We start from the raw sequence: 114,078 nt of genomic DNA, 5'->3' as shown, positions 1-114,078 counted from the left end.
GGTGATGGACGTCATCGATCGGGTGCCGAGCCTGGGTGAGCGCGCCGCCGGACTGCGTCAGGAGATGGTGGACGCCCGGTGGGAGGCGCGCGCCTGGACCCGCGAGCACGGCGAGGACATTCCCGCGGTCGCCGACTGGAGCTGGCCCTATCAGACCGCTTGAACGGTCATTTCCCCTAATCGATCCCCTAATCGCCCGCAGACGCACGTGTCACCGGCCGAAAACCTAGCGGTAACCCACAGTTCGCGAGTATGTTCCTCGACGCCAGCAAGGTAAGTTGGAAATGGTTCACTTGTTCGATCTGCTAGATAGCGTCCTCGTCGGGGACCCAGATAGGGAGTACCGGTGTCGGCGTCTGTCGCATCCGCGCGTAAGCCCGAGCTCGTCTCGGTGATCATTCCTGTGTTCAACGGGCTTCCCGATTTGGACGAGCAACTGGCCGGTTTGGCCGAACAGGACTATTCCGGGCCCTATGAGGTGCTGGTCAGCGACAACGGTTCTCGCGACGGGTTGGCCCAGCATATCGATGGCCACCCGCTGACGGAGGCGCTGCGGTTGCGGTACGTCGACAGCTCGGCCAAACCGGGCGCTCCGTTTGCACGCAACAACGCGGCTACCGTTGCGGAGGGCGACTTTCTCGCCTTCGTCGACCAGGACGACCGGGTGCATCCGGGCTGGCTCAGCGCGATGGTCCGGACCGCCGCCGACTACGACGCGGTGAGCGGCGCCGTCGAAGTGCAGACTCTCAATAGCCCAGAGGTTGCCAGCTGGCGACCGATGCCCGCCCCGGAGGACGGCTTCCCCACCCACTATCTGCCCTATGCGCACGGCAACAACACCAGCTACTGGCGCGCGGCGTTCGAGAAGATCGGCGGCTACGACGAGAGCCTGATCGTCGCCGGTGACGATGTCGACATCACCTGGCGGCTGCAGCAGGCCGGGTTGAGCTTCGGCCACGCGCCGGACGCCCTCGTCGCCTACCGGCTGCGCACGACCTACCGCGACACCTGGCGGCAGGCGGTCAACTACGGGCGCGGTGCCGTCGATGTGTACGCCAAACATCGGCCCCTTGGGTGCCCGCGCTTGCCGTTGCAGGCGACGTTCGTGTCGATCGCCATCGTGGTACTGCACAATCCGTTTATTCGACTGACCAAGAACCGCCTGCCACGCGGATTGTGGACACTGCACGCCGGTGTGCTGGTCGGGCGGATCCGGGGCATGCTGCGCCACCGGGTCTACTACGGGTAACCGGATTTTGCTGCGCGCGAAGGCATTCGGCGCGGCGATACTCGACGTTTCCGCCGGTGGCGGGTGACACATTCGAGAAATATTGCGGCAAAGGGGAGTTCGCGAGTAAGTTCCTCGATGCCGTCGGGGCGGCACCAGTCCATGTGTCAGATCCGCTAGATAGCGTCCTCTCCGAGGGCCTAGGGGGAGTATCGATGTCGGCGTCGGCCGTATCCGCGCGTAAGCCCGAGCTCGTCTCGGTCATCATTCCGGTGTTCAACGGACTTCCCGAGTTGGACGAACAACTCGCCGCTTTGGCCGAACAGGACTACCCGGGGCCCTATGAGGTCTTGGTCAGCGACAACGGCTCCAGCGACGGCTTGGCCGAACACATCGACGGACATCCGCTCACCGAGGCGTTGCGGCTGCGCTACGTGGACAGCTCCGCAACGCAAGGGCCGTCGTATGCGCGCAACAACGGAGCAGCGCTCGCCGATGGCGACTTCCTCGCCTTCGTAGATCAAGACGATCGGGTGCATCCGGGCTGGCTCAGCGCGATGGTCCGGACCGCCGCCGACTACGACGCGGTGAGCGGCGCCGTCGAAGTGACCACGCTCAACAGCCCGGAAGTCGCCAGCTGGCGACCGGTGCCCGCTCCCGAGGACGGGTTCCCCACCCACTATCTGCCGTACGCGCACGGCAACAACGCGGGCTACTGGCGCACGGCCTTCGACAAGGTCGGCGGCTACGACGAAAGCCTTTTCGGCGGCGACGACGTGGACATCAGCTGGCGCATCCAGGAGGCCGGGCTGCGTTTGGGCCACTCCGCGGACGCGCTCGTCGCGTACCGGCTGCGCACGACTTATCGCGACACCTGGCGGCAGGCGCTCAACTACGGGCGCGGTGCCGTCGCCGTGTACGCCAAACATCGCTCCGTCGGCTGCCCTCGGCTGCCGTTCCAAGCGACGTGGTTCTCGATAGTGCTTGTGGTGCTGCACAATCCGTTCATCCGACTCACCCGGAATCGATTCCCGCGCGGTTTGTGGACGCTGCATGCGGGGGTGCTCGTCGGACGGATCCAGGGCAGCCTGCGCCACCGCGTCTACTACGGGTAACGGACCTGGGATGGCGCATTTTCGCCTGAGTTGCCTCGCCTGCGATGAAACTTCCTTGCGCTGGTTCCCGCGGCTGGGTGACGATCGCTGAATGCTCCTCACGATCACCTGCACGCCACCGGACGGCGCCGCCTGGCCGGCGACCGACCTCGGATTCTTGCTGCACAAGAATCCCGACCGGGTGCAGGCGTTCGAACAGTCCTACGGCACAGCGCATGTCGTGTACCCGGAGGCGACGGCCAGCCGATGCACCGCGGCACTGGTGCTCGAGGTCGATCCGATCCGGCTGGTGCGCGGACGTTCCCGTGGCACAGCGGATTTCAGCCTCGGCCAGTACGTCAACGATCGGCCGTACGCGGCGTCGTCGCTGTTGTCGGTAGCGATCGGGGCGGTGTTCCGCACCGCGCTGCACGGGCGCTGCACGCTGCGTCCGGAGCTGGCGCTGACGGCGCTGCCGTTGCGCATCGAACTGCCCGCGGTGCCGTGCAAGGGTGGGCCGGAGGTGGCAGAGCGGATGTTCGCGCCACTGGGATGGACGGTGCGCGCCACTCCCCTGCCGTTGGATCCGGCATTTCCGGACTGGGGCGACTCGCACCACCTGCGGCTCGTGTTGAGCGGCACCGTGCGACTGGCCGACGCGCTGTCGCACCTCTATGTTCTGCTGCCGGTGTTGGACGGGTCCAAGCACTACTGGCTGGCCGCGGATGAGGTCGACAAGCTGATCCGGGCGGGTGGCGGGTGGCTGGCCGAGCACCCGGAGCGGGGGTTGATCACGCGGCGGTATCTGGCTCGGCGGCAGTCGCTGGTGCGGACCGCGCTGGCTCGACTGGCCGAATTGGATGAGGTGGAGCCGGAGCAGTTGGACGCGGTGGAGGTGGATGCTACCGAGGCGGGTATCGACACAGCCTTCGCGACACCGGAAGTGACCGTTGCCGAGGACAGCGCTACCGGCACTGGTGGAGAAGTCGTCGGCGCGACCGATGGGCACGACGAAGTCGACACCACGTCGCGCACACCGTCTTTGGCGGTTACTCGACGGACCGCAGTGCTGGCGACACTGCATGAGGTCGGCGCGCGGCGGGTGCTCGATCTCGGCTGCGGCGAGGGCGTGCTACTGCGGGAGCTGCTGGCGGACAAGACATTCACCGAGATCGTCGGTGTGGACGTTTCGATGCGGGCGTTGCGCATCGCCGAACGCAAACTGCGGATCGACCGGCTGCCCGAACGGGTGGCGCAGCGGCTGACCCTGCGACAGGGCGCGCTCACCTACACCGACGCCCGGCTGCGCGGCTACGACGCGGCGGTGCTGATGGAGGTCATCGAACACATCGATTTGCCACGGCTGAGCGCGCTCGAGCACGCGGTGTTCGCGGCGGCCGCACCGGGCGCGGTGGTCGTCACGACGCCCAACGCGGAGTTCAATGGACAGTTCGAGAGATTGACGGCCGGTGCGTTCCGGCACGCCGACCATCGGTTCGAATGGACCCGTGCGGAATTCGCGGCGTGGGCCGACGCGGTGGCGGCCCGGAACGGATATTCCGTGCGGTTCGTGCCGATCGGCGTGCCCGATGCCGAGGTCGGGGCACCGACGCAAATGGCCGTGTTCACTAAGTCCGAATCGACCAGCACAGTGACATCGACAAGGGAAGGAGCGGCCTGATGGCGGAGCTTTCGGTACCCGAACTTTCCCTGGTGGTGTTGATCGGCAGCACCGGCTCGGGCAAGTCGACCTTCGCGCGCAAGCACTTCCGGTCGACCGCTGTGGTCTCCTCCGACGCCTGCCGCGGCGTCGTCAGCGACGACGAGAACGACCAGACGGCGACGCCGGAGGCGTTCGCGCTGCTGCACCACATCGCGGGCGTCCGGCTGCGGCGCGGACTGCGCACGGTCGTCGACGCGACCAACGTGCAGGCCAAGTCGCGACAGGAGCTCATCGCGGTGGCGCGGGCGCACGACGTGCTGCCGGTGGCAATCGTGCTCGATGTCCCGGATTCGGTGTGCCTGGAACGTAATTCGGCGCGCCCGGACCGGGCGTCCCTCGGCGCGCACGTGGTCGCCAGGCAGCAGCGCGAACTGCGGCGCAGCCTGCGCGGACTGGAGCGGGAGGGCTTCCGCAAGGTGTACGTGCTGCGCGGGGTGGCCGAGATCGAGGCCGCGACCATCGTCGACGAGAAGGCCTGGAACGACAAGCGAGAGCTCACCGGGCCGTTCGACGTGATCGGTGACGTGCACGGCTGCCGGGCCGAATTGGAAACGCTGCTCGGCGAACTCGGCTATGTCCTCGACCGCGACGACGCGGGGCGCGCGATCGGCGCGCGGCATCCGGCGGGCCGCACCGCGGTGTTCGTCGGCGACCTGGTCGACCGCGGTCCGGACACCCCCGGGGTGCTGCGGCTGGTGATGGGTATGGTGGCGGCGGGAACCGCGCTGTGCGTCACCGGGAATCACGAGAACAAGCTGGTGCGTGCCCTCGACGGCAAGCAGGTGCGGGTGGCGCACGGGCTGGCCGAGTCGCTGGCCCAGCTGGCAGCCGAGGACGAGGTCTTCCGCAAGGCGGCACACGAATTCTGTCGCGGCCTGGTCAGCCACTATGTACTCGACGGCGGCAAGCTCGTCGTCGCGCACGCTGGGCTGAAGGAGGAGTACCACGGCCGCGCGTCAGGGCGGGTGCGATCCTTCGCGATGTATGGCGAAACCACCGGGGAGACAGACGAATACGGCCTACCGGTGCGGTATCCGTGGGCCAATGACTATCGCGGCCGCGCGACGGTGCTGTACGGGCACACCCCGGTGCTCGACCTCCAGTGGGTGAACAACACGCTGTGCCTGGACACCGGTGTGGTGTTCGGCGGCAGGCTGTCCGCGCTGCGTTATCCGGAGCGTGAGCCGGTTTCGGTGGCGGCGGAAACGGTGTGGTACGAACCGGTGCGGCCATTGGCGGCTACTACCATCAGCACCGCCGAGGGCGTGGTGCACCGGGATCCCGGCGTGCTGGATCTGGATGACGTGATCGGCCGCCGCGTCGTGGAAACCCGCTATCACGGGCGAGTCGGTGTGCAGGAGGAAAACGCCTGCGCCGCACTGGAAGTGATGAGCCGGTTCGCGATCGATCCGCGCTGGCTGGTGTATCTGCCGCCGACCATGGCGCCGTGTGCGACCTCGGATCTGCCGGGGTATCTGGAACACCCGGCGGAGGCGTTCGCGTATTACCGCGCCGAGGGGGTCAACCAGCTCGTGTGCGAGGAAAAGCACATGGGCTCGCGGGCGGTGGTCCTGGTGGCCAGGTCCGCGCAGGCCGCCCGGGACCGATTCGGCGTCGAGGACGGCGGCACCGGGGTGATCTACACGCGCACCGGACGCCCGTTCTTCGACGATCCCGAGCACACCGAGGCCTTACTGGCTCGCCTGCGGGCGGCGGCCGACACCGCGGGGTTGTTCGACGAGCTACACAGCGATTGGCTGCTGCTCGACGCCGAGTTGATGCCGTGGTCGGCGAAGGCGATCGGTCTGTTGCGCAACCAGTACGCCGCCGTCGGCGCGGCGGCACGGTCGGCGCTCGGCGCCACCGCCGAGGTGCTTGCCGCGGCGGCGGAACGCGGACTGGATGTCGCCGACCTGGCTGGCCGCACCGGGAAGCGCAAGGACGATGCGGCGGCGTTCACGGCTGCCTATGGCCGCTATTGCTGGCCGGTCGATGGCATGGCCGGTCTTCGGCTCGCGCCGTTCCAGATCCTGGCTGCCGAGGGGGCGAATCACGCGGTCCGCGAGCATGATTGGCATCTGGCGTTGATCGATCGGCTGGTCGCGGCCGACACCGAGCTGTGTGCCCCGACGGGACGCATGTTCGTCGATCTGACCGACCCGGCCGGGACGGATGCGGCCACCAGGTGGTGGACCGAGCTCACCGCGGCGGGTGGTGAGGGCATGGTGGTCAAGCCACGGCAGGCACTGGTTCGGGGCGCACCGAAGGCCGAGGGCGCGACCGGCAGGCTGGTCCAGCCCGGCGTGAAATGCCGTGGGCCCGAATATCTCCGGATCATCTACGGTCCGGAATACCTGCGCGAGGCCAACCTGGACCGGCTGCGCAACCGCGGACTCGGGCGCAAACGATCGATGGCGTTGCGCGAGTACGCCCTTGGCCTGGAGGCGCTTGACCGGTTGGCCGCGGGCGAACCGCTGTGGCGGGTCCACGAAGCCGTTTTCGCAGTTCTCGCGCTGGAATCCGAACCGGTCGACCCCCGATTGTGACGCCGCACACACCAATCGGGGGGCTACCCTCCCCCCCAGAATTGGTGGGTAGCGAAATCAGCTGGGGCAGTGGGATTCTCATCGCCAGGCAGGACAGACAATCCACCCTGGCGCTCCGCTTGCCTGTTGGTCATCTGACCATTTATGGTGACGCCAACACGATTCATCATCTTGGGGGGAAGTGCCGATGTCGGCCTCTGCTGTCAACTCACCGATCAGAACGCCCGAATTAGTTTCGGTAATCATTCCGGTCTACAACGGGCTGCCAGATCTGGACGTGCAGTTGGCCGGGCTGGCCGAGCAGGACTACCAGGGCCCGTTCGAGGTGATCATCAGCGACAACGAGCCGAGCGCCACGCTGCGCGCGCACATCGACAGCCACCCCCTCGCCGATCGGCTGCGGCTGCGCTACCTCGACAGTTCGGACCGGCCGGGCGGCCCCTACGCCCGCAACAACGGCGCCGCCGCGGCATCGGGTGACTTCCTCGTCTTCACCGACCAGGACGACCGCGCGCACCCCGGCTGGCTCAGCGCACTGGTCCGGGCCGCCGCCGACTACGACGCGGTCGGCGGGGCACTGGAGAACACGACACTGAACAGCCCAGAGGTCGCGACCTGGCGTCCCGTGCCGCCACCGGAGATCGGCTTCCCCACCCACTATCTGCCGTTCGCGCACGGCAACAACGCGGGCTACTGGCGCGCCGCCTTCGAGAAGATCGGCGGCTTCGACGAAAGCCTCGATCCCGGCGAGGACATGGACATTTCGTGGCGCGTCCAGCAGGCGGGCCTGACCCTCGGCCACGTGCCGGACGCGATGATGGCCTATCGCTTGCGCTCGACCCATCAGGCGGTGTGGAAGCAAGCGGTGGTCTACGGGCACGCCGCGACCAATGTGTTCGTCAAGCACGCTCCGCTCGGCTGCCCTCGGCCGCCACTGAGCGAGACCTGGACGCGATTCGCGATCGTGGTGCGGCACAACCCGTGGATTCGGCTGACCAGGAATCGGATTCCGCGCGGGCAGTGGCTGCTGCATACCGGCGTGCTGGTCGGGCGGATACAGGCCAGTTTCCGGCACCGCAAGTTCTATTTGTAACTCCGCACAGCTCACGACTCCGGACGACGGCAACTGTCCCAGACCCATTGCACGCGGTAACTGACACACGTTACCGTGGGTGTTAGCAAGCTGCTTGCAACTGTTACCGCGGCGGCTTGCTTGGCGTTCTGGACATAGGAGTCTGACCATGCCGTTAGCGAGCCCAGACGGCGCGCCCGGCGCCGTGCACATGCTCATCGACGACCGCTTCACCGCCGTGGCCGCGAAGTTCTTCGCCATGTTCCGGCGCAAGCGGCAGGGTGGCGGCGCCTTCGCGGTCTACTTGAACGGCGCTCCGGTGCTCGACATCTGGGCGGGCTGGGCGGACAGCGACCGACGGTGGCGGGCCGACACCATGGCGCTGTCGTATTCGACCGGCAAGGGCGTCGCCGCGACGGTCGCGCACCGGCTCGCCGAACGCGGCGTGCTCGACTACGACGCACCGGTGGCGACCTACTGGCCCGAGTTCGCGGCGAATGGCAAGGCGGACATCACCGTTCGCGACGTGCTGAACCATCGGGCCGGACTGCAGCGCACCCGCGGCCTGCTCGACGACCCGGCGGATCTGCTCGACCACGATGCCATGGCCGCCGCCATCGCCGCCTCCGCACCCGATCCGCTGCGGTTGCGCGCGTCCGGGTACCACGGCCTCACCTTCGGCACCCTCGTCGCGGAGATCGCGCAGCGGGCGACCGGGCGCGGCTTCCCCGAGGTGGTGCGGACCGAGCTCGCGGAACCGCTGGGCGACAACGACTTCTGGTTCGGCGTCGCACCGCACCAGCGCCACCGGCTGGCCAAGCTGTCGCCGCGGCTCGGCATCGCGCGGGTGCCGTTCGACCGGATGATCGCGCCGTTCGCCTCGTTGCGGGCGGTGCACTCGGCACGCGGCGCGGTCTACGACGGCTGGGCCGATATGACCCTCGGCCAGCAGCCCTATGACGCGATGATGCCTGGCTGGAACGGTGTTTTCACCGCGCGGTCATTGGCCAAGATGTACGGCGCCATCGCCAACGACGGCATGGTCGGTCATCGCCGCCTGCTGCGGCCGGAGACCACCCGCTTGATCGCGCAGATGCCGCCGAACGGCCGGTTCGACTATGTGCTCGGCGCCGCACCGCATTTCGCGCTCGGCTACCACCGCGGGATCGTCGGCACCCGGCTGACCCGGCGGGCGTTGGGGCACTTCGGTATCGGCGGTTCGGGTGCTCTCGCCATGCCGGGACTCGGGCTTTCGGTGGCCTTTGTCACCAATCACCTGGGCAACCACGCGATGTCACTGGGCGATGCGCGGCTGCCGGTGCTTGCCGCGCTCTCCCAGCGGGCCGCCAGAGGGGTGAAAGATACCGGCGGACTGCCGGATACGCTCGACGTCGCGGTCGGCTGAGGCGTCAGCTCTCCGTTCGAGCTCGCACCTGCCGCCTGCGCGGTTGTTCGCGGGCCGGCGACCGTTTGTCGCCAGTGAGTACGATCGACCGTATGGAAAGTGATCCCGACGCCGCGCTGCTCACCCGGCGCCAGCCCGCCGAGATCACCGACAAACGCCTGCTCCGCGGGGCGAAGACGCGGCAGACGGTGCTGCGGCACGCGGTCGACATCGCCTCGCTCGACGGGCTGGCGGGATTGAGCTTCGGCGGGCTCGCCACCGAGGCGGGATTGAGCAAGGCGGGCATCCAGACGCTGTTCAAGACGAAGGAAGCCTTGCAATTGGCTGCCATCGACTACGCACGTGAGATGTTCGTCGAGGCGGTGATCGAACCGGCCCGGCCCGCGCCGCAGGGCGTCGCCCGGCTGCGGGCGCTGGTCGAGAGCTGGCTGGCCTATGCCGAGGGTCCACTGTTCGCCGGTGGCTGCTTCTGGGTCGCGAACGCACCGGAGCAGGACAGCAGACCAGGGCCGGTGCGCGACGCGGTATTCCGCGACCGGCGGGCCTGGGTGCACACGCTCGAACGGGAACTGCGGCACGCGGTGACGGCAGGCGAAATCGCCGAACTCGACGCGGGACTCGCCGCGTTCCAGATCGACGCCGTGCTCTGCGCGACCAATACTGCGCTGCGCATCGGAGACGAGGAAGCCATGCACCGAGCACGTCGCATTGTCGAGAGTTTCCTTACTCCACCCTGACATTCGCCTCAGGCTGAAGGCTTGTTGGCGACCGCGAAAATACGGCGGAACGGGAACCAGGTGGTGCCGTCGGACCTGGCCGGATACGCGACGCGCAGGCGGGGCGCGAGCTCGGTGCGGAATTCGCGCCAGTCCTCGTCGTCCAAGGCGGCACGGATCGGACGCAGCGCGGTGCCGGTCACCCATTCCAGCACCGGGTCCGGTCCCGAAAGCCGTTGCAGGTAGGTGGTTTCCCAGACGTCGACGGCGATGTCGTCGACCGCGAGCACCGTCGCGTACTCGGCGGGCGTGGGAACGGCGTCGGCGCTGCGCAGCGCGATCTCGGCCAGCTCGGACCGCCAGCGTGGCTCGGTGGCCAGCGCGCGGATTTCCCGGTGCGACGGTGCGTCGAAGTTGCCGGGCACCTGCATGGCGAACCAGGCGCCGGCGGGCAGGGCGGGAAGCCACTCGGCGAGCAGCGCCAGGTGGTCCGGAACCCATTGCAGGACAGCGTTGCAGACGACCACGTCGGTCTCGGGGTCCGGCTGCCAGTCATGGACGTCGAGGACTCGGGCGGCGATCCCTCGCTGCTTGGCCTCCTGCACCATCTCCGGGGAGGAGTCGAGCGCGTCCAGATGGGCACCGGGCCATCGGTCGGCGAGCACGCCGGTGAGGTTGCCCGGTCCACAGCCCAAATCGACTACGCGGCGTGGTTTCTCGGCATCGATGCGGGCGATGAGCTCGAAGAACGGGCGTGCTCGGTGGTCGGCGAAGTCGAGATACTTCTTCGGATCCCACATAACGAAACCCTCCTGTTAAACAGTACGCGCGTACTTAGTACGATTGTACTGTAAGGCGATGGAATGCGGCGGCGGCTTTCGCACCCCTAAGCAAACCGCCCAGTTTGCGCCGACCGATGTCGGGTAGTCAGTAAGCCAGCACCCACGGCAGGTGCCGCTCCGATTTCGTTGCCGCGCAGGAAAGGGATGGTCGCCGACCCGATCGACGGCCGATAATGGTGGCCGTTCCGGCACGGCGGCCGCTACCGCCGGGCGGATCAGGCTCGGCATTCGCTCATCAAATGTTGTTGCGCGCGAGCCAGATACAGTGACCTGTATCGGAAAGGTGCGTGAATCATGACGCAAGCCAAATTCGGCATCGGCGATCGAGTCCGCCACGTGTCCCTCGGCCGCTACGGCGTCGTCGTCGGTGTCGACACGGAGTACTCACCGGCGCACGACGCCAACGACCTCAGCCTCAACCCGGACGTGCGCGACAGCCCGTGGTATCGAGTGACGATGGAGGACGACGAGCAGGGCGAGTCGGTCGACACCTACCTGTCCGAAGCCCAGCTGGACGCCGAGAGCTGAGCGAGGGCTACGCACGCTCCGCTCGGGGGCGTAGGGCGTAGGCAGGCACCAGCTGGTCCCGGACCAGTAGATCCGGGCGACCGTCCGCGTACTGCACGCTGAAGGTCACCCGGCCGAGCCAATCACCCGCCACCGTCGGCACCCAGTGCGTCAGCGTCCCTGGTCGCTCACCGTGCATGATCACCCCGGCTCCATTGGTGTGCTTCGGCGTGCCGGGATCACGAATCACGATGGCATCCAACCGAACCCACACCGGTTTCGGCGGGTAGGTGGCCGTCCGGTAGTAGTGGCCCAGCGCGTTCGGATACGTCAGCTCCGGCTCCGTGCCCTCAGTCCGCGGCAGCCCGTCTGTCGAACCCATGTTCGAATGGTAGCGACTGGTCGGTATCCAGCAACCAGGTGCCCACACCAACTCGCCGACCGATTCCAGCGCCCAGCCGGCCATTCCCACCGGGAGTCGCCGGGGCTCAGCCCGCTGACCTGCGCCAGTCGAGCCTGTTCATTGTCGGGGTGACAGGATTTGAACCTGCGACCCTCCGCTCCCAAAGCGGATGCGCTACCAAGCTGCGCTACACCCCGTTGTTCCTCGCGGCGGTATCGACCGCCGCCGAGGCTGAATTCCGTGTGGAGCGGGTGACGGGAATCGAACCCGCACCATCAGCTTGGAAGGCTGAGGTTCTACCATTGAACTACACCCGCAGGCATACGACATCGATGGGATCGCCACGATGTCGTGTGCGTCCCGACTGTACCGAACCCTGCTTCGCAAATGCCAATCAGCCCCCCGCGCAGCGGGATAGCGCAGGTGTGGTTCGGTCGTCAACGCAACGCCCGAACGGGGGTCTCGCACGCCAGCCGCCCCGGTCAGGGCGTGGCGCGCGAGTCAGAACTAAATGAAATTAAAAGGGTTCTGTTCCTGGATACTCGGGCGTGTCGGACTGGAAGCGGGGAGCATATGGAACGCGTGACGACTCCTGTCGGGGGGAGCCGTGGCCCACGGGGTGGCCACCAGTCACGCCCGACCGGTCGCGGAGAGGATGCCACCCATGGGGACATCACGACTCACCGCCACAGCGCTAGCAAGAATTTGCGCTGTGCCGCCGACCGCCGGGCGTGCTGTGGGCAGGCAAAACCGGCACCACACCCCTACCGGGCCGAAGACTCGCGCATTCTCGGCTACTCACACCGCTACTTCGGCACCGCGACCAGGCAGGCGGCTCATCGGCCCGCCCGCACGGCCACACGGCGCCGAGGTATCGCGAGTGGCCGTGCGGACCCGCCCGGCGCGCCGTCACAGCGTGTCGCCAGTGCGTCCTGGCGCGACTTCTCAGCGAACGAAATCCTGGTGTAACGCCAGCGCGATTGCAGCGATCACATACCCGATCGCCATTCGCGAGGGATCGAGAACACGTTGTAAAACAGCGTTTTTCGATGCCGGGTGGCTTGCTAGGATCCTTTTTGCCGGACGGGGGTATCTGGAAAGGGGGCGGTGAGCGTGCGCCGAGCGAGGTGGACACAACCGCGTAGCAGTGCGAACGATCGGGGTGACGTCGGCACCTGTGTCAGCACAGGGCTTCTGGGTACCGACGCCACCTGCGTCGGGTGAGTTCGATGTCGATGGATATCGAGCCCCCCGTCGCCGCGATGGCCCGCGCCTGGGCCCGCGCGGTGTGCGCCGAGCCGGGTTCCGGCGCGGCGCCCCATCAGCTGGAACCGGTACTGATCGAAATCGTCGAGCGCCTGCTCACGCTGGCCAGGTCCGAGCCGTTCCCGGTGCCCGAGGCACGGATGCTCGGCGCCAGGCTCGCCGAGGCGCCGTTCGACCGCATCCGGATGCTGGCGCAGGCCACCAGGTGGCTGCTCGGCTTCCCCTCCGGCGCGCCCGGCTCGCTGGTCGCCACCCGCTGGCCGTTCGTCGCGAGCCAGGCGATCGACAGCTATGCCCAGGCGTTGCAGGAACGCGCGCTGGCGCAGCAGGAGCAGAACCTTTCGGCCAAGGTGTCGCTACGCGTACAGGAGATCGCCGCGCTGCAACACCGGCTGCGGCACGAGGCGACCCACGACGCGCTCACCGATCTGGCCAACCGGACGCTGCTGCAGGATCGGGTGCGGCTGATGTCGACCGATCCGAACCGCGGCGTCGGGCTGCTGCTGATCGACCTGGACCGGTTCAAGCAGATCAACGACGGCTACGGGCACGCGATCGGCGACGAGGTGCTCGTCGAGTTGGCCAACCGGCTGCGTGAGGTGTGCCCGCCGGACACGGTGATCTGCCGGTACGGCGGCGACGAATTCGTGCTCGCGGTGAACCCGCCGCACAACACGCTCGGCGATCTCGCCCATCGGATCGTGTCCGCACTACGCGACCCGGTGTGGTCGACCGCGGGCCCGGTGCCGGTCTCGGCGAGCGTCGGCACCGCCTACTGCCCGCCGGGCAGCGAGTGCGACTTCAGCGATCTGCTACGCCGCGCCGACCGCGCGATGTACTCGGCGAAGACGGCGGGCGGACGACGGTTCGCGCTGGCCGACGAACCGGAGATCGATACGGCCGTCGCAGGCTGAGTACTGCGACGGCGGCCCCGCACCCCTAGTCCGGCTGACAGGTGGGGCACCAGAAGAGGTTTCGCGCCTCCATCACGGCATAGGCGATCGGCGTGCCGCACAGACGGCACAGCGATCCTTGCCGGCGGTACACGTAGGTGCGGGGACGATCCGGCGCGTACGACGGCTCACCGTGGTCGTCCTCGGGCCGGATGACGACGATCTTGCCGACCCGCACGCTCACCTTCATCAGCGCCACCAGATCGGCCCACATCTCGCCCCATTCGTCGGCCGAGACCGCGGTGCCCGGCCGGTAAGGCGAAATCTGGTGCCGGAAAAGCACTTCCGCGCGGTAGATGTTGCCGACTCCGGCGACCACCCGCTGATCCATCAGCAGTGAGCCGATCGGCCTGCTCGAACGGCGAATGCGCTGCCAGGCGCGATCGGGATCGGCACCGCGCCGCAACGGGTCGGGGCCGAGCCGTTCGGTCAGCGCGAAAACCTCTGGCTCGAGCAGAACTTCGCAGGCGGTGGGGCCGCGCAGATCGGTGCCGAAGCCGGGGCGCCCGTTCGGCATTCCGATCATCCGCATCCGCACCTGCCCGACCGGCTCGCCCATCGGCAGCTCCGACTCGGAGAACTTCCCGTACAGGCCGAGGTGCACGTGCACGACCAGACCCGACTCGTAGTGGTGCAGCAGATGTTTGCCCAGCGCCTCGGCCCGGGTCAGGACCTGCCCGTCTACCAGGGCGGCCCCGGCGGCGAACTTGCCCTGCGGGCTGTACACGCGCACCACACCGCCCGCGAGCCGCCGCTGGTGCAGCTTCGCGAGACGGTGCAGCGTAGGTCCTTCAGGCACAGCGGGTTACGACCTCTGGTAACTCAGTAGGCGGGCACAGCCGGTGCGGTGCCGGTCTTCTCGTACTCCGCCAGGATGTCGATGCGCCGCTGGTGGCGCTCTTCCTCCGACCACGGGGTGGAGACGAACGCGTCGACGATGGCCAGCGCCTCCTCGGTGGAGTGCATACGGCCGCCGATCCCGGCGAGCTGGGCGTTGTTGTGCTGGCGGGCCAGCTTGGCGGTCTCCACGCTCCAGGTCAGGGCGCAGCGGGCGCCGGGCACCTTGTTCGCGGCGATCTGCTCACCGTTGCCGCTGCCGCCGAAGACCAGCCCGAGGCTGCCCGGGTCGGCGACGGTGCGGCGGGCCGCCTCGATGCAGAAGGCCGGGTAGTCGTCGAGCGCGTCGTATTCGAGGGCGCCGCAATCGACGACCTCGTGGCCCGCCTTTTCCAGATGATCTTTGACGTGATTCTTGAGTTCGAAACCGGCATGGTCGGCACCGAGGTATACGCGCATGGCAGGCATTCTGTCAGGCCGGACTCCGGAGCCGCCGCTCCCCTCCCCCGCGACTGAATAGAGTTCATTCCATGCAGCCGCACGAACCCCAGCCCCATCAGACGGGCCCGCACGCCGACCCGTATGCCCCGGCCGGGTGGGCGCAGGCGCAGGACGCGCCCTACGGCTCGCCGCCGCCCTACCCCGTTCCGCCGTCCTATGGGCCCTATCCCGGCGCTCCGGTCCCGCCCGCGCTGCCGCCGCAGCAGCAGCCACGCGGACTGTCGCCGTTCGGCATGCCCGCCCGGCACAGCTGGGAGATCCCGATGCTCATCGTGGTCATCATGCTGACCGTCTTCGCGTACGCGATCGCGCTGCTGCTCCTGGCGACGGGCAACTTCGACCAGTACGTGCTGCTGCTGGTGTTCGCGCCGGTGCTCATCTGGCTCGGCCGCGGTGTCCTCTACGCGACGCAGCGGGTGAACGGCGTGAAGATGTCGCCGACCCAGTTCCCCGAGGGGCACCGGATGGTGGTCGAGGCGGCCGCGCGGTTCGGCATGGCCAAGGTGCCGGACGCCTACGTGGTGCTCGGTAACGGCCAGATCAACGCGTTCGCCAGCGGGCACGGCTTCCGCCGCTACGTCGCGGTATACAGCGATCTGTTCGAGATCGGCGGTGCGGCACGGGAACCCGACGCGCTGGCGTTCATCATCGGCCACGAGGTCGGCCATATCGCGGCGGGTCATGCCTCGTACTGGCGCCAGCTCGGCATGTTTCTGGTGCCGTTCCTGCCGATCATCGGCAACTCGTTGATCCGCGCGCAGGAGTACACCGCCGACAACCACGGCTTCTGCAACCGCCACACCGGCGCGCCCGCGGCTATGGGCACGCTGGCCGCTGGCAAGTACATGAACACCCTGGTCGGCTTCGACGAGATGGCCGATCGGGCGGCGATGGAGAAGGGGTTCTTCGTCTGGTTGGTCAACGCCATGTCCTCGCACCCGGTGCTGACCTGGCGCATGTGGGCGCTGCGCGACCGCAGCAGGCATGGCAGGCTGTGGTGGCGGCCGAGCCCGCCCGCGGCCGCCGGGATGGTTCCTACCGGCGGATATCCGAGTTCTTACGGGCAGACTCCGGCGCTGCCGCCGAAATCCGTTCCGTAGCAAGGGTGGTGCGAGTGCCGAGGACCGCTCGGCACTCGCGCGCGCTCAGTCGAACTCCGGATCCTCGGTGCGGGTGCGCTTGAGCTCGTAGAAGTGCGGGTAGTCGGCCAGCGTCACCGCGGCGTCCCACAGCTTGCCCGCCTGTTCGCCGCGCGGGATCCGGGACAGCACCGGGCCGAAGAACGCGGTGCCGTTGATGTGGATCGTCGGCGTGCCCACGTCGGGGCCGACCTTGTCCATGCCCTCGTGGTGGCTCTTGCGCAGCGCCTCGTCGTAATCGGTGCTGTCGGCGGCCTTCGCCAGCTCGGCGGGCAGGCCGACCTCGGCGAGCGAATCGGCGATCACCGCGGCAAGGGATTCCTTGCGCGAGTCCCGCTCGTACTCGGCGCGCCGATTGTGGATGCGGGTGCCCATCGCGGTGTAGAGGGGCAGCAGCACCTTATCGCCGTGCTCCTGCGCCGCGGCGATGGCCACGCGCACCGGGCCCCAGCCGGTGGCCAGCAGTTCCTCGTACTGCGGCGGCAGACCCTCTTTGTTTTCGTTCAGCACCGACAGGCTCATCACGTGGAAGCGTGCCTCGATGTCGCGCACCTGCTCGACCTCGAGGATCCAGCGGGAGGTGATCCAGCACCAGGGGCACAGCGGGTCGAACCAGAAATCGGCAACATCTTTCGCGGAGCCTTTGTCACTCACGGCGGGTCCTCTCGAATCGCATGCTCGACGCGCGGCGCACACCCCGCCGCTTTATCGAAGCAACCACGGCGGGCGCCGATTCGTTCCCGGCTGTGCCCGCCGTTTTCCAGAGATCCGACCACGGGTCCAGTTAGGGTTTATCTCCAGGAGTCCGGTTCCCTCTCGACAAGGAGTCCGCCATGAGTTCGGATCAGCGGTTCGTCATCGTCGGCGGCGGGCTCGCCGCGGCCAAGCTGGCGGAAGCCTTGCGTGCCAATGACTTTCCCGGGACCGTGCTGCTGCTCGGAGCGGAGGAATGGCTGCCCTACGAGCGACCGCCGTTGTCCAAGGAGCATCTCGCGGGCAAGAAGCAGCTCGTCGATTTCACCACCGCTCCTGGCCAGTGGTACCGCGATCATCGGGTGGAGGTCAGGCTCGGCACCACGGTCGAGGGACTGGACCCGGCGGAGAAGACGATCACGTTGCCGGACGGTTCCACGGTCTCCTACGACAAGCTGGCACTCGCCACCGGTTCGTCCCCGCGCACCCTGTCGATCCCCGGCGCGGACGCGCCAAACGTGTACACGCTGCGCACCATCGAGGATTCCGACACCCTGATCGAATTCTTCGCGAGCGCCGCGCAGCGCATCGTGATCATCGGGGCAGGCTGGATCGGCTTGGAGGTCGCGGCGGCGGCGCGCGCCGCGGGGGTCGAGGTGACCATCGTCGAGACCGCGGAACAACCGCTGCTCGGGGCGCTCGGGCCGGAAATGGGCGAGGTGTTCGCCGAACTACATCGGTCGCATGGTGTCGATCTGCGGTTGGGCGCCGAGGTCGCCGAGATCACCACGCAGGAGGCGATCGCCACCTCGCTCGCGAACGGGGTGAAGCTCGCCGACGACAGCGTCATCGAGGCCGAGGCGGTGCTGATCGCGGTCGGTGCCCGCCCCAATATCGAGCTGGCCGCCGACGCCGGGCTCGACGTCGACGACGGGGTGCTCGTCGACGAACATCTGACCACCAGCGACCCGGACATCGTCGCCGTCGGCGATATCGCCGAACAGCAGCATCCGGTGCTCGACCGCCGAATTCGGGTGGAGCACTGGGCAAACGCGCTCAACCAGCCCACCGTCGCCGCGGCGACGATGCTCGGTAAGGAGGCCAGCTACGACCGGCTGCCCTACTTCTTCACCGACCAGTACGACCTGGGCATGGAGTACACCGGGTACGCGGCGCCCGGCGAATACGACCGAGTGGTGACTCGCGGCGATGTGGCGGCCCGCGAGTTCGTCGCGTTCTGGCTCGACTCGGACAACCGGGTGCTCGCCGGCATGAACGTGAACGTGTGGGACGTGACCGATCGGATCAAGGAGCTGATCCTGTCCGGTGAGCCGGTCGATCCGGACGCATTGGCCGACACCTCGAAGCCACTGTGATGCAGCCCACTTCGATCTCCGGCAGGATACGTCGAAACGGCACGCTCGGTTCCGACCTCACCGTGCAAGCGCCATGTGGGCGCACCGATCGGCGACCGCCGGAAAAGAGGACCCGATGAAGTACATGCTGCTCAAGACCTACGCCCCCGCCGCGTTCTGCGACACACCGATCAACGAGTGGTCCCCCCAAGAAATTCAGGCGCACATAGACTTCCAGCGCGCCCTCGGCGAGCAATTGGCCAAGTCGGGCGAGCTGGTAGACGCGCAAGGGCTCACCGGTCCGACCGAGGCCCGCATCGTCAGCTCCGACGGCCGCTCGGCGCCGGTGGTGACCGACGGACCGTTCCCGGAGACGAAAGAGTTCCTGGCCGGGTATTGGCTCGTCGACGTGGAAAGCCCGGAACGGGCCTACGAGATCGCCGCGCACGCCTCGGCGGCCCCGGGGCCGAGTGGCAAACCGATCGGCGAATACATCGAGGTGCGACCGGTGATGAGCGTCCCGGCCACCGAACAGTGACCAACCGGCGAGTGGTGCCCGACGACACACCGCTCCCGGCGAGGGCCGAGGACCTGTTGCGCGAGTTGGCGCCACAGGTCCTCGGTGCATTGGTCCGCCGGTTCGGCGATTTCGACACCGCGGAGGATGCGCTGCAGGAGGCCATGCTTGCGGCGGCGACCCAGTGGCCCGTCGACGGCCTGCCGGACAATCCGCGCGGCTGGCTGATCCAGGTGGCGCAGCGCCGGATGGCCGACGCGGTGCGCGCCGAGGTGGCCCGGCGGCGCAGGGAGACAACGGCATTCGACCGCGAGGTGGCCGACGCGATGCCGGTCGACTACGACGACACGCTCGCCATGTTCTTCCTCTGCTGCCATCCCGCACTGTCCTCGGCCAGCGCCATCGCGCTGACCTTGCGGGCGGTCGGCGGGCTCACCACGGCGGAGATCGCGCACGCGTTCCTGCTGCCGGAAGCGACCATGGCGCAACGGATCACGCGGGCGAAGAAGAAGCTGGCGACACTGGACCGGCCGTTCGCGCGACCCGGTGACGCGCCGACGGGCAGCAGCGAAACGACCCGGGATTCAGCCGAGTGGCGTGCTCGGCTCGAGACCGTGCTGCATGTCCTGTATCTGATCTTCAACGAGGGCAATACCAGCACGTCCGGTCCGTCGTTGCAGCGCGCGGATCTGTCCAGCGAGGCGATCCGGCTCGCGCGCGCCGTCCATCGGCAGTTGCCCGACGACACCGAGGTCACCGGGTTGCTCGCCCTCATGCTGCTCACCGATTCCCGGCGCGCGGCCCGCGCCGACGCCAAAGGCGCGCTGATACCGCTGGCCGAGCAGGACCGTGCGCTGTGGGATCGGGAGCAGATCACCGAGGGCGTCACGTTGACGACGAGCGCGCTGGCGCAAGGGCTTACCGGCCCGTACCAGATCCAGGCGGCCATCGCCGTGCTGCACGCGCAGGCGGCCAGCGCCGAGGAAACCGACTGGACCAAGATTCTCGCGCTGTACGACCTGCTCGAAAAGCTCTCCGACAACCCGATCGTGACGCTCAACCGCGCCGTCGCGGTCGCGATGGTGCACGGACCCGCCGCCGGACTGGAACTCGCCTCGACGTTGGACGACCAGCTGGCAGGCAACCACCGCCTCGACGCCGTCCGCGCCCACCTGCACGAAATGGCGGGCGACTTCCCCGCCGCCATCGCCTGCTACACCACCGCCGCGAGCCGCACCCCAAGCGCCCCCGAAAACCACTACCTCACCCTCCGCGCCGCCCGCCTCCGCCACGGTGCGCGTGCGTAAGTGGCACACCACGGTGTGGCCTTCTCGACGTTGGCCGCAGCCGTGTGCCACGCACCGTCGACGGGAAGGCGTGGGGCAGACTGCATGGGGTGACGGACAAGTACAGCGCGGGGGTTTTGTTGTTCCGGCGGGGGGATGGCGGGGTCGAGGTGTTGGTCGGGCATATGGGCGGCCCGTATTTCGCGCGAAAGGACAATGGGGCCTGGTCTATTCCCAAGGGTGAGTATGAGCCGGAGTTGGAGGATGCGCGGGCGGCGGCCAGTCGAGAGTTCCACGAGGAGCTCGGGCTGTTCGTTCCGGCCGGGGACTGGATTCCGCTCGGTGACGTGCGGTACAGCAGCGGTAAGGGGAAGAAGAACCTGATCGTTTGGGCCGTTGAGGGCGATCTGAATCCGGCTGATGTGGTCCCTGGAACCTTCGAGATGGAGTGGCCGCCGCGCTCCGGCCGGATGGCCAACTTCCCCGAGATCGACCGGGCGGACTGGTTCGACCTGGCGACGGCGCACGACAAATTGAGCACGGGCCAACGGCCGTACCTGGACCGGCTGAACGACTACCTCACGCAGACCGGCGAATAGCGCAGCTCGCCGTCGCCCACGGCGCGAGACCTGACCTACGGCGCTGCACAGCTGTCACGCGTGCGGCGACCTACCGCGGCACTCCGGTCCACCTGCGGCCGGTGACGAGTTCGTATGCCTCCATGTACTTCTGGCGGGTGGCCTCGACGATGTCGGCGGGGATCTCGGGGCCGGGGGGTTCCTTGTCCCAGCCGGTGGAGGTGGCCCAGTCGCGGACGAACTGCTTGTCGAAGGAGCGCTGGGCGCGGCCGGGTTCCCATTCGGCGGCGGGCCAGAAGCGGGACGAGTCGGAGGTGAGGACTTCGTCGCCGAGGGTGAGAGTTTCGCCGTCCCAGCCGAATTCGACCTTGGTGTCGGCGACGATGACGCCGCGCTCGGCGGCGTGCGCGGCGCCGCGGGTGTAGAGGTGCAGGGTCAGGTCGCGCAATTTTTCGGCGACCTCGCGGCCCTCCTGGTTCACCACGTCCGCGAAGGTGATGGACTCGTCGTGGCCCTCGGACGCCTTGGTGGTCGGCGTGAAGATCGGTTCGGGCAGCTTGTCGCCTTCCCGCAGGCCGGGTGGCAGCGCGACACCGGAGACCGAGCCCAGCTGCTGATACTCCTTCAGCCCCGAGCCGACCAGATAACCGCGGGCGATGCATTCGACCTGCACCATCTTCAGCGGCTTCACCCGGATCGCGCGGCCCGCGAACTCGGCGGGCACATCGGTGGCGGAGACCACATGGTTGGGCACGTCGGTGAAGTAGTCGAACCACCAGTTCGACAACTGGGTCAGCAGCGCGCCCTTGTCCGGGATCGGCGTGGGCAGCACCACGTCGTAGACCGACACCCGATCGGACGCGACGAGCAGCAAAGTATCGCCGTCCTCGTAGAGGTCGCGCACCTTGCCGGCGTGCACATGCTTCACTCCGCAGCTCCGATCCTGGTCGATAGGGTTCTAGGAAAAGTCCCGCGCGGGCAACCTTACCGAGGTGGCATCGTGGGGAATGCCCGAGCTAGTTCTTCGAACCCGAAGGAGCCCTATGTCCGCACCCAACCTGACTCGCGACCAGGCGATCGAACGCGCGTCGACAGTGTCGGTCGATAACTACCGCATCGACCTCGACCTGACCGACGGTGCGGGCAAACCGGGCGAGCAAACCTTCTTCTCCCGCAGCACGGTCACCTTTTCCGCGACGCCGGGTGCGAGCACCTTCATCGATATCGTGGCCCGCGGCGTGCGCTCGGCGGTATTGAACGGCACCGCGCTCGACGTCTCCGACTACGACGAGTCCACCGGCATCGCGCTGACCGGACTTGCCGCAACCAATGAACTGGTGGTCGAGGCCGACTGCGAGTACTCGCACACCGGCGAGGGCCTGCACCGCTTCGTCGATCCCACCGACGACGCCGTCTACCTGTACTCGCAGTTCGAAACCGCCGATGCCAAGCGGATGTTCGCCTGCTTCGACCAGCCGGACCTGAAGGCCACATTCGACGTCAGCGTGACCGCGGCGGCCGATTGGAAGGTCATCTCTAACGGTGCGGTCGTCGAAACCGTTGCGGCGGAACCCGGTAAGCATGTTTTCCGGACGACGCCGAAGATGAGCACCTACCTTGTCGCGCTCATCGCGGGCCCCTACGCGCAGTGGACCGACGTCTACACCGACAACTACGGCAGCATCCCGCTCGGAATCTATTGCCGCGCTTCGCTTGCCGAGCACATGGACGCCGAGCGGCTGTTCACCGAGACGAAGCAGGGATTCGGCTTCTACCACAAGAACTTCGGGGTTCCGTACGCGTTCGGCAAGTACGACCAGCTGTTCGTGCCGGAGTTCAACGCGGGCGCGATGGAGAACGCGGGCGCGGTGACCTTCCTGGAGGACTACGTCTTCCGCTCCAAGGTGACCAGGGCGGCGTACGAGCGCCGCGCCGAGACCGTGCTGCACGAGATGGCGCACATGTGGTTCGGCGATCTGGTCACCATGAAGTGGTGGGACGACCTGTGGTTGAACGAGTCGTTCGCCACCTTCGCCTCCGTGCTGTGCCAAGCCGAGGCGACCGAATACACCAGCGCCTGGACCACTTTCGCGAATGTCGAGAAGTCCTGGGCGTACCAGCAGGACCAGCTGCCGTCCACGCACCCGATCGCGGCCGACATTCCCGACCTGGCGGCGGTCGAGGTGAACTTCGACGGAATCACCTACGCCAAGGGCGCTTCGGTGCTCAAGCAGCTGGTCGCCTACGTCGGTCTGGAGCCGTTCCTGGCGGGGCTGCGCGCCTACTTCGCCGAACACGCCTACGACAACGCGACCTTCGACGATCTGCTCGCCGCGCTCGAAAAGTCCTCCGGCCGTGACCTTTCCTCCTGGGGCGAGCAGTGGCTCAAGACCACCGGCCTGAACACGCTTCGCCCGGACTTCGCGGTGGACGGTGACGGCAATTTCACCTCGTTCGCCGTCCTGCAGGGCGGCGCGGCCCCCGGCGCGGGTGAGCGCCGCGTGCATCGTCTCGCCGTCGGCATCTACGACGACCAGGACGGAAAGCTGGTGCGCACCAAGCGAGTCGAGCTCGATCTCGACGCCGCCGAGCGCACCGAGGTGCCCGAGCTGGTCGGAGTGCCGAGTGGGCAGTTCGTGCTGATCAACGACGACGACCTGACCTACTGCTCGGTGCGCCTCGACGCGGAATCGCTGGATGTGCTGGTCAACCGGATCGCCGATATCGCCGAACCGCTGCCGCGCACCCTCGCCTGGTCGGCCGCCTGGGAGATGACCCGCCAGGCCGAGTTCCGGGCCCGCGACTTCCTCGCCCTGGTGCAGCGTGGTGTCGGCGCGGAATCGGAAATCGGTGTGGTGCAACGACTGCTGATGCAGGCGAACCTGGCGCTGCGCAGCTACGCCGAGCCGGAGTGGGCGGCGACCACCGGCTGGACCGAGTACGCGAACCGGCTGCTGGAGCTGGCCCGCGAGGCCGAGGCGGGCTCGGACCACCAGCTGGCCTTCGTCAACGCGCTCACCAGCGCCAAACTGGCCGCCTGGCACACCGAGGTGCTGCGCGAGCTGCTCGATGGCGACCCGGCCAAGGTCGGCCTGGCCGGGCTGGTGGTCGACACCGACCTGCGCTGGCGCATCGTGATCGCGCTGGCGGCGGCGGGCGAGATCGACACCGATGGCCTCGACACCCCGTTCATCGACCAGGAACTCGCCAAGGATCCGACGGCGGCGGGTAAGCGGCATGCCGCGACCGCGGCGACCGCCCGCCCGATCGCCGCGGTGAAGGAAAAGGCCTGGGCGACAGTGATGGACGACGACTCCGTGTCCAACATCACCGCCCGTGCGATCGTCACCGGCTTTGCCCCCGCGGGCCAGGGCGAGTTGCTCGCCCCGTATGTCGATCGCTACTTCGCCGAAGTCCCCGGCGTCTGGGAACGGCGCTCCAGCGAAGTCGCGCAGACCGTGGTCGTCGGTCTCTACCCCGGGTGGGCGATCAGCGACGACGCCGTCGCCGTCGCCGACAAGTTCCTCGCCGGTGACCACCCACCGGCCCTGCGCCGCTTGGTAGTCGAGGGCAAGGCGGGCGTCGAACGCGCCCTCCGCGCCCGCGCCTTCGACGCCAGGTAACGGGCCATGATCAACGGGACATGACGGCGGCATTGTGCGAGTAGCGGCACCGTCATGTCCCGTTGATCGGCTAGGTGAAGAGGTGTGTGTTGGTGGCGGCCCATTGGCTGAAGGGGGTGCCGGGGGTCCCGGTTAGGTCGGCGATGGTTGTGGTGGGGGGTTGGGGGGTGCCGATCAGGGAAGTGGTGATGTCTACGTACCATTCGGCGCCGTCGCCCATGGATTTTGCGAAGACTTGAATGGCTTCCTCGCGTGGGACTTTCACTACGGTGAGGGGGCGGCCGAGAGCGGTGCCGATGTGGTGGATGCGGTCGGCTCTGGTGAGGGTTTCCGGGCCGGTGAGTTCGTAGGTTTGTCCGGCGTGGCCGTCGGAGAGCAGGACCTTCGCGGCGACGCGGGCGATGTCGTCCATGGTGAGGGGTGCGGTCGCGGCCTCGGGGGCGGGGTCGCGGATCTGGTCGGACGCGCGGATCTGGTCGGCCCAGATGGCGGAGTTCTCGGTGAATTCACCGGCGAACAGATGGGTCCAGTCGACGCCGGAGCCCTCGACAGCTTGCGCGATCGGCGTCCAGTGCGCCTCGCCGGAGAGGTCGACGATGTGCCGGATGCCCGCCTTCTTCGCCAGCGCGACAACCTCATCGATGGTCTCGAGCACGGGCGCGAGATACATCCGGTCGACGCCTTCGAACGCGGCCGGTAGTGACGACACCCGGCCCAGATAGCCCTCGGCGACCTCGACGCCCGCGGGTAGCGCGGCCCGGTCGGGATGGTTGGTCAATGCTCGGACATCGTCCGCTCCGCCCGCGAGGAGGTGGTCGACGACTTTGCGGCCGATGTTGCCGGTGGCTCCTGTCACAAGAATCTTCATCTGACCACGGTGCGCGGACCGCGCGAGGGGCAGCACCCCCAATTGTGGTGCTACCCGATCCCGAAGAAATCGTGTCTGCGGCGGCGCGAATACCGCCCCACAACGCCAACGGCGCGCTCACCCGCAACGGGTGAGCGCGCCGGAAGCATGCTCTCGACTCCGCCTCAACAGCGGCGGACTCCGCTTCAACGGCAGCGGGCCCCGCCTCGACAGTTGTGGCTCCGCCTCAACAGCGGCGGCTCGGTGTCAGCGGCCGATGGCGGCGGCCATCACCCGGACCGCGGAGACCAGGCCGTCGATCAGCTGGCCCTGCCGGAACGAGCTGAGCGCGGCGGTGACGCCGAGCTGGCAGACCCGATCGTTCGCGCGGTCGGCGACCTCGCGGCCGGAGCGGACCTCGATCGCTTTGTCGTTGGGCGAGACGGCGATCAGCACCGAACGGGTCGCGTCGGGCGTGGTGGGGAAGATCGCGTCCGCACCTGCGGCCGGGTCGGTGCCCAGGTCGCCGATGTAGACGTTGAAGCGCACCTTGGTCGCGCGGGTCGCCTCGGTGAGCACGTTGTCCATGGCCAGCCGCTCTTCATCGCTGAACGGAGCCTCCTTGAACACGTCGCCCGCCTCGTGCACGCCGGAGACGCGTCCGCTGCTGGTGACCACATACCCGTGCGGCAGGTCGGACTCGACCACCGCGGGCCACTTAGAATTTGCCACTTGCCCGGCCTCCGATCAGCTCCGCCTTGGGCGCTTCGATTGCCGCATGGTGGCCATGCGACGTCTCCGCATGATGGCCATGCGACTCCTCGGCCCGTTCGTGATGAAACGCCGAGGTCACCTCGTCGGTCGCACTCCAAAGCACCGGCGCCGACGTCCACTGCTGACCGAGGTCGTAGTGGACCGGCTTCTCGCCGGGCAGCGGCTTACCGAGATACGACAATCCGGCGATCGCGCCGTAGATCACCAGCGGGATGCCGACGAAGATCAGCACTGTCTCGAGAATGCTCACGGTCCAACGGTAGACGATGCTGTGTAGTAGTTCTTCTTCTGGTGGCATCGCGGCTGTTTCGTGTCGAGCCCGACGGCTATCGGTCCTGCGTAGCCAGCTTGCCCCGGGTCGCGTTGAGGTAGCAGGTGAGGATGTCTCTGGTCTCGGCGAGACAGTCGATCTTCGCCTCGACGGCCGCGAGTTCCCGGGCGAGCACCGCGAGCATGTCCGGGTGCGGTTCCAGCTCCGGCGCCGGGCCGTGCGCGCAAGGCAGGATGTCGCGGATCACCTCGGTCGACAGGCCCGCGCCGAGCAGTGCGCGGATCTGGGTCACCACCCCGGGCACGTCGGCACTGTAGTTGCGGTAGCCGTTGGCGTCGCGATCGGGCGAAATCAGGCCCTGCTCTTCGTAATAGCGCAGCAGGCGCGGGTGCACTCCGGTCCGCGCCGCCAGTTCACCGATCCGCACGAGAGCCGCCTCACACCAGGGTTGACATTCACACTTATGTGAGACTTTACCGTTCGCCGCATGACTACTTCAGCTCTCACCGCCCTGGTTCGCGGTACCGGTCCCGGTTTGCTGCTCGCACACGGGGCGAGCAGTGACATCCAGGACAGTTTCGGGCCGTTGGTCGATCGGCTCGCCCGCGAACACACCGTCGTCGGGCCGGACTACCCCGGCTCCGGTGCGACGCCGCGGGCCGAAAAGCCGCTCACCGCAGACGAACTCGCCGACCAGCTGGTGGCCGCCGCCGACCGGGCCGGGCTAAATACCTTTGCCGTGCTCGGGTTCTCGACCGGCTCGCCGATCGCGGTGCGGACGGCGATCCGGCATCCGGATCGGGTCACCGCGCTTGTTCTGTCCGCCGGTCTCGCTCGGCCGAACCCCCGGCTGCGACTCGTCGTCGAGACCTGGCGTGCCCTCGCCGCCGCCGGTGACCCGCGTAGTCTCGCGGCGTATCTGGTGTTGATCGGCTGGAGCGCGAGGTGGCTCGATGAGCGGTCGGCGACTGAGCTCGACACGCTCATCGAGGCCATCACGTCCGCGTTGCCCGCTGGCGCCGACGACCAACTCGATCTGCTGACCAGGATCGATGTTCGCGCGGACCTCGGCGCGATCAGGGTGCCGACGCTGGTTGTCGCGGCGGCCCACGATCAGGTGGTGTCATCCGCGCACTCACGGGAGTTGCTGGCGGGCATCCCCGGCGCGAGGTATGTCGAGCTCGACTCCGGGCACGCGCTCGCCGACGAACGACCCGGCGAGTGGGCGCAAATCGTGATCGACTTCCTCGCCGACCGCTAGACCAGCCAGGCCGTCGTGTTCGGCGGCAGCTGACCGCCTTCCAGCGCGGCGCTGGCCAACAGCACGTCGCCGGGCGGCAGCTGGGTGGGGGTGTTCGAGGCGTTCAGCACACACACCAGACCGCCCTGGCGGCGGAAGGCCAGGCAGCCGGTCGGGCTGCCGTACCACTCGATTCGGTCACCACTGAATTCCGGTCGCATGCCGCGCAATTCGATGGCCATCCGGTACAGCGAGAGGGTGGAGCCGAGTTCCTCGAGCTGTGCCTCCACGGTACGTCCGGTCCACTCCGGCGGCATCGGGAGCCAGGGTTGACCGGTGGTGAACCCGAACGGCGGTGCGGTGCCCTCCCACGGGACCGGCACCCGGCAACCGTCGCGGCCGCGTTCGGTATGCCCGGACCGCTCCCACGCCGGGTCTTGCAGTACCTCGTCGGGTAGGTCGTCCACGTTCGGCAGACCGAGTTCGGCGCCGTTGTAGATGAACACCGCGCCGGGGAGGGCTAGCTCGAGCAGCATCATCGCGCGTGCCCTCGCCTCCCCCACCGCGCCGCCGCCGTAGCGGGTGACCTCCCGCTTGATGTCGTGATTGGACAGCGTCCAGGTCGGCGACGCGGCGACCGGCGCGACCGCGGCGAGGGAATTGTCGATCGCCGCGCGAATGTCGTCGGCGTCGAACTCGGTCTGCGCCAGCCGGAAATTGAAGGCCAGGTGCAGTTCGTCGGCACGCACGTACTCGCCGAAGCGGATGTTGTCGTTCACCCACACCTCGCCGATCGACACCGCGTCCGGGTAGTCGTCGAGCACCTTGCGGATGCGGCGGTGGATCTCGTGCACCTCGGGATTGTTGAAGCGCAGATCGTCGTCATCGTTGGCGAGCAGGGCGGACTTGACCACCGTCATGTCCGGCAGCCCCGCCGGTTTCGCCATGCCGTGCGCCACGTCGAGGCGGAAGCCGTCGACGCCGCGGTCGAGCCAGAACCGCAGGGTCTTCTCGAAATCGGCGGCCACCTCCGGATTTTCCCAGTTCAGGTCGGGTTGCTCGGGCGCGAAGAGGTGCAGGTACCACTGACCGGGCGTGCCGTCGGGTTCGGTGACCCTGGTCCAGGCGGGACCGCCGAAAATGCTCGGCCAGTTGTTCGGCGGGGCGTCGCCGCCGGGGCCGCGGCCGTCGCGGAAGAGGTAGCGGGCGCGTTCCGGGCTGCCCGGCCCGGCTTCGAGCGCCGCGAGGAACCAGGGGTGTTCGTTGCTGGTGTGGTTCGGCACCAGGTCCATCGTGATCTTGATATGGCGGAAGTGCGCTTCGGCGATCAGTTCGTCCATGGCGGCGAGTCCGCCGAACAGCGGGTCGATATCGCGGGGATCGGCGACGTCGTAGCCGCCGTCGGCCATCGGTGACCGCATCACCGGACACACCCACAGTGCATCGACGCCGAGCAGTTCCAGATAGCCGAGCTTGTCGCGGATTCCGCCGAGGTCGCCGACCCCGTCACCGTCGGAATCCGCGAAGGATCTGGGATAAACCTGGTAGAACACGGCCGACCGCCACCATGGTTGCGTGGTGCGATCCACCGGCGCCGGTACGGCTGGTGTATCAGTCACAGAGGTAATAGTGCCAAAGTTTTGCGGCAAAAACCCTTAGGCGGAGCAGCAATCTCGACTTCCGGCAAATCTCCAGCGTCCGACCGGACGCGGCGAAAACCCTCGGGCCGTCCGGGCTCTCGACCGAAACGCCCTCACCAGGGGGCGTTCATCAGCGAATTCGCCGCCATCTCCAGATAGTCCAGCAGCGCCTTGCGGTGCTCGTCATCGAGTAGCTCGGGCTCGATCTCCGCTACGGCGATTCGCATACAACGCAACCACGCGTCGCGCTCCAGCGGTCCGATCGTGAACGGATGGTGCCGCATCCGCAGCCTCGGATGCCCGCGTTCCTCGCCGTAGGTGCGCGGGCCGCCCCAGTACTGCTCGAGGAACATGCGCAGCCTGCGCTCCGCCGGGCCAAGGTCCTCCTCGGGGTAGAGCGGGCGCAGCACCTCGTCGGTGGCCACCTCGCGGTAGAACGCCGCGACGATCCGCCGGAACGTGTCCGCGCCGCCGACCGCCTCGTAGAACGACGTCGCCGTCTGCTCTGCCGAAGCCGCTCCTGTTTGCTCGCCCGAAGTCATAGACCCTCTCGATTCGCTGGATGCGCCGTAGTCCATTGTGCGGCCTCCTGGGTCCACGGTCATCCTTGCCCCCGTATCGGCGTTCGACTCTTCCGTTACGGCGGTTGTCGATTTTTCGGTTGAGAGCCGTCCCCGGCAGAAGAGGCCTACCGCTTGCTCCGCGCTCGGCATCGGCAGCCCCCACGGCGGCTCGGGACAACGCGGAATCGCGGCCCGGCGGCTCTTCAGCCACAGTTAACCGGACATTGTTGAAAATCACCGTGCAATAGCCGTCGTTCCATGGTCAACTGGGTGGCAATCTCTGCCGAGCTAAACAGCATGATCCTGCCAATCATGAAATTGAGGTCCAGATGAAGCAGCGGCACAGCGCCAGATCACGCGAGGCGCGCATACACCGACAACTCCAGCCCGCCGACGTCCACAATCGTGGGTCGGGGGCTACTCCGCTGCACATCTTGTCCGATCATTATCCGGGCGCGCATCACGGTCACGCCGATCATGCGCACCGCTCCTCACCGCCGCCCAGTGAGAGTCCGAGCTGGTTGAAGCGCCGGGTGCTGCTTCTCAACGCCACCTACGAGCCGCTCACCGCTCTGTCCGCGCGCCGTGCGATCGTCTTGCTCATCTGCGATAAAGCCGACACTGTTCATCACGACGCCGAAGGCCCGGTAGTCCATTCCGCCGAAGCCGCCGTCGCCATCCCCTCGGTGATCCGCCTGCGCAGCTACGTCCACGTGCCGTATCGGGCCCGCGTCCCGATGACCCGCGCCGCACTCATGCACCGCGACCGCTATCGCTGCGGCTACTGCGGCGGCAAGGCGGAGACCATCGACCATGTCATTCCGCGCAGCCGCGGCGGCGAACACTCCTGGGAGAACTGCGTCGCCAGCTGCGCACCGTGTAACCATCGCAAGGCCGACAAAATGCTGAGCGAACTGGGCTGGACGCTGCGTTCGCCGCTGGTCTCGCCGAAGGGGCCGCACTGGCGGCTGCTGTCGACGACGGCGGACCTGGACCCGGTGTGGTTGCAGTATCTCGGCGAGGGTGCCGCCTGACCCGCGGTCAGGTGTATTCGACGATGAGTGTCGCCGTGGTGCCGGGCGCCAGGGCTTCGAAGACGTGCGGGACGTCGGCCGGGTAGGAGATGTAGTCGCCCGGCGACAGGTCGAGGGGCGTGTCGGTGAGGCCGACGAGGGCGCGGCCGGTCGCGATCAGCACGTGTTCCACCGCACCTGGGATGTGCGGGTCGGATTTGCGGGCATGTCCTGGTTCGGCGGTGATCCGGAAGATGTCCCGACGCGCGTTGGGCGGGCTGGCGGCCAGCAAGGTGGCGCGATAGTCCGATCGTTCCGCAACGACCACCGGGCCCTCCCCCGCACGGATCACCTGGACGTTCGGTCGCGGCGGGTCGAGTAGCCGGGAGAACGGCATCTCCAGCGCGACGCACAATGCCCACAGGGTTTCCAGACTGGGATTGCCGGTGCCCGATTCCAATTGCGAGAGTGTGGATTTCGCGATGCCCGCGCGGTGCGCGACCTCGGTGAGCGAGAGCCCGGCGCGGGTGCGTTCGCGGCGCAGCGCGGCGGCGATCACCGCCTGCGGTGTCGCCGTCGTCGAGTCCTGCTGTGCCACGTGCTCTCCCATCGCGGTGGTGAACCACTCAACAGAAAACCATATTGACGAACCGGCCTGCCATGTTCACTATAAGCTACATGCGTTCGATATGGCGAACACTCGGCCGGGACACCGCGGCGGGGATCGCGGCGGTATGCCTGGCGGTCGGCGTCATCGGGGTGTCCTACGGTGCGACCGCCGTGACAACCGGTCTTCCCCCGTGGCTGCCCATCGTGCTGGGCGTCGTGGTGCTCGCCGGGGGTGCGGAGTTCCTGTTCATCGGCATCGTCGCGGCAGGCGGCAGCCCGATCGCGGCGGTGCTGGCCGGACTGGTGGTCAACGCCCGGCATCTGCCGTACGGGCTGTCGGTGCCGGATGTGGTCGGCAGCGGGTGGCGACGGTTGCTCGGTGTGCATCTGATGAACGACGAGTCGGTGGCGATGGCGCTGGCCCAGCCCGACATTGAGCGCAAACGGGCCGCCTATTGGGCTTGCGGTTTCGGGGTGCTGCTGGCCTGGCCAGGGGGTGCCGCGGTCGGGGTGTTGATCGGGACGTTCGTTCCGGATACCGCGGCGTTCGGGCTGGATGCGGTGTTTCCGGCGGTGCTGCTCGCATTGATCGTTCCGGCGTTGCGGGAAAAGGCAACGCTGCGTGCGGCTTTGGTCGGTGCTGCCGTTGCTGTTGCCAGCGCGCCCTTCTTGCCTGCGGGAATGCCTGTGCTGGTTGCGCTTTCGGGGCTGCTGGTGGCGGGACGCGGAAGCGACCAGCGCATGGGCGACGCTGCTGGACCGGAAAGTTCTGAGCTGGTTTCGAAATCCGATCGCACTACATGTGAGTCAGGTGCCGAATGATGTTGGCCGCAGGAATAATCGCGCTTGCCGTGGGCACCTACACGTTCCGCTGGGCCGGCCCGGCGTTGCGCGAGCGTATCCGCTTCCCCACCCGCGTAGTTCGCCTACTCGAGGTCGGCGCCGTAGTCCTGCTCGCCGCCCTCGTCGCCGTCACCGCCCTACCCACCGACTCCGGCCACTTCGAATTCGCCCTCCCCGCAGGAGTTCTCGTCGCGGCCCTACTGGCATGGCGCAAACAACCCATCCTGGTAGTAATCCTCGCCGCCGCCACAACCACCGCCCTCCTCCGCCTCCTCGGCGTGGCATGACCAGACCGCCCGCACCGGCCACACCATGATCAACGGGACATGACGGCGGCGTTGTTCGAGTAAGCGCGCCGTCGTGTCCCGTTGATATGTGTGCAACCGTGGTGGGTCAGGTTGGGGAAAGGGAGAGGCCGGTGCCTCGGCGGCGGGCGATCGAGCCGTAGCGGGCGTCTATGCGTAGCCAGGTTTTGGTGGCTCGGACGCGGACTATTTCGGTGGGGAGGATGCGGCGGGAGTCTGCCTTGTCACCGGAGTGGGGAATGAAATCCATTGCGGTGAGGGCGAAGACGACTCGCATCGGTACCTGCACCTGGGTGTCGGCGCCGGAGACGGTGAGCACGGTTTGGTCGAGTAGTGAGGCGGGCGGGCCGTGGCTGCTGCCGTGTTCCTTCGCCAGTTGTGCGCCCTGCTCGGCGAGTTCGACGAGGGTGCGGGCGGGCACGTCATCGATATGCGCGAAACCGTCCGGCGGTGGCAGTGCGCCGCGCCAGGCGGAGTCCATCGAATAGCCGAGGTCGATGGGTAGGCCGGAGCCGAGGCCGGCCAGCACCATGTCGGCGCCGACGGTGACATCGTCGACGCCGAGTTCGCCGACCACGGTGCGGACCGCGAGCGCCTCGAAACCCGTTGCTACCCAGGCGGAGACGTACTGCTCCCCGCGGCGGCGGAGGCGTACCACCGCCGCGGGGTCCAGCCGCACCGCCCGAGTCAGGAACGTCGCGAGGTTCTCTCGCTCCGCCGGATCGGGCACGTGCAACACGCGTTGTTCTGCCATCACGGCTGTGCTGCCGTTCTCAGCCGGCGATCACCGATGTGGATCAGTCCAACCACTGGGCCAGGTAGTCGCGCTCGGCCTCGCTGAGCCTGCGCAACCGCTGGGCCGTCATGTCGAACGCGGCGATCTGGGTGGAGGCGATCACCGCGGGCGGCGAGTCCGGCGCCGCACTCGCGGCGCGCACCTCGTAGCCGATGGTGAAGTCGACCGCCCGCAGTTGCTCGGTCCACATGGCGATATCGAGCGGCGTGTCCTCGTGCCGCAGCTGGCCGCGGTACCGCACCCGCAGATCGGCGAGGACACAGCCCGACCGCAGCGCGACGGTCGGGCGGTCACCCTCGAACAGCCACGGGATGCGCGCCTCCTCCAGCAACGTCACCATGCGGGCATGGTTCACATGCTGGAAAGCATCCATGTCCGACCATCTGACATCTACCTGGGTGTGAAAACGCTTGGGCAGCACGACATTGCTGCCCTGCGCCTTCCCGTTACCGTTCAACGAGCTAGTCAACGTGGTACCTCCGATTGGGCGCCCACCCCGCTCACCATGCTTCGCACTTGCCGCGCTGCAACCGACAACGTGGCGAGATCGTGGGTTCCGGACTCGAACAACTCCGACAGCGCGGCTCGGGCGCGCCCGAGCCGGGACTGGTTCTTCGACTCCCAGTATGCAATCTTCTCATCCGCGCTCTCTTCCGGGTCACCGGCGGAGAGCACATCGAGGGTCAGCGAGCGCAGCGACGAATACATGTCATCGCGCAGCGCGAGCCGGGCCAGCGAGTGCCAGCGATCGCCGCGTTCGAGGTGGCTCACCGCCTGGAGCAGCCAGTCGATCTTGAGATGTTCGTTCAGCGCGTAGTAGAGCGCGCCGACCTCGTCGCCGTCCCGATCGGTGATATCGGCGATATCCACGATGTCCAGCAGCGGGAACAGGTTGAGCAGCCCGAACACCTCGGTGGCCAGTTCGGTCGGCGCCCCGCGGGCGATGAGCTCGGCCGACTGATCGGTGAGCGTGGCGACGTGATGCCCGCGCAGCCAGCCCGGCACCTTCGGCGCCAATTCCTGCACGTCGCGGCAGTACCGATTGATCTCCGCACCGACCGCGATCGGCTGCGGCCGGTTGCTGAGGAACCAGCGCGACGCCCGGTCCAGTGTCCGCTTGGTTTCCAGTTCCAGCAGGTCACGCACCGAGGTGGCGGCGTCGGCCGCGCGGATGCGGGCCCACATTTCCGGCAGCCCGAAGATCTCGGTGGCCGCGGCGAACGCGCGCACCGCGTCGGTGGCGGTGGCGCCGGTCTCCTCGCTCAACCGGTGCGCGTAGGTGATGCCGCCGTAGTCGACCATCTCGTTCACGATCATCGTGGTGAGAATTTCCCGGCGCAGCCGGTGCTTCTTGATGGCGACGCCGAAGCGGTCACGCAGCGGGGTCGGGAAGTACTCCGGCAGCCGGGTGACGAAGAACGGACTGTCCGGCAGATCGGTGTCGAGCAGATCGGCCTTGAGCGAAAGCTTCACGTGCGCCATCAGATTGGCCAATTCCGGTGAAGTCAGGCCAGCGCCGTCTTCCAGCATGCGCTTGAGCTGTGGCTCCGACGGCAGTGCCTCCAGTTCCCGGTCCAGGCCGCGGCGCTGTTCGAGATCCTCGATGAGCCGCATGTGCACGTTGAGCATCTCCGATGCGTCGGTGCGCGACATGCCCATCAGGAAGTTCTGCGCGACATTGTCTTCCAGCACCATCCGCGCGACCTCGTCGGTCATCGAGGCGAGCAGCGGGTTGCGTTCGGCTTCGGCGAGTTCACCGCTGGAGACAACGGTGTCGAGCAGCACCTTGATGTTGACCTCATGGTCGGAGCAGTCGACGCCCGCGGAATTATCGAGCGCGTCGGTGTTCATCTTGCCGCCGTTGCGGCAGAACTCGATCCGGCCGAGCGCCGTCGCGCCCAGGTTGCCGCCTTCGCCGATCACCTTGACGCGCAACTGGTTTCCGTTGACCCGAACCGGGTCGTTGGACTTGTCGCCCACCTCGGCATTGGATTCGGTGCTCGCCTTGATGTAGGTGCCGATGCCCCCGTTCCACAGCAGCTGCGCGGGCGCGAGCAGGATGGCACGCACCAGTTCGGGCGGGGACAGCGATTCGACATCGTCGGCCAGCCCCAATGCCTTTCGAGCCTGCGGGCTGATCGGCACCGACTTGACCGTGCGGTCCCAGACGCCGCCACCCTTGCTGATCAACGTGGCGTCGTAGTCGGCCCACGAGGAACGGGGCAGCTGGAACATCCGCTGCCGCTCCGCGTAGGACGCGGCGGTATCGGGATTCGGGTCCAGGAAGATGTGGCGGTGGTCGAACGCCGCGATCAGCCGGATGTGCTCGGACAGCAGCATGCCGTTGCCGAAGACGTCACCGCTCATGTCGCCGATGCCGACGACGGTGAAATCCTGGGTCTGGGTATCGATGTCCATTTCCTGGAAGTGCCGTTTGACGCTTTCCCAGGCGCCCTTGGCGGTGATGCCCATCGCCTTGTGGTCATAGCCCGCCGAGCCGCCGGAGGCGAAGGCGTCGCCGAGCCAGAAACCGTAGCGCTGAGCCACGTCGTTGGCGATGTCGGAGAACGTGGCGGTGCCCTTGTCCGCGGCCACCACCAGGTAGGTGTCGTCGCCGTCGCGGCGGACCACCCGTTCGGGGGGCAGCACCTTGCCGGTCGCGCGGTCGACGTTGTCGGTGACATCGAGCAGGCCGGAGATGAAGGTGCGGTAGCAGGCGACACCCTCGGCGCCGAGTGCCTGCCGGTCCGCGACGGGATCGCCGCTGGACGCGGGGGGCTGCTTCACCACGAAACCACCCTTGGCACCGACCGGGACGATGACCGCGTTCTTCACCGCTTGAGCCTTGACCAGGCCGAGCACCTCGGTGCGGAAGTCCTCCAGTCGGTCCGACCAGCGCAATCCGCCACGAGCCACCGGCCCGAACCTCAGGTGCACACCCTCGACCCGCGGTGAGTACACGAAGATCTCGAATTGCGGCCTCGGCTTGGGCAATTCGTTGATCTCGCGCGGCTCGACCTTCACCGAGACGTAGTCACGAGGCATGCCCTCGGCGTCGGTGACGTAGTAGTTGGTGCGCAGCGTCGCCCGGATCAGGTTGAGGATGGCGCGCAGGATGCGGTCCGCGTCGAGGCTGACCACCTCGTCGATTCGGCCGCGCACCTGGACCTCGAGCTCGGCGGCATGCTCGGCCGAAACGGTGTCCGGGTCGAAGCGTGCCGCGAACAGGTCGACGAACAGCCGCGCCACGTCCGGGTAGGTGAGCAGCACCCGGGAGATGTTGGCCTGACTGTACGGAAAACCGGCCTGCTGCAAGTACTTCGCGTAGGTGCGCAGGATCGACACCGCACGCCACGGCAGGCGCGCGCGCAGCACCAGTTCGTTCAGTCCGTCCGCTTCCGCGCGGCCGTACCAGGCCGCCTCGAAGGCGTCGGTGAACCGCTCACGCAGGCCGCGAACCTCCGCCTCCAGCACGGCGGCACGCTTGGACGACTCCAGCAGCTCGGCGTCGAGATCCCGGTCGAGCGCACTGCGCAGCAATTCGGCCCGAGCCAGCAGCCCGAAGTCGTAGATCCAGCGTTCCCCGCCGGTGCTGGGGTCGCCGCCGGGCTGTGGTTCCAGCTCGAGCTGGTACGGCCGCTCGTCGACCACCTCGACACCGAGGCTCTGCAGGACCGGAAGCACCTGGCTCAGCGAGATGCCGGGACCGGCGACGTAGAGGGAGAACCGCCAGGAACCGGGGTCGGAATCGGCATTGCGGTACAGGTACTGGTCGATGCCGCCGTCCCGCAGACGTTCGAGGCGGACGATGTCGGCGAGGGCGCGGTCGGCCTCGAAGTCCTCCTTGTAGGCGTCCGGGAACGCCTCGGCGTAACGCTGCACCACCGCGGGGTCGAGCATTGTCGAGGTGCTGACCTCGTCGTTCAGGTGGTCTTCCCAGGTACGGCTCGCCTCGGCGAGCAGGCCCTGGATGCGCAGCCGATTGGCCTCGGAGGTATCCGCGGGCGGTGCCGCGTAGCGGGGAGCGCCGAACTCGGCCTCCGGCATGCGCACCGTGAAATACACGCTGGCCAAGTCGCTTTCGCCGACCCTGGCGGAATAGTCGATGGAAACGCCGCCCAGTTCGCGGACCAGGATCTCCTGCATCTCCAACCGCACGCGGGTGGTGTAGCGGTCGCGTGGCAGATAGACCATGCAGGCGACGAATCGGCCGTAGCCGTCGCCACGCAGGAACAGGCGGACCTGCCGGCGCAGCCCGATATTCAGCACCGCGAGGGCGGTCCGGCGCATCGTCTCGGCATCGGAGGAGAACAGTTCGGTGCGCGGGAAGGACTGGATGACCTCGAGCATCGCCTGCCCGGAGAACGACTCCAGGTCGAATCCGCTCTCCTCGATGACCGAGCGGACTCGGCGCTCGATCACCGGGATGTCCAGCACGTTCTCGTGTACGGCGGTGACCGTGAAGACGCCGATGAACAAGTGCTCACCGACGATGGTGCCCGCCTCGTCGAAGTCGGCGACGCCGATGAAATACGGGTAGACCGAGCGGTGCACGGTGGCGGGAACCAGGCCCTGGGTGAGCATCAGCAGCGGGCGGTCGGTGGCGTTGATCGGCACTCGGAAATCGGTGCCGACGTCGGGCCGCAGCACACCGAGGCAACTGCCCGGCAGCGGGTTGGAGTTCTCCTGTCCCTGCTCGGAGCTCAACCGGTAGCGGGCATAGCCCAACACCGTGAAGTTACCGCTGGCCAACCAGCGCAACAGGTTCGCGGTATCGACCAGGTCGAGCTCCGGGAACGGTGCGGTGCCCGACTTCGCGGCCAGCTCCAGATCGTCGGCCAGCCTGCTCTGCACATCCTTGATGGCCTCGGTGTCACCGATGACCTGACGCACGTCGGCGACCACATTCGGCATGCCGGACTCGATCCGGCTCAGCAGGGCCCGGCTGGTGGCCGGGTGCAGTTGCAAGTGCATCCACGACTCGCGCAACGCGGTCGCGCCGTTGCCGTCCACTTCGTGCGGGGCGGCATGCATCAGCCGCCCTTCCGCGTCGCGCTCGACCTCGAAGATCGGGTGGATCACCTCGCTCACGCTGACGCCGAGCCTGCTCAGCGACGAGGTGATCGATTCGACGAGCAGCGGCATGTCGTCGGTGACCACCTGCACCGCCGCGCCGAGGCCGGAGCCGTCGTCGGGGTGGTACACCCGGACCAACGCCCGGCCCGCCGGACGGTGCATGGCCAACTCCATGTGCCGCCGGAAGATCTGGGTGATGCCGGTGATCGCGCAGTCCACATCGCCCGCGTCGACGTGGCGGAAATACGCCTCCTCGAGGGTCGCGAGTTCGCCACGCAGTACCTGCGGCAAACTCGCGGCCCACGCCGCACTGGACAATTCGGACGAGACCGTCATTTTTCGCCAACTCCTCGGATTCGGTTCCGTAACAAAGCGACGCCGGTCCGAGAGTAGCTGTGCGTCGAAGACGCGGGGGTGAAATCCCTTCCAATCCTGGGGTGTTCACCACAACCGCCGTGTTCGCCACGCGATTGCCAAGCTCAGATGGATGATCTCGGCACAGCATCGTTCGGACTCACGGACGTCAGGTGTGCGCGACAGGAACTTTCTGCGGCGGCAGCGGGGCCGAAGCACCTCGAATCAGCTCGGCCACCAAGTCGGCGGTGGGGACCGCCGATTGCTCGAACTGCGCCTGCGCATTCACGGGTCCCACCCTAGCGAGATTCGGGCGGGCCGTGGGAGCCGGTCCGGCCCCGCTGTGCCGGATCCGAGACACGACAGGCCAGGGCCGGTACGCAACGCACCGGCCCCGGCCTGATGACGAATCAGTCGCGGGTCAGCTTGCGGTGCGTAACCCGGTGCGGGCGGGCCGCTTCCGGGCCGAGGCGCTCGATCTTGTTGGCCTCGTACGCCTCGAAGTTGCCCTCGAACCAGAACCACTTGGCGTCATTGTCGGAGTCGCCCTCCCATGCCAGGATGTGGGTGCAGGTGCGGTCGAGGAACCAGCGATCGTGCGAAATGACGACGGCGCAGCCGGGGAACTGTTCGAGCGCGTTCTCCAGCGAACCGAGGGTTTCCACGTCGAGGTCGTTGGTCGGCTCGTCGAGCAGGATCAGGTTGCCACCCTGCTTGAGGGTGAGCGCCAGGTTCAGCCGGTTCCGCTCACCACCGGAGAGCACACCGGCCGGCTTCTGCTGATCCGGGCCCTTGAAGCCGAACGCGCTGACGTAGGCGCGCGACGGCATTTCCTGGTTGCCGACCTGAATGAAGTCGAGGCCTTCGGAGACGACCTGCCAGACATTCTTCTTCGGGTCGATGCCTGCCCGGTTCTGGTCGACGTAGCTCAGTTTGACCGTCTCACCGACCCGCACGATGCCGCTGTCCGGCTCCTCCAGCCCGACAATGGTCTTGAACAGCGTGGTCTTACCGACACCGTTCGGGCCGATGACGCCGACAATGCCGTTGCGCGGCAAGGTGAAAGACAGATCCTTGATGAGCTGGCGGTCGCCGAAGCCCTTGTCCAGGTTCTGCACCTCGACCACCACGTTGCCCAGGCGCGGACCGGCCGGGATCTGGATCTCCTCGAAGTCCAACTTCCTGTGCTTGTCGGCCTCGGCCGCCATCTCCTCGTACCGGCCGAGGCGGGCCTTGTTCTTGGCCTGGCGGGCCTTGGCGCCCGAGCGCACCCAGGCGAGTTCGTCCTTGAGCCGCTTCTGCAGCTTCTGGTCCTTCTTGCCCTGGACCTCGAGCCGCTGGGCCTTCTTCTCCAGGTAGGTGGAGTAGTTGCCCTCGTACGGGTAGGCGCGGCCGCGGTCGAGTTCGAGGATCCACTCGGCGACATTGTCGAGGAAGTACCGGTCGTGGGTGACGGCGAGCACGGCGCCGGCGTACGCGGCCAGGTGCTGTTCGAGCCAGAGCACGCTCTCGGCGTCGAGGTGGTTGGTCGGCTCGTCGAGCAGCAGCAGGTCGGGCTTGCTCAGCAGCAGCTTGCACAGCGCGACGCGGCGGCGCTCACCACCGGAGAGGTTGGTGACCGGCTCCTCCGGCGGCGGACAGCGCAGCGCGTCCATGGCCTGCTCCAGCTGGGAGTCGACGTCCCACGCGTCGGCGTGGTCCAGGTACTCCTGCAACTTGCCCATCTCGTCCATGAGCTCGTCGGAGTAGTCGGTGGCCATCAGCTCGGCGATCTCGTTGAAGCGATCCAGCTTCACCTTGACCTCGCCGAGGCCCTCCTCGACATTGCCGCGGACGGTCTTCTCCTCGTTCAGCGGCGGCTCCTGCAGCAGGATGCCAACCGTCGCGCCGTTCGCGAGAAAGGCGTCGCCGTTGTTCGGCTGGTCCAATCCGGCCATGATCTTCAGCACGCTGGATTTACCGGCGCCGTTGGGGCCGACGACACCGATCTTGGCGCCGGGAAGAAAGTTCAAGGTGACATCGTCGAGTACGACTTTGTCACCGTGCGCCTTGCGAACCTTCTTCATCGTGTAGATGTACTCAGCCATAAGGAGGAAGCCTATCGGTGTCGGAAACGGTGAGTTGAACCGGCGGATACCCCTTGCAACGCTCGGCCAAAAGTCCGGCGCGCCGGGTCAGGCGTCGGCGTGCTCGGGGTGGGTCGTTCGGGGCGGCGCCGCAGAAGCGGCTGCGACATTCTCCCCCAGCCCGTCGCCGGCCGGCACCTGAGATTCAGCGCCGAAGCGGTCCGAAGTATTCCGTGCCTCCGACCACCGGGTCACCTGGGCGGTGCAGCGACCGAGGTCGGGGCCGACGGCACTGGCCCGCATCTCCAGGTCGCGCCGTTCCACCCCGTCCCTGCTGCGGTATTCGTGCGAACGCAGCTGGCCGTGGGCGATGATCGGGTCGCCGCGCCGCAGTGAGGCGTCCACGCCTGCCCCCAATCTGCGCCAGCAGCTCACGGTGAGAAACAAGGTCCCGTTGTCCGTCCACTCCCCGGTCGTATGGTCCAGTCGGCGAGAGTTGCTCGCCATCCGGAAGGTCAGCACCTGCTCGCCGTTCGGCAGATCCCGCTTGACCGGGATGTTCACAATGGTGCCGATCACGGTCGCGTTCGCCTCGTACATGATTACGCCCCTTCGCATTCGGCCGTGGCGGTTGCCCGGAGACTTCCTCCGCTCGAGGAGGACATCTCCAGCCTCACCGATCCGGAACGCGGTTGGGCGCCTCGATCCGAGAATGTGCACAACTTTCTCGAATGTGGATATCCGGTGCTTCTTTACGCGGGCGAAGCGGCGCTACAACGCCGAGAGGTCGGTATTGGCGCCGCAGAGCACGATGACCGGGCGCTCCCCGGCGGCGGGCACGTAGACGCCGCTCTGCACCGCGGCCAAGGCGGCGGCACCGGCCAGCTCGACGACGATGCGGAATTCGCGCCACAGATAGTCGCGGGCCGTCGCGATCGCGTCGTCGGTCACCAGCAGCGAACACACCGCGTAGCGGCGCGCGATGTCCATGGCGATATCGCCGATTCGGGTGGCGCCCAAGGTTTCCGCCGCGATGCTGGACACCGCCACCTCGACCGGACGATTCGCGGTGAGCGCGGCGCGCAGGGTCGGAATGCCCTCCGGCTCGACGCCGATCACCTGCTGACGTCGCCCGATCGCGGCCGCGATACCGGCGATCAGCCCGCCGCCACCGACCGCGGCCAGCACCGGCGGCCTGCCGCGCACCTGCTCCTCGATTTCCAAACCGAGCACGCCCGCGCCCGCGACGATGGCGGGCAGGTCGTAGGCGTGCAGTTGCAGAGCGTCGCGTTCTTCGGCGAGTTCGTTCGCGTAGTCGAGTGCCTCAGCGTAAGTTGTGCCATGCCAAAGCACTTCGGCGCCGTGCGACCACATCGCGGCGACCTTGGTGTGCGGGGCCGATTCCGGAACCACCACGGTGCACGACTTTCCGAGCTGCGCGGCGGCCAAGGCGGCGGCGATGCCCGCGTTGCCACCGGAGGCGATGACCACCTGGTCGGTACCAGCCGCGCCGTCCAACAGGGCGTTGAGACTCCCCCGCACCTTGAAAGTGCCGCCGAACTGGAGGTATTCGAGTTTCAGCGTGACCGGCACCGGACCACTTGGGCCCGCGACGGACGTGTGGAAGACCGGCGTCTTGCGAATCAGCCCGGCCAGCCGCCTACGCGCGGCCCGCACATCGGATCGATAGATCCGGTCGATCGGTCTGTGCTCGGAGAAAACCATCGACCGTTCGTTCACAACCACACCTTGACCACACTCGACTCCACCATGACCTACAACTGCGCGACCGACGACCCGATGCCGAGGAAAGTCCCTGTGCCGCCGGGCCGCTCACTCACTTGCGTTCCCCTCGGTCACGTTGAGCCAGTTCCGCGAACATCGCGTTGTGCGCGGCGAGAGCGGCATCGTGGTCGCGGTCCGCGGCCCGATCGGTGCGCTGTGCCAGCCGCCGATCGCTACGCGACCATTGGATGAGCAGGGCAAGCATCACCACCACCAACGGCACCTCACCGCTCGCCCAGGCCAGGCTACCGCCGGTGCGCTGGTCGCCGAGCAGGTCGCCGTTCCAGCCGAGGCCGAGGCCACGGTAGAACCAGCCGCCGAGAACCGTGGTCATGCTCATCAGCGCGATACCGAAGAAGGCGTGGAAGGGCAGCGAACCGAACACCATGCCCAGCTTGGTCAACGGTTCCACCCGACGCGGCTTGGGGTCGATGCCGATGACGACCCAGTAGAACAGATAGCCGCTGAGCAGGAAGTGTGCGTTCATCATCAGGTGCGCCGCATGGGAATCCGCGTACGTGTCGAAGATCCCGCCGAGGTACAGCGCGTAGAACCCGCCGACGAAGATGGCCGACGCCACGATCGGATGGGTCAGGAAGCGCGACACCGGATTGTGCACCGCCGCCAGAATCCACTCGCGCGGTCCCGGCGCGCCGGTGCGCCCGGCAGGCGGCAGCGCCCGCAACGCCAGCGTCACCGCACCGCCCAGCGCGAACAGGATCGGCGCCAGCATGGACAGCGCCATGTGCGCTCCCATATGCACGCTGAACATCGCGGGCGAATACCGGCCGACTCCGGACGAGGTGGCGATCAGCAGCACCAGACAGCCGGACAGCCAGGCGATGGTCCGCCCGACCGGCCACGCGTCACCGCGCGCCCGAAGCCTGCGCACGCCAAGCAGATACAGCACCGCGAGCACGATCGACAGCGTTCCGAAGATCAGGTCGAAGCGCCAGTCGAACAGCAGCCGGGCGACGGTCGGCGGCCCGGCCAGGTTGTAGCCGAGTTCGACCTCGGCCGGTGTCGGTATGGAGGTCGGTGGCGGCGGCGGGGTGCGGCCGAGACCGACCGCGAGACCTATGGTTGCCGCGAAGACCAGCACCTCGACCCCGGCGAATCGGATCAGCACGGCACGGTCCTTCGGGTTCGCGGCGAGTGCGGGCAGCGCGGCGCGGCGCTGGGTGTAGCCGATGAAGCCGAGGATCACCAGCGCGCCCGCCTTGGCCAGCACCAGCTTGCCGTAGGTGGAGGTGAACAGCTCGTCCCACGGCACCCGGACCCACGAGTTGATCACCCCACTGGCGCCGATGGTGACGAAGGCGATGGTGGCGGTCACCGAGAAACGCCGCGCGGCGAGGTCGGTGTGCGCGCCGCCACGGCGCGCGTGCGCCAGCAGCGCGAACAGGCCGCCGACCCAGACCGCGGCCGAAACCAGGTGCAGGATCAAGCTGTTGGTGGCGACGTCGTGCGCGCCACCCGAGGACGAGTGGCCGGTCAGCGCGAGCGGCATCATCGTCACGACGGACGCGCCGAACAGCACCGGGGTCCAGCCCCAGCGCAAGGCCAGCCGGGCACCGACCGCGACGATCAACGCGAAGACCACCGTGGTGCGCCAGGCACCGGCCAGCTCGATCTGATCGATGGCGCGCCACAGGGCATCCGGGCGCAAGGTGTCACTGACCGGCTGGCCCGTGGTATCGGACACGGTCAGTGGGATGAGCAGCGCCGCGCAACACGCCCAGATGAGGGCGAAGTTGGAGGCGCGGCGAACGGCGCGATACCCGCCGACGTCCAGCAGGCCGTTGGATTGCGGCGGCACCAGGAAGGCGGCGAACAACAGCGAACCGACCGTCAGCGCCGCCGACAGATCGGCGAGCGCACGCACCGCGGGCAAGCCGTACGTGGTCAGCGAACCGGGATCCGGAATACCGAGCAAACTCAACGCCTGCGCCGCGGACAACGCGACCACCAGCGCGGCAACCACCGCCGCGATCGCCCCGGCCAGGGCGATCACCACCGCGTATGTCGCCGCCGACCGAGTGACCGCCAGATCAGGTGAAGCAGACGGGTCCTGCGCTGACGACATACGACTGAGCGTAGTTCGATTGTTGTCGCGTGGCCGCGTCGGGTTTGGGCCGATAGGGTGGGCGGCGGATCACGGAGGTGCAATGTCGATCGTGTCGATCGTGTTGATTGCCTTGGTGGCGTTGTTCTTCGCCGCCATGGGTGTTTACGGGCTGCTGCGGCCCAGCCAACTCGTCGACCCGCTGGGGCTGCTCGCCGACCGGGCGGACGCCAGAGCCGAGGTGCGGGCCGTCTACGGCGGCTTCGGCATCGCCGTCGCGGTGGTCCTCGGGTTGGCCGCCGCCGATGTCGGCGACCTGAGATTCGGGGCCTGCATCGCGGTCGCGGCCGCACTCGGCGGCATGGCGGTCGGCCGGATCTGGTCGGCCTTCGACGAAAGCCCCTCCGCCTTCTTTCCCGTCTGGTTCTACCTGGTGCTCGAGGTGATCATGGCCGCAATGCTGATACTCGCCGTCACGCTCGACCCCTAGCCATCTGGTCGGTCGCTATAATTGGCGCGCTGGACAGCACGACCAATGTCGGCCATGGTGGAACCCACTGCCTCCGTAGCTCAGTTGGATAGAGCAAGGGCCTTCTAATCCCTAGGTCGCAGGTTCGATTCCTGCCGGGGGCGCCTCACAGATGGTGCCGACCATCGCGCCGTCACTCCTCTCGGGGGTGGCGGCGTTTCGGTTGTGGGTCTTGTTGTAGCGAACCTCCAGCCGTAGGGCATCGACCAGTTGACGCGCCAAGGCGTGCGGCGACTTCTCCACGCCCAAGTACCCAATCGGCAGAGAATTAATCAACCCAGGACTCGACGCGTGCAACATTTCAGCTTCGACATCGGCGAGCCGAGCTGGTAGCTGGGGCTTGCTGTGCGCGGAGTTCGGCACGGCGGTCGTTGATGTTGCGGGGCCGATGCCGCTCACGGTGAGGAGACCGCGTGGGTTACCGTTCGCGTTCTCGACATCTGGAACGAGGACAGCCCGCTGACAGACCGGGACCGCGAGCGGCTCCGCGCGATCGGCGCCGCCCACGCCGAGAGCGGCCGCTCGAACGCCGCCATCCTGCGCGCCTACCGCATCGCCGCGCTCACCGTCACCGATCCCGACACCGTCACCCGCACGGTCCTGGACCCCTCGCCACCCCCGCCCAGCGCCATCTACTCCAAGGACTGGCCGCCTACCTGGCCGCCGCCTCGGCCAACACCGCCGCCGAACACCTGCACCCCCAAACGCTGCGCTACCGACTGCGCCGCGCCGTTGAACTCACCGGCCGCGATCCCGCGATCCCTGGCAACGCCTCACCCTCGACATTGCCTGCGCCGTCGCCGCCCCCTTCCGCGGCGACCCCTGTCCGGACGGCGGGGAGAGCTCGCGATCCATGCGGTCGAAGTGACCACGCCTCGTCCGATTTCATCTCACCTCGTCATCGGTTGATGAAGTTGCTTGCAGTTTGGCGTGGATGACCTTGCGCAGTCCTGTCACTGTGAGCAGCATGGTCTCGGCAATGTTCGTTTGCTATCGAATAGGTAACTCGCTTCGATACCGGCCACAACCGGCCGGGTCCGGCCGAGAGTCGTAGAACTTGAGGAGGTTGGGATATGACCGATCGTTCCGAAGAGGACTGGGACATAGGTATCGAGACTCGGGAGCGGGCGATCCTCGTAACGGGATCGAGCGGGGGAATCGGGCGGGCGATCGCGACCGCCTTCGCCGAGAACGGCGACCGGATTGCCATCCACTACCGAGGCAATCGTGACGCCGCCGAACAGCTCCGCAAACAGCTGCCCGGAGACGGTCACCTCCTGGTACAAGCCGATCTGACGGACCCGGACGCCGTGCACGCCATTGTCGACCAGGTCGTCGACGCGTTCGGCGGAATCGATGTGCTGGTCAACAACGCCGGACACGCGGCACCGCATCCCATCTTGGAGACCGATTACGAGCAATGGCATACGGCGTGGCGCACGATCATCGATCTCAACGTCGTTGCCACCGCGAATGTCACCTGGTGCGCGGTGCGACACATGGCCACCGGCGCGCGGATCGTCAATATGTCCTCCGTCGGCGCATTCTCCGGCACGGAGCCTCCCGCCTACGGGGCGAGCAAGGGCGCGCTGAATTCCCTGACCTACATATTGGCCCGCGACCTCGGCCACCGCGGCATCAGCGTCACCGGGGTGGCGCCAGGTTGGGTGGAGACGGATTTGACCGCCCCGGTCCTCGATTCGCCTCGAGGCGACGAGTTGCGTGCGCAAAGCCCCTTCGGGCGGGTGGGTCGACCCGACGAGGTCGCGGCCGCCGTGCTGTATCTGGCCTCGCCGCAAGCAGAGTGGGCCAGCGGCGCCGTGCTCGACCTCAACGGCGCTTTTCTTTTCCGGAGTTGACCATCTGTCGCGCCGTGGGCAGCGCCACCCCACCTGGCTCGGTGGACGAACCACTGACGCCCGGCGAACCTCTCGCCATGTTCGCGGCCCGCCGAACAATCAGTCTGTTCATCGAATCCGCATGAAAGTAGATCGTTCACTCTACCTATCCGAAGGTACGGAGGAATCATGAGCGCCATCGCCTATCACTTCGAACCCGGCAGTGACCTTGCCGGACTCACGTCGGCGTCGCAGCAGGTACCCGAGCCCGGTCCGGGTCAGATCGTCATCCGGGTACATGCCGCCGCGGTCAATCGCCGGGATCTGATGATCGTGGAAGGGACGTCCCTGCCCGCCACCCCCGGAGTCGTCCCGTTGGCCGACGGTGTCGGTGACGTTGTGGCCATCGGATCCGGCGTTGTTCGCGCCGCTGTGGGCGACCGCGTCACCTCCACCTTCTACGTTTCCTGGACCGACGGACCGATGCGTGTCGCGGAGGCCCGTGACCAGTACGGCCTCAGCCACGACGGAATGCTCGCGAACTACGCTGTGCTGGAAGAGGAGTCGGTGGTGCACGTGCCCGAGCACCTCTCCGACGAGGAGGCCGCCTCGCTGGCCACGGCCGGTGTCACCGCATGGTCGGCCCTGACCGCCGGACGTCCGGTCCTTCCGGGCCAGAATGTGCTCGTCGTGGGCGCCGGTTCGGTCGGGCAGTTCGCCGTGCAGTTCGCCCACATTCTCGGCGCTCGCGTCATCGTCATCGGGTCCACCGCGCGCGCGGAGTTCCTGCGCGGGCTCGGCGCCGACGAGGTCATCGACCATCACACCACCCACGATTGGGAGAACGTCGTTCGCGAGCTCACCGGCGGCGATGGCGTCGACCATGTCATCGAAACCGTCGGCCCGCGCACCTTCGCCAACTCCCGCGCCGCGGCCGCGTTGAACGGCGCGATCACGATCATCGGAATGTTCCAGGCGGCCGACGACGATGCTGTGCAGGACCCTTTCCAGGGCAGGCCGCTGACGATTCGGCACCTGAATGTGGGCAGCCGTGCGGAGTTCGAGGCGATGAACGAGGTTATCGCCAAGTATCAGCTCCACGTTGCCATCGACCGGGTCTTTCCGCTCGAGCAGGCTGTCGAGGCCTATCGCTACCTGCGCGAGGGCAAGCCCGTCGGCAAGGTCGTCATCACCATGCAATAGCGAGGTGCCGCTGGTGCAGTTTCTCGGTCACACCGCAAAGCCATCCTCGACGCCGAGCAGTCTCGCACCGTTCCCCGGCGCACGAACGTAACTGAATTCCAACGGCGAAGAGTGAATTGCGATCGTCCTGATACCCGCGGTCATCGGCGGCGGTCACGATAATCCAGCCCCGCAACAAGAACGGAGGAATTTCGTGGCGAGCACCATCATGGGCGAGATCGTGAAGTCGGCGGCCTCACCCTCGGCGGAGCACTGGGGATTCTCGGGCGCTCGTACGGCTGGCTGGCACAGAGCGTGCGCTCGGTCGACATGATCGATGCGCGGGGAAACCTCATCACCGTCGACAAGGACAACCATCCGGACCTCTTCTGGGCGCTGCGAGGCTCCGGCGGCGGCAATTTCGGGATCGTCGTCTCGTTCACCTTCCAGGCATACCGGATCCCGCATGTGATCAAGGGGGTGCTCCACTGGGATTGGAACATCTAGTCGACTTTGCCGACGCGCTCCAGCAGTTCGGTTCCACCATGGCGAAGTAAATCGTGATGCCACAGCCAAATGAACTGCGCAGCCTGCCTGTCACGCCCGACGCAATGCCGACCTCGCCTTCGCCAGTCGCTCCTGTCAGCCATTCGCCTCTACCGGTGCGCACTTCTCGATGGACTCTGGCCGCCGCCATGGCGCTGGCGGTGATCGCCATATTCGCTCGTACCGTTGAACTGCGGCGAGGTTACGACTGCACGATCATATGGTCGGGAACCAGGCCGTTCAACCATGCTGAGGCGATCTTGCGTGCCACAGCTCGATAGAGCATGTCCTCGGAACCGCTTTCGAGGGTGATTGTCTCCGCCGCCTTGTCCAGCAGCAGAGTCCGCTCGACGCCGTCGATATCGATGTATCCATACCGAACATGCCCGCTATCTTCATCTAGCTTTTGAATTTCCGCATAGATCGCCATCATTCGCCCCGTCGCGTGTGCGGATCGTAGTCGGCCGCAGGATGATGGTGCGATACCGATGTTATCCGTTCCAAGCGATCGACGAGCCATTTGCGAAAGTTACTGTAGTCGATGCTGGTGGCCATATAGGCGGCGTTGTCGCCGGATTGGATACGGCCGGCTTCGTTCAACGCGATGTCGGCAGGCAAGGCGGTGACGAACGGCATTCCTACCGCGAGCGCGAGCGTCGAGAGGCCGTTCAAGCTGAAGCTAGGGACTTCCTCATCGAACCACTGATTAATATGCGTGCGAAGCAGAATATGTGCAGGGTCGTCGCTATGAGCGATGACTTTGTACTCCGTTGTTCCTTCAGTAATCTGGTTGAGGACGTTGAGGGTTAGCTCGGTCGGCACAACCCAAGGCAGTAGACCTGCGCTGAGCACCGTGCGGGCCGCGGGCAGATCGAGGGCGATATTCTGCCCTGGACCTTCGAGGTCCACCCTGAGCGCCGCTTCTTGCTGAGTGACACACAGCTGAGCACATGCGTCATGATCCGTTGTCAGCAGGGCGGCGAGATTCGACAGTGGGCCTAGACCAACCCACCCGATCTGGCTGTCGTATCGGTGGAGCACCTGCAAGACCGCGCCCGCGACGTCGGTCGGTTGGGCGGACACATACTCGGGCACGATGCCCTCGGCTGCCCATGCGGATCGATTCCCCAGGTCGATCCCGGAAACGACAGGCACATCCGTACGCCCCATCAAGTCGAGCAGGTGGCGAGCAAAGCGCGCCCGCTGACCGTCGTGCTCGTTGCTGGCGATGACCAGTGACAAGCTCGGCAGGCCGGCCGCAACGGCCAGCGCAAGAGCATCGTCTGGCTCGCTACCGATGTCGCTGTCGAGTATGAGTGGCATCGTTGATGGTTCCGGCCAGCTGGGCAGTCGGCTGAGCAGATCGTCCGGAAGCACCCCTAGATGGCTCCCGAGGCGGACATTGCTCAACGAGTCCGAAGCGAAGCCGGTTCCGTCTGTCATTGAGAAGCCCTCTCGTGCTTGAATTTGGCATTACTCTGGGCCACCGCCCTACCCGACTACTTCGACGCCGCGGGTGGGCGCACGCCCAATGGCGACCCCATCGGCAATCTCTGGTACACGATCGCCTGCTTCGTCATCGCGATCGCAACCGTGCTCGCCACTTTCCTGGTGCCGCAAGGCAAGTCGCACGACGAAGGCACCCGGCCCGCCGTCCAGCCCACCGCGACGCACACCGCCTGACCGTGTGGACTCAATCGGCCAGGTCCGTAATGCCCGCGAAACCGCCTGCGGCGGCCTGTACTTCATCCGCAAAGCGGAATCGGGGGCTGCCTGGGGAACGCGCTATGCACCGTCGTTGCTATCGCGCAGGTTCCGGATCATGCTTTGCAGGATCCGGAACGCGGCTGACTGCTCGGTCTCAGTCATGTCGGCCAGCATCCTGACCTCGACGGACCGAACCGCTACGGTTGCGTTCTCGAGGCTCCGTCGGCCGCGAGGCGTGAGCCGGGTCGGAAGAACCTTCCCGACGGGTGCCTGCGCAGGCCTGGTCACGTAGCCGTCTCGTTCCAAAGCCTGGAGCAGCACGTTCATCGTCTGCCGTGTCACGAACGCGCCCCGCGCGAGTTCGGAGTTCGACAAGCCCGGTCGTTGAGCAAGCAGCTCGAGGCAGGCGTAGTGCGTCACGCTCATCCCGAGCGGCCGCAGCACCTCCTCCATGGCTGCGCGGAGCGCGCTCGACGCCTCTTTCAGCAGGTAGCCCAGTGATTTGTTCAGGTCGACGCCGATGCCGTCTTGACTCATGTCAGTATTCTGACATAGATTGAGCCGTGTCAGAAGACTGACACGTAAAGAAGGAGCGCCATCATGCCCGTCACCGGCCCCGACTTCATCTCGCTTCAAGCGCGCGACCTCGCCGCTTCGCAGGCGTTCTACGAGCAGTACCTCGGCCTCGTCCGCTCGCAGGCCGAACCTCCGCACGCCGTCGTCTTCGAGACGAAGCCGATCGCGTTCGCACTCCGCGACATCGTTCCCGGCACCGATCTCGCATCCGTCGCCCAGCCCGGCATCGGTGCCGCGATCTGGCTGCACGCCACCGACGTCCAGGCCATTCACGATGCTCTCGTCGCCGACGGCCACACCATCGTCTCCGCACCGATCGACGGCCCCTTCGGTCGGACATTCACCTTCGCCGACCCCGACGGCTACCAGGTCACTCTCCACGACCGCGCCTGATAGGCCCAACGCCACCGGACGAGCCATCCGGTTACGAAGACCCGGATCAGCGAGTTGCGGACAACGCATTTGGGTCGGGATCCGCTCGCGCGGGGCGCCATCCATGCGGGGATTTGGGCTAGGCTGAGCCGGTCGAAGGCGAGCACCGTCGAGACCTGGAGGGGATTGTCTTGTTGGGCAGGGTATTTCGGTGTCTATTGATTTTGCTGCTGGTCTCGGCCGCGGTTGACGTCGTTGCTCGAGCCGAACCGGTGCCATCGCAACAGGTATCGGTGGTCGTTACCCTGCCTGAGCCGACCGGCGACGATGCGATCGGCGTGGTGGATCTGCATCTGGTCGATTCGTCTCGTCACGATCCGTATGTCCCGGCTCGTGCACGTGAGTTGATGGTCAGCATTTGGTACCCCGCCGCCGATCGGGCGGCAATGCCGGTGCGGCCCTGGTTTTCCGAGCAGGTGGCCCGGGCCTACGCAGACGGCGTGGCCGAGGTCGGTCCGCCGATCACGGGGTCGTGGACGTTGGCGCCCAGCCACGGTCGGGTCGGTGCGGCTGCGGACAGCGCCGGTGGGCGGCGGCCGATCGTGTTGTTCTCCCCCGGCCTCGGCATGCCGCGGGAGGCCAGTACCGCGCAGGCCGAGGATCTCGCCAGTCACGGATTCGTCGTGGTCGCCATGAGCCACACCTACGAATCGCTGGCGACCGAATTCCCCGGCGGACGGCTCGAAAAGAGCGTGCTACCGCGGGCCGAGGATATCGACCAGGTCAAGGCGCAGGTCGGACAGGCGATGCAGGTCCGCGTCGCCGACACCCGATTCGTCCTCGACCGGCTAGCCGACCTCAGCACCGGCGCCGACCCGGACGCCGACGGCCGTCCGCTGCCCGCGAATCTCGCCGGAATACTCGACCTGTCGAAGATCGCGATGTTCGGGCATTCACTCGGTGGCGCCACCGCGGCCCAGGTGATGCACGACGATCGGCGCGTCGCCGCAGGGGTGAATCTGGATGGCGCCCTGTGGGGTTCGGTGCCCACCGACGGATTGGACCGCCCGTTCGTACTGATCGGCGGTACCGATCACGGACGAGCCCAAGACCCCAGCTGGCAGCAGTTCTGGGCCGCAAGTCGCGGACCGAAACTGGAATTCCGGCTTGACGGCTCGCAGCATCACTCGTTCTGCGACAACCAGCTGATCGTTCCCGCCCTGGCCGCCGCTGGCATCGTGCCCGCCGATTTCGCCGCCGAGATGGTCGGCACCATCGACCCGCGGAACTCGCTCGATCTGCAGCGCGGCTACCTGCGCACCTTCTTCGACACGACACTCGGTCGATACGACAATCTCCCGAAAGCCCCGGCCACTTTGCTGCACCCAGAAATGATCCCGGTTCCGTAGGTGCTGGCCCGACCGACCAGGCTCGAGAGCGGCCAGACCGCTGGCGCAAACGTCCTGTATTGCCCCGACCCGGGCGTGTGAGCTGGTCTCATCGACGGCGTCGAGCATGCGGCCCTGCGACGGGAGTCGGTATGGGCGCGTCGCCGAAGCGCAGAGATTTCCGCGCTTCGACGACGCTCGTATCCGAACCGGCGCATCACGTTGCTCGTGCGAGCGATGCACCACCAGGCATTCGGAATCGATGCCGGGGTTGGATTGCTCGGCCTCTCCTGCGCGTGCTCGGTTCGACGACGCCGGGGCCAAGCGAGAGATTCAATCGTTCACCCATCGCCATTGGATGGTCGACCATCGCTGCGCTTGCGGTAGCAGTTCATCTACCGCGGCGACCACACCTGGCCATGCCGATGGAATGTAGTCGTCGCCGGACAGCCAGCCGCCGGGCATCACTTTCGGCCGCCAGGCGGTGATGTCAGCCGCCACGCTGTCGTAGTCGTGACGGGCATCGATGTGAACCCACGCGAACGAGGCATCGGCGAACAGGGCGGCAGTGGACTCCGAATCGCCGACCACGATCAAAACCTGGTCGGCGAACCCGCAGGCGATGAGATTGCGATGGAGCAGTCCGGCGAAGGTGCCGCCACCGGCGGTAACCGCGGGTCCGTGAGCGTTGATGCCGCGCACACCCTCAGGTCCACTACCGCGGCAAGTGTCGACTCCCACGACGGTGAAGGGCTTGCCGCTGTCGGCAACAACTTCAGCCAGGGAGCACAGACTGCGACCGAGATAGTTACCGACTTCGACGAAAGTACTGCCCCCAGGAAAATGAGCGACCGCTTCTTCCTGCGCATCTCGCCAGGTGAACCAGCCGGGTATGTCCTGCCAACGCTGCACGGGGACATCGGCATCGGGTTTGCCCGGGTTCGACAGCATGTCCCGACGTTACGGTGCGCCCAGGACCCGGCGCGGCACTTCGAGCATGCCGACCGTCCGCCTGTGCCGCCGAGCGGGTGTCTGGCGAACGTCCGCGACTGCAGTCGGTGCCGAGCCAAGGCGTTCCGCGCGGGCGCGTCGTCACAGATCGATGACCAGTGTTTCCTGTGCTCGCGACACGCAGGGCAGGAAGTGCCCGGCATCGATGTCGCGCTGGCTGAGCGCCTGGGACCGGTGTTCGGGTTCGCCGTCGAGCACGCGCACCACGCATGAACGGCAGAAGCCTTGCCGGCAGGAATAAGTGGTGTCCGGCCGCACGGCGAGAATCGCGTCGAGTGCGGTCTCGTCGGCCGCGACCGTCACGGTCTCACCCGTCTTGGCGAAGCGGAGTTCGAATTCGGCTCCGTCCACGACCGGCGCCGGGGTGAAACGCTCGGCATGGAATTCGACATCAGGGTATTGAGCGAGTGCCTGGCGGATGACGTCGAGCATCGGGGCCGGACCGCAGGCGTATACGGCGGCGGCTGTCTTCGGCAGCCCGTTCAGCAGATCGGTGACCGCGGCGGGGCCGTCGACTTCGTCGATGTGCCGCCGCACCCGGTCGCCGTACTGTTCGAGTTCGCCGAGGAACGCCATGGACTCGCGGGTGCGGCCGCAATAGATCAGCGACCACGGCACCGCGGCGGCTTCCAACCGGCGCGCCATCGGCAGGATCGGTGTGATGCCGATGCCGCCCGCGATCAGGCGGACTTCGGACAGCGGCTGGTTGAAGCCACCGACCGCCAGCGGAAAGGCATTGCGCGGCAACCCGATCCACACTCGCATTCCCGGCAACAGGGAGGCATGGACCTCGGCGGAACCGCCGCGACCGTCGGGGAGCAGGCGCACGGCGATGCGGTAGCGGGACCGATCGCGCGGGTCGCCGCACAGTGAGTACTGACGAACCGCGCCGGATGGCAGCCGGACGTCGACATGCGCACCCGCGAACCAGGCGGGAAGCAGCCCGCCGTCGGGTGCGACGAACGTCAGCGCGACCACACTGCCGTCGTCGGTGACAGCCACCCGCTCGGCGATGGCGAGCTCGATGAACTCCGGGTGCTCGCCGGTGTCGACCGCGGGCAGCCGGGTGAATTTCTCGGCCCACATCCACGCGCTCAGCCCCGCGTTCATCACGCGCATGAGCGGATCGCGGCGGAAGCGGCCGCGCAGATGCCGGGGCAATTCGGTCCGCGGGATCGTCGTCGCCACGCTAGGCCGCCTTTGCACGAGCTTCGACCTTGGCCAGATACCCCAACGCCTGGGCCATCGATCCGGTGGACTCGGGCGAATAGCCCGGTCGCAGATAGTCGATCACCGAGGCGAGCACCGTCGGCGCGGTCGGCAGCACCCGGCGGCGACCGGCCTGGACGACCTGCCACAACACTCGCGTGCGCGAGTGGGTGACATTCGGATCGCTGCTGATCAGATACCAGATGAAGCGGCAGGAGATCCAGACGGTGATCGGCAGGGTCACCAGCATCGTGCGCAACCGACGCGAGTATCGCGGGTCGAAGTATTCGGCTACCTCGTGCGCGACCGTCCGGTGTTCCATCTCCTCCGCACCGTGCCAGCGGAACAACGAGGTCATGGCCGGGTCGGCGCCGACTTCGTCCCAGGCGCAGTTCAACACGAAATGGCCGAGGAAGGCGGTGAAGTTCTCCAGCGCCGCGGTGATCGCCAAGCGCGTGATCAGGTATTGCCGATCCCGTTTGGGGTCGCCGAAACCACGCGGGCCCAGCAGTCGGTTCAGCACGAATCGCGCCTGCCGCAGCGGTGGTTGCGGGTCGATGCCATTGCGGAGGAAGAAGTCGTCGAGCGAGGCATCGTGGGTGTCGGCGTGCAGGGTTTCCTGACCGATGAAGCCGAGGACGTCCTCGCGCAGCCTCGGGTCCCGGATCTCGGGCAGCGCCTCCTTGAAGGCGGCGATGAAAAAGCGCTCGACCTCGGGGAAAAGCAGGTGATAGGCACTGATGGTGTGCGACGCGACCGGGTAGCCCGGAATCCAGTGCAGGGGCGTCCGGCTCAGGTCGAACGACACGTCGCGGGCCTTCAACCGCAGCGGGCCGGTCTCGACGGTGTCGAGCGGTTGTTTCGGCGTGCGGGCAAGCAATCTCATGCGGTAGCTCCTGAACGAATATGGTCGGCGATGTGCCGGGCGATCACGTCGGGTTGGTCGAGATGTGCGAAATGCCCCGCGTGCTCCACGACGAGGCGCGCGCTGCCCGGCGGCAGGAAGTCCAGCGCGTGCGCACCGGTACGTTCGAGCCCGCAGGTGTCGTCGCGGCCGTGCAGGTACAGCGTCGGGTTTCCCATGGCGCCGAAGGCAACTCGCTGGCGTGCCGGAAACACCCGAGCGCGGCGGTATCGCGGATTCCAGACCGCACGGTAGTAGCAGTAGGCCGCACGTCGGCGAGCCCGTCCGTCCAAAGCGATCAAGCCGCGCCGCCGATAGGGGTCGACCGCGCCGCCGATCGCCCACAGCCGCCACAGCAGCGCGGGCAGCGCCGGACCGATCCGTTCCGACACCCATGGCATCGACACGACGGCCATGTACCAGCTGCGCGGCAGCTGCCGGACCAGTGTGCCGAGCCGTTCGCGCAGCGGGAACCCGAACAAGCCGGCGACGGCGGCCAACGGGGGAATCGCGATGAGCACGGCACGGTCGAACAGTTCGGGGCAGCAGGCCGAGGTGGCGCTGACGATCGCCCCGCCCCAGTCATGCCCGACCAGCACGGTGCGGCGGTCGGCGCCGACCGCCCGGTACAGGTCCAGGACGTCACCGATCAGCGAGGCGAGTGAGTAGTCGTCGTCGCGGGCCAGGGAACTGGGAGCGTATCCGCGCAGGAACGGGGCGACGACGTAGCGTCCCTCGACCGCCATGGCCGGGCCGAGCCGGTCCCAGCTCCAAGCGGAGTCCGGGAATCCGTGCACCAGAATCGCCACGGGATCCGTGGGGTCACCCCAGGTCAGGGCGGTGATGTCGGCGGTGGCGAACTCGAAACGCAGCACCGTGGGGTGATGTTCGCTCTGCTGCGTCACCGCTGTGCAATCCCTCCGTCGGGGCGCGCGACCGCGCGCCGATGGATCCGTATCGTTTACGAATATGCCATAATTGTCAATATACGGTACTCACCGTAGCATGCACTTGCGTCGCATTCGAGGCGCGCGGAATGTGAGAGGAGCCTTCGGATGAGCCGGTACGACCTGCTCGTGCAGAACGGGATCTGGTTCGACGGAACCGGTGCCGCACCCCGGGTCAGCGATATCGCCGTCCGCGACGGCGAGGTCGTGGACATCCGCGCAGAGGGGCTCGACCCCGCCGATGCGAACGAGGTGATCGACGCGGCGGGTAAGTGGGTGACCCCCGGTTTCGTCGACATCCATACCCACTACGACGCCGAAATGCTGGTCTCCCCCGCCCTCGGCGAGTCCGTGCGCCACGGCGTCACCACCGTGGTGATCGGAAACTGTTCACTCACCACGATTCTGGCCACCAATACCGAGTGTGCCGACATCTTCAGCAGAGTGGAGGCCGTGCCGCGCGACGTCGTGATCCGTGTCCTGGACGAACACCGCACGTGGTCAACGCCCGCCGAGTACGCCAAGGCGATCGACACGCTGAAGCTCGGCCCCAATGTCGCCACGTTCCTGGGACATTCGGATATGCGCGTCCACGTGATGGGGATGGACCGCGCGGTCGACGAACACGTTCGGCCGACCCCCGGCGAACTCGAGCACATGCGCGTCCTGCTCACCGAGGCGCTGGACGCCGGATTCCTGGGACTCTCGTCCACCACCAATTGGATCGACAAGCTCGACGGCGACCGCTACCGCTCTCGCTCATTGCCCTCGACCTTCGTGCGGCGCAAGGAATTCCGTGCCCTCAATCGCGTTCTGCGTGAGCGCGATCGTATTCTGCAAAGCACGCCGCGGATCGGGTTCAACCTCAATATCGGTCAGTTCTTCCTCGCCTCCGCCGGACGCTTCGGCCGCAAACGTCTGAAGGTGTCCCTGCTGGCCGCCGCCGATTCCAAGGCATACCCGCCGCTGATCTACTTCATGCTCTACGGCGCGTCCGTCCTCAACCGGCTGCTGCGGGGCCGGTTCCACTGGCAGCATCTGCCGGTACCGTTCACCGTCTACGCGGACGGCATCGACCTCGTGGTCTTCGAGGAATTCGGCTCCGGCGCAGCGGCTTTGGACATCAAGGATCAGATCGAGCGCAACGAGCTGCTGCGGTCCGAGAAGTATCGGCGCTGGTTCCGACGTGATTACCAGAACAAACTTGCACCCAAGATCTGGCACCGGGACCTGTTCGACGCCGTCGTCGTCGCCTGCCCGGACCACACGCTGATCGCCAAGAGCTTCGGGGAGATCGGCCGCGCGCGCGGCATCCATCCGGTCGACGCGTTTCTCGACCTGGTTGTCGAGTACGGCCGAGATATCCGCTGGCGCACCACAATCGCCAACAATCGGCCGAAGTACCTGGACAAGATCGCCGCGAACAAGTACGTGCACATGGGGTTCGGCGACGCCGGCGCCCATCTGCGCAACATGGCGTTCTACAACTACCATCTGCGACTGCTGGAACGCGTGAAATCCGCTCAGCGCAAGCGCAAACCGTTTCTGTCCGTCGAGCAAGCCTTGCATCGGCTCACCGGGGAACTCGCCCACTGGTTCGACCTCGACGCCGGCTATCTCCGGGTGGGCGACCGTGCCGATATCGCCATCATCGACCCCGATCGCCTGGATCAGAACGTGCACGGCCTGGCCGAGCGAGAGATGCCCGAGTACGGCGGCCTGCGCCGCATGGTCAATCGCGACACCGGGGCGATCAGCGCCACCATCGTCGCGGGTCACGTTGTCTACCGCGACGGCGATTTCGCCGACGGGCTCGGGACCGCTTGGGGCGCCGGACGTTTCCTACCCGCCGGAACCACGGTCCGGCCCGGCCGCGGTGCCCCGCTTCACAGCGCCGCGGGCCCGATGATCTCGAAAAGCGCGTCGACGTGAGCCCGAACCGCCTCGGCGGTGTCGAGTTCGGCGTACGGACTCGGTGTTGTCAACAGCGACAGGCTGATTCGCACGCCCCACTCGATCACCAGGTGCAGCGGCACCGGCGGCTCGGTCATCTCGGGATGGAGCCGCAGCAGCATCGGTTCCGCCACCGACGAGCCCGCCGCGAGGACCGGCGCCAGTTCGACCGTCAGCCCCCGCGCGACCACCTCGGGAGCGGCAGCGAGCATCACCTGGAACAGGGCGCTGTCGCGCATATAGACGACGGTGAAAACCACCAGTTCCCGGAAGTGTTCCCGCAGGGGCAACCGACGCGCGAAAACCGGCTCGAGCGCGGCGACGTACCCCATCGCCTCCCGCAGCATCAACGCCCGCCGGATCTGCTCCTGGTCACCGACGTACTTGTAGACGGTCGGCCGGGACACCCCGGCCCGCTCGGCGATCAAGGAGTGCATGCGCTCCGACAACGGCGCCTCCAGGTAGCACTCGTATGCCGCGTCGAGGATCCGGTCCCGGAACTGCTCTGCGGTGGTCATAGCGACAAGGACATCCCTTTGCACGGTGTAGTGGCCACTGATCGACTGCTCCATCGTCGCAAAGCGAGCAGCCAGCTCGACCGAGAGGTCGCCCCACCGAATGCTCGGGCTGAATGCCCGAAAACGCGGCCTATGAACAGACGACAGTAAGGCGGGGCAGCGAGGAACGGTTTTGCTGGCAAAATGCTGGGTACTGCGAGCTGGCCCGATTCCCCATAGCGACCAGGAGATGATAATGCGATTAGTCCGAACGATGGTCTATGTCTGTACCCTCGCTGGGCTGGCAGTGGGGGCCGCGGCACCCGCTTCGGCGGAACCAACGGCCAACGGCGGAGAATTCGCGAGGATGTACACGTTGGCGCAAGGTCCCTGCGTGGGAGTCGTCAGCGCGACTGTGAACGGTAGGGGTTATCCGAACGCCGCCTCGTTCACTGTCACGCACAACCTGATCGGGCTGGGGCCGTGCTCGCTCGATGTCAGCTTGAACTGGCGCAATCTCGACACCAACGAGACCGGAACGTTCAACCGGCACATCGACGGTCCCGGTTTCGGCATCACCGATCCGGCCTCGACCATCTTCTACCCGGGCTTCGGCCGCTTCGTCGGCGCCGTCTCGGTCAACGCGGGCCACGTTCCCCCATCCGGTGAAGTCCAGTTCACTGTCGAGCCATACCACGACTGACGGCGTATTTAAAAACCAAGTGCGACAGGCATATTGGTACCCCCGGCGGGATTCGAACCCGCGCTTCCGGCGTGAGGGGCCGGTGTCCTGGGCCACTAGACAACGGGGGCTTTGGATTCAGGACTGGGATGGTGGGGTGGCTTCGGCGGCGTGGCGGGCCGCGTGGTCCAGGGCGGCTTCGATGGTGGTGAAGTCTTCGTCGGTCATCGCAACGTTGACGAACCAGGATTCGAAGGGGCTCGGCGGGGCGTAGACGCCGTTGGCCAGGAGGGCGTGGAAGAACGGCGGGTAGCGCCAGGTTTGGGTGGCGCGGGCGGCGGCGAAGTCAGGTACCGGGTCGGTGGTGAAGAAGACGCTGAACATGCTTCCGGCGGTGGGTATCCGATGGGGGACGCCGTGCCGGGTGAGGGCGGCGTCGATCAGTCGGCACAGCCGGGCCGCGTTTTCGTCCAGCGTCGTGTAGACGCCGTCGTGCGCCGCCCGGAGGGTGGCCAGGCCCGCGCTGACCGCCACGGGGTTCCCAGACAGGGTGCCCGCCTGGTAGACCGAACCGACCGGTGCGAGTTCGGCCATCACCTCCGCTCGGCCGCCGAAGGCCGCGGCGGGCATGCCGCCCGCCATCACCTTGCCGAAGACGAACAGGTCCGGGGCAATGCCTTCGAGGCCGAACCAGCCGCCCGGTGAAAGCCGGAATCCCGTCATGACCTCGTCGCTGATCAGCAGGGCGCCGTGCTCGTCGCACAGTTGGCGCAGGGTGGCGGTGAAACCGGGCGCGGGCGGGACGACGCCCATGTTGCCCGGCGCGGCCTCGGTGATCACGCAGGCGATGTCGGCACCGTGTTCGGCGAAGGCCGCGCGCACCGCGGCGGGGTCGTTGTACGGGATGACGATGGTGTGCGCGGTCTGCGCCTCGGTGACCCCGGCGCTGGAGGGCGTGCCGAGGGTCGCGATGCCGGACCCCGCCTGCGCCAGCAGGGAATCGGTGTGACCGTGGTAGTGCCCGGCGAACTTGATCACCTTCGCCCGGCCGGTGGCGCCGCGGGCGAGCCGGACCGCGCTCATCGCCGCCTCGGTCCCCGAATTGACCAGGCGCAGCTGTTCCACCGGGGGTACCCGGCGTTGCACCTCGTCGACCAAGTCGAGCTCGAGCGGGGTCGGCGCACCGAACGACAGACCGGAGCGCGCCGCGTCGGCAACGGCGGCGAGCACGTCGGGATGGGCGTGCCCCAGGATCAACGGACCCCAGGAGGCGATCAGATCGACGTAACGGTTGCCGTCGACGTCCCAAAGGTGCGGCCCGGCACCGCGGGACATGAAGCGCGGGACACCGCCGACCGCGGTGAACGCGCGGACCGGAGAATTGACCCCGCCGGGGATCATCGTGACTGCCCGTTTGAACAGTCGCTCGGATTCGGATGACAGTTTCATGGCGACACCAGATCAATAGGCATGGCTGACGCTCTTGGTCAGCTGGTCGAGGATTCGCTCGGTCGGATACCGCTCCAGCACGCGATCGCGCAGCCAGGTGGTCGGCACCGTGCGGGTGAACGAGTAGCGCGCGGTAAACCGCGCCTTGCGGACATTCATCTCTACGAACCGCTGGCACCGGGCGGCGTAGCGGGACAGCGCGGCCGGAACATCCGCGCGCCCGACCCGGCCGAGCTCTTCGGCGAGCACGCCGGCCGAATGGATCGCGTGCGAAGCGCCGACGCCCGCGGTCGGCAGCGCCGTCGCGGCGGCGTCACCGCACAGCACGATCCGTCCGTGATGCCATTTGCGGGCCCGGCTGTCCCGCATCGACCAGCGATAGAAATTCGGCACCTCGGCCACCAGTCCCGCCACGGCGGGGCTGGTGCGCGTCAGCGGCTCCAGTGTCGCGGTGAGGTACGCCCGCACCTGTTCGGTCGGCGCATCGGCCGGCGGCGCCAGCTCGACGGGCACCCCCAGCCCGTACATGCATTTGCCGGGGACCGGGTAGGCGCCGAGGAACCAGCCGGGTGCGCAGTGTTCCACCAGCGCGTCGGGGTCGAAGACCGAGCCGGGACCCCACCAGGTCCAGTAGACCCACTTCGTGTCGACGGTCTTGACGCCTTGGGGAATCCAGCTGCGCCCCAAGGAGTTCCGGCCGTCGCAGCAGGCGACGACGTCGAAGTCGTCGCTCGTCCCGTTGTCGAAGACGGCCTCGACCCGGTCGATGTGCGGGCGCACCGCGACCACCTGGGTACCCATCGTGATCGGCACGTCCGGGCAGGCGCCGCGCAGCAGATCGATCAGGTCGGCCCGCGGCGCCATGACGAAGGGGCGCACCTCTTCGCTGATGGCCGAGAACTTCACCGAGGCGAGCCGCCTGCCGCGGTAGTCGGCGATCGTGTAGGCGTCGATTTCGCTGCCGCGCGTGAGGAATTCGTCGTAGCACCCGAATGCTCGGAAGACTCCGCTGCCGGGCCGGTACAGTCCGATGCCGTAACCCGCGTCGGTATAGACCGGATTGCGTTCGACCACATGCGGACTGGCGCCGAGCCGGGACAGCCGCCCGGCCAGCGTCAAGCCGGCCAGGCCGCCACCGATCACCAACGCTTTCACGACACACCCGCCGTCGGCTGCTGCGCGATCTGCGCCGCGAACCGCGCGAAGCTACCGGCCGGGCGGCCGAGGATGCGCGGGATGTCCTCGCTGATCGATGCCTCGTGGCCGTCGACCACGCGACCGAACAGCGCCTGCACCGCCTGCGGCGGCAGCGGTCCGAGGCCCATCTTCGCCCCCAGCTCGGGATCGTCGAAAGTGAGCGGCACATAACGGATCTCGCGACCGAAGGCCTCGGTGAACAGGGCGGCGACCGCGCCGAAGGTCAGCGCTTCCGGGCCGGTCAGATCGACCGCGGTGCCCGCGTCGACCCGACCAGTCAAGGCCGCGGCCGCCACAGCGCCGATATCGTCGACGTCGACGAAACTGATCTTCGCATCGCCGCCGGGACACCGAATCTCGCCCGCCTCGAACAGATTAGGGCGGAAGATCCCCTCGGTGAAGTTCTGCATGAACCAGTTCGGCCGCAGGATGACCCATTCCAGTTCCGAGGCCTGGACGACTGTTTCGACCCCCTGCAGGGGATGTCCGGGAAAGGCATCCACGCCACGCGCGGACAGCGCGACGATCCGTCGCACGCCTGCCGCGGCGGCCCGTTCGATGAACACCCGTGCGCGGTCCGGTCCGTCGAACATCTCCTCCGGAATGACCACATAGGCGGCGGTCACGCCGGCGACGGCGTCGTCGTAGGTCGTCGGATCCTGCCAATCGAACCGCACCGCTTGCACATTCGGCTGGTTGATCTGCTCCGGTTCCCGGGTGGCGGCCCGCAATGAATGGCCGCTCCCGGCGAGGTGACGCAGCGCTGCCGCCCCGTTCTTGCTCGTTGCTCCGGTTACCAGAATTGTCTCGGACATCTCGGAAGTCCCTTCGGTCGAGGAAGTTTCAGTGCAGGTCGGCGGCTTCGGCGCCGACCCAGTCGGTGGGCTGCAGGAATCGCGCGACATCGCGCTCCGGGCTGCCCTCGGCGGGCTGGACGTCATAGGACCAGCGCGCCATCGGCGGCATGGACATGAGGACGGAGTCGATCGCGACCCCGGTCTGCAGACCGAACAGGGTGCCCCGGTCGTAGATCAGGTTGAACTCGACGTAGCGGCCGCGCCGCAGCAGCTGCCACTGCCGTTCGGCATCGCCATAGGGCAGCAGCGACCGCCGGGCGACGATGGGCAGGTACGCGGGAACGATCGTCGCCGCGCCTTGGTAGACGCAGGCCGCCTGCTCGTCCAGCTCGGGTGCGTCCGTGGTCAAGTAGTCGAAGAACACCCCACCCACGCCGCGCATCTCGCCCCGGTGCTTCAAATAGAAGTACTCGTCACACGCCTTCTTCCAGCCCGGATAGTCCGCGACGGCGTGCTGGTCGCACCAGGACTTCAGGGTGGTGTGGAAGTGGACGGCATCCTCGTCGAATCCGTACATCGGAGTCAAATCCAAGCCGCCGCCGAACCACCACTCGTCCTCGCCGACCTCGAAGTACCGGAAGTTGGCGTGGAAACTCGGGGCGTACGGATTCCGCGGATGCACGATCATCGATAAACCCGTGGCGCGGAAGGGCTTTCCGGACCGGTCGATGCGGTCATGTCCCTCGGTGATGGCCGACGGGGTTTCCGCGCCGCGCACCAGGGATACGTTGATCGCGGCGCGTTCGAAAACCTTGCCGCCCTCGATGATATGGGTCCGGCCGCCGCCGACACCCTCGTGCTGCCACTCGGAGTGGCGGAACTCGCCGCCCTCCAATTCCTGCATCGCCGTGGTGATCTCGTTCTGTTCGTTGTACAAACGCTCGGCGATTTCCGCGCTCTTGTCCATCATCGCCTCAACTGTCGCTGGTGGTTCGGTCGAAGTCGCGCACCACATCGACCAGGCGCGCAACGTTGTCGGGTGGCGTTTCGGGCAATACCCCATGTCCGAGATTGAAAATATGGGGACCGCCCAGGCCTTCGTGCAGGATCGTTTCCGCAGCCTTGACCACCGTGTCGGGCTCGGCAAGCAGCACCGCGGGATCCAGGTTGCCCTGCAGGGCACGGTTGCCGAAGAATTCCCGGCTCCGGCTCAGCGGGGTCCGCCAGTCCACGCTCAGCACCTCGGCCGGGACGGTCGCGACCAGGTCGTACAGATGCGCCGCCTGCGGCGTGAAGTACGCCCGCGGCACGCCGAGATCGGCCAGGTTCTGCATGATCCGCTTGGCATACGGCAGCCCGAATTCGAGATAGGTGGCCCGGTCGTGAATGCCGACCCAGCTGTCGAACAGCTGAACCAGCCGCGCCCCCGCGGCGACCTGCATGCGCAGGCTGCTCGTGCTGGTCTCGGCAACCTTGTCGAGCAGGGCGTGCGCACGAGCCGGGTTGTCGGACAACCATGTTCGGAAGTCCACATGGTCGGTCGACTTGCGTCCGGTCACCAGGTACGCGGCGAAGGTCAGCGGCGCGCCCGCATGTCCGATCACCGGAACCGCGGTCTCCTTCGCGGTGAGCCGAATGGCCTCGGACAGGCTCGGCGCGACCTCGTTCTCGCCGGGAACCCGTAGCGCGGTCACCTGTTCGTCGGAGCGGATGGGCGAAATCACCGGGCCCGGCGTGAAATCCACCGGCACCCCCATGGCGATCGCGGGCACCATGATGTCGGTGAAGATCACCGCCGCGTCCATCCCGTACCGGTGCACCGGCTGGAGCGTGACCTCGGCGGCCAGCTCCGGCGTGCTGCACATGGTCCAGAAGTCGTGCTGCCGCTTGATCTTCTGATATTCCGGCAGGTACCGGCCGGCCTGGCGCATCAGCCAGATCGGCGCCCGCGCGGTGGATTCGCCCCGCGCGGCGCGCAGGAACAGGCTCTCCGGCGCGGTCTTCTCCGGCCGGGGCGCACGATCCGTGGTCGTGGTGCTCATTGTGTTCTCCTTCGATCCGGCCGAATCATCGACCCGTGTGTGAACTCGGCCCGCTCGCCGCCGCCATCGCCCAGTAGGTGAAGACGATGTCGGCGCCGGCTCGTCTGATGCAGGTCAGGGATTCTCGAATTGCCGATTCGCGGTCGATCCAGCCACGCTGCGCGGCGGCCTCGATCATCGCGTACTCGCCCGAAACCTGGTATGCCGCAACAGGAACGTCGGCGAGGTCGGCGGCTTGCCGGACAATGTCCAGATACAGCGAGGCCGGTTTGACCATCACGACATCCGCCCCCTGCGCGATATCGCTCAGAATCTCCCGCCGCGCCTCGACGGCGTTGGCGTAATCCATTTGGTAGGTCCGGCGGTCGCCCTGCAAGGAAGAGTTGACCGCTTCCCGGAACGGGCCGTACAGCGCCGAGGAGTATTTCGCCGCGTAGGCGAGAATCGAGACGTCCGGGGAACCGGCGCTGTCGAGTGCGTCGCGAACGGCGGACACCTGGTTGTCCATCATTCCGCTCAGCCCCACCATGTGGACACCGGCCTCCGCGTGCAGCGCCGCCATCTCGGCGTAGCGCAGCAGAGTGGCGTCGTTGTCGACCCGACCGGCGACGTCGAGAACTCCGCAGTGCCCGTGCGAGGTGAATTCGTCGAGACACAGATCGGACATGACGACCAAGCCGTCGCCGACCTCATCGATCACGGCACGGATCGCTGCGGTCAGGATGCCGTCGGGATCGGTTGCCGCCGAACCGATATCGTCCTTGCGCTGGTCGTCCGGTATGCCGAACAGCATGATTCCCGCCACCCCGGCCTCGGCGGCCTCGACCGCCGCCTTCCGGACCGAGTGCAGGCTGTGCTGCACCACACCGGGCAGCGACGCGATGGGCACGGGCTCGGCGATGTTCTCGCGGACGAACACGGGCAGCACCAGATCCGCTGCGCGCACCGAGGTTTCCGCGGTGAGTCTGCGGACAGCGGGATTGACGCGGGACCGCCGTGGCCGGATTCGCTCCCGGGTGAGCAGGTCATCGTGCATGGGTGGCTCCTTCGGTTCGATCGGTCAACAGTTCCCTCGCGCCCTGGTCGAGCAGCTGCTCAGCGAGGCGGCGACCCAGTTCCGCGGCGGTGTCGCGCGCACCGTCGAGGTGTCCGCGCAGAATGCGCGTCCCGGCGGTGTCCGCGACCATGCCGTCGATCCGGATCCGGTCCCCTTTAGTCGTGAGTTGCCCAAGTGCGGCAACAGGTTTGGAGCATCCCGCGTCGAGAATCCGGAGGAATTCCCGCTCGGCGGTGACTACGGTGCGCGTCGCGGGGTCGTCGAGTTGGCTCAGCAGCTCGCGGGTCCTCGGATCGTCGGTACGGCACTCGAGCGCGAGGGCGCCCTGGGCCGGGGCGGGCAACAGCACTCTCGGAGGCAACGGCGAGGTGAATGCGTCGAGCCTGCCGAGTCGAGACAGACCGGCCATGGCCAGGATCACCGCGTCGACTGTGCCGTCGGAGGCCTTGCGCAGCCTGGTGTCGAGGTTGCCGCGGATGGGTATCGCGGACACATCCGGTCGCGCGGCATGTAGCTGTGCGACGCGTCGTGGCGACCCGGTGCCGATACGCGTTGCGGCAGGCAGATTTTCGAGCGTCGCCGCGCCGGGAGCCGCACCCGGCCACACGAGTGCGTCACGCGGATCCTCGCGCGTCGGGATCCCCGGAATGCACAGCTCGGGCTCCGGCTGCGAGGGCAGGTCCTTGTAGGAATGCACGACAAAGTCGATGTCGCCGCGCAACAGTGCGTGTCGCAGCGCCGTGACGAAGACCCCGGTGCTGCCGAGCTGCTCGATCGGCCGCGCCGATTCATCTCCCTCGGTGGACACCGTGACCAGATGAACGTCGACGCCGGTGGCCCTGGTGAGCCGATCAGCGACCCACATCGATTGGCAGACAGCGAGTTTGCTGCCGCGGGTGCCGAGCCGGATCTTCTCGTCGGTGTATTTCATGAGCCGACCTCCATCTGTTCGAGATCGAAGATGCGAGTGAACACGTCCAGGCACATCAGGCCCTCCGGCGTTCGGGACATCTCCTTGGTTCGTGTTGTCGGTCCGTGCAGAAAGCGCCCGGCCAGCCGATGCACCGCGGCGGAGGTAGCCGCCCGTGCCTGCGCGTCGAGCGAGGGGACCCTGCGATACAGCCGGTCGAGTTCTTCGTCGATATCGGCCCTGACCCGGCGATGCAGCGCCGAAATGAGCGGGGCCGCGGTCTTCTCTCTGACCTCGGCCAGGAAATTAGCGACCTCCTCGGCGACGATCTGCCTGGACTTCTCGACGTCGATCGCGACGTCCTGCGCCGCGAGGTGCGCGCCGACCGCGTGCACATCCGCGACGGTGACGCCCTCGATCCGGGCACACGCGGGATCGACATCGCGGGGCATCGCCAGGTCGAGGACGATCTGCGGACGCCATCCGGCCTGCGCCCTTGCCGCGGCGAGTTGGTCGGCGGTGATCACCTCGCCCTTCGCGGAGGTGGAGCTGACGATCACCTCCGCCGCGGCCAAGGCCTCGGGCAACTCGGCCAGCGGGATCGACCGGCCCGCAACGGTTTCCGCCAGGCGCGCGGCCTTGGCCGGCGTGCGTCCGTACACCAGCAGGTCGCCGACCTCGGCGGCACGCAGCAGTCGGCCGGACAGGCTGCCGATGGTGCCGGAACCGATGAGCAACGCGGTACGGCCTTGCAGGCCACCGAGACACGATGCGGCCAGTTCCAGACCGGAGTGCACGAGCGAGATTCCGGCGCCGCCGATACTGGTCTTGCTGCGCACCAGTTTGCTGGCGCGCAGCGCCGCGTCGAACAGATCGTGCAATTCGGTGCCGATGACGACGGCCTGCTGTGCGTTGCGTACCGCCCGGCGCATCTGCGCGACGATCTGGTTCTCGCCGAGCGCCATCGATTCGAGGCCACAGGCCACCGAGAACAGATGCTCGACCGCGGGTGCGTCGCGCCGCACCCGCGCACAGTCGCGCACCTCGGCGGCAGGCAGCCCGGCGGCCGCCGCCGTGCAGTCGAGCACCGCCTCGGCCGCGGCGGGCGCGGAATTCGCACTGGCATAGATTTCGACCCGATTGCACGTCGCGAGCACAACCGCCTCATCGATCGCGGGTCCGCGAATCAGTGAGGACAGGTGATCATCTATTTTTTGCGCAGCGCCGGCGAATAATTCTAGCCGATCCGCCGACGCGGTTCTGAAACTGATCTCGACATTTACGATTGTCATCTTTCACCCATTCGTAGCCTGTGATTTCGGCTGATTGCGGAGTGACTAATCAAGGGATACCGGCTGCTCGGCAGCGGATCAAGAACTGTGCGCCGGTACCGCGCTACTTCCGCAGATTCGCGGTCGAAGTGCGGAAGTGAACGTGAAATGTTTGCCAGCACGGCCGCTACCGGAGTTGCATGGCCCGAGAACAGTCTTCGCGAAAGTCGAAAGAGGTTGTGCCGTGGTGGACAGACGAGATGTTGTTGTGATCGGCGGCGGGATCACCGGGTTGACCGCAGCATACGAGATCATCAGGAACAGGCCGGATGCCTCGGTCACGGTGCTGGAGGCCACCGATCGCGTCGGCGGGATCGTGGGCGCGGTGACCACGGGCCGATACGTTGTCGATATCGGACCCCACGGATTCATCGACAATGGATCGGATACCAGGCTGCTGATAGATCGGCTCGGCATCAGCGGCGATCTCATACCGGCAACGAAGGAGGCAGCGAAGATATCGCTGCTGAAGGACAATCGTATCTATCAAATTCCGGGAACCCTCGGTCAATTGCTGCGCACGCCGCTGCTGAGCGCGCACGGCAAGGCCAGACTTCTATCCGAAGTATTTGTTCCGCCGCGGCACGAAGAGGACTCGGTGATCGATTTCGTGACCCGCCGATTCGGCCGCGAGGTCGCCGAGAAGTTCGCCGTGCCTGCGGTACGTGGCGTGGTCGGCGGCGACGCGGACAATTTCAGTATCGAAGGCGAGTTCCCGCTGATCAAAGAACTGGAGCGAAAGTACGGCAGCGTGCTCATCGGTGCGGTACGCAATCAGCAGCAACGGCACCGCCTCGACCCTGTGTCACCGCGGATCCCCAGCTTCCGCGAGTTCGGCAACCGTCTCAAGACCTTCCGCGGCAGTGGCATGCAGCATCTGGTCGACACCCTCGCGGCCGTGCTCGGCGAGCGGATTCGCCTCGGGACAGCGGTGCGCGCGCTGGAACACACCGCAGAAGGCCGGTGGCGCGTGCTGACCGACGACGGACCGGCGTACGAAGCCGACCATGCGCTGATCGCACTCCCCTCCGACGCCGCCGTGCAGCTCGTCCGGCCACACCACGCGCCGGTCGCCGATGCCCTTTCGGTACTGCCGCATCCGGACATTCGGGTTGTCGCGCTCGCCTATCGCAAGACGGATGTGGCGCGCCCGCCACGCGGTATCGGCTTCATCGCCACGCCGGGGCTGCCGTCGGATCTGCTCGGCGCGATCCACGCGTCGACGATCTTCCCCGAGCAGGCCCCCGCCGATCAGATCATGATCAGGGTGCTGGCCGGCGGACTCCCCGACGCACCGATCCTGACCCACCGCAAGGAACGCGCGGTCGAGCTGATCCACCATGATTTGCAGAATGCCTTCGGCCTGAAGGGGACTCCGGTGTTCTGCCACGAACACCTGTGGCGCAGGCCGATCCCGACCTACCCGGTGGGCCACCGGCCCCTGTTCCGCGAGTTGCTCGACTCGGTCGCCCAGCTCGGCGGGCTGCACATGGCGGGAAATTCCTATTTCGGGGTCGGCGTCAACGACTGTGTCCGCGATGCCAGGCGCGCCGCGACCGGCATCATCGAAGCGTTGCGCTCATCGCGACCGTCGGCTGCAGTCGGACGCTGAGTGTTCGGCCGTCGCCAGCAGAGCCCGGACCACCGAGTCCGGGCTCTCCCGGTGTACGAAATGCCCGACGCCGACCAGCGCCCTGCGGTCGGTCAACCGCGCGAAGTAGCGGTCGTCGCACACGTCGTCGTCCGCGGTCCGCCCGCTGGCGTCATCGACCCCCACCAGCACGACGGTGGGAACAGCTATGCGCGCGTGCGTGATTCGCGCCTCGATGAGCGCGGCAGCCGGTTTGCCACAGGCCGCACTGCTGCGGTAGGCCGAGCACATCAGCGCCGGAAAATCCGGGTTGCGCAAGGAGGATCGCATGCCGTCGAACGCGGGCCCGCGCTCGCGCCACGAGGGCGACCAGACCTGCCACAGGTAGGCACAGAACTGCTCCGGCGCGCGCGAGACGATGTCCATGCCCTCTTCGGTCTGCAACAGCCATCGGTACCACCGGGCCCGCATCACCTGTGGCGACGCGGTCGAGCCGCCGAGCGCGTAGCTGCCGAGGCTGATCAGGCGGGCGACCCGATGCGGGCGCAGCACCGCGACCCCCTGCGCGATCGACGCGCCGTAGCCGTGGCCGATCAGGATCACGGCGTCCAGGTCGAGCACGTCGATCGCCTCGATCATGTCGGCGACGTGCACCCCGAGCGGACCGCAGCGGGCGGCCTCCGCTGTCCGGAACCGGGTCGCACCGATCCCACGGAGATACGGGCAGATCGTCCGATAACCCAGCGCGGCAATAACTTCGGCGACCCCGGTCCAGGACCGCGCGTCGTCAGGGAGGCCGTGAATCATCAGGACCGGCGTGCCCGCGGCCGGCCCGCGCTCCTCGAACGCCAGGTGAAGTTCCGCGGTCTCGATGTACTCGAGCGTCACAGTTGCTCCCATCGCTTTCCGCCGATCCGGCAGTCACCGAACGACTGTGCCTACCCGTCCCCCGGTGGCCCGCGGACGACTATGTCGCAATTCCGTGCAGCAACAAATCCAGCGCCTCTTCGGCCAGCTGCGATTCGCCGCCGTCGATCCGTGGCGCCGGCGTGGTCGGCGACAGCAGATTCACTTCCATCAACCCGCCGATGAGGCCGAGAATCGACCAGGTGACGAACACCGGATCCACGGCCCGGAACGCGCCCGATTCCACGCCCGCCGCAACGACTTTGTGAATCGGCCGATAATGCGCGTTCAGATAGGCCTCGGCGACGGTCGCGTGATATTTGGCATCGACGAACCTGGTCACATCGTGCATCAGCTCGATGCCCCGGCCGCGCGCCGGCTCGTGCATCAGCCAATGCACTGCCACGTGCAATTGTTCGGTCGGTGATTCCTGGGCGCTGATCACCGATTCCAACGCGGTGCGCGCCTCGGTCAGTGAGCGATTCAGAATCGCGACGAACAGTTCCTCTTTCCCATCCGGAAAATGGTGGTAGAGGCTTGGTTTGGAGAGCCCGACCTCGGTCGCGATCGCGTGCAACGAGACGCCGCGGTAGCCGAGCCTGGTCAGGTGCGCTTCGGCGACGTTCAAGATCTCTTCGCGCTTGGGCACCTCGCCGCGGCCCTTCCGAGCGGATGATCTCCGCATGTCAGCCATGGAAATTATGGTACTACCTAACGTTCGGTCGGGCAAGTAGACTCTAGTCATCGCGGCACCGCAACCGGTGCCGGGCAGATCTCGATCACCCAGCGCGAGAGGGGAATCGGAGCATGATGTCGAAGAACAATGGCCTGCACATTCCGCGTGGCTTCCGGCCGATGAACCGGATCGTCATCGGGCTACAGAAACTGGGCCTGCGCATGGGCAACACATTCACCGTACTGACCGTTGTAGGACGAAAGTCGGGGCAGCCGCGGACCACGCCGGTCACTCAATTCACGTACCAGGGCAATCAATACATACTCGGCGGTTTCCCCGGTGCGGCATGGGTGCGCAATGTTCGCGCGGCGGATACCGCCGTGCTCGCCAACGGACGACGCAAGCGGACCGTCCGGCTCATCGAACTTCCTGCCGAGGACAGCAAGCCGATCCTGCGGGCATTCCCACAATTGGTGCCGGCCGGGGTGCGAATAATGATCAAGGCGGGCGTGGTTCGCGAAGGAACCCCTGCGGAATTCGAGGCACTCGCCGGTCGGACGCCGGTATTTCGCGTCCAGCCGGTCGACTGATCGTCACACACCGATCCCGTACTTGCGCAACAGTTCGAGACTCTGTTCCCAGACGTCGCGCTGATACGTGGTGTTGTAGCTGTCGAGCGAGGAAGCGCGCTGATGACGCCCGGAGAAGTAGCATCCGCTGACACCGGCGAGCTCGGGGTCGGTGATCAGGCGCGCGAGATTGCCGCCCGCGGCGGCCACCGTCGATACCCCGGGCAGCGGAATGGCCAAGCGGTACACGGTATTCCACAGCAGCCGCACGGTAGCCGTGGCGTCGCGGGCCGCATTCGTCGCCGGGACCAGCCCTGGGTCGAACGCGTTGATCGATATTCCCTCCTCGGCGTACCTGCGCGACAGCGCATAGGCGGCCATGACGGAACACAGCTTGGCGGTGGTGTAGCTGCGCTGCGCGGACCGGTGCTCGGGTTCGTTGCCATCGATCGGAAAGGCCAGGTCGGCCACCGAGCACAGGCGCGGCGGCGCCATTCCGCTCCACACCTTCGGGTCGTGCGCCCCCGAGGTCACCAGGACGATCCGGGACGGCCGGGCCAGCTGATCGAGCAGCAACTGGATGAGCGCGAAATGGCCGAGATAGTTGACCGCGAAGGATTCCTCGATGCCGTCCGCCGTATATCTGCGGTGATTGAGCTGCACGCCCGCATTGCAGACCAGTGCCCGGATCGGCGGCTGCGATCGCAGCTGCTGGGTGAACTGCCGGATGGACTCGAACGAACGCAGATCCAGCACGGCGGGTTCGGCACTGATGCCCCGCGCGGCGGCCGCGGTCCGGCGCTCGTCGGTCCCGGTGATGATGACCTTGCCCGGAAAGGCCTCGGTCAGCTTGCTCGCGCAGGCGCGGCCGATGCCACTGGTACCACCGGTCACGACCACGGCGCCATGTTGTTCTGCTCTCACCCTGCCGACTGTGCCCCGGTGCCGGGTGCGATCCAAGATGTGCCGCGAATTTCCGGTACAACTTCCGCACAACTCGACCACCCGACCTACCGTTAGGTCGTATACTTGAGCCTGTCCGGGGTCCGGCTCGGCGCGCAGTTCCACCACCCGTGATGAGACTCGCACCGGCACGTCCCGCGAGGAGGTGCCGCGGCTGCACCCCGGTCACCGGCGCGCGACAGCGGTGTCGCGATGTCACTGGGGAAACGATTCGGGCAGGAGCACGCCGATGCGGATTCGAGCACTGCTGGTAATCGGGGCGTGGCTGGTCCTGGTGGTCCTCGCCGCGCCGTGGGTCATCGGGTTGAACGATGTGAAGTCGAATCGGGAGATCGACTTCCTGCCGGAGACAGCACAATCGACGGCGGTCAAGAACATCGAGGAACAACTGCCGGGCGGCACCGAGAACGTCTTCCTGGTGGTGTACGTCCGCCAGGGTGGTCTCACGCCGGAGGACCGCGCGGTCGCCGAACGACAGCGTGCGACCCTCGTCGAGAAGTACGGACCGGCCATGCCGATCCTCGCCTCGGACGACGGCGCCGCACTGCAATACACGCTGTCGGTGCCTGCGGACCGGGGCAATCCGGCGGACTACATCGCCGACCTGCGCGCGCAGCTCGCCGACCGACCGGACGGCGCGAGCGTTCAGGTGACCGGACCCGGGGCGTTGAGCGCCGATTTCCGGAATGCCTTTGCGGGCGTGGACGTTCAGCTGCTCGTCGCGACCACGCTGGTGGTGATGGTGATCCTGCTGCTCACCTACCGCAGTCCGGTGCTCTGGCTGGTCCCGCTGCTGGCCGTCGGTGCCTCGTACGCCGTATCGCTCGGCGTGGTGTACGCGCTGGTGAAGATCTTCGATATCACCGTGAACGACCAGAACGCGTCCATCCTGCTGGTGCTGGTGTTCGGTGTCGGCACCGATTACGCACTGTTGCTCGTCGCGCGCTATCGGGAAGAGCTGCACCGCGAAACCGACGTTGCCGCCGCGATGATGACGGCGTTGCGCCGGGCGGCCCCGGCCATCGCGGCATCGGCGGCCACCGTGGTGTTCGCCCTGCTGTGCCTGCTCGCCGCGGATATGAACAATATGGCGGCCATGGGGCCGGTGGCCGCCGCGGGCATCACCTGCACGCTGGCCGCGATGCTCACGTTCTTCCCCGCGCTTCTGATCCTGTTGGGGCGCAGGGTGTTCTGGCCGTGGATACCGCGGGCGGGGACCGAGCGGGTGACCGGCTCGACCATCTGGCATCGGGTCGGCGATCTGGTCGCGCGCCATCGCGTCGCGGCGACCGTCGGTGCGCTCGTTGTGCTCGGTGCGCTCGCCGCGGGCTTGCTCGGCCGGACCGATGCACTCGACCCGGCCGATCGATTCGTCGACACACCCGAGTCGGTGACCGCGCAATCTCTTGTCGCACAGCACTTTCCACAACATGCCGGGGTGCCGATGACGATTGCGACGCCCAGCGAGACGCGGGATCGGGTGCTCGCCGCGGTGCGGTCAGACCGCGGTGTCGCCATGGTCGCGCCGGGCCGATCCGGCGCGGAGTTCAGTGAAATCATCGCTGTCCCAGCCGATCCACCGGGTTCGGCCGGTGAGCGAGCGACGATTCAGCGCCTACGGGCCAGCCTGCCCACCGTCGCCGAGGGCGCGGTCGTCGGCGGGCCGAGCGCGGCGACACTGGACTCCGAGGCGGCATCGCGTCGCGACGAACGAGTGGTGATTCCGCTGGTGCTCGCGGTGGTCACGCTGATTCTGGGGTTGTTGCTGCGGTCGATCCTCGCACCGATCGCGTTGGTGCTCACGGTAGTTGCCTCGTTCGGTTCGGCCATCGGGGCCAGCGTCTGGATATTCGAGCACCTCTTCGGATTCCGCGGACTAGAGCCCGCGTTCCTCCTCATGACATTCCTGTTCCTGGTCGCACTCGGGGTCGACTACAACATCTTCCTGATGACCAGGGCCAGGGAGGAAGCCCGACGATTCGGGACAAGGCCAGGCGTGCTGCGCAGTCTCGCCGTGACCGGTGGCGTGATCACCTCCGCCGGTGTGGCTTTGGCGGCGACGTTCGCCGTGCTGACGACGACCCCGCTGGTCGGATTGGTGCAGGTCGGTTTCGCCGTCGCCTTCGGCGTCCTGCTCGACACGTTGCTGGTACGCACCGTGCTGGTGCCCGCACTGACGCTGTTGGCAGGCGATTGGACATGGTGGCCCTCTCGCCTGCCCGCCCCCACCGCCGGGTCGGCCGACGAGGTGCCCGAAACCACGCCCGCGAAAGCCTGACCTTGTTTCCCCGGTACCCGCGGAAAGGCGGCCGTTGCGCCACCTCGGCCGCAGGCAGGCCGGGCGCAAACGTCGCGGTACGCGATGCCGAAAGATCATTTCGAAGATCGTTTCGGGAATTGAAAAAGTTGTCCTGTCAAGCCGTCGCGACCGACTGCCAACCTGTCGGAAGACCCCAGAGTTCACCTCGACTACCGCACTTTTCCGGGCCGCCACGACCCGACCGTCCGTAAGGTAGAAACATGGGGGCAGATGATCACCGTTTGGATACCTTTGAACTTAACTTTCATAAAGTGGCCGATATAACCGCCTCGCACTTCACCCGCCCGGAGCCACGAAATCGCGCATTACAGTATGTTCGCGCGCTGGCCGATCCCGAGGTGCGGAAAACCGCCAATGGGATAGCCAACTCACTCGGCGAGAAGCGGGCGGACGGGCTGCAGCGAATGCTGAGTTCCGCGGCATGGGACGCGGATGCCGTGCGTGACGCATTACAAGCCCACTTGCTCGGGGGGTCCGCCGGTAATGTCCGGGTCTTCGGTGCCGCGGAGTACAACTTCATCAAGAAGGGCGCCAGCTCGGTCGGTGTCGGGCCGCAGTATTCGAGGAGAACCGGGCGTCTGGAAAACTGCCAAACCGGACTCTTCGTGGTGCAAACCGGAAACGGTGCAGACCTGATCGCCGACCGCGAATTGTATTTGCCGGAATTCTGGCTGAAAGACAAGCTGAAATGTTGCCGAACAAAGATTCCGCACACCGTCAGATATCGGAGCAAAGAAGAATCCATCATGGCGATGATGCGGCGCATCAAGCAGATTCGCTGGTATTGTGACGACTGGTTCGTCTGCACCGAACCGCTCGACGGAAAACAGCTCGCCACAAGTCTGGAACACGACGAGATACCGTATGTCCTGCAACAGCCCAATTGCCTCCAGCAGCTCCGAATGGCGGGTGTCAGTATGGATTTGCTGACCCGGCCGTCGTGGACCCAGTGGGTGGAAAAGGGTGCCGTACACAGCCAGTGGCTGCGTATCCGAATACCGGATTCCGAGGTCCGGCCCATGCGCCGCTGGCTACTGGTCGAACGGGTGCTCCCCCGCCGATCCGACAAGCTCCGCACCTACCGATGCTTCGGCCCGGAACACACCGATCTGGAAACCTTGGTGGCCGTAGCCCTCAACGGCGGCTCCGCGGCCCGCACCCTCGCCGCCGCCTGCGAATCCGTAGGCCTGGACGCCTACGAGGTACGCCAATGGCCGAGCTGGTACCGCCACATCACCCTGGCCATGCTCGCCCACTTCTGCTTGAACTCCGCCCCCGCCACCGCCCAACCCGCCAAGCCCGCGTGAGTCCCGGTCGGGACTGAGGCAGACGCCGTATTCGAGAGCACCGAGCATCCGGTCGGTGCCCCCGTGTACGCGCGTATCCCGCAGGGCGCAAGCAACTTCCACCTCCGCGACCCGCAGACACTCAGCGTGTCTGTGTGGCCCTCGCACCTCAGTGCTGGATCAGGCCGCCGACCGGAACGGGAGCGACGTGGCCGGTTGCCGGAATGCTCCGCGCCAGGGCGAGGCCGATATCCACCAGCGACGACCGGCGTAGGCGGTCGACGTCGGGGATCGGAGTCCAGGTCGGCGCGGCGGTCGCACCGTTCGGCTCAGGCCGGAGTCGGCCGCCGGTGACCCGGACCTGGTAGAAAATGCCGACGTTCTGGTGTTCGGCTCCGGCGCGCGCGGCAGCGGCGGGGATCACTCTCGAGTCCACGCCGAGCAGGCGTTCGACGATCCCGTGGTAGCCGGTTTCCTCGGCGAGTTCCCGCGTCACCGTGTCGAACGGATCCTCCGCGTGCTCGACCTTGCCACCTGGAAGAGTCCAGTTGGTTTCGCCGCTCTGCGGAACGTGACGGGCGAGCAGGACCTGACCGTCCTGGATGCATACCGCATACGCCGCCAACCTCAAACTCATCCGATGACCTCCGCCTACCTACGGTTCTGCCGAATGTAGCCGTGCCACAGCATCGTCGACGATCCTGCGGCCCCGGCGCGCGGTGTCCTGGAGTCGAGCATGGCCGCCGCCGGAGACCAGGCCCGTCAGGTTCGATCTGTGTGTCCACTGCTGACGGCGGTGGAGATGTTCCAGAAGTCGGCGTAGCGGCCGCCTCGATCGAGCAGGTCGTGGTGCGTGCCGTCCTCCACGATTCGGCCGTTGTCGAGGAACACGACGCGGTCGGCGGTTCGGACGGTGTGCATGCGGTGGGCCACCAGCACCACGGTGCGGCCTGCCATCAAGCGTTCGATGCCCTGGTGGACGGCGGCTTCGTTGATCGGGTCCAGGGCGGAGGTGACCTCGTCGAGCAGGACGATGGGAGCGTTCTTCAGCAGGGCGCGGGCGATGGAAACGCGTTGGCGTTCACCGCCCGACAGCAGTGCGCCGCCTTCGCCGACGTCGGCGGTCCAGCCGCCGGGGAGTCGTTCGATCACCTCGTCCAGGCGTGCCGCTGTCGCGGCGGCGCGGACTTCGGCGTCGGTGGCTTCGGGGCGGCCGAGCCGGATGTTGTCCTCGATCGTGCCGTCGAAGAGGTAGACATTCTGGAAGACGATGGCGATCTGCGCCATCAGGGTGCTGGTATCGATGTCGCGGACGTCGACGCCGCCCACCCGGACCGCGCCCTTGCTCACCTCGTGGAAGCGCGCGAGTAGTTGGAGCAGGGTGCTCTTGCCCGCGCCGGAGGGTCCGACGATCGCCACCCGCTGGCCTTGCGGCACGGTCAGCGTCAGACCGTCGATCACGGTGCGGTTGCCGTGCCGGAAGGTGACGGCATCGAACTCCAGGTCGTGGTGGTGCGGCTGGATGGGGTCGGCGGGCTCGGGCAGCGGCTCGGTGCGCAGCAGCGCGTCCAGTCGGGTCAATTGGGCTCGCGCGCTGCGGAGTTGGCCGCCGATGTCGGCCAGCGACAGCAGGGGTTCGGCGCAGCGGGCCGCCAGCACCAGGATCGCCAGGACCTCGGCCGCGCCGATGCTCCTGCCCAGCGCGAGATAGGCGCCCATGGCCAGCAGCACGGTGAACATCGCCTGCACGGTGAGCGTCAGGCCGACGATGCCGGGCAGAGCCGACAGCGCCGATCGCCGGGAGGCACGCTGGATTCCACGTAGCGAGTCGTCGAGCAGATCGAAACGTTCGACGGTGCGGCCCCCGGCCCGTAGCACCGGCTGGGCTTGCAGGTATTCGATGACCCGGCCGGCCGCATCTTGGTCGCGTTCGTGGCGTTCGGCGTCGGCGGTGGCCATCGCACGTCCCGTCCAGACTTGGACCGCCGCCACCAGCGGGACGGCGACCAGTGCGGCCAGCCCCAGCTGCCAGTTGAACGCCAGCAGCACAACAACAATCGTCAGCGGAGTCACCGAGGCGGCGACGAACGGTGCGAGCAGGTGCGCGATCACGCTCATCGCTTCCAGCACGCCCCGGCTGGCGAGCACCGACACTTCGCCGACGCGGTCGGGGCCGTACCAGCCGATGGGCAGCCGGGCCAGGTGGTCGCCGAGCCGGTGATAGGTGCCGCGCAGCAGCGTGGTTCCGGCGCGGAAACCGGCCAGGTCGCTGAGATAGCGCAGGACCGCGTAGACCGCGACCGCGGCGGCGAACGCGATCAGCCACGGCCAGGCGGCTGCGGGATTGCTGCCGAACAGTTCCCGGAGCACCGGGACCAGCAGTGCGTAGGACAGGCCCTCCAGGACCGCGGTGGTGGTCATCAGGGCCACAGTGCGCCGCACCGGTCCGGCGTACTGATTGCCCAGCACGCGCAACAGCATTCGGATCATGACAACTCGTCTCCTCGATGGGACCGCCAGAACGCGGCGAACTTGCCCTGGCCGGCCAGCAACTGCGCGGGTGCGCCGCGCTCCGTGATCACCCCGTCGTCCACCATGACGACGGTGTCGGCATCGGCGATGGTCTCCAGCCGGTGGGCGATGACGAGGATCGTCCGATCGCCCCGCAGGCTCGCCATGGCATGCCGCACCGCCTGTTCGGTCTGCGGATCCGCGAACGCGGTCGCTTCGTCCAGCACCAAAACGGGGGTGTCGGCCAAGAGCGCGCGGGCGAGGGCAAGGCGCTGTGCCTCACCGCCCGACAGTCCGGCCTCCTCGCCGAGCACCGTGTCGTAGCCGTGCGGCAGCTCCAGAATCCGGTGGTGAATGCCCGCCAGCGTGGCGGCGCGGACCAGCTGCTCGCGGTCGGCACGCGGGACCGCCAGCGCGATGTTGTCGGCCACCGACGCGCGCAGCAGGCGAACATCCTGGAAGACGAAGGAAACCAGTTGGTAGAGCTGCCGACTGCCGATCTCGCGCAGGTCGACACCGCCCAGGGTGATCGTGCCGTGCGTCGGGTCGAAGAACCGCGGAAGGAGCTGGACGAGTGTGGATTTGCCGCTACCGGACGGTCCGACGAGCGCGGTGACCGTGCCCGGCTCCAGCACCAGATCGATCCCGCGCAACACCTCGCGGTCGGCGTCGTAACCGAACCGGACATCGCGCAACTCCACCCGATGTCCTCGCGGCGGGACAGGGTGAGCGGGTTCGGGCAGCGGCTCGACGTTGAGCACGTCCCGGATCCTGCCGACCGCGCGGCCTGCGGCCTGCATGTCGTCGAAACCATGGCCGAGCGCCGCGACCGGAGCGGTCAGCCCCAGCCCGAGCAGCAGGAACGGCAGCAGATCGGCAGCGGCCATCCCACCGCTGGTTATCCGGGCCGTGCCACCGAGCAGCACGATCAGCAGCACGAACGGCGGCGACAGCGCCAGCTGCATCCCGGCGGCGATCGGGGAAAGACCGCGCGCCCAGCGCAGGAACGTGTCGGCGAAATCGTCTACCGCCGTGCGGAACCGGCGGTGCGCGCGGTCGCCGCCGCCGAACGCCTTGACCACCGCGATGCCCTGCACGAACTCCACGACCGAGTCGGCGATCCGCCCCATCGCCGCGTCGAATTCGCTCTGCTCGCACTGTCGGGTCGAGGTCATCATCAACGGGACCAACGCCACCGCCAGCACTACCGGAACCAGCGTGATCAGCGTGAGCCGCCAGTCGACGGTGAACAAGTAGACCAGCGAGACCAGCGGCACCACGAACGCCGACACCAGCTCGCCGGGCGCGTGGGCGATGAACGGATGCAACGCACTCACATCGTCGCTCACCACCTTGGCCAGCTCACCCGTCCGGCGCTGGGAGAACCAGCCGATCGGCACGCGCCCCAGTCGCCCGGCCAACTGCCGGCGGAACGACAGCTGCACCCGGCCGTCGAGCACGTGCCCGAGCCCGGACGAAGCAGCCGTGAACAGGAGCCGGACGAACAGGCCGGCTGCACCGAGGACCACCGTGAACCAGACACGACCGTGATCGATCGGGCCGGTCGACAGCAACGCGCGGCCTAACTCGACCACTGCCAAGAACGGTGCCAGACCGGCCACGGCACCGATCACCTGGAGGACGACCACGGCGGCGAAACCGCTGGCGTGGGGGCGTAAGAGCGCTGCGAAACTTTGTTCCGCGTCGCGGACGGTATCCGGTGGAGCGGAACGCTTTCTCGTCTCGGCAAGGTCGGTCGCGGTCATCGCGCTCTCGTCTCGGACAGCTCGGCTCGATGTGGTCTGCCGAGACGGCCGTGGTGGTTCGTTCGCATGCCACGAGTCCTTCCGGGTGAGTTCAGTCGGGTGATTCAGGGAGGCCAGAGCGCCGCCGGGACCAGGAGTAGGCCCCATTGAGAAAGTCACTCTCTGTAGAAAGCGACTGTACGAGACCGGTTACAGACAGTCAATGTCTAAACGACAGCAACGTTCTTCAGAAAGTGACTTCCTGATAATCTGCTCTCATGACCGGACTTCGCGAGCGCTGGCGGCTCAAGGCAATGCACACCATCCAGGAACGCGCCCTGGATCTGTTCGACGCGAAGGGGTTCGGCGCCGTCACCATCGAGGAGATCGCGGCCGCGGCCGAGGTCTCACCGTCGACGGTCTACCGCCTCTTCGGCACGAAGGAAGGGATCATCGTCGCCGACGAGTTCGACACCCTGAACGCGGAAGAAATCGAGGCAATCGTGGACCCTCGCGACCCCATCGGCAGCCTGATCCGCTCCGTCCGCGCCGACGAATCCGCACCCGAGCGCACGCCGGATTCCCCGGACGCAGCCGAAGGCACGCCGGTCAACAGCGGCCCGTGGCGCCGGGTCCGCTACCACTTCACCGAACCATCGGTGCGGATGGCCGCCTGCGCCTCGGCCGACCGCACGAGCCAGCGGCTCACCCCACTGATCGCGTCGACCGGACGGCTGACCGAAACACAGGCTCGCGTCGCCACCAACGCCCTGGTCTTCGGCTACTTCGCCGCCCTGGAACAGTGGTACCTCGACGGCGGCGACCGCCCCATCGCCGACTACGTCGAGGAGGGCATGCGCCCACTACGCGCGATCTGGCCGTCCGCCGAGCCCGAAAATCGAGCGTGACGGCCGCGCTCGACCTACCCCCACAGGCTGGCGCTGAGTCGTCACCCGGCACTGGCCGCGGTGAGATCCACTCTCACATCGGGTACACCGGATGCTTGCGGGGATTGAACCCCGGTTTGACCGGTGGCTTGTCGCGCAACAAGCGCAGCGCGTGCCGGATCTCCAGGCGGGTGCGCGCGGGTTCGATGACGGCGTCGATGTAGCCGCGTTCGGCGGCGATCCACGGGGTGGCGATCGTCTCGTTGTAATGGTTGACCATGAACTCGCGCGCGGCTGCCCGCTGCTCTTGCGGTACCGCCGCCAATTGCCGCTTACCGATGAGGTCGACCGCGCTTTCGGCGCCGATCACCGCGATCCGGGCCGTCGGCCAGGCGAAACTGATATCGGCGCCCACCTGCCTGGCCGCCATCATGCCGTATGCGCCGCCGTATGACTTGCGCACCACGAGGTTGATGATCGGCACCGTGGCCTCGATGATCGCGCGCGGGACCCGGCCACCGCGGATGATCACGCCGTTGGCTTCCTGCTCGAGGCCCGGCAGCACGCCCGGGGTGTCGACGACGAATACCAGCGGAATATTGAACGCGTCGCAGAGCCGGATGAAGTAGGTCGACTTGTCCGAGCAGGCGGCGTCGATGGAACCACCCAGTACCAACGGTTGATTCGCGATCACACCGACCGGGTATCCATCAACCCGAGCGAATCCGGTGATCAGGTTCGGCGCGAACGCGGCGCGCACCTCGTGGAATTCACCGTCGTCGAAGATCCGCAGCAGGATCTCGTGCATGTCGTACCCGGCGCGATCGGAATCCGGGATGATCGCGTCGAGCTCCCGATCGCTAGCGGTGATCTCCGGCTCCAGGCCCGGATTCACGACCGGCGGCTGCTCGAGGCAGCTGGTCGGCAGGTAGCTCAGGTACCTTCGGGCCCAGTCGTAGGCTTCTTGCTCGTTGTCTGCCACGTGGTGCAAGGTGCCGCGTTTGGCCTGGACCTCGGCGCCACCGAGTTCCTCGGCGGTGATGTCCTCGCCGTTGACGGCTTTGATCACCTCCGGCCCGGTAACGAACATGTAGGAATCCCGGGTGCCGATGAGCACGTCGGTGTTGATGGGGCCGTAGACCGAGCCCGCGGCGCATTTGCCGAGAATGATCGACACCTGCGGCACATAGCCGGAAAGTCTTTCCAGCACTCGGGAAATATCACCGAACGAGGCGATCGAGCCCACCGCGTCCTGGATACGCGCACCGCCGGAATCATTGATCGTCACCACCGGGCACGCGTTGTCGAACGCGAACTGCAGCGCCCGCATGAACTTTCGGGCAGAGGTGACACCGACCGACCCGCCGTACACGGTCTGATCGTGGGCGATCACCACCACCGGACGGCCCCCGATCAACCCTCGACCGGTGACCAGCCCGTCTCCGTAGAGGGCGTCCGGTTGGTCGGGCTGCCGAGCCAGGGCGCTGGTCTCGATGAACGTCCCGCGGTCGAGCAGCATGTTCACCCGCTCGCGGACGCTCGGAACGCCCTTCTTCGCTCGCTTGGCAATACCGGCCTCACCTGCCGGTTCCGTAGCGATCGCCAGGATCTTGACCAATTCATCGAGCTTCGCCTTGGTATCTACCACGCTCGCCGCCACCTTCCCTACCAACTGTCGTGCCCTGGCGACGTTAAGCGGTGTGAACGCGAGAACGCGTGTAGCGCCGCCATATGCGGGACAGGTCACAGTCGGGGGTCGATTCGTATGGCATTCCCAACAGCCCGCGCATGGGCCGATGCGTGCCTCCGTGTGTCCCCTTCGGCGCGCTGCCCGCCGGTCGTCCTCGCGGAGGACATCTGGCGTGCGCCGGGTCCAGGGAGTGGCGTACCGTGGTCTAGTCCCTGCACCGAAGATTCCTTCGGCGGCAGTTCGGACTCCCTAGTTCTTTCGGTAATGGATTCGAGGTGGTGACTTATATCCCAGGCCATGTAGCCGTCCGTGTGCCCCCACGTCCTGATTTCTGAACGTGTCCGGGGGCGGACGTCGCGCTGGCCTGAGTTGCGTCACCCAATCTTGCTTTCTGTCATTTCCGGGTGCAGCTCTGCCGACTGCCCCGGGTTTCGTGTTTCCGTGCGGCGGACGGCGAGTTCCCCGATTCCTGAACCAGGAGTCCTACCGTGAATTCCCCTGCGCTCGACAACGAGTCCGAGCACACCCCCGAGCCCTCGGCTCATACCCCGTCCGCCGCGTCGTCGAAGATGACAACGGCCGCCAAGATCGCCCTCGCGGTCCTGCTGACCGGCGAACTCATGAACATCCTCGACGATTCGGTCGTCCTCACCGCCATCCCGACTCTCCAACGATCGCTCGGCGCCGGACCGGCCGCGGTGCAGTGGCTGACCGCGGGCTACGCGCTGACCTTCGCCCTCGGGCTGATCACCGGTGGCAGGCTCGGCGACATCTACGGCCGACGCAAGATCTTCCTGCTCGGCACCGCCGGGTTCACCCTCGCCTCGCTGCTGTGCGGCAGCGCGGCCGACCCCGGCATGCTGATCGCCGCCCGCGTGCTCCAAGGCGGTGCAGCCGCGGTGATGATCCCGCAGGTCCTGGCTACCTTTCACGTCACTTTCGACGGCGAGAACCGCAGCAGGGCCTTCGGCCTCTTCGGAGCGGTCCTGGCGATGGCCAACGTCCTGGGTCCGGTTCTGGGCGGCGTGCTCACCGAGGCCGACCTGTTCGGATTGTCCTGGCGGCCGATCTTCCTGATCAACGTGCCCATCGGGCTCGCCGTGATCATCCTCGGACGCAAGTTCATCACCGAGTCGACCGCGGCGAAGGCCGACCGTCTCGACCTCGCGGGCGTGCTGCTGTCCGCGATCGCGATGGTGCTGATCGTGTTCCCGCTCACCGAGGGCCACGCGCACGGCTGGCCGCTGTGGAGTTTCGCCATGTTCGTCGGCGGCCTGCTCATGCTCGGCGTCTTCCTGCGTCACCAGCAGCGCCGCAAGGACGATGCCCCGCTGGTGGTGCTGTCGCTGTTCAAGGGCAAGCAGTTCTCCGGTGGTTTGTCCGCGCAGCTGATGGTGGGCCTGCTGTGCGGCCTGTTCTTCATGACCTGGACGCTGTACCTGCAGCGCGGCCTTGGCATGAGCCCGCTGATGGCAGCCATGGCGTTCGTGCTGCTCTCTCTCGGCGAACTGGCCGGTGCGATGACCGCGACGAAGACCGCCGGGCGCTTCGCGCGGCGCCTGCCTCAGACCGGAGCCCTGATCGCCCTCGCCGCGATGATGGCCTACGGGCTCCAGATCAGCGGCGGGCGGTCCGACCTGACCCTGCTCGCGATGGCGGTCCCCGTTCTGCTGCTCGGGTTCGGTCTGGGCTTGATCGGCGGACCGATCGCTGACCTGACTCTGGCGAAGGTCCCGCACGGCAGCGCCGGTTCGGCCTCGGGCCTGTTCAACACCGCCTTACAGCTGGGCGCCGCCTTCGGCGTCGCCCTGACCGGGCTCGTGTTCTTCGCCGCCACTGGCGGATCCCCCGACGGGGCGCTCAACCGCGACGCGTTCACCGGCGTGCTCTGGTGGGTCGGCGGCACCTTGGCCGTGCTGTGGGCCTTGATGTTCTTCCTGCCCAAGCACCCGAACAGTCCGGCTGAACAAGCCAGTGCGGGCGGCCGGTGATGCTCCGCTGTCGGTGGGCGCTCGTATGGTTGGACGCATGACCGACATCGCTCCGCTGGCCGCATCCACCCGGGCGGCGTTCGGCGACCCGGGCGTGCATGCCGTTGTCCGGGCCGGGCGCACCGTGCACGCGGTCAGCCTCGGGCAATGGGTCGGCGATGAAGAAGTGCCGGAGCTGGTGTGTCACACCGGTGTGTCCGGGTGGTCGCCCACGGCGTTGGAGCCGACCCGCGCCGAGATCACCTGCGCCCGGTGCCTGCGCCGACTCGGCGGGAACAACATTGACGCACAACAGCTTCCGCTGTTCGACGCGAGCTGACGTAGCTCTTACACCGCATCAGCGACCAATGCGTATGCGATCAACATGAGCACAGCTCCGGTTGCGCGAGTGCTATGCCGACTTGAGATCAATCGGGAGCCAGGGTTTCAGAGCGGTGCCGAATGCACCGAGTTTTTCGGCCCAGAAGTCGCGCCTGTGGTCCTCGGCCTCCTCCCCCGCATACTCGGGTTGCACCCGGACGTTCTCGCCATAGCCTGAGACGATCTTTTTGGCGGTGGCGACATAGTCAGCGTATTTCTCCTCGTCGGCGACAACCGCACAAATACCGCGCTGCACCTTCTCGGTGTACTTACTGTCGCCGAATGCCGCTTTCCATATCTTTCCCACGATATCGTCCGGACGTGCCGGATCGCCGAATTCGACGTAGAAGTTCTTGAGCTCCTTGTTCAGCTCGTCACGGACTTCGCCCAGGTCGTCATGGGTGCACATCGCCTCGCCGATGTAGTACATCTGGTTCGGGGTAATCATGCTCCTGGCCTCTGGGAATTTGACCCCGGGGATTTCGACGAGGATGGATCGGTACATGGCACCTTTATCCTTGTCCGGTTTGGCGGTTTTGACCGGCCCACTGGGCAATCCAGGCCCCCCAGCCCCCGCTACCTGCGGAAACACTGCCGCCAGCACAGTTACCGACGACACCACCACGATACGAAAAGTGGTTAACCTCATTACAGACCACCCTTTCTCGCCGTCCGGACAATCGATCACCCGGACAACATTCGTTGCGGCCGACCCGTCTGGATGGGTCGATCGGACCGGGCGATCAGTTCACAAAGAGGTAGCCATGGGCATTGCCCCTGTTGGCGGCCGAGCGATAACAGATGCGCTCGTGCGGGTGCGGTAGGGGTTTTGTGGATGATTTGTGGAGCCGGGCTGTGGCGCAAGGGGTTGGGGGAGACTGGCGGGGTGGACGGGACGTGGCAGGCTTGGGGTGGGGTTGTGGTTGTCGCGATCGGCGCGATACCGGTTGCGGGTGTGGCGGCGTGGTGGCTCGCTCGGTGGCGCGGGTGGCGGGTCGCGCTGTGCGATGTGGGGATGGTGACGGGTACGGCGCCGTGGTTGTGGATGATTCTCACGCCGAATGGAACCGGGCGTTCGGTGAATCTTGTGCCGCTGCATGATCTGGCGGAGCAGCTGGCCGACGGCCGGGTGATCGAGCAGTTCGGCGGGAATCTGCTGGTTTTCGCCGCACTCGGTTTTCTGTTGCCGGTGCGCTGGTCCTGGTTCGCCCGCTCGTTCCGCATCCTGCTGGTGGGCGCCGCGGCTTCGATCACGGTGGAAACTGTGCAGTTCACCCTCGCCATCGGGCGTCACTCATCCGTCGACGACGTGCTGCTGAACGCGGCCGGTGCCTGCCTGGCGAGCCAGCTCTCGCGACCCTGGTTGGCGTCGCACACCGCCGGGGTAGCTGGGGCGGTGGGCCGAACGACCGCCCTGATCCGTCGGGAACATTCGTCCAATACAAGCGCTGCCGACTCGGCGAAAGTTGGGCACGCGCCGTGGCATACGGCACCCGCCGACACCGAAGGGGACGCACCATGACAGACAACGACATGACGAACACCCAGGACGCCCGTGATCTGATCGAGCGACTCATGTTCGGCAGCATGGCCGCGCAGACCGTTCGCGCGGCCATCCGGTTACGAGTAATAGAGCTGATCGGCAACGAGGAGCGGGCGGCGGTCGACGTGGCCGCCGATACCGGAGCCGAACCCCAGTCGATGACCCGGCTGCTGCGTGCTTTGGCAAGCCTCGGCCTGCTACGTGGGCACACCGCGGGCTCCTTTTCGGTGACCCCTGCGGGCGCCTTGCTGGACGCCAAGCGGCCCGACTCGCTGATCGCACTGGTACGGATGTTCACCGAGCCGGCGATCCTACGTGCCTGGGAGCAGTTGGACGACAGTGTCCGAACCGGCGACATCGCCTTCGACAAGGTCTTCGGGAAGGACTTCTTCAGCTACTTGGCGGAACTTCCCGACCTGTCCGCGGAGTTCAACGCCGCCATGAGCCAGGCCGCCGAGGAGACGGCCGCCGCGCTCCCACAGGCTTTCGACTTCGGTCGGTTCAGCACGGTCACCGACGTCGGCGGCGGCAACGGCACCGTGCTCAGCGGTGTACTCCGCGAACACCCGACCCTCACCGGCGTCATCTACGACACCGAGGAGGGCTTGGCCCAGGCGCCGACGACACTGGAGCAACACGGGCTCACGACGCGCTGCTCCCTGGTCGCGGGCGACTTCTTCCGCTCGGTTCCCGAAGGTTCCGACCTCTACCTGATCAAGAGCGTCCTGCACGACTGGACGGACGAGCAGGCAGTGACAATCCTGACCCACTGCCGCGCGGTGCTGCCGCCTACGGGACGCATCCTGATCGTGGAGCCAGTTCTGCCCGAAGTTGTCGACACCGAAACCGCCGGAAGCACCTACCTCAGCGACCTCAACATGATGGTGATCGTTGGCGGCAGGGAACGGACGCGGACCGACTTCGCGGAACTATGCCGCAAGGCGGGTTTGGCCCTGACCTCGGTGACCCCGCTGGCCGAGGCCCCTCCGTTCAGCCTCATCGAGGCAACACCCGCATGACCGCGGGCTGCCCCACTCGGCCGGGGCCGCCGCCTTGACCACGGTGCCGCCCGCAGCCGCCGCGGCGCGCATCACCTCGTCCACCGCGTCCCGGGAGTCGGTGATGAAGTGGAACGAGGAGCCGCGGAACCCGGAGCCCGACGCGGAGACACCGGCTTCCTGTGCCACCGCGTCCCATTCGTGGAGCGCCAGTGACGAAGAACCCTCGCCCAGACTGCAACGGTGGCAAGACGGGCGGCTCGGCTACACCATTGGTTCGTGTCCGTTATCCGTGACTTGGTGTTCGACTGCCGCCACCCCGCCTCGCTTGCCCGGTTCTGGGCGGCTGCGCTGGACGGCTACAACGTTGCCGCATATGACGAGGCCGAACTCGCACGTCTACGCGCCGTCGGGATCGACGATCCGGAGGACGACCCCACGGTGCTGGTCGAGGCAGGTCCGGGCATCCGACCCCGCTTGTTCTTCCAGCTCGTCCCGGAAACCAAGGTGGTCAAGAACCGGGTGCACCTGGATCTGGCGAGCGATGACCCGGCGGCAGAGGTCGAACGGCTGGTCGCTCTGGGTGCTCGGGTGTTGACCGAACATCCGGAACACGTCGTACTCGCCGATCCGGAAGGAAATGAGTTCTGCCTGCTCGGTTGACGCCAGTTGTCAGGTGCGGGTTGCACCCGAGACATCTTGTGCGGCAACGCCGTTCAGGTAGGTCTGCGCGGCTTCGGCGAGGTATTCGTCGGCGGCACCGCTGAGGTAGACGGCATTTCCCGGACCTGCTCGGCCGATATCGACCAACTCCAGACGAACACCGTCGGCGGTCAGGTGGTAGCAGAACGGCGCATCGGCGGTGTTTTCGTGTGCCGAGACCAGCAGGGGCAGGCCATCGCCGGTCAAGCGCTGGGACTCCTGGGGCACGTTGTCGGCCCAGAGGCCGAGGTGATGCAGGCCGGTTTCGGCCCAAATGGTGTCAGGGACTTGTTCCAGCAGTTCCAGGTAGGGCGGCCCCTGCTTGGAGTAGACCATCCAGGGCGTGATGGTGACGGCCTTACCGTCGGCGAACACATCGCTGTTCTGTTTGATCGGCGCGTGCCACTCCACGCCGAGCTTGCCGAACTCGGCCATGGCGTGCGCAAGATCTGCGACGACGATTCCGACGTGATAGCTGGGAAGCAGCGTAGGCATGGTCACTCCGTTCGATCGGGCGCCGCGCTGAACGATCTGCGTGCGTCAGGGGGTCTATAGCCGCAACTATATAATAAGAACGATCGATCGTATAGATATCTAACCGTTTGACCCGACGCCAGCAAGTAGCCGGGCGGTCAGCGCGCGAACGCCCTCACCGGTCACCCTCTCCAGCCCCGCGGGGCGGCCGGTGACCAACAGCAGGAGCGCCTTGATGGGTCCGCAAACCTCGGCGCCGTCGCCGAAAGACCAATCGATATCGGTGGCGCGCAAGGCAAGTCCGTCGAGGCGATGTCGGTTCCATACCGGCCAACCGCAGCGTGCCGCCGTGGTGGCGCCGGTGGCGGCCGCGTCGGGTGGAAGTTCGATGGAGCAGCCCAGCGGGATGGCGATATCTTGGCCGTGGACCATCGTGTCGAAAAGGATGTTGCGGTAGTTGGTGGGGCCGGGGAGTTTTCGCGACGAAGCATGGGTCCGGATCATCGAGACCAGCTCTCCGGGCGGGCGGTCCGCGGCTTGCACGGTGAGGTCATCGATGAGGCGGTTGTAATTCCCACGTGCCCGCAGACCTGCGACGAACAGGGTGCCGAGCGACGGCGGCTGGGGAGTCAAGGCGATGTGCGCGGCGACGTCGCGGATCCGCCACCGCGCACACAACGACGGCAACTCCCACTCCGCGAGTGCCAGCTCGGCGAGCAGGTCGGCGATGGCGCGCCGCTGCTGCTCGATTACTCGCCAGCTGGCTTCTCGGTCGAGCTGCCATGGGGGACGCGCCGACATCGGACACCTCCGGTAACATTAGTCAGCATCACTGACTAAGATAGTCAGTCTATCGTACTACTGTCAAGGAGCGGAATGGCCGAGGGCGAGCTGAACGTGGGACTGCTGATGTACATCGCCCATCGGTCGATGGAGGAACGGATCTTCGCCGAGCTCGGCGCGGCGGGCTTCGATGACATCACCGTGGCCCAGGGTCGAGTCGCCCAGCGCATCGGCCCGGACGGCACCCGCCTCACCGAATTGGCCGAGCAGGCACAGATCACCAAGCAGACCGCCGGGTTCCTGGTCGACCAGCTCGAACGCGCGGGCTACGTGGAACGGGTCGCCGACCCGAGCGACGGCCGCGCCCGCCTGGTCCGCCTGTCCGCCCGTGGCAAGAAGGTGGCCACCTTCTCGAACTCGATCGCCGACCGCATCGAAGCCGAGTGGGCCACACACCTCGGCGCACGGCGGATGCGCGAACTGCGCGCGGCGCTCACCGCGTTGCGCGAGATCACCGACCCGTACGCGTAGGCGATTGAAATCAGCCAACAGCCTTATCAACTGACGTGGGGAGGAGACTGGCAGCGTGACGGGTAACCAGGTTCGGCTGATCGTGGTGGATGCCGCGAATGTCGTCGGCTCACGGCCGAACGGCTGGTGGCGCGATCGCGCCGGTGCCGCTCGACGGCTGCTCCACCAGGTGACGACGCTGTCGGAACGTCTCGAACCACCGGCTGAGGTGGTTGTTGTGCTCGAGGGCGCGGCGAAGGCCGCGGTCGACGCAACGTCGGATCCGGAAATCGACGGCGTCCGCGTGGTTTTGGCGGACGGTTCCGGAGACGACGCGATCGTCGGCGTCGTAGCGGCGGCCGTCGACGACGACAACGAGCGCGCGATGATCGTGGTGACCGCGGACCGTGGACTCCGTGGCCGCGTCGAGGCGCTCGGGGCGACCACCGTCGGCCCCGGCTGGCTCCTGGAACGCGTCGAGTCGTAGCCGCCGCCTACCGGCTCCGAATAATGAAGGGGCCGAGCACCCCATAACAACCGGTTCGCTGGGTAGTCCGCCGGTATGAGCGATGCATTCGAGGAACGAGGCCAGCCGTCCCTCGGGCGTGCCTCCCCCGAACTACTCGCGGCACGGGCAGTGATCGAGCAGGCCAAGGGCGCGTTGATGCTGGTCTACGGCGTCGATGCCGAGCAGGCGTTCAGCATGCTGCGCCGCCGCTCGCAGGCGACCAACACCAAGCTCCGCGCGCTGGCCGCGCAATTGATCGCCGAACTTCCCTCGCTCGACCTCGCTCCGCCGGAGTTACGCGCGAAGGTCGACTATCTACTGCACATGGCGCACACCCACACCACCGACCCGCACAAAGGGCCGACCCCGGAGCACTGACCAGCGCCGATTCCCCGCCACCGGTTCCGAACCGGACGAAACCCGTTGGGACGTATCGGACAATCCGTCTGCGAGCGGTACGACAAGGCAGGCCCCGATGCGATCGGACACCGCCTGCCCGCTACGGTGCGCGGGTGATCCTGCTCACTGTCGGCCTGGTTCTGTTGGGTGTCTTCGCACTGCGGTTCCACTTGGATCGCCGGCGGCTGAGCAACGGAATCTATCTTTTGCTAGGCGCGGCGATCACCGCGGTGGGAGCGATCGGCTCCGGCGATCAGGCGGATCTGACCCGCGTGCTGCTCGGACTGCTGGTGGTGCTCTCCCCGCTGGTGGTGCTCGTGCTGGCCGGCCTGTTGATCGCCAACGGCAGGCAGATGGTGCGGCGGGAAGGAGTCCGAATCGCGAACCTGCTCTCGATCGGCCCTGGGATCGTCCTGCTGGTGCCCTATGTGCTGCTCGGTGTGGCCATCGCGACCGGCAGCCTCCGGTCGGTTCTGCTGGCGTCGCTGATCATGGCGGTGAGCTACTTCGGGTTCGTGTTCACCAGCTTCGTGCTGTACTCGCTGCTCTACGGGTGGCTGCCGTACCGGCCCGGGATGGATGCGATCGTCGTGCATGGCTCCGGGCTGGTCGGCGCGCGGGTGCCGCCGTTGCTGGCGAGCCGGTTGGATCGAGCGATCCGGATCTATTGGGCGGAGGTCGCGGAAGGCCGTAGACCGGTGATCATCACCAGCGGCGGCAAAGGCTCCGATGAAGCGGTATCGGAGGCCGCCGCGATGGCGGACTATCTCATCGCCCGAGGCGTACCAGAGGAGAGCGTGGCGCGGGAGGAACGGTCGACCACGACACGGGAGAACCTGCTGTTCATCAAACGCCTGCTCGGCGACCGCGGGATGACCACGCGAATGGTGCTGGTGACCAGCAACTTCCACGTCCTGCGCACGGCGATTCTGGCTCGCAGGCTGAAGCTGGACGCGGAGGTCACCGGCGCCCGCACTGCCTTCTATTATCTGCCGAGCGCGATCCTGCGCGAGTTCATCGCGATCGTGGTCGCCTACAAATGGACCAACGCCGTCACCTGTCTGACGCTGGTGTCATTGCCGCTGCTACTCGCGCTGGCTACCGGTGGGCTGCCCACCGGCCGGTGAGGTCAGGAAGCGTCGACGCGTTCGTGCACGGTCAGCAACAGATGATCGAAGCGGGTGCGGAACCCCGCGGTCTCCTTGCTGATCGTCCTGAGCTCGTGCACGAACTGCGCGGCGAGATCGCGTAGCTTCGTATTGGTCTCCTGGGAACGCCAGCGCAGCACCCGGAACGCCTGCTCCGCGTTCACCCCGTAGGCGAGGATCAACGCGCCCTTGGCCTGCTCGATCAGCGCCCGCGACTCGATCATCTCGGGCAGGATCTCCTCGAGCACCTCCTGCCGCTGTTCCTCGAGCCGTTCGCTCACGTCGACGTAGTAGCCCGCGGTCCCGGTGACGGCGCCGTCCGCATCGACCAGGAGGTCGCCGACGACGACCACCTCCCGTACCTCCCCCTCGGTGTCGATGATCCGGTGCCGACCGCAGAACGGCTGGCCGGTTTCCGCGGCCGCGGCGATGCAGCTGGCGACATGTTCCCGGTCGTCGGGGTGTTTGTGGGACAACAACAGGTCGGTCGTCGGCTCCACCGTGCCCGGCGCGTAGCCGTACATCGCGGCGAGCTCGTCGGACCATTCCCAGCGCTGGTCGGCGAACCAGAAGCGAAACCATCCAGGCTCGGCGCACGCGTCGATGCCGATGGTCTCTTCTATCGCCGTCACCGCCTCCGGTGAGATCTCGTCGCCCAGCGTCACCCGCTCAGTATCCGCCGAAACGTTCCTCCTTCGGAACCCGACCCAGGAATTGGGCGGTACCGCCGGTACATGCGGCGGCCGCGGACTCGGATCGCCATCATTTCCGTCGCTTCAGCTCCGCGTGCGCCGAAGTGTGCGGCGACCCGCCCATACCCACGATCTGCCGCACGGGGGCTATCGGTCAATACCGTGGTACGGCGACGCGGTCGGTGAAGCTGCCGTGGAAGCCGGGGAAGAAGTGATGGTCCGTCGCGGCGACGGCGATGGGCGCGCGCGAGGGGTCACGGGCGTCGAGAACGACTAGCGCGGAGCGGTTTTCGGCGGCGAGATAGACCGCTGTCAGCAGCCATCCGTCGTCCTCGGCCGCCGTGGCCGAGCGGGGCACGAAGATCGGTTCGCCGACGGCGTCGCCCGGTTCGAACACGTGCTCCCAGTGTCGACCGGTCTCCGTGTCTATCTTGCTGATTCGGTTCGACGAGTCCGGGCGCGAATCGAGCGTCGCGTGGTAACCGTAGCGGTACGGGCTAGAGGTGCGGCGCTGATCATGTTGTGGCATTTCGGTTCGCTGGTCGCTGAAGTCAGCGATGGTCACCTTGTCCGCACGGCTCACGCGCAGTCGCGACGCGTATCCGCCGACGATGGACGGGGTACGGAAATCGCGTGCGGGATCGAAGAACTCGCGATAGTCGTCGTAGCGCACCAGATCCACCACGACGTCGCCGCGGTCTTCGAAGGCGTTGTTGATGTGCACGTACATCAGTGGCGGGCAGTCGATTTCGCGCCGTTTGCCGCCGTGCCGGGGCACCAGCACGATCTTGGTGCCGATATCCGGGCGGTAGGTGGTCGCCCCCTCCGCCGTGCTGAGGCCGAGCATGGCCTTGATCGGATCGAGAACGATGGGCGCAAGGACAAAGACGAAATAGCGCTCGGTAATGGCGAAGTCGTGCTGAATGTGGGCGTGCGCCAAGGGAACCGTCGCCTCGATGTGCAGGCGCCCCGCCCGGTCCACCCGGTAACACCGCAGGCCGATCGGCAGCCCCGCCGCGAGGCGCGGCGCCAGATCGACTCCGAAGTTGAACAACTCTCCGGTCACCGGATCGAGCCGTGGGTGCGGCGAAAAACGGGACAGCATCGGCAGTTTGCCGTCGAAATCGCAGCTGCCGCGGGTGGTCAGATCATCGAGATCGATCTCCCATGGCCGGCCCACATCCGACAACGCGAGCAGCCGATCCGCCTGCACGATCGCGTGCGTGTTGGCACTGTCCGCCGGATAGCGTCCCACGTTGCCGAGCACACCACCCGGGCGCTGATTACCCATGCCGCGAACCCCGCCGCCGCGCCCGGCTTCTTCGGCCAGGAACTTCGGTGTCCGGACATACCGGCTCTGGAACCGCACCGCTCCCCCGTCGATCACGAACTTCGACACCAGTCCGTCACCGTCGAACGCATGCCGGGCGACGAAGCCGCCACCCTCCCATCGGCCGGGTCCGTTGCGATAGAGCGTGCCGCGCAACTCCTGCGGAAGCTGCCCGGTCACGCGCAGAGCGACCTCCTCGGGCACCTCCTGCGCGGGCCGCAGAGCTGGGTGGGTTGTTGCCGTCGACGTTGACGCGGTCATGATCGCCCCTTATCTGGGTACGTGCATACTCTCTGGATACACTGATATCCAGAATCAGACCCGTGGGAGGGTTTGTCAAGATGAACGCTGTGACCATCGAACGGCCGTACGCGGGACAGCTCGCCCACGAGCGCAAGGCCGCGCGCCGAGCGGCGCTCATCGAAGCCGGGTTCGATCTACTCGGCACCGAGGGCGCGCATGCGATGACCGTGCGCGCGGTGTTCCAGAAGGCTGGCCTCAGCCAGCGTTATTTCTATGAAAGCTTCGCCAATATCGACGAACTACAGGTCGCCGTGTTCGACCACGTCATGGAGCAATTCCTGGAACGCGCCTTCACCGATCTGCCGACCGACGGCGACGTCCGCAAGACGATCGCCGCGTTCGTGGCCGCCTTCGCGCGCACCCTGGACGACCCCCGCTCGATGCGCGTGGCGCTGGTCGAAGCGTGGGGCAGCGAGGCGCTGATGCGACGCCGCGTGGAAACGCTGCACTCCGGAGCGGCCGTCCTCGCCGCCGCGGTCAAGGGGGGCGCCGACAATGCCCCCACCGACGGTTCCGTCGAACTCGCGGCATTCACCATCGTCGGTGGACTGCTGGAATCCATGCTGGCGTGGGTCGACGGCGCCCTCGACACACCCAAGGAGACCCTGTTCGCGCAATTCATCGACATCTCGGTCGCCACGATGAACGCAACGCTCGGCAGTGCCACACACTCAGCTCGCGAGGCGTGACCAGTTCGCCCGGTTGTGCCATGCTCATGTTCGTCCGGATCAGATGGCGGCGAAAGTGGTTGCGGCCGAACTGGATCGTGAGGAGAGCCATGAGTTCGGTTCCATGGTCACGGCGTCTCGGCGCACCGGCGCTGGCCGGTGCGGTGGTGCTGACCATCGCGGCATGCGGGGATCGCCGGGCCGATGCGCCCGCGACAGACGCAGCCACGACTAGTGCACCCGTTGCCGATGAGACGGCGTTCGTTTCCGTCACCGATGTCGATCCGACGATCGTTGTCGAAGCTCGCTACTTCGGCGAGCACAACTTCCTCGGCACCCGGGTCGCCGGTTACGAGGCGCCCAAATGCCTGCTGACCAAGCAGGCGGCGGCCGCGCTTGCCCGGGTGCAGCAGCAGTTGCGGCCGATGAACCTCACGCTCAAGACCTACGACTGCTACCGGCCCCAGCGCGCCGTCGACCACTTCGTCTCCTGGGCAAAGGATCTCGGCGATCAGAAGATGAAGAAAGAGTTCTATCCCACGGTCGACAAGGCGAATCTCTTCCGCGACGGCTATATTGCCGAAAAGTCGGGGCATAGTCGCGGCAGCACAGTGGATCTCGCCATCGTCGCGCTGCCCGCGGCCGAACCCGAGCCGTATCGCGACGGCGATCAGCTGCGCGAATGCTTCCTCCCCGCCGACCTACGGTTCCGCGACAACATCCTCGACTTCGGTACCGGCTACGACTGCTTCGACACCGCCTCGCACACCGCCAACCCGGCCGTCGGCGGCGCCCAGCGAGCGGTCCGCACCCTGCTGGCCGAACTGATGGAAGAACACGGTTTCACCAACCTGGCCGAAGAATGGTGGCACTTCACCCTGAAGGACGAGCCCTTCCCGAAGACCTATTTCGACTTCCCCGTGCGCTGACGGCCTGCCGATTCCGGGGTCGCGAGGCCTGTACGCAGGCACGGCGTGGCTCCTACACTGGGTAATTGCGGCACGGTCGACCGTAGGAGCGCCACGGCAACTCAGCGATCGGCAGGAAGCGAAGTCCTGATCCACCCAGGGCCGAGCATTCGGCCCGTTTATGGAGGAGGCGGCATGCCCGATCCATCGCACTCGAAGATCTGTCTGCTCGGCCAGGGTTGCCTCTGCCCCACCGTCACCCTGTTCCTCGCCCCCGAGCCACTGATTCCCGGCGGCAGCATCCTGCACCTCATCGAACAGGCGCCACTCGCCGAGCACAGCGGCGCACCTACCCCCGACGTTGAGTTGGTCGATCTGGTGCAAAACGACTCCACCCAGCCAGGACCGCTGGTGCGCACCGAATTCCGAGCGTTCCTTTCCGGTCTCCCCGAGCCCGACCAGGTCCGCGCCATCCTGCACGACCGCCACATCACCGACACCGCACCGGTCGGCCTCGATATCGACGACCCCGCCGAAATGACCCGCCTGGCCCTGCTCCCCGAACGCCCCATCGGCTTCCGCCGCACCGAAGACTTCCAAGCGGAGGCGATGCGCCGCGCCATGCTCGCCGTCTACCGCCACTTCGGCGTCGACCAACGAATCCGCCTCACCTACCACGGCTTCGCCGACCCCGGCACCGGCTGGTTCGCCCTGCGCACCGCGATCGCCTGAGTGACAGCCAGTCCGCCGTTGACAGGACAGGCAACAAACAGTCACAGCGACCGGAAAATTTCCGGCAGATGTCGTTCAAACGTTCGGCCGAAACCGAAACCGTACCGTGTATAGCCAGTTCGGCCGAGCTTGATGTGCCGTGCCGCGAGACATTCGAGTAACACCCGGGGAGAATAGGCGATACCTCAGCATCGGGCGCGGCCCATATGACTGCTGCTTGTTCGTTGCTATCGCATCAATTGGAAAGATCGAATAGCCGTGTCTTCGGAAGATCCATCCCAGACCACGGCGTACAGCCAGCCGACGGGGACGTCAAATGATAAATCCAGAGTCTGAAATGGAAGCGTTTCAGGGAGCCGTGCAGAACTCTGTCAGCTGGCGTATACGCCTGCGTTGGTTGCGCTGGAAAGCCGGACACATTGTCGCGCACCCCAGAGATCACGCACGTGCGATCAGCAACAGCCTCACGATCGCCGGACTGCCCCTTATGTTTCTGCTCGTGTTCTCACCTGGTCATCACTGGTTTTTCTGGGATAACCCACATGCGAGATTTAGCATAATTTTGACCTTGGTAGTCATCGGTGGCGCGTGGTTCAGCTTGCGGGTCAAGCTCACCGACCCACCGGACAAGCTGATCGAAACATTTCCTTCGTCGAGATATGGCGACACGCAGGAGACTGACACCTCGGAAGACAGAATCATCGAAAATGAGCAAAATCGAAAATTGCTGGACGTGCTGATAGCCGAAGCGTCGACATTCAGTGTTCACTATGGGACCGCCGTTCTTGCGCTGCTCGCGGATATGCTGGCCGAGCCGAAAACGTACGTACACCGGTCGAGCGAATGTGTCGAGGTCGGTCGGCGCGTCACCAAGCGAAGTGTGCAACTGTACATGTTTGTCGCCCGACACCACCTGCCGAGCGAAGCTGAGCAGAAGATTCTCATTCCGCTTGCCCAACAGGAGAAAGGACGGATGTACGAGCGCATGTCGATCCGGTCCCAGACCGACGACAATGTGGTGGCACTTTCCTATGGCGGCGGTTCCATGGCCGCCTATGTGGCGGTTCTGATGCACCTCTATTCAACGGTATTCGATTTGAAGGAGACCTACAAGGACTGGGATCACGACCGGCAACGTGAATTTGTCCAGATCGTCGGCTGGATAGCCACGTCTGCCGCAGGACTCACCAACGCTGGCAGCCGCTTCGCAAAGGCTGGAAGTCGCTTCGCGTTGGAGCCAGGGCACCCCGATGCTGCGGCGGTCAAGCGGCTGTATAAGGCAATCGCCACAGCCCAATATGTCGAAAAGATCGAACACATACTCAATGGTTCACAATTAGGAAAACACTCCGAGGTGCACCGGAGCCAGCGAAGCAAACTAGCACGAATCGCCAAGATCGGCATAACGCACTATGTGATCATCGTGCAGTGCCTACCGGCCGAGTACATGAACTTCACCTATGCATACAGCCAGCCGACCGCGCACCTCTTCTGCAATCCACGAAATGACGAAGGAACGGCTTTCACCCGCAGATTCCAGAAGTTGTCCAAGATACCCAACGGATTCCTGAGATTGTCCATGGCCGGTGCCCGACACAGTAAGAGCTATCACATGGACATCAGCGTCCAAGAAACTGGGTCCTATATCCAACAGGCACATTTCCAGATAGAGAAGGAGGGCGATGCGGAGTTGACCGAAAGGCAGCGCAAACCAGTCCTCGTCAATCCGTATCACCCGATCTCCGTCAATAGTCCATACCTGCGGCCGGCGGTTAATTCCAACACGAGCGCGCATGTATACGGTCGCCACCTCGGCCGCCTGTTTCGCGATGGCAGCGGGCACACGATCACTGAAATAGAAGACATCCCGACAGGTGAGTCATGAGCCAGGAAACCACCCCCGAAAAGGTCGCGAAAAATACACCGCACCCGATCGAGTTCTGTGTCCGTATCCGTGTCCGCGAACGTCCATCCGGCACCGAATTGTTTGCGATGATCGCCTCGGTATCACTACTACTCGTCACCTACGTATTGATAAGAATCCTGTCCTCGAACAACCCGAATATACATACCGACGTGGCCGTAGCGATCATTGCACTGCCTGCGACCCTGGCGGCAATGGCGGTGTTCTTCATCGATGCGATCGGGCGCAGCCTGTTCGTCTCAGTGGCCGGCATGCTGCTGACCTTCGGTACAGCCATTATGGCAGGCACGAATATATTCTTTTTTGCCATCCAGGCAACCGGGCATCAGTATTTCCCCGGCTGGTGGTTTGCCTCATTTGCCATCACCGTCGTACTGGCAACTGCTTCGGTCGGCACGTTCGTGATGCGATGGATTCACTACAGCTTCAGCAAAACGGCCTGATCACCATGGCGATCAGGGCCCTTTACCAACCATCGAAAAACCAACCAGGCGGGGTAGGCTTGTTACCGGTCAGTAGCATGGTAGGAAGTAGTCGAAGTGATGTGCATCACATCGCTGCCTGGACGGACCTCGACGCCACCCCACCGAACGACCATCCAACCAGCTTGCCGCGCCGAATACAGAAGACGACCCAGGCGGGGCAGCAAGGAGTACGGCAATGAGCAAGCGCGACCCGTGGACCGCGGCCGGTGCGATCTACATCCCCAGCGACTACGCCCCGGTTCCTCCGGTGCCCGCAGGAACCAAGTTGGGGAACGTCCAAGAGATGGCGGACGACATGGAGACTTTCCATCGCGCGCTGGTCCAGTTGACGAAAGACCCCGCGAAATTACGTGAAGCAGTAAGTTCACTCACGGCTCAATGGACGCCAGACCAGTTCGACAACGAGATCATCGAGGACTTGAAGGCGCGGGCGATAACCCACCCGAAGACCAACCGGCGTGGTCGATCCGGGAGTAGTGCCGCGACCGGGGTCGCCCGCGCGAGGGCGCGGCGACGCAGCACCGGCAAGGCGTCGAGGTTCCACTCGACCGTCACTGCGTGGATAGATCACCTTCGCCATCGTCTGCACTACGGCCTCGATCGAAAGACGCTCACAAATCCGTCCTAGGATCAGTTCCCGCAGCGGCGATCCCGGCCGGAGCGCTCGGACTCGGCTCACGATGGCTGCGCACCCGGAACTCGATTCGTTTCAGTCCTTGCGGGCGATTCCGCCGTAGGCGCCGGAACGTTCGGGGTGGTCGCCGATGTCGGCGGGGTTGTCCGGGCGCCAGAGGGGCAGGTGGACCAGGCCGGGGTCGAGCATGGTCCAGCCTTGGAAGAACTCGGCGATCGCGGGCTTGGCGCGCAGCACGATTTCGGTGGAGGTGCGGCCGGAAAGCTTTTGTGCTTCGAGGACTTCGGCCGGTTGCCCGTCGGCGGTGGCGTGCGTGATCGCGAGGTAGCTGCCGGGGGCGACGGTGTCGCGCAGACGGGCGACGCAACCCACGGGGTCGGCGTCGTCGGCCACGAAATGCAACACGCCGAGCAGCAGGACCGCGACCGGCCTGTCGAAGTCGAGCAGCGCCGCCACCTGCGGGTCGGCCAGGATGGTTTCGGGGTGCGCGATGTCGGCTTGAATGACGGCGGCAGCGGGATTGCCGTCGAGGATGGCGCGGCTGTGCGCGACCGCGACGGGATCGATATCGACGTAAACCACCCGGGCCGAAGGGTTTACGGCTTGCGCCACCTCATGCACGTTGCCCACGGTCGGGATGCCGGAGCCGATGTCGAGGAACTGGTGGATGCCGGCATCGACGAGGAAGCGCACGCATCGGCGCAGCAAATCCCGATTGGCGCGCATGGTCTCCGCGACGTTCGGCGTGAATGCCTCGATCTGCCGCGCCAGCGTCCGGTCGATTTCGAAGTTGTGCATGCCGCCGACGAAGTAGTCGTAGACGCGGGAGGCGCTCGGGCGATCCAGATCGATACCTTCGGGAGCCCAACTCGGTCTGGTCATCGATCGCCAACCCTTCTCGAAACATCGCACGCCAGCGGCGAAAGCACCGCCATCGTAGCCGGGTTCGCGAGTGCCCGCAGTTGGGCGGACGTCCGCAATCCGGACTACGATCAGCCTTATGGCGTGGGATGCCGGGAGCGGTTCTGATCCTGGCGGACCGCACGCGGAACTGGCCGGGCAATGGGCGGCGGCACTCGGTGGCGGGCCGCGAAATCACGTCGTGCCCATGAGCTCCGCCGAAACCCGCAATTTGCTGACCGAATTGGCCCGCGAATTCGTCGCCGCCGCCTGCACCGACGACTCCGCCGATCGGGTCGCGGAACTCGGCGCTGAGCTGGCCCGATCGCATTTTGTCGGCGACGAGGTGCTCGGCCGGAGTCTCGCCGTGCTCAACGCGTACCTCGTCGGTGCGTGCGAGGTCCCGGCCGATCGAGCCGATCAGTTGCTGGCCGCCTTTGCCACCGGTTATCTGCGCGCCTTCCGCGCCTGGTTGCTTGCCGAGCAGGAAAGCGTTCGGGCCGCCGATATCGCCGCCCGGCGGGTGGTCGAACAGCAGCTGCGCGCCAGCGAGGCACGGCTGCGGGCGGTGTTCTCCCAGGCCGGAATCGGCACCGGACTTTCCGATATGACCGGACGGATCATCGAGGTCAACAACGCCTTCGCCGCCATGCTGGGCTACCGGCCGGAGGAGATGTGTCAGCTGTCGGTCACCGATCTGACGCATCCCGACGACAGTCCCGCTATGTGGCAGAAGTACGCGGGCGTGCTCGCGGGCAAGTACGACAACGTGCAACTGGAGAAGGCCTACCGGCACCGCGACGGCGGCACGGTGTGGACCAACATCAATGTCTCGCTCATCCGCGACGAGCATGGCAAGCCGCAGTACACCCTGGTGCTGGTGGAGGACGTCTCCGAGCGGCGCGCACTGCGCGAACGGTTGCACTACCGCGCGAACCACGACCAACTGACCGGTCTACCGAACCGTTCCCGCTTCTTCGACGCACTCACCGCAGCCTTCGCCGACTGCACCAGGGTCGGTCTCTGCTACATCGATCTGGACCATTTCAAGACCGTCAACGACACCTTCGGCCACGCGGTCGGCGACGAACTGCTCGCGCAGGTCGCCGCCCGGCTCAACGCGTGCGTCACCCGGCCCGACCAACTCGTCGCGCGGATGGGCGGCGACGAATTCGTCGTGCTGGTCCCCCATTCCAGCGGTGTCGAGGAAATGGCGGGCGTGGCCGAGACGGTGCTGCACGCGTTGGCCCAACCCTTCTACGTGCACGTGCACCATCTGACCGTCACCGCCAGCATCGGCGTGATGGAGGCGCGCGCCGACCGTCTCTCCACCGGCGAATTCGTGCAAGCGGCCGACACCAGCATGTACTGGGCCAAGGCCGCTGGTCGCAGTCGATACGCGATCTTCGACGCCGACCGTGGCCGCCGTGAGCACACCAGCGCCGAACTTTCCGCGGCCATGCCGTCCGCCCTACGGCACGGCGAATTCTTCCTCGACTACCAGCCGATCGTCTCGCTCGCGGACGGGCAGACGGTGGCCGTCGAAGCGCTGGTGCGCTGGCGGCATCCGGAGCTCGGCATCCTCAGCCCGGCCCGGTTCGTCGAGCTCGCCGAGGACAACGGTTACATCGGCGCGCTCGGCGCCGTGGTTTTGGAGACGGCCTGCCGTGCCAGCCGGGAGTGGCACGACCGCTACCCGCACACGCCGACGGTCAGCGTCAACGTCTCCGCCGCCGAAGTGGCCGATCCGGCCTGGCTGGACTACGTGCAGCAGATCATCACCGAGACCGGCATCGACGCGAGCCTGCTGCAACTGGAGCTGACCGAGCGGGCGTTCATGCAAACCACCGGCCGGCCACTGCGCGCCCTGCACACCCTGGCCGACGCGGGCGTGCGCATCGCCATCGACGACTTCGGCACCGGGTACTCGAACCTCGCCTACCTCGGTCAGCTGCCGTTACACGTGGTCAAGCTCGCGGGCCCGTTCATCCAGCGCATCCGCACCCCGGACACCGCGAGCCCCACCGATTTGCTACTGCTGGAGACGATCATCGACCTCACCCACGCACTCGGCTTCACCGTCACCGCCGAATGCGTCGAAACCCGCCATCAGGCCGACCAACTCCGCGATCTCGGCTGTGATACCGCCCAGGGCTGGCACTTCCACTACCCCATGCCCGCCGAGCAGGTAACCGAACTGCTCGGACTGTCCGATCTTCGGTTGAGCTGAAATACGCACTGGTGCAAGGACGGTAGCTCCCGCTAGCCGAAGGTGAGCAGCGCTCGCCCCTACACGCGGGCGATGGTCGCCACGGTGCCTGCGGGATAGATCATCCGATCCGGTGGATTGCTGGTGCGGCGCGCGAGGGGATAGTAGATCGCGGCGGTGAAGGCGATGCCGACGATCCAGGAAACGTCTGCGCCACCTAGCTTCTCGGTGATCGGCCCGGTGTAGAGCTGCTGCGCCAGGAACGGGATCTGGGCCAGGACGCCCAGCGTGTAGCAAACCAGCGCGGTGGGATTCCAGCGGCCGTACCGGCCATTCGGGTCGTACAGTGCCGGAATATCGATGCGCTCGCGGGAGATCAGGTAGTAGTCGATCAAATTGATCGCGCTCCATGGCGTGAACACCATGAGCAGGGTGAGCACGAAATTCTTGAAGTTGCCGAGGAAATCGGCGCTCGCCCCGATCGCGATGAGCATCGACACCGCGGTGAACCCGATGATGTAGGCGGCCCGTGCGAATGGTGTGGTGCGCGACTGTCCGTTGAAGGCCGTGACCGAGGTCAGAATCGACATGAACCCGCCATAGGCGTTGAGACAGTTCACCGTCAGCTTGCCGACCACGATCACCAGGTAGATCAGTAGCGCGAGCACCGAAGGGCCCGCGAGATCGCCGATGAAACCGACTTGATTGCCGAGGAAGGCTTTACCGGCCACCGCTGCCACCAACGCGCCGAACGTCATCGACCATTGCGAGCCGAGCACGCTGCCCGCGAAGGTCGCCCAGAAGGTGGTCCGGTCGCTGGTCGAGCGAGGCAGATAGCGCGAGTAGTCGGCGACATAGGGCCCGAAAGTCAGCTGCCAACCCGCACTGAGCGAGATCGCGAGCACGAAGGTCGCCATGTCGAACGGCTTGACCCCGATATAGGCGCTGACGTCGTATTCGGTGAAGAGCCGGACGCCGAGATAGGTGAAACCGATGATGCCGACCACGGTGGCGATCCGGCCGATTCGATGGATCAGCCGATAGCCGGTCACCGCGATAACAGCGGTGAGCGCACCGAACACGAGAATGCCGACGGTCGCGTTGTCGATGTGCAAAATCTTGTTCACCGCCTGACCGGCGAGCACCGTGCCGGTCGCGGCGAACCCGAGATACATCACGATGACGAGCAGCAGCGGCAGCACCGCCCCGAGGACACCGAATTGCGCTCGGCTGGAGATCATTTGGGGTAGCCCGAGCCGAGGGCCCTGCGCCGAATGCAGGGCCATGACGATGCCGCCGAGGATGTTGCCGATGAGCAGGCCGATGATCGCCCACAGCGCGTCGGCGCCGAACACCACCGCGAGCGCGCCGTCCACAATCGCGGTGATCTGCATGTTCGCCCCGAACCAGAGGGTGAACTGGCTGCGCGGCGTGCCGTGCCGTTCGGCGTCGGGGATCACTTCGATGGTGCGGCGTTCGATCGGACCGGTCGCGTCGAGTTGCTCTTCGTGCGCCATGGGTCCGCCTTCCGTCGCCCGGAGCAGCGACCGATGGCGGGGCCAGCACCCCGGCGAACCGTTACTGCGTCCGATCAGCAGTATGCCGGATACCGCGCGGTCTTGTACTTCTTTGCGGTTGCGGAATATGCCGGATCCGAGGTGCCTACCTGTCGAGTGCAGGCGGCGTGAAAGGCATTGGGCAGTGCGGGCTTTCAGCGCAGACGAGTAAGTCGTCGCAGCCCGCCGCCAGCGCCTCGGTCAGCGTCTTTCGTATCGCCGTCAGTTCGGCCAGTTTCTCGTCGACCTCGGCCAGCTTCGCGGTCGCACGAGTCTGCAATCCGGCATGGGTGCGACGGCCGCGGAATCGGGTGATCTCGAGCAGGTCGGCGACTTCGTCGAGCGTGAAACCGAGTCGCTGGGCGGCTTTGATGACGCGCAGCATTGTCACCGTTTCCGGTGGATACAGCCGGTGGCCGCCCAGCGATCGAACAGGATCGTGGAGTAATCCCCGGCGCTCGTAGTAGCGCAGGGTCTGCACGTTCACCCCCGCCGCCGCGGCCACCTGTCCAGTACGTAATGCTTTGTCAATCATGGCGTTTGGCCTCCACCCGGGCAGCGAGCGCATCCAGGACATCCACCTGGCCTTCGGGGACGGTGATCCGCATGATCACCGCATCGTCGACCGAGGTGAAGGTGAAGCCGAAGAACGAACAGCATTCCACTTCGCGGGCCGCCAGGTCCCGGCCTGCCGGTTCGGCGTCCGGCGCGATGACCAGTTCCAGTTGGGTCCGCAGCGGACGCCGCGTTTGCAATACCGACCCGGCGAAGAATCTGTCGAACTCCGCGTTCCGCAGTGGTTGTTCGACAGTGGGCAGGGTGCACGAGTCAGGCACCCAATCAGCGGGATTACCGATCAAAGTCATAAACCCACGGTAAGCCTGTACTCCGGTATCGATTGCAACTGCGCATTGCCCGAACCCGGGCCGGTCACGGGCTCGGCGTGTGCCGGTGGCGAAGACAGCACCGCGGACAGGATGAAGGCGACCGCCACCGCGATTTCGGCCACCGTTTGTTTGTCGATACGCATGTCTGTTCCTCTTCTCTCCAAGCGGAACGGTATCGACGCCCGAAGGACGCTCCCAGCCAAGACTTTTCGTGCCCACACTATGGGGGACGGCCGAATCGATGCTCACCCGGCGTTGGAAGGAACGGTTTCCCGAGCGGTGCGGCGTGCGCGGATCACATTCACGACCGCGAGGAGGACCCCCAGGCCGACCAGGATCAGGCCGCGTAGCCAGATATCGCCGCCGATCTGGGTGAACAGGAACAGGCAGGACGCCAGACCCAGCCAGGGCACGACGGTCGGCATCCGGAAGTGGTCCGGCTCGCCCTCGTCGCGGCGCAGGACGAGCACGGCGGCGTTGACCGAGGAGAAGACGACCAGCAGCAACAACACCATCGTCTCGGCCAGCGAGGCGACCTCCCCCGTCAACGCCAAGATCAGCGAGACCGCCGCGGTCGCGAGGATGGCCACCCACGGGGTCCGGCGACCGGCCAGCACGCGGGCGAGCACCGGCGGCAGCAGCCCGTCGTTGGCCATGCCGTAGGCCAGCCGGGACGACATTATGCCGGTGAGCAGGGCGCCGTTCGCCACCGCGACCAACGCGACCACGCTGAACAGCCCCTCCGGCACACCACCGGCCAGCCGCACCACCTCCAGCAGCGGCCCACTGGACCGCGCCAGCTCGTCGGTGGGCACGGCCGCACTGGCGACGACTCCGATCAGCACGTACACGACACCGGCGGTGAGCAGCGCCCCGAACAACGCCCGCGGGTAGGACCGACGCGGATCCTTGACCTCCTCGGCGAGGTTCACCGAGGTCTCGAACCCGGCGAAGGAGTAGAAGGCGAGCACCGTACCGGCCAAAGTCGCGCCGATGACACCATGCTCGGCGGTACCCACCTCGGTCAGCCGGTCCAGGTCGGCATCACCGCGAACGATCAGCCACGCGCCGAGGCCGATGATCAGAACGAGTCCGCTGAGTTCGATCAGGGTGGCTACCGCGTTGGCACCGAGCGACTCCTTGATGCCGCGAATATTGAGCAACGCCAACGCGACCAAGAACACCACAACGACCGCGAGGGTCGGCAGCGAAACCAACTCCTGTAGATAGTCCCCGGCGAAGGCCCTGGCCAGCGCGCCCACCGACACGACACCGGCGGCGAGCATGCAGAACCCGACGAGCGAACCGGCCGCCGGACCGAACGCCGCGGTGGCGTAATGGGACGAGCCACCGGCGCGCGGATACTTGGTGGCCAGCTCTGCGTAGGAACCCGCGGTCAGGGTGGCGAGGCCGAGCGCGAGCGTCAGCGGCAGCCATACCGCGCCACCGGACTCCTTGGCGACCGAGCCGACCAGCACATACACTCCCGCCCCGAGGACATCGCCCAAGATGAAAAAATACAGCAGCGGTGTGCTCACAGCCCGCTTCAAGGTGGTGGCCATTAGCCCGCAATACCCGCTCTACCTGCGCTGAAGCAGACCGGGGCTGATGTCACACGAACGGGTACCGACACCAGCGCCGGTATGTCGGGAGTCAGGCGGAGGCGATGGCGGTGATGAGGGTGCGGGAGGCGACGGTGCGGGTCGTGATGAGCTGGGTGAAAGTCCTGGGTTGCTCGCCGGGGTATTGCTGGGTGAGTTTGACTTCCCAGTGCGCGAGGCCATCGTTGCCGTCGCGGGCTCGGGTGATCAGCACGCAGTAGCGGGTGCCGACGGGGATCTGGTTGATGCCGCGTTGGATCTGCTCGGCAGGCGACACGATGGCGTTGTCGGCGACGACCGCGCGGGCCCGATAGCCGGAACGTTCCACGTAGTAGGCGTATTCGAAGGCGAGGATGGCGTCGGGACCGGTGGCGGTGCCGCCGGGATCGGTGCCGGAGACAATGTCGGCGGTGCGCTTCTGTTCACAGCCCTGGGTCGCGATCGCCGCAGGTTGGGCGGGCGGTGTTGTTGTCGCCGAGGCGATTTCGGCGGAACTGCGGGCAGGCGCGGTGGCGGTGGCGGTGGCCGCCACGGACGGCGTGCGTTCGCCGAACCCGTTCACGGCGGCGAGCAGGATCGAGACGACCGCGATCCCGACACCGAGCACGATCAGTACCGCGAGCACCTTGTTGCCGCGCGGCTGCTGCTCGCGACGGCGGGTGGGATGGCGCAGTGGCGTGCCGGGGTGGATGCCAGACCGATTGATGATCGCGGGCGGCGGGGCGGCGTTCTCGTCGTAACCTTCGGGCTCGAAGTCGTCGGCGCGGGTCCGGCGCCGTTCCGGTTGCACCGGCGGCTCCGGCAGCGGATCGGCCGCGCGGGGCGGATCGAGCCATTGTTCCCAGTCCCCGGTCAGCCGTCGCGGCCGATCCGGGGTTGGCGACTCGGGCACGGCGACCTCCGGATCTCGGCGCCGCGCCGGGCCGCGGCGGACCGACGGACGCCGCCGCTTCCGTGCCTTGCCGGTGGGTGTGCGCAGCATGGGCAGACCCGTGTCGAACGGATTGCCCTGCCCCTCTTGCCGACTCGGAGAGTTCGGCTCAGAGGGTGTCATCGTCGTAGTCGCCGAGAACAGGGGTCACGGCGACCGTCGCGGTCGGAACGGTGACACCGAGCTGTCCGTCCCGAGGCTTGTGTTCCTCATCGTCCGCACGCGGCGGCGGTGGCATCGCCACGCCACCGGTCGGTCCGGGATGGCTCGGCTGGTCCGGGTGGGCAGAACGCGACGGCGCGTCCGACGGCGCCGGTGGCGGCGGCGTCTGCGCGGGCGCGGGCCTGGATTCGGGTTTCGGTGCGTCCTCTTTCGCCGTGGGCGCGGACCCGTTCTGCGCGGGCGGGATCACCGTGCCGGGACCGGACGGTTGCGACGGGACGGACGGCCTGGCTCCGGCGCCGAAGTCGAACAGCTTCGGCGTGTTGCTGGAGTTGGGCGAGCCGCTCGGTTGATCGGCACCCGTGCTGCCGGGGCGGATCGCCTCTTGGATGTTTTTGTCCGCCGAGGCCGCGACGGTGTCGATGGCATGGGTGCCGACTTCGGCGACCTTGTCGACGATATGCGTGCCGACACCGGCGATCTTGTCGATGATGTTCGTGCCGATGTCGACGCCCGCGTTGATGGCTGCGGTACCGATCTGCACCCCCGCCGAGATGAGCTGTTGCTGCAACTGGAGTTGGGCGGCCAGCGCCGGATCCACCGGCTGCCCGGTCGTCGTCCCGCCGATACCGGGGACCGTGCTGCCCGGCACGAATTGGCTTGTGCCGCCGGGGACGAACTGACCTGTCCCGGCCTGCGCCGTGGTGACACCGGACGGCTGGGTGACCGTGAGTGGTCCCATCGCGTCCAATCGCCTGCTGTGGTCGTCCATCTCGGTTTGCGCGGCGGTGACCGTGGTCAGCGCGTCGCGCAACGCCTGGGTGGCCCGCGCGATCACGGCATCGGTGTCCGGCGCCGCGGTCGCGTTGCCGAGGATCTGACGCGCGTCGCGGCGGAAGTCCGCGATGATCTGGTCCACGGTCCTGGCGGCGCGGGCGCTGGTGGCGTGCGCGTCGCCGAGCACGCCGAGGTAAGCCGGTCCGCGGTCGGAGATTTCGCCGATCTCGGTCTGGGTGGTGCGCAGCGCGGGCACCGCGGCGTCGGCGCCGCGGGAAGTCCAGGTCGACTCCAGTGCGTGCAGACCGTCGCGGTGCGGTCCCTCCGCATCGGCGGCCTGGGTGGACGCGGCCGACAGCGCGTTGGTCGCGGTCTGATTCGGGACGCCGACGCCGGTGCCGAGGCTGGACCGCAACTGCAGCAGCGGGCGCACCAGCGCGGCTACGATCGGCGGATCCACGGTCGGGTCGAGGTAGCTGGTTGGCGGCGCGACAGTTTCATTGCGGGCCGGGGCGGCCGCTGGCCGCCTGCGTAGTCCGGAAAGGCTTCTCATGTCAGCGTCTCCCCGGTCCGGGTGATGGCGCCCGCGGTGTCGGCATCGACGCCCTGCATGTCCGTGCTGTAGCCGCGCAGAATCTCGCCGTAGGTGCCGACGAGTTGCCCGGCGGTCGACAACGCCTGGGCGTGTTCGGAAACCGCGGCGGCGAATCGGGCCGCGAAATCGGCGCCGACCAGCCCGAGATCGGTGGCCAGTTGGTCCGGGTTCACCGCACCGGACGCGACCGCTGCCGCCGAGGCAAGCTGTTGGGAAACCGCGTCCGCGATCGCGGTGTAAGCGGCCACCGCCGCCGGATCCAGCTTCAGCGTGTCCACCGTTCCCCTCCCGGGTTCCCAGTCTTTCGCTACCGCGACATGATTCGATGACAAGCCTACTGCGCGACCTGGACACCCTGCGCCCGATCGTCGCTAGTCCGTGCCGCCTGAGTATGGCAACCAATGCGCGTCGTGTCATGTGCTGGTCGTGCGCGTCACCCCGGACCGGTAGCAGATGTAGCACTTTTCCAAAGATTGCTCGGAGGGCTTCCGCATGCCTCCCGATCGGCATTAGGCTTGACTCTTTGTGCGCGACAGAGCGGTGGGGGACGGACCGGTCGCCGCGGCAGCGCATCCGCTGCGGGTGATCATGGTGTACGGGCAGCTCGCGCGAGCGGGTTTTCGCCGCCAATCGCAGTATCGGCTGGCCATGTTCGCCGGCCTGTTCACCAACTGCGTATTCGGTTTCGTGCGCGCCGCGGTGATGCTCGCGGCCGTGCGCGCCGCGGGCGATTTCGGCGGGTACACCGAAGGTTCCATCGGCGCCTATGTGTGGCTCTCGCAAGGTCTGCTCGGCGCTATGCAGTTCATGGGTCCGCCCTTGGACCTGGCCGACCGGGTCAAGAACGGCGACATCGCAATCGACTTTCTGCGTCCGGTCGACGTCCAACTCGGTTACCTCGCCGCCGATCTCGGCCGCGCCGCGAGCACCGTTCTGCCGCGCGGGGTGCCCAGTGTGCTGGTCGGCGTGCTGACCTTCGGGCTCGCCATGCCGACCACACCCGGCCCCTATCTACTCGGGACGGTGAGTGTGGTGCTCGCCGTCGCCATCTCGTTCCTGTGCCTGTTCGCCGTCGCGCTGATCGGTTTCTGGGTGGTCGAGACCCGCGGCATCCGGGTGCTGTATCAGGTCAGCGGGACCTTCCTGGCCGGACTCTTTGTGCCGGTGCACATGTTTCCCGACTGGCTGCGCACCATCGCCATGGCGACTCCGTTCCCCTCGATCCTGCAAGCGCCGATCGATGTCCTGTCCGGTCGGATCACCGGCGCGGAGGCGGTGAGCGTGGTTGCCGTCCAGGTGTTCTGGGTGCTCGCGATCGGCGCGACGGGCCGAATCCTGCTGGCGGCGGGGCGGCGGAAGCTGGAGGTGCAGGGTGGTTGAGCCGAGCGCCGTGCGGGCCGGGACCTGGTTCACCCCGTACGCGGCGGTGCTGCGCTCCCGGATCCGCGCCCAGCGGGCTTACCGGCTGTCCTTCGCCAGCGAGGTTTTCAGCGCCTTCCTGATCGGCCTCGTCGAATTCGCCGAAGTGTGGGTGATCTTCCACAACGTCCGGGTGCTCGGCGGCCTCGACCTGAATGCCGCCCTGCTGCTGTTCGGGTTCGGTCAGTCGACCTTCGCGCTGGCCCAGGTTCTCTTCGGCCATCTCGACACCTTGCCGACGCTGATTCGGATGGGTCAGCTCGACGCGTATCACCTGCGCCCGCAGCCGCTGCTGCTGCAGCTCATCACCAGCGATATCTCGCTGCGGCGCTTCGCCCGCGCGTCGGTCGCGCTGGTGGTGCTCGCCCTGGGTTTCCTGCGCAACGACATCGACTGGAGTCCGGCCACCGTCGCGCTGGTGCTGCTCACGATGCTCAGCGGTATCGCCTTGTTCGGCGGCATTTTCGTGTGCGCGGCCGGTTTGCAGTTCTATCTGATCGACGGCGCCGAGCTCACCAACAGCTTCACCTACGGCGGCTCATTCGCCGCGGTCCAACCGGCCACGGTCTTTCCGACACCGCTGCGGCTGCTGTTCGGCTTCGCCATCCCGGTCGCCTTCACCGCGTATCTGCCGACCATCGAGTTGCTGGGGCTGCCAGGCCCGGCGCTGCTGCCCGCGTGGCTGGCCTGGCTGAGCCCGCTGGCGGCACTCTGGGTGTGGCTGCTGGCACTGAGTTTCTGGCGGTTCGGTACTCGGCACTATCAGGGAGGGGGCGGATAACGTGGCGAATTCCAGCTCATCGCAGGCGATCATCCAGATCGAGGATCTGACAAGGCAATTCACCCTGTCGCGCAAGGACGGCCGCCGCTGGCGGCGGCGCCGCGAAACACTGACCGCGGTGGACCGGATGTCCTTCCGGATCGAACCCGGCACGGCGGTCGGCTACATCGGCGCCAACGGTGCGGGCAAGTCCACCACCATCAAGATGATCACCGGCATCCTGGTGCCGACCTCCGGCAGCGTGCGCACCTGCGGGCTGGAACCGGTCCGGCAACGGCGCGAACTCGCCGCGCGGATCGGGGTGGTGTTCGGGCAGCGCTCCCAGCTCTGGTGGGATCTGCCGCTGCGCGAATCGTTTTCGATCCTCGCGGCCATCCACCGGCTGGAGCCGGACGTCGCACGCAAGCGCAGGCACGAACTGATCGAGCAGCTGGAAATGGCCGACACCCTCGACACCCCGGTACGTCAGCTCTCACTCGGTCAGCGCATGCGCGCGGAAGTGGCTGCGGCACTGCTGCATTCCCCCGAGCTGGTGATCCTCGACGAACCCACCATCGGCTTGGACGTGCTGTCGAAACAACGCCTGCGCGAATTCCTGCGCGCCGAACGCGCCGACCGCGGCACCACCCTGCTGCTCACCACCCACGATATGGGCGACATCGAAAGGCTGTGCGGCCGTGTGCTCGTGGTGGATCACGGCCGCCTGGTCTATGACGGGTCGCTGACGGGGTTGGCGACCACCGTCGGCGCGCGGCGGGTTCTCGTCGTCGATCTGGCCGAGCCGACACCGGACATCGATGACCTGCCGTGCGCGCAGCTGCTGGAGACCGAGGCCGGTGGCATGCGACAGCGGCTGGCCTTCGATCCGGAAAGGACCACCGCCGCACAGCTGCTCGCCGCGGTGTCCGACCGCGCCGAGGTGCGTGATCTGTCCATCGAGGAACCGGAGATCGAGGACGTGGTCCGCCGGATATACGAATCCGCCCGCTGAGCCAACGGGCGGATTCGGGTGCTGCTGTGGTTCAACGGATTTCGGGCTCGCGGGCGCCCTGGTCGAGCCGGAACGGCGGGTACTCGTCGCGCATCAGGGTGGCATATGCCTGCACCCGGATGGCCCAGCGGCTGATGCCGACGACGAAGTCGTACAAGCCCCTCGGGTAGCGCGCGGTGAACAGCAGCCCGATCAGCGCGATGAACACCAGGATGCTGATCAGCGGAATTTGGCCGACGCCGGACCAATCGTCGTCGCTGTACATGACGAGCGTCATGCCGCCGCTCGACATCGCGGCCAGGATCAGATAGTGCGGAATGGCCAGCAGCCACCACTTCACCAGCACCAGACCACGATGCAGCCGCTCCGGATAGTCGA

Annotated in this window: 112 protein-coding genes, 4 tRNA genes and 1 pseudogene (2 of these 117 only partly in view); 56 read left to right on the top strand and 61 right to left on the bottom strand. The window is 66.6% G+C overall.

Annotated features, from left to right (window positions below):
• The 8 genes from KV110_RS09350 to KV110_RS09315 all read left to right on the top strand — a co-directional run.
• Positions 1-163, top strand: partial view of a phosphoketolase family protein gene (locus KV110_RS09350; protein WP_218475164.1) — the 3' portion only. The gene continues 2,306 nt to the left of window position 1, outside the view; the window shows 163 of its 2,469 coding nt (coding positions 2,307-2,469); the start codon falls outside the window, past its left edge; it ends in the stop codon at positions 161-163.
• 183 nt (positions 164-346) lie between these two features.
• Entirely contained in the window at positions 347-1,249 is a 903-nt protein-coding gene (locus KV110_RS09345; protein WP_218475162.1) for a glycosyltransferase family 2 protein, read from the top strand.
• A gap of 194 nt (positions 1,250-1,443) precedes the next feature.
• Positions 1,444-2,343: a glycosyltransferase family 2 protein gene (locus KV110_RS09340; RefSeq protein WP_218475160.1), complete on the top strand. Its 900-nt coding sequence runs from the start codon at positions 1,444-1,446 to the stop codon at positions 2,341-2,343.
• Positions 2,344-2,434: 91 nt separating this feature from the next.
• Positions 2,435-4,003 (top strand): 3' terminal RNA ribose 2'-O-methyltransferase Hen1, encoded by a 1,569-nt coding sequence (locus KV110_RS09335; protein ID WP_218475158.1) that lies wholly within the window; start codon positions 2,435-2,437, stop codon positions 4,001-4,003.
• A complete protein-coding gene (locus KV110_RS09330) occupies positions 4,003-6,591 on the top strand; it encodes a polynucleotide kinase-phosphatase (RefSeq protein ID WP_218475156.1) in 2,589 nt (862 codons plus the stop codon). Before KV110_RS09335 ends, KV110_RS09330 begins: the two co-directional genes overlap by 1 nt.
• Before the next feature lie 187 nt (positions 6,592-6,778).
• Complete coding sequence (locus KV110_RS09325) at positions 6,779-7,684, top strand: glycosyltransferase family 2 protein (RefSeq protein WP_218475154.1); 906 nt, start codon at positions 6,779-6,781, stop codon at positions 7,682-7,684.
• Positions 7,685-7,832: 148 nt separating this feature from the next.
• Positions 7,833-9,068: a serine hydrolase domain-containing protein gene (locus KV110_RS09320; RefSeq protein WP_218475152.1), complete on the top strand. Its 1,236-nt coding sequence runs from the start codon at positions 7,833-7,835 to the stop codon at positions 9,066-9,068.
• Positions 9,069-9,160: 92 nt separating this feature from the next.
• Positions 9,161-9,805, top strand: coding sequence for a TetR/AcrR family transcriptional regulator (locus KV110_RS09315; RefSeq protein ID WP_218475151.1), 645 nt, complete (start codon positions 9,161-9,163; stop codon positions 9,803-9,805).
• Positions 9,806-9,813: 8 nt separating this feature from the next.
• Here the strand turns inward: KV110_RS09315 and KV110_RS09310 are convergent, their stop codons facing one another.
• Positions 9,814-10,584 (bottom strand): trans-aconitate 2-methyltransferase, encoded by a 771-nt coding sequence (locus KV110_RS09310; RefSeq protein WP_218475149.1) that lies wholly within the window; start codon positions 10,582-10,584, stop codon positions 9,814-9,816.
• Between the two features lie 336 nt (positions 10,585-10,920).
• On the opposite strand from KV110_RS09310, the gene hspQ reads away from it, so the two are divergent.
• Positions 10,921-11,154, top strand: a complete 234-nt coding sequence (gene hspQ, locus KV110_RS09305) for a heat shock protein HspQ (RefSeq protein WP_218475147.1) — start codon at positions 10,921-10,923, stop codon at positions 11,152-11,154.
• 7 nt (positions 11,155-11,161) lie between these two features.
• Here the strand turns inward: hspQ and KV110_RS09300 are convergent, their stop codons facing one another.
• The 3 genes from KV110_RS09300 to KV110_RS09290 all read right to left on the bottom strand — a co-directional run bounded on the left by KV110_RS09300 (position 11,162) and on the right by KV110_RS09290 (position 11,853).
• A complete protein-coding gene (locus KV110_RS09300) occupies positions 11,162-11,515 on the bottom strand; it encodes a hypothetical protein (RefSeq protein ID WP_246634426.1) in 354 nt (117 codons plus the stop codon).
• Between the two features lie 144 nt (positions 11,516-11,659).
• Positions 11,660-11,733, bottom strand: a tRNA-Pro gene (locus tag KV110_RS09295).
• 46 nt (positions 11,734-11,779) lie between these two features.
• Positions 11,780-11,853, bottom strand: a tRNA-Gly gene (locus KV110_RS09290).
• Positions 11,854-12,765: 912 nt separating this feature from the next.
• Here KV110_RS09290 and KV110_RS09285 point away from each other — a divergent pair.
• A complete protein-coding gene (locus KV110_RS09285; RefSeq protein ID WP_218475145.1) occupies positions 12,766-13,716 on the top strand; it encodes a GGDEF domain-containing protein in 951 nt (316 codons plus the stop codon).
• 25 nt (positions 13,717-13,741) lie between these two features.
• Here KV110_RS09285 and KV110_RS09280 read toward each other — a convergent pair whose 3' ends face one another.
• Positions 13,742-14,554 (bottom strand): Fpg/Nei family DNA glycosylase, encoded by an 813-nt coding sequence (locus KV110_RS09280; protein ID WP_218475143.1) that lies wholly within the window; start codon positions 14,552-14,554, stop codon positions 13,742-13,744.
• A gap of 23 nt (positions 14,555-14,577) precedes the next feature.
• The gene (locus tag KV110_RS09275; RefSeq protein WP_218475141.1) at positions 14,578-15,051 is read right to left on the bottom strand and encodes a ribose-5-phosphate isomerase; all 474 of its coding nucleotides are present in this window, start codon (positions 15,049-15,051) and stop codon (positions 14,578-14,580) included.
• 71 nt (positions 15,052-15,122) lie between these two features.
• On the opposite strand from KV110_RS09275, the gene KV110_RS09270 reads away from it, so the two are divergent.
• Complete coding sequence (locus KV110_RS09270; RefSeq protein WP_246634425.1) at positions 15,123-16,193, top strand: M48 family metallopeptidase; 1,071 nt, start codon at positions 15,123-15,125, stop codon at positions 16,191-16,193.
• A 45-nt stretch (positions 16,194-16,238) separates the two neighbouring features.
• Here KV110_RS09270 and KV110_RS09265 read toward each other — a convergent pair whose 3' ends face one another.
• On the bottom strand, positions 16,239-16,886 hold the full coding sequence (locus KV110_RS09265) for a mycothiol-dependent nitroreductase Rv2466c family protein (protein ID WP_218475139.1): 648 nt from the start codon (positions 16,884-16,886) through the stop codon (positions 16,239-16,241).
• 179 nt (positions 16,887-17,065) lie between these two features.
• On the opposite strand from KV110_RS09265, the gene KV110_RS09260 reads away from it, so the two are divergent.
• The 4 genes from KV110_RS09260 (at position 17,066) to KV110_RS09245 (ending at position 20,682) form a co-directional block, all read left to right on the top strand.
• Positions 17,066-18,301 carry an NAD(P)/FAD-dependent oxidoreductase gene (locus KV110_RS09260; protein ID WP_218475137.1) on the top strand — a complete coding sequence of 412 codons (1,236 nt, stop codon included), beginning with the start codon at positions 17,066-17,068 and terminating at the stop codon, positions 18,299-18,301.
• Positions 18,302-18,416: 115 nt separating this feature from the next.
• Positions 18,417-18,818: a YciI family protein gene (locus KV110_RS09255; RefSeq protein ID WP_218475136.1), complete on the top strand. Its 402-nt coding sequence runs from the start codon at positions 18,417-18,419 to the stop codon at positions 18,816-18,818.
• Entirely contained in the window at positions 18,815-20,104 is a 1,290-nt protein-coding gene (locus tag KV110_RS09250; RefSeq protein WP_218475134.1) for an RNA polymerase sigma factor, read from the top strand. Before KV110_RS09255 ends, KV110_RS09250 begins: the two co-directional genes overlap by 4 nt.
• Before the next feature lie 89 nt (positions 20,105-20,193).
• Positions 20,194-20,682 (top strand): NUDIX hydrolase, encoded by a 489-nt coding sequence (locus KV110_RS09245; protein ID WP_218475133.1) that lies wholly within the window; start codon positions 20,194-20,196, stop codon positions 20,680-20,682.
• A 70-nt stretch (positions 20,683-20,752) separates the two neighbouring features.
• Here the strand turns inward: KV110_RS09245 and KV110_RS09240 are convergent, their stop codons facing one another.
• The gene (locus KV110_RS09240; RefSeq protein WP_218475131.1) at positions 20,753-21,589 is read right to left on the bottom strand and encodes a phosphoribosylaminoimidazolesuccinocarboxamide synthase; all 837 of its coding nucleotides are present in this window, start codon (positions 21,587-21,589) and stop codon (positions 20,753-20,755) included.
• A gap of 115 nt (positions 21,590-21,704) precedes the next feature.
• Between KV110_RS09240 and pepN the strand changes: the two genes are divergently transcribed.
• Complete coding sequence (gene pepN / locus KV110_RS09235; RefSeq protein ID WP_218475129.1) at positions 21,705-24,284, top strand: aminopeptidase N; 2,580 nt, start codon at positions 21,705-21,707, stop codon at positions 24,282-24,284.
• A 70-nt stretch (positions 24,285-24,354) separates the two neighbouring features.
• Here pepN and KV110_RS09230 read toward each other — a convergent pair whose 3' ends face one another.
• The 4 genes from KV110_RS09230 to KV110_RS09215 form a co-directional block, all read right to left on the bottom strand.
• Positions 24,355-25,152, bottom strand: a complete 798-nt coding sequence (locus tag KV110_RS09230) for an NAD(P)H-binding protein (protein WP_218475128.1) — start codon at positions 25,150-25,152, stop codon at positions 24,355-24,357.
• A 246-nt stretch (positions 25,153-25,398) separates the two neighbouring features.
• A complete protein-coding gene (locus tag KV110_RS09225) occupies positions 25,399-25,863 on the bottom strand; it encodes a DUF5130 domain-containing protein (protein WP_246634424.1) in 465 nt (154 codons plus the stop codon).
• Entirely contained in the window at positions 25,850-26,155 is a 306-nt protein-coding gene (gene ctaJ / locus KV110_RS09220; RefSeq protein WP_218475126.1) for an aa3-type cytochrome oxidase subunit CtaJ, read from the bottom strand. Before ctaJ ends, KV110_RS09225 begins: the two co-directional genes overlap by 14 nt.
• 76 nt (positions 26,156-26,231) lie before the next feature.
• Positions 26,232-26,603 carry a MerR family transcriptional regulator gene (locus KV110_RS09215; protein ID WP_218475124.1) on the bottom strand — a complete coding sequence of 124 codons (372 nt, stop codon included), beginning with the start codon at positions 26,601-26,603 and terminating at the stop codon, positions 26,232-26,234.
• A gap of 60 nt (positions 26,604-26,663) precedes the next feature.
• On the opposite strand from KV110_RS09215, the gene KV110_RS09210 reads away from it, so the two are divergent.
• A complete protein-coding gene (locus KV110_RS09210) occupies positions 26,664-27,437 on the top strand; it encodes an alpha/beta fold hydrolase (RefSeq protein WP_218475122.1) in 774 nt (257 codons plus the stop codon).
• On the opposite strand, the gene KV110_RS09205 is transcribed toward KV110_RS09210, so the two are convergent.
• Positions 27,434-29,035, bottom strand: coding sequence for a glycoside hydrolase family 13 protein (locus KV110_RS09205; RefSeq protein ID WP_218475121.1), 1,602 nt, complete (start codon positions 29,033-29,035; stop codon positions 27,434-27,436). The genes KV110_RS09210 and KV110_RS09205 overlap by 4 nt on opposite strands.
• 134 nt (positions 29,036-29,169) lie before the next feature.
• Entirely contained in the window at positions 29,170-29,598 is a 429-nt protein-coding gene (locus KV110_RS09200) for a globin (RefSeq protein WP_218475119.1), read from the bottom strand.
• 350 nt (positions 29,599-29,948) lie between these two features.
• Here KV110_RS09200 and KV110_RS09195 point away from each other — a divergent pair, with 350 nt between their 5' ends.
• A complete protein-coding gene (locus KV110_RS09195; RefSeq protein WP_246634423.1) occupies positions 29,949-30,653 on the top strand; it encodes an HNH endonuclease in 705 nt (234 codons plus the stop codon).
• A gap of 7 nt (positions 30,654-30,660) precedes the next feature.
• Here KV110_RS09195 and KV110_RS09190 read toward each other — a convergent pair whose 3' ends face one another.
• Entirely contained in the window at positions 30,661-31,230 is a 570-nt protein-coding gene (locus KV110_RS09190; protein ID WP_246634422.1) for a helix-turn-helix domain-containing protein, read from the bottom strand.
• Positions 31,231-31,310: 80 nt separating this feature from the next.
• On the opposite strand from KV110_RS09190, the gene KV110_RS09185 reads away from it, so the two are divergent.
• Positions 31,311-32,063 carry an AzlC family ABC transporter permease gene (locus KV110_RS09185; RefSeq protein WP_218475115.1) on the top strand — a complete coding sequence of 251 codons (753 nt, stop codon included), beginning with the start codon at positions 31,311-31,313 and terminating at the stop codon, positions 32,061-32,063.
• Complete coding sequence (locus tag KV110_RS09180) at positions 32,060-32,371, top strand: AzlD domain-containing protein (protein WP_218475114.1); 312 nt, start codon at positions 32,060-32,062, stop codon at positions 32,369-32,371. The genes KV110_RS09185 and KV110_RS09180 overlap by 4 nt, the downstream gene beginning before the upstream one ends.
• Before the next feature lie 106 nt (positions 32,372-32,477).
• Here the strand turns inward: KV110_RS09180 and KV110_RS09175 are convergent, their stop codons facing one another.
• From KV110_RS09175 to KV110_RS09145, 7 genes are all read right to left on the bottom strand, one after another.
• On the bottom strand, positions 32,478-33,143 hold the full coding sequence (locus KV110_RS09175; protein ID WP_218475112.1) for a DUF8185 domain-containing protein: 666 nt from the start codon (positions 33,141-33,143) through the stop codon (positions 32,478-32,480).
• 43 nt (positions 33,144-33,186) lie between these two features.
• Positions 33,187-33,642 carry an acyl-CoA thioesterase gene (locus KV110_RS09170; protein WP_281427819.1) on the bottom strand — a complete coding sequence of 152 codons (456 nt, stop codon included), beginning with the start codon at positions 33,640-33,642 and terminating at the stop codon, positions 33,187-33,189.
• A gap of 8 nt (positions 33,643-33,650) precedes the next feature.
• On the bottom strand, positions 33,651-38,597 hold the full coding sequence (locus tag KV110_RS09165) for an NAD-glutamate dehydrogenase (RefSeq protein WP_218475111.1): 4,947 nt from the start codon (positions 38,595-38,597) through the stop codon (positions 33,651-33,653).
• A gap of 428 nt (positions 38,598-39,025) precedes the next feature.
• On the bottom strand, positions 39,026-40,702 hold the full coding sequence (gene ettA, locus KV110_RS09160; RefSeq protein WP_218475109.1) for an energy-dependent translational throttle protein EttA: 1,677 nt from the start codon (positions 40,700-40,702) through the stop codon (positions 39,026-39,028).
• Between the two features lie 87 nt (positions 40,703-40,789).
• Positions 40,790-41,281: a single-stranded DNA-binding protein gene (locus tag KV110_RS09155; protein WP_218475107.1), complete on the bottom strand. Its 492-nt coding sequence runs from the start codon at positions 41,279-41,281 to the stop codon at positions 40,790-40,792.
• Between the two features lie 171 nt (positions 41,282-41,452).
• A complete protein-coding gene (locus KV110_RS09150) occupies positions 41,453-42,406 on the bottom strand; it encodes a serine/threonine dehydratase (protein WP_218478282.1) in 954 nt (317 codons plus the stop codon).
• Between the two features lie 112 nt (positions 42,407-42,518).
• Positions 42,519-44,552 carry a bifunctional copper resistance protein CopD/cytochrome c oxidase assembly protein gene (locus tag KV110_RS09145; protein WP_218475105.1) on the bottom strand — a complete coding sequence of 678 codons (2,034 nt, stop codon included), beginning with the start codon at positions 44,550-44,552 and terminating at the stop codon, positions 42,519-42,521.
• Between the two features lie 82 nt (positions 44,553-44,634).
• Between KV110_RS09145 and KV110_RS09140 the strand changes: the two genes are divergently transcribed.
• The 7 genes and pseudogenes from KV110_RS09140 (at position 44,635) to KV110_RS09115 (ending at position 48,587) form a co-directional block, all read left to right on the top strand.
• Positions 44,635-45,021 carry a DUF4345 family protein gene (locus KV110_RS09140; protein WP_246634421.1) on the top strand — a complete coding sequence of 129 codons (387 nt, stop codon included), beginning with the start codon at positions 44,635-44,637 and terminating at the stop codon, positions 45,019-45,021.
• Positions 45,022-45,090: 69 nt separating this feature from the next.
• Positions 45,091-45,164 (top strand) — tRNA-Arg (locus tag KV110_RS09135).
• 298 nt (positions 45,165-45,462) lie between these two features.
• Positions 45,463-45,618 (top strand): annotated as a pseudogene (locus tag KV110_RS42155) (RsbRD N-terminal domain-containing protein); the annotation flags it as partial.
• 86 nt (positions 45,619-45,704) lie between these two features.
• Positions 45,705-45,998, top strand: a complete 294-nt coding sequence (locus KV110_RS42150) for a helix-turn-helix domain-containing protein (RefSeq protein WP_478357813.1) — start codon at positions 45,705-45,707, stop codon at positions 45,996-45,998.
• A 135-nt stretch (positions 45,999-46,133) separates the two neighbouring features.
• Complete coding sequence (locus KV110_RS09125) at positions 46,134-46,919, top strand: SDR family NAD(P)-dependent oxidoreductase (protein WP_218475102.1); 786 nt, start codon at positions 46,134-46,136, stop codon at positions 46,917-46,919.
• 168 nt (positions 46,920-47,087) lie between these two features.
• Positions 47,088-48,101: a zinc-dependent alcohol dehydrogenase family protein gene (locus tag KV110_RS09120; RefSeq protein ID WP_218475101.1), complete on the top strand. Its 1,014-nt coding sequence runs from the start codon at positions 47,088-47,090 to the stop codon at positions 48,099-48,101.
• 309 nt (positions 48,102-48,410) lie between these two features.
• Entirely contained in the window at positions 48,411-48,587 is a 177-nt protein-coding gene (locus KV110_RS09115) for a hypothetical protein (protein WP_246634420.1), read from the top strand.
• A gap of 241 nt (positions 48,588-48,828) precedes the next feature.
• Here KV110_RS09115 and KV110_RS09110 read toward each other — a convergent pair whose 3' ends face one another.
• Both KV110_RS09110 and KV110_RS09105 read right to left on the bottom strand, forming a co-directional pair.
• Positions 48,829-49,056 (bottom strand): hypothetical protein, encoded by a 228-nt coding sequence (locus KV110_RS09110; protein WP_218475099.1) that lies wholly within the window; start codon positions 49,054-49,056, stop codon positions 48,829-48,831.
• The gene (locus KV110_RS09105) at positions 49,056-50,069 is read right to left on the bottom strand and encodes a nucleoside hydrolase (protein ID WP_218475097.1); all 1,014 of its coding nucleotides are present in this window, start codon (positions 50,067-50,069) and stop codon (positions 49,056-49,058) included. The genes KV110_RS09110 and KV110_RS09105 overlap by 1 nt, the downstream gene beginning before the upstream one ends.
• Positions 50,070-50,087: 18 nt before the next feature.
• Between KV110_RS09105 and KV110_RS09100 the strand changes: the two genes are divergently transcribed.
• On the top strand, positions 50,088-50,309 hold the full coding sequence (locus KV110_RS09100) for a hypothetical protein (RefSeq protein ID WP_218475095.1): 222 nt from the start codon (positions 50,088-50,090) through the stop codon (positions 50,307-50,309).
• 102 nt (positions 50,310-50,411) lie between these two features.
• Here the strand turns inward: KV110_RS09100 and KV110_RS09095 are convergent, their stop codons facing one another.
• Positions 50,412-50,870: a MarR family winged helix-turn-helix transcriptional regulator gene (locus KV110_RS09095; protein WP_218475094.1), complete on the bottom strand. Its 459-nt coding sequence runs from the start codon at positions 50,868-50,870 to the stop codon at positions 50,412-50,414.
• 63 nt (positions 50,871-50,933) lie between these two features.
• Between KV110_RS09095 and KV110_RS09090 the strand changes: the two genes are divergently transcribed.
• Together KV110_RS09090 and KV110_RS09085 are read left to right on the top strand one after the other, a co-directional pair.
• A complete protein-coding gene (locus tag KV110_RS09090) occupies positions 50,934-51,302 on the top strand; it encodes a VOC family protein (RefSeq protein ID WP_218475092.1) in 369 nt (122 codons plus the stop codon).
• A gap of 272 nt (positions 51,303-51,574) precedes the next feature.
• Positions 51,575-52,690: an alpha/beta hydrolase family protein gene (locus tag KV110_RS09085; protein ID WP_218475091.1), complete on the top strand. Its 1,116-nt coding sequence runs from the start codon at positions 51,575-51,577 to the stop codon at positions 52,688-52,690.
• 312 nt (positions 52,691-53,002) lie between these two features.
• On the opposite strand, the gene KV110_RS09080 is transcribed toward KV110_RS09085, so the two are convergent.
• The 4 genes from KV110_RS09080 to KV110_RS09065 form a co-directional block, all read right to left on the bottom strand.
• Positions 53,003-53,620: a class I SAM-dependent methyltransferase gene (locus KV110_RS09080; RefSeq protein ID WP_218475089.1), complete on the bottom strand. Its 618-nt coding sequence runs from the start codon at positions 53,618-53,620 to the stop codon at positions 53,003-53,005.
• Between the two features lie 141 nt (positions 53,621-53,761).
• Positions 53,762-54,868 (bottom strand): PDR/VanB family oxidoreductase, encoded by a 1,107-nt coding sequence (locus KV110_RS09075; protein WP_246634419.1) that lies wholly within the window; start codon positions 54,866-54,868, stop codon positions 53,762-53,764.
• A 1-nt stretch (position 54,869) separates the two neighbouring features.
• Positions 54,870-55,775, bottom strand: a complete 906-nt coding sequence (locus KV110_RS09070; RefSeq protein ID WP_218475088.1) for a metal-dependent hydrolase — start codon at positions 55,773-55,775, stop codon at positions 54,870-54,872.
• A complete protein-coding gene (locus tag KV110_RS09065; protein ID WP_218475086.1) occupies positions 55,772-56,698 on the bottom strand; it encodes an alpha/beta hydrolase in 927 nt (308 codons plus the stop codon). The genes KV110_RS09070 and KV110_RS09065 overlap by 4 nt, the downstream gene beginning before the upstream one ends.
• 150 nt (positions 56,699-56,848) lie before the next feature.
• Here KV110_RS09065 and KV110_RS09060 point away from each other — a divergent pair, with 150 nt between their 5' ends.
• Positions 56,849-58,672, top strand: a complete 1,824-nt coding sequence (locus tag KV110_RS09060) for an N-acyl-D-amino-acid deacylase family protein (protein ID WP_218475084.1) — start codon at positions 56,849-56,851, stop codon at positions 58,670-58,672.
• On the opposite strand, the gene KV110_RS09055 is transcribed toward KV110_RS09060, so the two are convergent.
• Positions 58,627-59,211, bottom strand: a complete 585-nt coding sequence (locus KV110_RS09055) for a TetR/AcrR family transcriptional regulator (protein WP_218475082.1) — start codon at positions 59,209-59,211, stop codon at positions 58,627-58,629. The two genes, KV110_RS09060 and KV110_RS09055, sit on opposite strands and share 46 nt — an antisense overlap.
• A 373-nt stretch (positions 59,212-59,584) precedes the next feature.
• Here KV110_RS09055 and KV110_RS09050 point away from each other — a divergent pair, with 373 nt between their 5' ends.
• Positions 59,585-59,893, top strand: a complete 309-nt coding sequence (locus tag KV110_RS09050; RefSeq protein ID WP_218475081.1) for a hypothetical protein — start codon at positions 59,585-59,587, stop codon at positions 59,891-59,893.
• Positions 59,894-59,927: 34 nt separating this feature from the next.
• Here the strand turns inward: KV110_RS09050 and KV110_RS09045 are convergent.
• From KV110_RS09045 to hemA, 9 genes are all read right to left on the bottom strand, one after another.
• A tRNA-Glu gene (locus tag KV110_RS09045) sits at positions 59,928-60,003 on the bottom strand.
• A gap of 7 nt (positions 60,004-60,010) precedes the next feature.
• On the bottom strand, positions 60,011-61,321 hold the full coding sequence (hemL, locus tag KV110_RS09040; protein ID WP_218475079.1) for a glutamate-1-semialdehyde 2,1-aminomutase: 1,311 nt from the start codon (positions 61,319-61,321) through the stop codon (positions 60,011-60,013).
• 12 nt (positions 61,322-61,333) lie between these two features.
• Positions 61,334-62,476 carry an FAD-dependent oxidoreductase gene (locus KV110_RS09035; RefSeq protein ID WP_218475077.1) on the bottom strand — a complete coding sequence of 381 codons (1,143 nt, stop codon included), beginning with the start codon at positions 62,474-62,476 and terminating at the stop codon, positions 61,334-61,336.
• Positions 62,473-63,333 carry an NmrA family NAD(P)-binding protein gene (locus KV110_RS09030; protein ID WP_218475075.1) on the bottom strand — a complete coding sequence of 287 codons (861 nt, stop codon included), beginning with the start codon at positions 63,331-63,333 and terminating at the stop codon, positions 62,473-62,475. The genes KV110_RS09035 and KV110_RS09030 overlap by 4 nt, the downstream gene beginning before the upstream one ends.
• 28 nt (positions 63,334-63,361) lie before the next feature.
• The gene (gene hemF / locus KV110_RS09025; RefSeq protein WP_218475074.1) at positions 63,362-64,285 is read right to left on the bottom strand and encodes an oxygen-dependent coproporphyrinogen oxidase; all 924 of its coding nucleotides are present in this window, start codon (positions 64,283-64,285) and stop codon (positions 63,362-63,364) included.
• A gap of 4 nt (positions 64,286-64,289) precedes the next feature.
• A complete protein-coding gene (gene hemE, locus KV110_RS09020; protein ID WP_218475072.1) occupies positions 64,290-65,357 on the bottom strand; it encodes a uroporphyrinogen decarboxylase in 1,068 nt (355 codons plus the stop codon).
• A 25-nt stretch (positions 65,358-65,382) separates the two neighbouring features.
• Positions 65,383-66,393, bottom strand: coding sequence for a porphobilinogen synthase (gene hemB / locus KV110_RS09015; RefSeq protein WP_218475071.1), 1,011 nt, complete (start codon positions 66,391-66,393; stop codon positions 65,383-65,385).
• Complete coding sequence (hemC, locus tag KV110_RS09010; protein ID WP_218475069.1) at positions 66,383-67,345, bottom strand: hydroxymethylbilane synthase; 963 nt, start codon at positions 67,343-67,345, stop codon at positions 66,383-66,385. Before hemC ends, hemB begins: the two co-directional genes overlap by 11 nt.
• Positions 67,342-68,616 (bottom strand): glutamyl-tRNA reductase, encoded by a 1,275-nt coding sequence (gene hemA, locus KV110_RS09005; protein WP_218475068.1) that lies wholly within the window; start codon positions 68,614-68,616, stop codon positions 67,342-67,344. Before hemA ends, hemC begins: the two co-directional genes overlap by 4 nt.
• Positions 68,617-68,839: 223 nt before the next feature.
• Between hemA and hemG the strand changes: the two genes are divergently transcribed.
• Positions 68,840-70,267 carry a protoporphyrinogen oxidase gene (gene hemG / locus KV110_RS09000; protein ID WP_218475066.1) on the top strand — a complete coding sequence of 476 codons (1,428 nt, stop codon included), beginning with the start codon at positions 68,840-68,842 and terminating at the stop codon, positions 70,265-70,267.
• Here hemG and KV110_RS08995 read toward each other — a convergent pair.
• Positions 70,235-71,134: an alpha/beta fold hydrolase gene (locus tag KV110_RS08995; protein WP_218475064.1), complete on the bottom strand. Its 900-nt coding sequence runs from the start codon at positions 71,132-71,134 to the stop codon at positions 70,235-70,237. The two genes, hemG and KV110_RS08995, sit on opposite strands and share 33 nt — an antisense overlap.
• 79 nt (positions 71,135-71,213) lie before the next feature.
• The gene (locus KV110_RS08990; RefSeq protein WP_218475063.1) at positions 71,214-71,846 is read right to left on the bottom strand and encodes a TetR/AcrR family transcriptional regulator; all 633 of its coding nucleotides are present in this window, start codon (positions 71,844-71,846) and stop codon (positions 71,214-71,216) included.
• Between the two features lie 116 nt (positions 71,847-71,962).
• Between KV110_RS08990 and KV110_RS08985 the strand changes: the two genes are divergently transcribed.
• Positions 71,963-72,418 (top strand): nitroreductase family deazaflavin-dependent oxidoreductase, encoded by a 456-nt coding sequence (locus KV110_RS08985; RefSeq protein ID WP_218478278.1) that lies wholly within the window; start codon positions 71,963-71,965, stop codon positions 72,416-72,418.
• 3 nt (positions 72,419-72,421) lie between these two features.
• On the opposite strand, the gene KV110_RS08980 is transcribed toward KV110_RS08985, so the two are convergent.
• A complete protein-coding gene (locus tag KV110_RS08980) occupies positions 72,422-73,321 on the bottom strand; it encodes an SDR family NAD(P)-dependent oxidoreductase (protein ID WP_218475061.1) in 900 nt (299 codons plus the stop codon).
• A 268-nt stretch (positions 73,322-73,589) separates the two neighbouring features.
• Between KV110_RS08980 and KV110_RS08975 the strand changes: the two genes are divergently transcribed.
• Both KV110_RS08975 and KV110_RS42030 read left to right on the top strand, forming a co-directional pair.
• Complete coding sequence (locus KV110_RS08975) at positions 73,590-75,638, top strand: MMPL family transporter (protein WP_218475059.1); 2,049 nt, start codon at positions 73,590-73,592, stop codon at positions 75,636-75,638.
• A gap of 242 nt (positions 75,639-75,880) precedes the next feature.
• Complete coding sequence (locus KV110_RS42030; RefSeq protein ID WP_425518155.1) at positions 75,881-76,987, top strand: IS701 family transposase; 1,107 nt, start codon at positions 75,881-75,883, stop codon at positions 76,985-76,987.
• Positions 76,988-77,135: 148 nt separating this feature from the next.
• Here KV110_RS42030 and KV110_RS08965 read toward each other — a convergent pair whose 3' ends face one another.
• The 3 genes from KV110_RS08965 to KV110_RS08955 form a co-directional block, all read right to left on the bottom strand.
• Positions 77,136-77,603: an NUDIX hydrolase gene (locus tag KV110_RS08965; protein WP_218475056.1), complete on the bottom strand. Its 468-nt coding sequence runs from the start codon at positions 77,601-77,603 to the stop codon at positions 77,136-77,138.
• A gap of 125 nt (positions 77,604-77,728) precedes the next feature.
• Entirely contained in the window at positions 77,729-79,456 is a 1,728-nt protein-coding gene (locus tag KV110_RS08960; RefSeq protein ID WP_218475054.1) for an ABC transporter ATP-binding protein, read from the bottom strand.
• Positions 79,453-81,243, bottom strand: coding sequence for an ABC transporter ATP-binding protein (locus KV110_RS08955; RefSeq protein WP_218475052.1), 1,791 nt, complete (start codon positions 81,241-81,243; stop codon positions 79,453-79,455). The genes KV110_RS08960 and KV110_RS08955 overlap by 4 nt, the downstream gene beginning before the upstream one ends.
• Before the next feature lie 257 nt (positions 81,244-81,500).
• Here KV110_RS08955 and KV110_RS08950 point away from each other — a divergent pair, with 257 nt between their 5' ends.
• Entirely contained in the window at positions 81,501-82,130 is a 630-nt protein-coding gene (locus tag KV110_RS08950; RefSeq protein WP_218475050.1) for a TetR/AcrR family transcriptional regulator, read from the top strand.
• Positions 82,131-82,203: 73 nt separating this feature from the next.
• Here KV110_RS08950 and KV110_RS08945 read toward each other — a convergent pair whose 3' ends face one another.
• Positions 82,204-83,757, bottom strand: coding sequence for an acyl-CoA carboxylase subunit beta (locus KV110_RS08945; protein WP_218475048.1), 1,554 nt, complete (start codon positions 83,755-83,757; stop codon positions 82,204-82,206).
• A 530-nt stretch (positions 83,758-84,287) separates the two neighbouring features.
• Here KV110_RS08945 and KV110_RS08940 point away from each other — a divergent pair.
• Positions 84,288-85,790, top strand: coding sequence for an MFS transporter (locus tag KV110_RS08940; RefSeq protein ID WP_218475046.1), 1,503 nt, complete (start codon positions 84,288-84,290; stop codon positions 85,788-85,790).
• Between the two features lie 37 nt (positions 85,791-85,827).
• Positions 85,828-86,109, top strand: coding sequence for a hypothetical protein (locus tag KV110_RS08935; RefSeq protein WP_218475044.1), 282 nt, complete (start codon positions 85,828-85,830; stop codon positions 86,107-86,109).
• A gap of 72 nt (positions 86,110-86,181) precedes the next feature.
• On the opposite strand, the gene KV110_RS08930 is transcribed toward KV110_RS08935, so the two are convergent.
• Positions 86,182-86,799, bottom strand: coding sequence for a hypothetical protein (locus tag KV110_RS08930; protein WP_218475042.1), 618 nt, complete (start codon positions 86,797-86,799; stop codon positions 86,182-86,184).
• Between the two features lie 186 nt (positions 86,800-86,985).
• Here KV110_RS08930 and KV110_RS08925 point away from each other — a divergent pair, with 186 nt between their 5' ends.
• The 3 genes from KV110_RS08925 to KV110_RS08915 all read left to right on the top strand — a co-directional run bounded on the left by KV110_RS08925 (position 86,986) and on the right by KV110_RS08915 (position 89,354).
• On the top strand, positions 86,986-87,672 hold the full coding sequence (locus KV110_RS08925; protein ID WP_246634418.1) for a VanZ family protein: 687 nt from the start codon (positions 86,986-86,988) through the stop codon (positions 87,670-87,672).
• The gene (locus KV110_RS08920; RefSeq protein WP_218475040.1) at positions 87,669-88,712 is read left to right on the top strand and encodes a methyltransferase; all 1,044 of its coding nucleotides are present in this window, start codon (positions 87,669-87,671) and stop codon (positions 88,710-88,712) included. Before KV110_RS08925 ends, KV110_RS08920 begins: the two co-directional genes overlap by 4 nt.
• A 258-nt stretch (positions 88,713-88,970) precedes the next feature.
• Positions 88,971-89,354: a VOC family protein gene (locus KV110_RS08915; RefSeq protein ID WP_218475039.1), complete on the top strand. Its 384-nt coding sequence runs from the start codon at positions 88,971-88,973 to the stop codon at positions 89,352-89,354.
• Positions 89,355-89,363: 9 nt separating this feature from the next.
• Here KV110_RS08915 and KV110_RS08910 read toward each other — a convergent pair whose 3' ends face one another.
• Both KV110_RS08910 and KV110_RS08905 read right to left on the bottom strand, forming a co-directional pair.
• On the bottom strand, positions 89,364-89,888 hold the full coding sequence (locus KV110_RS08910) for a VOC family protein (RefSeq protein WP_218475037.1): 525 nt from the start codon (positions 89,886-89,888) through the stop codon (positions 89,364-89,366).
• A gap of 99 nt (positions 89,889-89,987) precedes the next feature.
• Positions 89,988-90,668, bottom strand: coding sequence for a maleylpyruvate isomerase family mycothiol-dependent enzyme (locus KV110_RS08905; RefSeq protein WP_218475035.1), 681 nt, complete (start codon positions 90,666-90,668; stop codon positions 89,988-89,990).
• Positions 90,669-90,743: 75 nt separating this feature from the next.
• On the opposite strand from KV110_RS08905, the gene KV110_RS08900 reads away from it, so the two are divergent.
• The 4 genes from KV110_RS08900 (at position 90,744) to KV110_RS08885 (ending at position 93,194) form a co-directional block, all read left to right on the top strand.
• Positions 90,744-91,181, top strand: a complete 438-nt coding sequence (locus tag KV110_RS08900; RefSeq protein WP_218475033.1) for a MarR family winged helix-turn-helix transcriptional regulator — start codon at positions 90,744-90,746, stop codon at positions 91,179-91,181.
• 55 nt (positions 91,182-91,236) lie between these two features.
• A complete protein-coding gene (locus KV110_RS08895; protein ID WP_218475031.1) occupies positions 91,237-91,647 on the top strand; it encodes a hypothetical protein in 411 nt (136 codons plus the stop codon).
• Between the two features lie 75 nt (positions 91,648-91,722).
• Positions 91,723-92,046 carry an ANTAR domain-containing protein gene (locus tag KV110_RS08890; RefSeq protein WP_218475029.1) on the top strand — a complete coding sequence of 108 codons (324 nt, stop codon included), beginning with the start codon at positions 91,723-91,725 and terminating at the stop codon, positions 92,044-92,046.
• A 134-nt stretch (positions 92,047-92,180) separates the two neighbouring features.
• Positions 92,181-93,194 carry a YdcF family protein gene (locus KV110_RS08885; protein ID WP_218475027.1) on the top strand — a complete coding sequence of 338 codons (1,014 nt, stop codon included), beginning with the start codon at positions 92,181-92,183 and terminating at the stop codon, positions 93,192-93,194.
• A gap of 2 nt (positions 93,195-93,196) precedes the next feature.
• On the opposite strand, the gene KV110_RS08880 is transcribed toward KV110_RS08885, so the two are convergent.
• Both KV110_RS08880 and KV110_RS08875 read right to left on the bottom strand, forming a co-directional pair.
• Complete coding sequence (locus KV110_RS08880) at positions 93,197-93,880, bottom strand: PAS and ANTAR domain-containing protein (RefSeq protein ID WP_218475026.1); 684 nt, start codon at positions 93,878-93,880, stop codon at positions 93,197-93,199.
• A 181-nt stretch (positions 93,881-94,061) separates the two neighbouring features.
• Positions 94,062-95,498, bottom strand: coding sequence for a carotenoid oxygenase family protein (locus tag KV110_RS08875; RefSeq protein WP_218475024.1), 1,437 nt, complete (start codon positions 95,496-95,498; stop codon positions 94,062-94,064).
• An 80-nt stretch (positions 95,499-95,578) separates the two neighbouring features.
• Here KV110_RS08875 and KV110_RS08870 point away from each other — a divergent pair, with 80 nt between their 5' ends.
• From KV110_RS08870 to KV110_RS08845, 6 genes are all read left to right on the top strand, one after another.
• Positions 95,579-96,229, top strand: a complete 651-nt coding sequence (locus tag KV110_RS08870) for a TetR/AcrR family transcriptional regulator (RefSeq protein ID WP_218475022.1) — start codon at positions 95,579-95,581, stop codon at positions 96,227-96,229.
• A gap of 89 nt (positions 96,230-96,318) precedes the next feature.
• Positions 96,319-97,137, top strand: coding sequence for a M15 family metallopeptidase (locus KV110_RS08865; RefSeq protein ID WP_218475020.1), 819 nt, complete (start codon positions 96,319-96,321; stop codon positions 97,135-97,137).
• Between the two features lie 174 nt (positions 97,138-97,311).
• Positions 97,312-97,848 (top strand): hypothetical protein, encoded by a 537-nt coding sequence (locus KV110_RS08860; RefSeq protein ID WP_218475018.1) that lies wholly within the window; start codon positions 97,312-97,314, stop codon positions 97,846-97,848.
• A gap of 337 nt (positions 97,849-98,185) precedes the next feature.
• Entirely contained in the window at positions 98,186-99,733 is a 1,548-nt protein-coding gene (locus tag KV110_RS08855; protein ID WP_218475017.1) for a hypothetical protein, read from the top strand.
• Complete coding sequence (locus KV110_RS08850; RefSeq protein ID WP_218475015.1) at positions 99,730-100,215, top strand: hypothetical protein; 486 nt, start codon at positions 99,730-99,732, stop codon at positions 100,213-100,215. Before KV110_RS08855 ends, KV110_RS08850 begins: the two co-directional genes overlap by 4 nt.
• Positions 100,216-100,432: 217 nt before the next feature.
• Complete coding sequence (locus tag KV110_RS08845; protein WP_218475013.1) at positions 100,433-100,885, top strand: hypothetical protein; 453 nt, start codon at positions 100,433-100,435, stop codon at positions 100,883-100,885.
• Positions 100,886-100,966: 81 nt separating this feature from the next.
• Here the strand turns inward: KV110_RS08845 and KV110_RS08840 are convergent, their stop codons facing one another.
• Positions 100,967-101,773 (bottom strand): SAM-dependent methyltransferase, encoded by an 807-nt coding sequence (locus KV110_RS08840; RefSeq protein WP_218475011.1) that lies wholly within the window; start codon positions 101,771-101,773, stop codon positions 100,967-100,969.
• Between the two features lie 118 nt (positions 101,774-101,891).
• Between KV110_RS08840 and KV110_RS08835 the strand changes: the two genes are divergently transcribed.
• Positions 101,892-104,021, top strand: coding sequence for a putative bifunctional diguanylate cyclase/phosphodiesterase (locus tag KV110_RS08835; RefSeq protein ID WP_218475010.1), 2,130 nt, complete (start codon positions 101,892-101,894; stop codon positions 104,019-104,021).
• Between the two features lie 59 nt (positions 104,022-104,080).
• On the opposite strand, the gene KV110_RS08830 is transcribed toward KV110_RS08835, so the two are convergent.
• The 8 genes from KV110_RS08830 to KV110_RS08795 all read right to left on the bottom strand — a co-directional run bounded on the left by KV110_RS08830 (position 104,081) and on the right by KV110_RS08795 (position 110,787).
• Positions 104,081-105,517 carry a purine-cytosine permease family protein gene (locus KV110_RS08830; protein ID WP_218475008.1) on the bottom strand — a complete coding sequence of 479 codons (1,437 nt, stop codon included), beginning with the start codon at positions 105,515-105,517 and terminating at the stop codon, positions 104,081-104,083.
• A 145-nt stretch (positions 105,518-105,662) separates the two neighbouring features.
• A complete protein-coding gene (locus tag KV110_RS08825; protein WP_218475007.1) occupies positions 105,663-106,091 on the bottom strand; it encodes a MerR family transcriptional regulator in 429 nt (142 codons plus the stop codon).
• Positions 106,084-106,422 carry a hypothetical protein gene (locus KV110_RS08820; RefSeq protein ID WP_218475005.1) on the bottom strand — a complete coding sequence of 113 codons (339 nt, stop codon included), beginning with the start codon at positions 106,420-106,422 and terminating at the stop codon, positions 106,084-106,086. Before KV110_RS08820 ends, KV110_RS08825 begins: the two co-directional genes overlap by 8 nt.
• Positions 106,419-106,586: a hypothetical protein gene (locus tag KV110_RS08815; protein WP_218475004.1), complete on the bottom strand. Its 168-nt coding sequence runs from the start codon at positions 106,584-106,586 to the stop codon at positions 106,419-106,421. Before KV110_RS08815 ends, KV110_RS08820 begins: the two co-directional genes overlap by 4 nt.
• 102 nt (positions 106,587-106,688) lie before the next feature.
• On the bottom strand, positions 106,689-107,981 hold the full coding sequence (locus KV110_RS08810; RefSeq protein ID WP_343224172.1) for an APC family permease: 1,293 nt from the start codon (positions 107,979-107,981) through the stop codon (positions 106,689-106,691).
• Positions 107,982-108,096: 115 nt separating this feature from the next.
• Positions 108,097-109,098, bottom strand: a complete 1,002-nt coding sequence (locus tag KV110_RS08805) for a DUF8176 domain-containing protein (RefSeq protein WP_218475001.1) — start codon at positions 109,096-109,098, stop codon at positions 108,097-108,099.
• On the bottom strand, positions 109,085-110,467 hold the full coding sequence (locus KV110_RS08800; RefSeq protein ID WP_218474999.1) for a hypothetical protein: 1,383 nt from the start codon (positions 110,465-110,467) through the stop codon (positions 109,085-109,087). Before KV110_RS08800 ends, KV110_RS08805 begins: the two co-directional genes overlap by 14 nt.
• Positions 110,464-110,787, bottom strand: a complete 324-nt coding sequence (locus KV110_RS08795; protein WP_218474997.1) for a hypothetical protein — start codon at positions 110,785-110,787, stop codon at positions 110,464-110,466. Before KV110_RS08795 ends, KV110_RS08800 begins: the two co-directional genes overlap by 4 nt.
• 247 nt (positions 110,788-111,034) lie before the next feature.
• Between KV110_RS08795 and KV110_RS08790 the strand changes: the two genes are divergently transcribed.
• Genes KV110_RS08790 through KV110_RS08780 form a run of 3 tightly spaced genes read left to right on the top strand, consistent with a single transcriptional unit; the run spans position 111,035 to position 113,700 of the window.
• Positions 111,035-111,889: an ABC transporter permease gene (locus KV110_RS08790; protein WP_246634417.1), complete on the top strand. Its 855-nt coding sequence runs from the start codon at positions 111,035-111,037 to the stop codon at positions 111,887-111,889.
• Positions 111,882-112,709 (top strand): ABC transporter permease, encoded by an 828-nt coding sequence (locus KV110_RS08785; RefSeq protein ID WP_218474996.1) that lies wholly within the window; start codon positions 111,882-111,884, stop codon positions 112,707-112,709. The genes KV110_RS08790 and KV110_RS08785 overlap by 8 nt, the downstream gene beginning before the upstream one ends.
• Position 112,710: 1 nt before the next feature.
• Positions 112,711-113,700, top strand: a complete 990-nt coding sequence (locus KV110_RS08780; RefSeq protein WP_218474994.1) for an ABC transporter ATP-binding protein — start codon at positions 112,711-112,713, stop codon at positions 113,698-113,700.
• A 31-nt stretch (positions 113,701-113,731) separates the two neighbouring features.
• Here the strand turns inward: KV110_RS08780 and KV110_RS08775 are convergent, their stop codons facing one another.
• A protein-coding gene (locus tag KV110_RS08775) for a DUF4389 domain-containing protein (protein WP_218474992.1) crosses the window boundary here: on the bottom strand, positions 113,732-114,078 show its end. It continues 358 nt past the right edge of the window; 347 of the gene's 705 nt are visible here — the last part of the coding sequence; the start codon falls outside the window, past its right edge — the gene reads right to left on this strand; it ends in the stop codon at positions 113,732-113,734.

Source organism: Nocardia iowensis (genome assembly GCF_019222765.1).
GTDB lineage: Bacteria > Actinomycetota > Actinomycetes > Mycobacteriales > Mycobacteriaceae > Nocardia > Nocardia iowensis.
This window is presented reverse-complemented; position numbering and strand designations above follow the sequence as displayed.

Coding starts and splice junctions, on each gene's coding strand:
- KV110_RS09340 (WP_218475160.1), top strand. CDS start 1,444: ATGTCGGCGTCGGCCGTATCCGCGCGTAAGCCCGAGCTCGTCTCGGTC.
- KV110_RS09335 (WP_218475158.1), top strand. CDS start 2,435: ATGCTCCTCACGATCACCTGCACGCCACCGGACGGCGCCGCCTGGCCG.
- KV110_RS09330 (WP_218475156.1), top strand. CDS start 4,003: ATGGCGGAGCTTTCGGTACCCGAACTTTCCCTGGTGGTGTTGATCGGC.
- KV110_RS09325 (WP_218475154.1), top strand. CDS start 6,779: ATGTCGGCCTCTGCTGTCAACTCACCGATCAGAACGCCCGAATTAGTT.
- KV110_RS09320 (WP_218475152.1), top strand. CDS start 7,833: ATGCCGTTAGCGAGCCCAGACGGCGCGCCCGGCGCCGTGCACATGCTC.
- KV110_RS09315 (WP_218475151.1), top strand. CDS start 9,161: ATGGAAAGTGATCCCGACGCCGCGCTGCTCACCCGGCGCCAGCCCGCC.
- KV110_RS09310 (WP_218475149.1), bottom strand. CDS start 10,584: ATGTGGGATCCGAAGAAGTATCTCGACTTCGCCGACCACCGAGCACGC.
- hspQ (WP_218475147.1), top strand. CDS start 10,921: ATGACGCAAGCCAAATTCGGCATCGGCGATCGAGTCCGCCACGTGTCC.
- KV110_RS09300 (WP_246634426.1), bottom strand. CDS start 11,515: ATGGGTTCGACAGACGGGCTGCCGCGGACTGAGGGCACGGAGCCGGAG.
- KV110_RS09285 (WP_218475145.1), top strand. CDS start 12,766: ATGTCGATGGATATCGAGCCCCCCGTCGCCGCGATGGCCCGCGCCTGG.
- KV110_RS09275 (WP_218475141.1), bottom strand. CDS start 15,051: ATGCGCGTATACCTCGGTGCCGACCATGCCGGTTTCGAACTCAAGAAT.
- KV110_RS09270 (WP_246634425.1), top strand. CDS start 15,123: ATGCAGCCGCACGAACCCCAGCCCCATCAGACGGGCCCGCACGCCGAC.
- KV110_RS09260 (WP_218475137.1), top strand. CDS start 17,066: ATGAGTTCGGATCAGCGGTTCGTCATCGTCGGCGGCGGGCTCGCCGCG.
- KV110_RS09255 (WP_218475136.1), top strand. CDS start 18,417: ATGAAGTACATGCTGCTCAAGACCTACGCCCCCGCCGCGTTCTGCGAC.
- pepN (WP_218475129.1), top strand. CDS start 21,705: ATGTCCGCACCCAACCTGACTCGCGACCAGGCGATCGAACGCGCGTCG.
- KV110_RS09230 (WP_218475128.1), bottom strand. CDS start 25,152: ATGAAGATTCTTGTGACAGGAGCCACCGGCAACATCGGCCGCAAAGTC.
- KV110_RS09210 (WP_218475122.1), top strand. CDS start 26,664: ATGACTACTTCAGCTCTCACCGCCCTGGTTCGCGGTACCGGTCCCGGT.
- KV110_RS09200 (WP_218475119.1), bottom strand. CDS start 29,598: ATGACTTCGGGCGAGCAAACAGGAGCGGCTTCGGCAGAGCAGACGGCG.
- KV110_RS09195 (WP_246634423.1), top strand. CDS start 29,949: ATGAAGCAGCGGCACAGCGCCAGATCACGCGAGGCGCGCATACACCGA.
- KV110_RS09185 (WP_218475115.1), top strand. CDS start 31,311: ATGCGTTCGATATGGCGAACACTCGGCCGGGACACCGCGGCGGGGATC.
- KV110_RS09180 (WP_218475114.1), top strand. CDS start 32,060: ATGATGTTGGCCGCAGGAATAATCGCGCTTGCCGTGGGCACCTACACG.
- KV110_RS09175 (WP_218475112.1), bottom strand. CDS start 33,143: ATGGCAGAACAACGCGTGTTGCACGTGCCCGATCCGGCGGAGCGAGAG.
- KV110_RS09165 (WP_218475111.1), bottom strand. CDS start 38,597: ATGACGGTCTCGTCCGAATTGTCCAGTGCGGCGTGGGCCGCGAGTTTG.
- ettA (WP_218475109.1), bottom strand. CDS start 40,702: ATGGCTGAGTACATCTACACGATGAAGAAGGTTCGCAAGGCGCACGGT.
- KV110_RS09155 (WP_218475107.1), bottom strand. CDS start 41,281: ATGTACGAGGCGAACGCGACCGTGATCGGCACCATTGTGAACATCCCG.
- KV110_RS09150 (WP_218478282.1), bottom strand. CDS start 42,406: ATGGTTTTCTCCGAGCACAGACCGATCGACCGGATCTATCGATCCGAT.
- KV110_RS09145 (WP_218475105.1), bottom strand. CDS start 44,552: ATGTCGTCAGCGCAGGACCCGTCTGCTTCACCTGATCTGGCGGTCACT.
- KV110_RS09140 (WP_246634421.1), top strand. CDS start 44,635: ATGTCGATCGTGTCGATCGTGTTGATTGCCTTGGTGGCGTTGTTCTTC.
- KV110_RS09125 (WP_218475102.1), top strand. CDS start 46,134: ATGACCGATCGTTCCGAAGAGGACTGGGACATAGGTATCGAGACTCGG.
- KV110_RS09120 (WP_218475101.1), top strand. CDS start 47,088: ATGAGCGCCATCGCCTATCACTTCGAACCCGGCAGTGACCTTGCCGGA.
- KV110_RS09115 (WP_246634420.1), top strand. CDS start 48,411: ATGATCGATGCGCGGGGAAACCTCATCACCGTCGACAAGGACAACCAT.
- KV110_RS09110 (WP_218475099.1), bottom strand. CDS start 49,056: ATGGCGATCTATGCGGAAATTCAAAAGCTAGATGAAGATAGCGGGCAT.
- KV110_RS09105 (WP_218475097.1), bottom strand. CDS start 50,069: ATGACAGACGGAACCGGCTTCGCTTCGGACTCGTTGAGCAATGTCCGC.
- KV110_RS09095 (WP_218475094.1), bottom strand. CDS start 50,870: ATGAGTCAAGACGGCATCGGCGTCGACCTGAACAAATCACTGGGCTAC.
- KV110_RS09090 (WP_218475092.1), top strand. CDS start 50,934: ATGCCCGTCACCGGCCCCGACTTCATCTCGCTTCAAGCGCGCGACCTC.
- KV110_RS09080 (WP_218475089.1), bottom strand. CDS start 53,620: ATGCTGTCGAACCCGGGCAAACCCGATGCCGATGTCCCCGTGCAGCGT.
- KV110_RS09070 (WP_218475088.1), bottom strand. CDS start 55,775: ATGAGATTGCTTGCCCGCACGCCGAAACAACCGCTCGACACCGTCGAG.
- KV110_RS09060 (WP_218475084.1), top strand. CDS start 56,849: ATGAGCCGGTACGACCTGCTCGTGCAGAACGGGATCTGGTTCGACGGA.
- KV110_RS09055 (WP_218475082.1), bottom strand. CDS start 59,211: ATGACCACCGCAGAGCAGTTCCGGGACCGGATCCTCGACGCGGCATAC.
- hemL (WP_218475079.1), bottom strand. CDS start 61,321: ATGAAACTGTCATCCGAATCCGAGCGACTGTTCAAACGGGCAGTCACG.
- KV110_RS09030 (WP_218475075.1), bottom strand. CDS start 63,333: ATGTCCGAGACAATTCTGGTAACCGGAGCAACGAGCAAGAACGGGGCG.
- hemF (WP_218475074.1), bottom strand. CDS start 64,285: ATGATGGACAAGAGCGCGGAAATCGCCGAGCGTTTGTACAACGAACAG.
- hemE (WP_218475072.1), bottom strand. CDS start 65,357: ATGAGCACCACGACCACGGATCGTGCGCCCCGGCCGGAGAAGACCGCG.
- hemB (WP_218475071.1), bottom strand. CDS start 66,393: ATGCACGATGACCTGCTCACCCGGGAGCGAATCCGGCCACGGCGGTCC.
- hemC (WP_218475069.1), bottom strand. CDS start 67,345: ATGAAATACACCGACGAGAAGATCCGGCTCGGCACCCGCGGCAGCAAA.
- hemA (WP_218475068.1), bottom strand. CDS start 68,616: ATGACAATCGTAAATGTCGAGATCAGTTTCAGAACCGCGTCGGCGGAT.
- KV110_RS08990 (WP_218475063.1), bottom strand. CDS start 71,846: ATGGCTGACATGCGGAGATCATCCGCTCGGAAGGGCCGCGGCGAGGTG.
- KV110_RS08985 (WP_218478278.1), top strand. CDS start 71,963: ATGTCGAAGAACAATGGCCTGCACATTCCGCGTGGCTTCCGGCCGATG.
- KV110_RS08975 (WP_218475059.1), top strand. CDS start 73,590: ATGCGGATTCGAGCACTGCTGGTAATCGGGGCGTGGCTGGTCCTGGTG.
- KV110_RS42030 (WP_425518155.1), top strand. CDS start 75,881: ATGGGGGCAGATGATCACCGTTTGGATACCTTTGAACTTAACTTTCAT.
- KV110_RS08965 (WP_218475056.1), bottom strand. CDS start 77,603: ATGAGTTTGAGGTTGGCGGCGTATGCGGTATGCATCCAGGACGGTCAG.
- KV110_RS08960 (WP_218475054.1), bottom strand. CDS start 79,456: ATGATCCGAATGCTGTTGCGCGTGCTGGGCAATCAGTACGCCGGACCG.
- KV110_RS08955 (WP_218475052.1), bottom strand. CDS start 81,243: ATGACCGCGACCGACCTTGCCGAGACGAGAAAGCGTTCCGCTCCACCG.
- KV110_RS08950 (WP_218475050.1), top strand. CDS start 81,501: ATGACCGGACTTCGCGAGCGCTGGCGGCTCAAGGCAATGCACACCATC.
- KV110_RS08935 (WP_218475044.1), top strand. CDS start 85,828: ATGACCGACATCGCTCCGCTGGCCGCATCCACCCGGGCGGCGTTCGGC.
- KV110_RS08930 (WP_218475042.1), bottom strand. CDS start 86,799: ATGAGGTTAACCACTTTTCGTATCGTGGTGGTGTCGTCGGTAACTGTG.
- KV110_RS08925 (WP_246634418.1), top strand. CDS start 86,986: ATGATTTGTGGAGCCGGGCTGTGGCGCAAGGGGTTGGGGGAGACTGGC.
- KV110_RS08920 (WP_218475040.1), top strand. CDS start 87,669: ATGACAGACAACGACATGACGAACACCCAGGACGCCCGTGATCTGATC.
- KV110_RS08910 (WP_218475037.1), bottom strand. CDS start 89,888: ATGCCTACGCTGCTTCCCAGCTATCACGTCGGAATCGTCGTCGCAGAT.
- KV110_RS08905 (WP_218475035.1), bottom strand. CDS start 90,668: ATGTCGGCGCGTCCCCCATGGCAGCTCGACCGAGAAGCCAGCTGGCGA.
- KV110_RS08900 (WP_218475033.1), top strand. CDS start 90,744: ATGGCCGAGGGCGAGCTGAACGTGGGACTGCTGATGTACATCGCCCAT.
- KV110_RS08890 (WP_218475029.1), top strand. CDS start 91,723: ATGAGCGATGCATTCGAGGAACGAGGCCAGCCGTCCCTCGGGCGTGCC.
- KV110_RS08875 (WP_218475024.1), bottom strand. CDS start 95,498: ATGACCGCGTCAACGTCGACGGCAACAACCCACCCAGCTCTGCGGCCC.
- KV110_RS08870 (WP_218475022.1), top strand. CDS start 95,579: ATGAACGCTGTGACCATCGAACGGCCGTACGCGGGACAGCTCGCCCAC.
- KV110_RS08865 (WP_218475020.1), top strand. CDS start 96,319: ATGAGTTCGGTTCCATGGTCACGGCGTCTCGGCGCACCGGCGCTGGCC.
- KV110_RS08860 (WP_218475018.1), top strand. CDS start 97,312: ATGCCCGATCCATCGCACTCGAAGATCTGTCTGCTCGGCCAGGGTTGC.
- KV110_RS08855 (WP_218475017.1), top strand. CDS start 98,186: ATGGAAGCGTTTCAGGGAGCCGTGCAGAACTCTGTCAGCTGGCGTATA.
- KV110_RS08850 (WP_218475015.1), top strand. CDS start 99,730: ATGAGCCAGGAAACCACCCCCGAAAAGGTCGCGAAAAATACACCGCAC.
- KV110_RS08845 (WP_218475013.1), top strand. CDS start 100,433: ATGAGCAAGCGCGACCCGTGGACCGCGGCCGGTGCGATCTACATCCCC.
- KV110_RS08840 (WP_218475011.1), bottom strand. CDS start 101,773: ATGACCAGACCGAGTTGGGCTCCCGAAGGTATCGATCTGGATCGCCCG.
- KV110_RS08835 (WP_218475010.1), top strand. CDS start 101,892: ATGGCGTGGGATGCCGGGAGCGGTTCTGATCCTGGCGGACCGCACGCG.
- KV110_RS08830 (WP_218475008.1), bottom strand. CDS start 105,517: ATGGCGCACGAAGAGCAACTCGACGCGACCGGTCCGATCGAACGCCGC.
- KV110_RS08825 (WP_218475007.1), bottom strand. CDS start 106,091: ATGATTGACAAAGCATTACGTACTGGACAGGTGGCCGCGGCGGCGGGG.
- KV110_RS08820 (WP_218475005.1), bottom strand. CDS start 106,422: ATGACTTTGATCGGTAATCCCGCTGATTGGGTGCCTGACTCGTGCACC.
- KV110_RS08815 (WP_218475004.1), bottom strand. CDS start 106,586: ATGCGTATCGACAAACAAACGGTGGCCGAAATCGCGGTGGCGGTCGCC.
- KV110_RS08805 (WP_218475001.1), bottom strand. CDS start 109,098: ATGACACCCTCTGAGCCGAACTCTCCGAGTCGGCAAGAGGGGCAGGGC.
- KV110_RS08800 (WP_218474999.1), bottom strand. CDS start 110,467: ATGAGAAGCCTTTCCGGACTACGCAGGCGGCCAGCGGCCGCCCCGGCC.